Here is a 97023-nt window from a genome sequence, read left to right as displayed (position 1 = left end):
GATCGAGGCGGCAGGCGCCGAACTGCGTTATCTGCCGCCCTACAGCCCTGACTTCAACCCGATCGAGATGGCCTTCTCAAAGCTCAAGGCTCTCTTGCGCAAGGCAGCCGAGCGAACCGTCGGCGGTCTCTGGAGCGCCATCGGCCGCATCATCGATCTCTTCGATCACGCCGAATGCCTGAATTACTTCACCGCCGCAGGGTATGATGCAATCTGATCGGAAAACGCTCTAGGTGCTGACATAGGTAAAATCCGAAAGCCAAAGCCGGTTCGGCGCCGGCGCACGGAAGACCCGTTTCACATGATCGAGCGGGCACGGCGCCGCCTTGTCGGCCACCGTGGTGCGCACGGGCTTGCCGCGGATCACACCGTGTAGACCCGCGCTTCGCATCAGGCGCGCCACGGTACAGCGAGCGAGTTGACGTCCTTCTCGCTTCATCTGCCGCCAGACCTTGCGCACGCCATAGACCTGGTAGTTCTCGTCGAAGGCCCGTTTGACCTCCGGCAACAGGGCGGCATCGCGTCTCGCCGGGATCGAGAGTTTGGCCAGATCGGCACGCCGCGAGGCATGAGCGTGGTAGGTTGACGGGGCGATCGGCAGCACTCTGCAGATCGGCTCGACCCCGTAATCCCCACGGTGATCGTCGATGAACGCGATCATCGCTTGAACGGGCGGTCGAGCTCCTCTTGCCCGACAGGCGAATGCATGCATTCGCCGAAAGGGCCTGGGCAAAATACGCCAATGCCTTGCGCAGGATCTCGTTGGCCTGRCGAAGCTCCCGGTTCTCTCGCTCCAGCGACTTGAGCTTGGCCGCCATGTCAGTCGTCAGACCGGGCTTGCGCCCGCTGTCGACCTTAAGCCTTCTTCACACACTCGTTCAGCGTCTGTGCCGTGCAGCCGATCTTGGCCGAGATCGACATGATCGCCGCCCAACGGGACGGATGCTCGCCCTCGTGGTCCAGCAACATCCGAACCGCGCGGACCCGCACCTCAGGCGAGAACTTGTTCGTCGTCTTGCTCGTCATGGCTCCACCTTCTCAGAAGTTGGAGCCTCCGACAAACCCGGAGCGGTTCAGGGAATCCCCGCGAGTTAACGATCGCGGGGCTGGTATGAGTCTGTCTGGAACCGGCAAAGGACGCTGAAATCTGATCAAAATCAGGGCCCTCACATGCCTAGAGCCGATCATCACGCCGAAATCACGCCGGGCCCACCATAACGCCATAAATCATCCGGTTCTTGCGGGTGTCCAGCGCAAAGGTTGCTACCGTTCCGCCAGTTGGCGAAGTCTCGATGCCGCCTCGGCGATATCGGGTTCGGCCCAGACCGTATCTAGCCCGCCGTAGGCCCCTTGCGGATCGCAAACTGGCACGAGCCGCCAGGGGACGGTGACGACGCCCGGCATGGCAGCGATGTCATCGGCAAGGCTCCAGCCCGTAGCAACCACCGCCACGCCCAGACTCGCGGCTTCCGCGAGGTTGAGACCGTATCCCTCGCTGCGGTGAAGCGAGAGATAGACGTCGAGCATGTGGTAGAAATCCAGAATTGGCGGTTTCTGTGCCGTTTCGGTCGCCAGAATGATGCGCTCGTCGCCGGCGATCGCGGCTTTCAGCTCTGCAACGCCCGCCGGATAGGCCTCCGCCTCGTTGCAGCGGATCAGCAGCCGCGCCGGTGCGGTGCCGGTCCTCGGAAAGGCCAGCTTAAAAGCCGCGATGGCCGCGGCGGGGTTTTTACGCGCGTAATTCGAGCCCATGGCGAAGGAATAACCGGCGACGAAGGCGGTCTCATCGATCCCGTGACGCTGCCTCGCCTGCCGTTTCAGTGTTTCCGTCCGGGCGGGGCCAAGCGGCAAGGCGGCGACATCATGCGGCACGACACGGATACTGCCGCTCTCTTCGGCTGACATCACGCGTGCCACCGCATCGGCGACGAAGCGCGACGGCACCCAAATCTCGTCGGCGAATGGTAGGCTGCGCCGCCATGTTTCTGGCAGAACCTCCAGCTCCCACGCAAAATAGCCGATGATCCGCGCCGACTGGCGTACGCACAGCGGCAAAGCGAGATATGCCAGCAGGAACTCAGGCGGGTTTAGGCAGATGACGACCGTCGGACAGGGCAGCCGGCGCGGCACCGCGTCGAGGAAAGCTGGGTCTAGTTCGCGCTGGGCCGTGAAATGACGGGTGAAGTCGATGCGCGCGACCTTGCGTCCCTGCTTCTCCAGAGAGGCTGCGAGCAGCCGCGCTCCCTGGCCGAGCCCGGTGCGCGTCGCAAACAGCCCGACGATGGCGATGGTATCGGCCTTGTCAGGGGCGGGGAGGGAATTGCGGTCGCGCCAGGCCTTGGCCCGGGCGGCGAGCCCGACCCGGACATCGACACGCAGCACGCGTCCGGCCTCGACCAGCCGGATCAGCGGCGCGCGCAGCGGGCGCGGCAGAAACCGCGCCAGACCCATGCCGAGCATGCCGCCGCCTCAGCTGGCCGTGACCAGCGTGACGTCGCTGCCGTCGAGCGCGATCGACAGCGCGGCCTTGATCGTCGAGTCGTCGGAGGCGAGCACGATCGTCTTCGGCTTCAGCCCGTCGGCGAGCGAGGTCAGCGCATACATCAGGCGTTCGGCCCTGACAGCACGCGAGGCGAAGGCGGTGGTGTCGCGCCAGATTTCGAGATCGATCGCGCTGAACCTGTGCTGGCGACGGTCCTGCGGGGTGACGCCGAACATCTCTAGGGAGCGGGCCGAGAGCTCCTTGTCCTGCCCGGCATAGACCGCCAGCACGGTGTCAGGCGTCGCGCCGTCGACCCGTTCGAGTTGGCGCGCCGCGCGCCGGGCGGCGTCGGGCGTGTCGAAGACGGCGAGCACCGTCTTGGGCTTTGCTTCCGTGACGTCCTGCGCCTCATCCATCCAGTTTACGACATGGCCGGCATTGAGCAGGCGCCAGTAGAGCGTGTCGCGGATGGCGTCCATGTCGCCGACGGTGCTGGCATGCTCGCGGATCGCCAGCCAATCATGCGACAGGCCCCAGCTGTCGGGATTGTTGGGATCGACCGGGATCACATAGGAGCGTCGGCCGGCATATTTGCGCAGTGCGAAGGCGAGCTGGAAATCCTCGCCGGTGGACCAGGTCCAGGGCTCCTCGCGGAACAGGTATTTCAAATAGGCCGTGCGGGTGAAGTGGAAGCCGCAGAGCATGTCGACCGGGACGAGGCCGAGATCCTTCCGCTCCGGCGGCAGGTGCTCGATGAACTCGCCGGTCGTGTAGTGCGGCAGCGTGCCATCGGCGCGCGGACCCGGCAGGCGGCGCCAGCCATACATGCCGACCTCGCCGGCATCTTCCACGCTCTCGATCGTCGAGAGGCAGCGGCTGAGGAAATCCCGGCCGATAATGATGTCGTCGTCGATGAAGGCGATGTAGCTCTGCTCAGCAAAAAGTCCGAGTTGGAAGCGGCCGTGATATTTGAAGTTCTTGGTCGAGCGGATCAGGTGGATGTCGGGGTCGCAGAACTCGCGCATGACGCTGTCGTAAATCTCCGCATCCTCCAGCCCCATGGCGCAGACCCAGATCTGCTTCGGGCGCAACGTCTGGCGTTGCAGGCCCGCGATCTGGCGGCGCAGCAGCTCGGGACCACGCTTCCAGACGTTGAGCACGGCGATGATGTCGCCGACCGGGCCCGATTGTTCGGCCAGGCGCTGGGTCAGCTCCGGCCAGGGAGCGCCTTGGAGCTGCGGGCGATGGGAGACGAGATGGAAGCAGCAATAGGCCGCGTCGCGGAAGACCTCGTGGTAATTCGCCTTGAGCTGACGCAGGACGGCCACCGGCAGCTTTTCGATCTCGCCGCGCGAAAGCACCGCATAGTCGAAATCGAGATCGGCCTCGCGCCAGGAGCGCCGCGCGGCGAAGTAGCCGCTGCCGAAGGCCGCCGCGATCAGTGGCTGGAAGGGGCGCGGCACCAGCGCACGCTCCTCCCCGGTGCAATGACCCTTGATCCATTCGAGGACGGGAGCCGCCTCCGGCGGCATGCGCAGCGTCGGATCGAGCTTGTTCTCGAAGCGCACCGGCGCACGGCCGACGAGGCGCAGCGGATCGTGGCGCAGGATATGGCCAAAATGGCGCGGATTGCGGATCGCGACATGCGCGTTCTCGCGGACGAAAGGCGGCAGAACTTTCCAGACCGGCTTGACGAATTCGTGCGCGACGAAGCGCACGACACCCTTGCGCCGGAAGGTGTGGCGCCCGGCATCGTTGTCGAACTGGTAGATGTGGCTCCACAGCTTCTGGCCGATGCCCGTCGTGAACGGAAATTTCCGGCGCAGGATCGTCGGGCGATAATACCAGCGATTGTATTTGCGCCGGGCGGCGAGCCCGCCGCCGCCCGAAGGCTTGAGCTCGCCATTTTCCAGCTTCTGCGAGGAATCGCGCGGCCCCATCAGGTCCGAGAAGCCGCCAGCGAGCTGAAAATTGGCGTTGAGCTCGGGGTTCTTCCAGTATTCGTAGAAGTCGACATTGCCGCCGCTTTTGACGTGGCCGTAATTGTGGTTCTGGTGGATCGCCAGCAGATCATGGCTGGCGTCGACGACCTCGCCGCCCTTGCGGAGTACTTCGGCGATCAGCCAGGAATCCCAGAAGAAGCGCCCGATCGCGAAGGGCGGCACGGTCTCGTAGAGATCACGCGGGTAGATATAGTAATCAGTGCCGTTGAAGCTGTCGTCGCCTCGGCCGCGGAAGCGGCCCTCGGCCTTGACCTTGTCGAGGAGCTTGCTCTCCCAGGCTGCGTCCTTGAAATCGATTGGGTCGAACAGGTCGATATCCGAGCGCAGGCCGATATAGAGCGCCGGCGGCAGTGTATTCAGCTTGTCGAGGAAGGGCAGCAGGTCGCTGGTCAGGATGATGTCGGCGTTGATCATGCACATCCAGGGAGCGCTGGCCGCAGCCCTGGCGCTGCCCATCATCGAGTTGAGCAGCGGCGTGCCAAATTCGTTGGCCTCAATGTCTGGAATATGGCGCAGGCCGAATTCGGCCGCGATCTCGGCAACACCGTCATCGGTCCCGAGGAGGATGACCTCGACGCGCGGACCCAGCGCGACCCAGCTGCGCACTGCGTTGCGCTGGATCAGGCCGATATGGTCCTTGAAGGCCTTTGGGGCCGAAAAGATCGTGAGATCGGGTGTCGTGCCCGGCGCGCGAACCGCAACCGCCTGTCCGCTCTGAGTCTTAGCCATATCCTGCCCCATCCCGTCTCGTGGCCCGTCCCGGCCTTATAATACGCAACCCGTTTCGGGAAAGACCTCGTCCAAGGCAAGCGTTCTCCGTCGTAAACCTCGCCGCCGCAAGATCAAGCCTGGCAGACCGGACGGACCGGTCGGCGTCGGGTAGGGCCAACCTAGATGGGATATCGTCCGGAATGATCTGTCCCGGGCGAGCCCCCGCTGCGCCCGGTCAGGACCTTACGCCGGCAGGAGCGGCTCCCCCGTCCGCACATGCTCGAGATATTCGTCGACGACCGCGTCCGACGGGCCTGCGCGCAGGATCGTGCCATGTTCGAGGATGATGGCCTGGTTGCACCACTCCTTGGTGAAGCTCATGTTGTGCGAGGCCAGCACCATGATGCTCGACCGGTCGACGAGACTGCGCATGCGGCTTTCCGCCTTGCGGGTGAAGGCGGCGTCGCCGGCGTTGATGCCTTCGTCCAGCACCAGAATTTCCGGGTCGACCGACGTCGCCAGCGAGAACGACAGCCGCGCCTGCATGCCCATGGAATAGGTCCGCACCGGCAGGTGCAGGAACTCGCCCAGTTCCGAGAACGCGGCGATGTCGTCGATCTTCGACTTGATCTCCTGCATCGACATGCCGTGATAAAGACCGCTGATCAGGATGTTGTCATAGCCGCTGGCGTCGATGTTGAAGCCCAGCGTGGCGTCGAACAGCGTCGCGATGCGGCCCTTGCGGTGAACCGTGCCCGAGGTCGGCGCGTAGATTCCGGAGATGACGCGCAGCAGCGTGCTCTTGCCGGCGCCGTTATGGCCGAGCAGGCCGAGCCGGTCGCCCTCCTTGAGCTCCAGGCTGATGTCGTTGAGCGCACGCACGATCAGCGCGTTGGCGACCGAACGCCCAAAGACGCCGCCGATCGAGAGGCGCAGCGCTTCCGTCCGCAGCGAACGCGACGACGAGTCGAAGATCGGGATATCGACGCCGACGTTCTTGAGTGTGATTTCGGTCATACTGGCTTCCGTCACACCCAATAGGCGACGCGCGACTGGTAGCGCGACATAAAGATGAAGGCAAAGATCGAGCCCACGATGCCCATCGCGACGACGAAGGCCCAGGAGTTGAGGCCGACGGGGGTTCCCAGGAGCGGGCCACGGAAGATCTGGATCATGTGGTAGGCCGGGTTCCAGTCGAGATAGGCCAGATGCGAACTGACGCCGCCACGGTCCCACAGGATCGGCGTGATGAAGAACAGCACGCCGACCAGGCTCTGGACAACCGGCGGAATGTCGCGATAGCGCGCGCACAGGATGGCGAGCACGACTGAGACCCAGATCGAGTTGAACACGATCAGGACGAAGCCGACGACCGCGAGCAGGTTCGACCACCGCACCTCCATACCGAAATACAGCACGATGAAAGCGTAGATGACGAAGTTGTGCAGGAAGACGATGACGTTCTTCCAGACGTGCTTGAAGATGTAGGTCATCAGGGTCACGGGCGTCTGGCGGATATAACCGCTTTCCGCGATGAAGACGTTGCAGCCCTCGATCGCAACACCGCTGATATAGCTCCAGATCATGAAGCCGAGGCCGAAAAACGGCAGATAGGTCCGGATGTCGGTGTTGAAGATCTTGGAGTAGACGAGGCCGACGGTGACGATGGTGATGCCCATCGTCAGCGTGATCCAGAACGGGCCCAGCACCGAACGGCGATAACGCAGCTTGACGTCCTGGAGGCCAATGAAGCCCCACATCCGCCAGTGTCTGATCGAATCGGCGAGATCGCGCCAGGCGCGTCCGGTCTGCATTGTCCGGTTCAAGAAAGCGTCTCCACTTGTGCAGTCCGGTCGATAGGGCGAGGGCCCCGCGGCGAACGTCTCACCCCCGGTCTCTCCGGGATTAACGCGCATCCGTTGCCGTGTCAGGCCTCTCCGGCACAGGCGTGTCAGAATTGCGGCTCATCGGCGAAAGCGAGTTCCGCGCCCGGGCCGGACGCCACGCGCCCGCCATATGCCGGCCGCGCTGCACGACGTCAAGGCCCGCCGCGGGGGCAGGGGGCTTTGTTCAGGCGCCGTGCCCGGCCAGCAGACGCTGCAGATATTGGCCGTAGCTCGATTTGGCCGTCAGCCTGGCCAGCACGGCGAGCTGCTCGCGGTCGATGAAGCCTTTCCGCCAGGCGATCTCCTCGGGGCACGAGATCTTCATGCCTTGCCGACGCTCAAGGATCTCGATGAACTGGCCAGCCTCGAGCAGGCTTTCATGCGTGCCGGTGTCGAGCCAGGCGAAGCCGCGCGCCATCACCTGCACATGCAGCTGCCCTCGCGCCATATAGGCGTGGTTGATGTCGGTGATCTCGATCTCGCCGCGCGGCGATGGCGCGATGCCGGCCGCGATGTCGAGCATGTCGTTGTCGTAGAAATAGAGGCCGGTGACTGCGAGGTTGGATTTGGGCTGCGCCGGCTTCTCCTCGATCGAGATGCCCCGGCCTGCCGCATCGAGCTCGACCACGCCGTAGCGCTCGGGATCGGTGCCGACATAGCCGAACACCGTCGCCCCGCTGTCACGGGCGATCGTGTCGGCCATCAATTCGGGCAGGCCGTGGCCATAGAAGATCTTGTCGCCCAGCACGAGCGCGACGCGGTCCTCGCCGACGAAATCGCGCCCGACGATGAAGGCATCGGCAAGGCCGCGCGGATGCTCCTGGACGGCGTAGGCGAGCGACAGCCCGAATTGCGACCCGTCGCCGAGCAGGCGCGAGAACAGCGCCTGGTCATGTGGGGTGGTGATGATCAGGATCTCGCGGATGCCCGCCAGCATCAGCGTCGAGAGCGGGTAGTAGATCATCGGCTTGTCGTAGACCGGCAGCAGCTGCTTGGGGACCACCGAGGTCACCGGATGCAGCCGCGTGCCGGACCCGCCGGCGAGAATGATGCCCTTCATGATTTCCTCAAGGCGAAAGCAGCGCGGAGACGGTCTCGCAGACACGTTCCTGCCATGGCGAAGCGCGCATGTCGAAGGTGGCAGTGAACCGCGATGAATCCGGCACCGAATTGGCCGGCCGGCGTGCCGGCGTCGGGAACTCGGCGGTCGTGATCGCTTCGACCGCCAGGTTGCGACCGGTGAATCGGGCCTGCTCGGCGACGATCAGCTCGGCGAAACGGTGCCAGCTCGTCTCTCCTGTGCCGGCAAAGTGGTAGGTGCCCCAGGGCTCGGCCCCTGCCAGCAGCGCGGAACGCACGGCCAGGATCGCCTCGGCGGGGTCGGCGGTTGCGGTCGGGCAGCCCCGCTGGTCGGCGACCACGCGCAGCGTGTCGCGCTCGCGGCTGAGCCTCAGCATGGTCATGAGGAAATTGGCGCCGTGGACGCCGTAGACCCAGGCGGTACGCAGGATGACGTGGCGGGCGCAGACCGCGCGCAGGCTGGCCTCCTCCTGCGTCTTGCTGCGGCCATAGACGCCGAGCGGCGCGACCGGGTCGGTCTCGATTTAAGCCGCAGTTTTGGTGCCGTCGAAGACGTAGTCGGTCGAGATGTGCAGCAACGGGATGCCTGCTGCCGCGCAGGCCCGCCCGATGATCTCCGGACCCCCGCGCATGGGCGGCGAAGGCCGCGTCGGACTCGCTCTCGGCCCGATCGACGGCCGTGTAGGCGGCCGCATTGACGACCAGCGCCGGCCGGTGGGCGGCCAGCGCGGCTTCGACCGCGGCCGGGGCGGTGATGTCGCCCTCGGCCCGCGCCAGCCCGGTCAGCGGGACGCCGCGTGCCTGAGCCAGCGCCGCGAGCTCGCGACCCAGCTGGCCGCCGGCGCCGAAGAGCAGGATCGCGCCTTGGTTCACGACAGGCCGAGCCGCTCGCCGCGATAGCGCCCGTCGCGAATGCGGCCCCACCAGTCGCGGTTGGCGAGATACCAGGCGACGGTCCTCTCCAGTCCGCTCTCGAAGCTCTCCAGCGGCCGCCAGCCGAGTTCGGTCTCGATCTTGGTCGTGTCGATGGCGTAGCGCTGGTCGTGGCCGGGCCGGTCGGCGACGAAGCTGATCAACTTATCGCGAGAGCAGATCGTAGTATCGGGCGCGAGCTTGTCGACCAGCGCGCAGACCGCGCGCACGACCTCCAGATCGCTGCGTTCAGCCTTGCCGCCGACATTGTAGCTCTCGCCCGGCCGCCCGCGCTCCGCGATCGTCATCAGCGCGCGGGCATGGTCCTTGACGAAGAGCCAGTCGCGGACATTGCTGCCGTCGCCATAGACCGGCAGCTTTTTGCCCTCCAGCGCGTTGACGATCATCAACGGGATCAGCTTTTCCGGGAAATGATAGGGCCCGTAATTGTTGGAGTAGTTCGAGAGCAGCGTCGGCAGCCCATAGGTGTGGCGCCAGGCGCGCACGAGATGGTCAGATGCCGCCTTCGAGGCCGAATAGGGCGAGTTCGGCTGATAGGCCGTGGTCTCGGTGAAATAGCCCTCCGCGCCCAGCGAGCCGAAGACCTCGTCGGTCGAGACGTGGTGGAAGCGGAATGCGGCTTGCTCGGCTGTGGTCAAACCGCGCCAATGGTCGAGCACCGCCTGCAGCAGCATGAATGTGCCCACCACATTGGTCTGGATGAAAGCTCCCGGTCCGTCGATCGAGCGGTCGACATGGCTCTCGGCAGCCCGATGCATCACGACATCGGGCCTGAAAGAGGCGAGCGTCTCGCGCATCGCCGCGAGATCGCAGATATCGGCTTTCAGGAAGCGATAGCGAGGATCGTTCGCGACTGGGCCGAGATTGTCGAGGTTGCCGGCATAGGTCAGCGCATCGACGACCAGCACCTCATGCCCGGTGTCGCAAATCAGGTGCCGGACGACGGCCGAGCCGATGAAGCCGGCCCCGCCGGTGACGAAAAAGCGCGTCATTGCATCGCCCCTTCCGTGAACGGCGTCTCGAAGCCGGCCAGCCCCGGCAGGCCGGTATCCTTGTCGGAGATCCGCACCGCGTCGCGCGCGACCGGTCAGTCGATGCCGATGGCGGGATCGTCCCAGCCGAGACCGCCCTCCTGCGCCGGTCGTAGGGGCTGTCGACCTTGTATGCGACCTCGGTCATGTCCTCGAGCGTGCAGAATCCATGCGCGAAGCCGCGCGGCACGAAGAGCTGCTCCGAGCCGTCGGCCGTCAGGGTCGCGGCGCACCAGCGCCCGTAATGCGGTGAGCCCTCACGCAGATCGACCGCGACGTCGACGATCGCGCCCGTGAGCACGCGCACCAGCTTGGCCTGCGCCGCCCGGGGGCTTCTGGAAATGCAGGCCACACAGGGCGCCCCGCTTTTCCGAGAGCGACTGGTTGTCCTGGACGAAGGCCATGCCGATGCCTGCGTTCCGAAAGACATCCAGGCTGTAGGTTTCCATGAAGTAGCCGCGCGCATCGCCGAAGCGGCGCGGGCGGATCAGCATGGGGCCTGGAACAGCGAGGGTCTCGAAGGCGAAATTCGGCATGGATCCTCTCAACTGCGCCGGCAGGTAGTGCCTGCGGCAGGGGCTGTCAACGCATCTGGCCTCGTGGCAGGCCGGTCCAACGGTTCAATCCGGCAGCGCCCGGCAGGTCACTTGCGTCAGCGACAGCTCCACGAGTCCGTTGCTCAGGAGAACGGCCTCAAGCCCAGGTGCGATAACGGCGCCGGGCGCGAGCGGCGGCATCTTGAAACGCAAGCTGAGCGTCCGCGAGCGCAGTGACAGGCCGGCGAGCTCAACCTCGGCCAGTATGGTCGGGCCGGCCTCGACGCGCAGTACCGCTGTTGGGCGGATGGCTCTTGCCGGATCGGGCGGCGCGCTCCGGCTGCCGGTGAGGAGCCGCAGAAGCCGGGGCAGGATCGTTTTCGCGAGGGAGCCGGCAAACGCGGCGGGCCGGGCGACGGACAGCGTGGCCGACACCTCGTAATCGCCTGGTGGCAGCGCCGCATAGGGACCATACGCGACCGCACCCGCGCTGCCCTCCCGGCTCGAGATAACGTCGCCCTGTCGCACCCCGGCCGCGCCCGCGCTCATCAGCGGCAGCCATTCGCCGTCGCGCTGCGCGACATGCCCGTGCCGGAGCCGCGCGCTGAAGGGCGACTTCACTGCCCCGAGATTCCAGGCGAAGACCGGCTCGAAGGGCGAGTGTACGACATTCACGCCGATGATCAGGCGCGGCGGCAGTCTGGGGTCGGCGAGGCGGGCGCGCTCATGGGCGAGCACGTCCCAGAAGGCGTCGAGCAGGCGGCAGGCGGCCTCGCTCAAGGCCGCCTGTCCGGTTGAGATGCCGCTGAAATCGAGGATCACGAGGTCGGCCGCAGCCAGCATCGCATCGCGCGGCCTCGGATCGAGGCTGGCCGAGGACGAACCGGCTGCTGCGACGCCGCCGGCCTCGACCAGGACCGGCTCAGCAAACCCTGCAGCGGCGAGCGCCCGTTCCAGCAGGACGAGGCCGGCTGTCGCCTCGCCGAACCAGGCGATGCGCGTGCCGGAGGGCTGGCTTGCGATCAGGTCGAGGAGATAGGGCAGGATATGCCCGGCCGGCGCATCCGAGCGCCCGAAGCTCCCGGGCACATAGGTCGAGCGCAGTGGCGCGGGCAGGGGCTCGCTGAGGGCGGTGCCCAAGCCGCGGATATAGCGGCTCCCGGTGCCGGCCGGCAGCCGGATCTCCTCGATCTCCTCGCCGGTGAGGCCCCAGCTTTCGCGCTGATGCGGCAGGTCGGGGCGCTCGAGGCGATAGACGAAATCCTCGTAGCTGTTTTGCGTCGTCGCCTGCTGGTGGCCGAAGGTCGCTTGACGGGTGTGGTCGCAATGATAGCAGACCAGCCGGTCGGCGAGGTCGCCGGGCGCGCCATGCCTGAGCCAGAGACGGCGCGCGAGGTTGGAATCGACATGCCAGCCAAGCACCATCGCCTCGTCGAAGCCGTCGATGGCGATGAGGTCGGTGCGTTCGGCGAGTTGGAAATCGCCGGGATTGTCGTAGCCGAAGAAATCCTGGCCGCGGACGAAGTCGTCGAGATGGAAGCGCCGGCCCCAGTCGCGCATCGCCGCGATGCAAGCCTGCGGCTCCCGGCGGTCGAGCGTTTCCCAGAGCGTCTCGGGGATGTCGACGCGGGGCGCGCCATGAAAGCCGGCCGGCAGGCCTCCGGCGAGCCTCGTGAGGCTGACGCCGTCCGTCGTCGCAAGCACAACGTCGGTATTGGTCGAGAGCACCCAGCGATTGGCGGGGTTGGAGCGGCGCAGCGCGACATTGCGGGCGACCGGCTCGATCGCCTTCAGACGCGTTGCGAGGTCGAGCCTGAGATGCTGTTGATGCCGGACGCGGAGCACGCGAAGATAGGCGCAGGTGGCAGGCGTCAGCGTGTCCTGGATGGCTTCAGGAAAGGTCGGCAGGTCGTCGGGCGTGTTGTAGTCGACAAACAGGATCTCGTCGTCGGGGTCATCGAGGCACGCGGCGATGGCGTTGAGGCTTAGCGCCGCCCGCTTGTGCAAATTATAGCCATGCGTGTCGTTGCGGCCGTAGAGGACAACCGAAATCATGTCGTCCTCCCCTACTCAAGGCGCGCGGCCGTCCCGCAACCCGGCGCTGTTAGCGCCGACGCGATGCGATCAGAACGTCTTCCAGTTGCCGCTGCCGAGCTTGACCACGCGGGCACCGGGGCCGACCTCGTCGGGCGTCATGCCCCAGGGGTCGATCACGACGCGGGTCTTGCCGGCGGGGACGTCCTTGCCCCAGTCGACCGTCTTGAACTCGGCCCAGGGCGTGGTGATGACGACGACGTCGGCATGCGAGACAGCGTCTTGCGCCTGTGGCGTCGCGTTCACGGTTGAGCCGAGCACGGCGAGCGCGGCCTCGGTCGCCATCGGGTCGCTGATCGAGACCGAGAAGCCCTTCTCGAGCAGGTACTTGGCGAGATAGACGCCTTGGCTCTCCTCGATCACCGCGGTGTGCGGCTTATAGGACATGCCGAGGATCGTGATCGACGCGCCCGGCTCGGCCGAGGCTTCGACGGCGCCGATCATGCGCTGGAACTGGTGTTCGTTGATGGCGTCGGTCGCCTCTGCCAGCGCGGTGTTCACGCCGAGCTTGCGGCCGAAGGCCGAGAAGGCCTTGTTGTCGCGCGGGAAGCAGGGCCCGCCATAGCCGATCGCTGGCTTGAGATACTTCTTGCCAACGCGGCTGTCGGCACCGACGGCGCGGGTTACGACGTCGGCATCGGCGCCCTTGAGATGGTCGCACATGTCGGCGATCATGTTGGCGTAGGAGATCTTGGTGGTGACGTAGGTGTTGACCGAGATCTTGCAGAGCTCGGCGTTGACCAGGTTCATGCGCTGGTATTCGGGGTTCGATTCGGTCGAGCCGCGATAGATCGCCTCGAGCATGTCGCCGGCGCGCGCATCGGATTCGCCGATCAGCAGCATGTCGGGGTTGAGCATGTCGCGCACGACGCTGCCGAGCGCGATGAATTCCGGATTGTAGCAAAGGCCGACATCGACGCCGACCTTGCGGCCGGAGCTCGCCTCGAGCGCATCCTTGATCACGGTCTCGGTCGAGCCCGGCATAACGGTCGAGGTGACGACGACGACGTGGTAGCTGTCCTTGGCCTTCAGCGCCGCGCCGATCTTCTCGACCGCGTCGATGACGAACTTGTTGACGAACATCCGGTCGGGGCCGCTCGGCGTCGGCACGATGATGAAGCTGACATCGGTGGCGGCGATCGCGTCGCCATAATCCGTCGTTGCGCGCAGATTGGCGCGGCCGCGGTCGATATGCTCCTGCAGCTGCGGCTCGACCACCGGGGCCTTGCCCTGGTTGATCGCGTCGACGAAGCCGGCATTGTAGTCGAGGCCGACGACCTGGAATCCCTTGGTGGCGAAGACGGCAGCCATGGGCGAGCCTAGCTTGCCGAGCCCGATCACGGAAAGGCGCGGCTTCGTCGAAGCAGTAGACATCTTGACCCCTTGATTCTCAACGCAGGCGACCGGCCGCGACGTGATGGCCGCGGCGGCCGGTTATACGGCGGTTATCGCCTTTTGGTTCTCGCTCAGTGGTTCTTGCCGCGGAGCCGGAGCAGTTGGCTCTCGATCCAGGGATAGGTCTTGGACAGGCCGTCCTTGAGCGACTCGTTGGGCGCCCAGCCGAGCTTCTCCTTGATCAGGTCGTTATGCGAGTTTCGACCGCGCACGCCCTGTGGACCGGGGATGTGGCGCAGGTTCACGGTCTTGCCGGAGACGCCCATGATGATCTCGGCGAGCTGGTTGATCGAGACCATCTCCTCCGAGCCGATATTGACCGGGCCTTCCCAGTTCGAGCGGGTCAGGCGGATGGTGCCTTCGACGCATTCGTCGACATAGAGGAAGGAGCGGGTCTGCAGGCCGTCGCCCCAGATCTCGATGTCGCCGCCATCCTTGGCTTCGGCGATCTTGCGGCAGAGCGCGGCCGGAGCCTTCTCGCGGCCGCCGACCCAGGTGCCCTCGGGCCCGAAGATGTTGTGATAGCGCGCGACGCGGCACTGCATGCCGTAATTGCGGTTGTAGGTCAGGTAGATGCGCTCGGAGAACAGCTTCTCCCAGCCATACTCGGAATCGGGGTTGGCGGGATAGGCCGAGTCCTCGCGCGTCACCGGCTTGTCCGGGTCTTCCTGGTTGTGGGCCGGGTACATGCAGGCGGACGAGGAATAGAAGACGCGCTTGATGCCGCGGTTCTTGCAGGCCTCGACCATGTTCAGGTTGATCGTCGCCGAATTGTGCATGATGTCGGCGTCGTTCTCGCCGGTGAAGATGAAGCCGGCTCCGCCCATATCGGCGGCGAGCTGATAGACCTCGTCGAAGCGGCGGTCGACGATGGCGCGGCAATTGCCCGGATCGCGCAGGTCGCTTACGACGAAGTCATCGGCATGCGTCTCGCCGTATTCGGGGAATTTCAGGTCGACGCCGCGAACCCAGAAGCCCTCGCGCTTGAGCCTTTTGACGAGATGCGAGCCGATGAAGCCACCCGCACCACACACAAGAGCCGTCTTCATTCCCATTCTCCGATCGGCGGTCATCAGCAACAGGTTGGCTCGATGTCTGGAGCGAGCCTGTTGCAATCCTTGACGCTAGACACATGCCCGGAAGCTGTCGCAATGCGATCTAGACCAGCGATCGGTCGGATCAACGTCGCGACAATGTCTTAGAACAATTCCCGGAAACACCCAGGAGGGGCCGGTTACACCCTATCCAGCGCAGCTGCAAGCGAGGTGCTGTAAGGGCTCGGGACGGCCTCCGCTTCACGGCGGCGCTGTGATCAAACTGCAACAAGAGTCGGCGAGGTCGCCTTACGAGCCGCTCTAGCCCCGATATCGGCGCAGAGCGCGACCAGGTGACGCAGAATTCGCGACGTCGCCAGGCGGTGGGACGCACCTTCGCCGCCGCCCTGCCGGCGTCCGCGAATTTGACAGCGCTTCCCGTGCTCCCATAACAGGCTCTCGCGCGGCTGCCGGGCCGCTCGCTCGAAAGCCCGAGATCGCGCCACGCCATGATGGCTGCGTATGCAAAGAAGGTCGTTCGATGATTTCCATCGTCCTGTATGGCCGCAACGACAGCTATGGCTACAACCTGCACAAGCGCGCCGCGCTGAGCCTGAATTGCATCGCGGAATTGCTGACCGGCCCCGACGACGAGATCCTGTTCGTCGACTACAACACGCCCAACGACTTTCCGGTTTTCCTCGAAGCGATCCAGGACACGCTGACGCCCAGGGCGCGCGCGATCACCCGCTGTTTGCGCGTCAGGCCGCATGTGCATTCGCAATTCGCCCATCGCACGCATCTGGTCGCGCTGGAATCGATCGCGCGTAACGTCGCGGTGCGGCGCTCCAACCCGTCCAACCGCTGGATCTTGTCGACGAACACCGACATGATCTTCGTGCCGCACAAAAAGAGCAGCCTGACCGATATCGCCGCCGACCTGCCCGACGGCTTCTACCATGCGCCGCGCATGGAAATCCCCGAGACGCTCTGGGAAAGCACCGACCGCACCAAGCCCGCCGAGACCATCGACACGATCCGGCGCTGGGGCAACCATCTCTACCTCAACGAGATCGTCCACGGCTCAGACACGATCCTCTACGACGGTCCCGGCGACTTCCAGCTCTGCCTGCGCAAGGACATGTTCGACATCCAGGGCTTCCATGAGGACATGCTGTTGGGCTGGCATGTCGATTCCAACCTCGCCGCGCGCCTCAGCCTGATCCACGGCCCTGTCGGTGATCTCGGTGAGGAGGTCTGGGGCTATCACTGCGACCACACCCGCCAAATCACGCCGATGCATGCGCATAACCGGCTCGAGAACGATTGGGTGACCTATGGCGAAAGGGTGAAGCGGCCCGACCTGCCGCAGCACGCCGAGAGCTGGGGCTGCGCCCATGAAGAGATCGAGGAGGTCCGCGTCGACGGCAAGACTGTCGCAGGGTACATCGAGACGCTCGAGCATTCCGTCGGCAAGCCCCTGGCCAAGACGCTGAAGGCCAGCATCTCGCGCACCGGCGAGGATGTCGCGGGCTACGAGCCGCGCCACACTCTGCCGTTCCTGATCGACCTCTTCGCGACCGAGCGGCGCGACTTCCAAATCGCCTGGTGGGGGCTCCAGCCGCAGATACTGTCGCTGTTCGCCAAGGCCTGGTGCGAGAGCGGCTTCGAGAAGCCGATCCTGTGCGACCAGCGCCTGGCCTCGCGCCTGTCCAAGGTCGATGCGCGCCTGCTGCGGTTCGCGCCGCTGGAGACCTGCATCGCCGAGACCGACGCCTTCCTGTTCGACATGACGATCGCGCTTAAGGGGCGCAAGGACGACGGCGTCGCGCCCGATGCGCCCCTGCGCGCGGAGCTGGTGATCGAGCCCTTCTTAGCGGCCGTTGCAGCCGACCGTGCGCGGCTCGGAACGCCCGAGCCGCTGCGGCGCTTCATCGCGATCGGCGCCATCAACAACCGCACCGAGCGGCTGATGCGCAGCGTCGTCGGCACAGGGCAGACGCCCTATTCGACGCGCCTGCGCCACGGATTTGTCCTGGCGCCGCCGAAGGGCGCCTTCCCAATCCTCAAGGAAATGGGGCTCGGCATCGCTGGCGAGCGCTATTATAAGACGATCGAGACGATTCCGGGCGTGGCCGGGCCAGTACTAAGCGGTCCCTGGCGCTATTTTGAGCCGGGCGCCTATGTAGCCAGACTGCGTATCACGCCGGCGCGCGCCATAGGCAGCGTGATCACCGTCGGGCTGTTCAAGCATTACGCGCTCGGCGAGCCGGTCCAGACTGTTCCGCTCGTCGTCTCCACCGAGTCAGCCAAGGTCTTCGAAATCTTCTTCGATGTTCCGCCGCGTGGCGCCGCCATGCTGCCAGAGGTCTATGATTTTCAGGTAACCGCGGCAGGCGTCGAGGATTTCACGATCGACGACCTCGTGATTGAGAAACTGGAATGTCTGCCGGCCGCTAGCCAATTGCTAAGCTTGACCACGACGCCCTTCGCCGATGTCGGGGACTGGCTGCCGCATATGGAGTACGGCGTCGGTTTCGTTCGAGACAGTATCGGCGGCCGGGCCGAGGCTGGCGTCACCGGCTATCTTGTGCGCGGCCCGTATTGGCCCCTGCCTTCGGGCGGCTACGCCGTGCGGCTGGAACTCGCTTGCGATTCCACCGAACCCGATCTGGTGCTGGGTTGGCTTGAGGTGACGGTTGATGCGAAATTGCGGATGAGCCGGCCGCTTCACCCGTGCGACATCGTCGATGGCGGTGTGGATGCGACTTTTTTTTTCGAGCAGAGCGCCAATTTCTCCACGATGCGCCGCGTCGAGGTGCGTTTCATTGGATCAGGGGCGAGCGGCGTCGCACTCCGCAGCCTGCGCGTCCGCAAGGTCCATAACGCGGCGACTGATTGCGCCAACTGGCTGGATGGCATCTCGCCAACCGAGGTTTCCCGCCTCGTTCGCAACGGCTTGCGTCATTTGCCTGGTGAGGCGCGCTATCTCACGCAGGGCCCGTCTTGGCCGCTTGCGCCCGGCGCCTACGAGGCGAGCGTGCAGTGGTCGGAGGAGTCGGCAAGCCACGCCATCTCGATCGGCACGCTCGACATCGTGCGGGACGGGCAGGATTTGGCGTCTCACGCGCTGCCGGCGCGGCGTCTGCACGCCGGTCCCTTCACGCTTCCTTTCCTCGTCCCGGCTCCTGCGGGCGGAAGCTATGACCTGATCGAGGTCAGGATCGGCGCGGACAAACCGGTTCCCTTCACCGTCAACAGGATCGTTGTTCGCCGTCTCGGCGATAGTGCGATAGACATCCCGAATTGGCTCGCCGCGCAATCTATTGGGCCTGCCGGTGAGCTGCAGGGTACTGCTGTCGCGGCCAAACCAGGCGTCAAAGGCTATCTGGTGACCGGCCCGTATTATTGGCTGGACGCGGGCCACTACCAGCTTGTAGCCGCAGTCAGATTGTCGTCCCTGCCGCGCTCGCGCCAGCCGCTTGCTGTTATCGAGTGCCTGCTCGACGGCGAACTTGTGGGGTCAGCCGTGCTGCATATTCATAATAGCGTCATTGGCCGACGCTCCGTGCTTTTCCGTGTCGAAAAGCCGGGTCGGATCGAAATGCGCATCCTGTCGACGGGCGTTGCGCCGTTTCTGCTCAAATCGATGCGCCTGAAGCGGGTATCGTGACGAACAATCGAGCAACAGAACTCGCGCCGGCCAACATGATCGAAGATCGGTGGCGCTCGACTGAATCAAGGCTTTCGTGTGTCCTCGCTTAGTTTTAAATCAGAGAGCGCATCGTGAAACGACCATCGGGCCGACGCCAATTGCCATTGCGGATCGTCTGGTCCGGTGCGCGCGGGGGCGGGGCGAAGGTCATTCGATCGTGAATACGGGGCTGGGCCAATTTCTGCCGGATTCGATGCTGCAGCATGTCGACGGCTGGAAACGGCGCATCGTCGAGAGGCGGCAGCATGCACGGCTGGCCCCGCTGGCGCGGCCGGGATCGTCCAATATTGACGTCACGGGGCGACGCATCGCGGTGATCGGCCTGTTGGGCGCGCGCATCGGGCTCAGCCAGGCGGCCGTGCTGCTGGCGCAGGAACTGCGGGCGGAGGGCGCCGAGGTGGTGAGCTTCGACTGCTGCGCCGAGACGGGCCAGAAGGTGCGTCCGCTCGATGCGTCGGTCCAGCCGCTGGCTGCATTCCGCCCGGCTGAATTCGACCTGGCAGTGCTGAACGTGAATCCGCCGGAGTTCGGCACGATCCTGCTTCACCTGGCGGCGCAATCGCGACTTCCGAAGACGATCGTCGGCTTCTTCGCTTGGGAATTGTCGATCGTGCCCGCGTTCTGGCGCAGTGCGGTGGCGGCGGCCGATGCGGTCTGGGTACCGTCGCGCTTCGTGCGCGACGCGCTGGCGCAGAGTTTCCCCGATCTCGCCGGGCGGCTCGCTATCAGGGAGCACCAGGTCACCTTCGGCACACTGCTGCCGCCCGACCCCGCACGGCGGCGAGTGGCGCGCCGACGGCTGCGACTGCACGAGGAGGCTTATGTCGTGCTGCAGTCCTTCTCGATGCGCTCGACGTTGGCCCGCAAGAACCCGCTCGCGGCCATCGCCGCGTTCCGGCTCGCCTTTCCTCCCGGAGAGGGGCAGGTCCGGCTGGTGTTGCGCTGCCTCGACCATGAGGTCTTCGCCGAGGGCGCAGAGATGATGCGTGCCGCTGCGCGGGCTGACGAGCGGATCGAACTGCGCTTCGAGGAGCCGACGGAGACGGGCATGGCCGACTACTACGCCGCATCCGATCTTTATCTCAGCCTGCATCGCAGCGAGGGCTTCGGCCTCAATCTGGCCGAATGCCTGCATCTCGGCCTGCCGGTGGTCGGCACGGCCTGGGGGCTGACCGACAGCATAGCGGAGCACCCGCAGTTCCATCCAGTTGGTTCAAGTCTCGTGCCAGTGGTAGACCCGCAGCATGGTTATGATCGGGTGCCCGGCGCGCGCTGGGCCGAGCCGGATGTCGCTGCGGCGGCCGGGCTGCTGCGGCGGCTGCGGGACGCGGCGTGCCCGGCTCAGCCTTTGCCGCACCGGGTCGTCTGAGCGCGCCATGGCCACCATCGCGCCGCCGGGCATCGCTGCCGCGATCGTGCTCTATCGACCGGAGCCAAGCGTGCTCGGGACCCTGCTGGATGCGCTCGAGCAGGATGGGTTGCCGATCATCGTCTTCGTCAACGGCCCGCTCGATCCGGTGGTCGAAACGCGCTTGGCCGGGCTCGCGCATGGGACGGTGATCCGCGTACCCGAAAACATCGGACTCGGCGCGGGCCTCAATGCGGTGGCGGGGGCCGCCATCGAGCAGGGCTGCAGCCACATCCTCCTCTTCGACCAGGACAGCACGCCGGGGCCGGGTTTGGCGGCCGCATTGTCCGGTGTGTTTACGGCACCTGCGCAGCGGCACCGGCGGGTCGCGGCCGTCGGCCCGCTGCTGACGCCACCGCCGGGCGAGAGCTTCCTGCCCATCACCTATGACCGCCTCGGCCGGCCGGCGGCCGGCGGGCTTAGCGAGGTCGCCTTCCTGCCGACCTCGGGCACGCTGGTCTGCCTGTCGGCTTTTTGCGAGATCGGGCCGTTCCGGGCCGATTATTTCGTCGATGGCATCGATGTCGAATGGTGCTACCGCGCCCGGGCGAGGGTCCATGTCTGCCTGCTCGCCGAGGATGTCGCGATGACTCATCGCTGGGGTCATGCAGAGGGCGAAGGCGTTCGCGTGCCTCAGATCCTGCGCCAATCGCCGCTGAGGTCCTATTATTATCTTCGTAACCGCAGCCATAACCTCAAGCTCCGGCATTTCCCGCTTGGCTGGAAAGTCGCGACCGCGTTTCGCCTGCTGGCGCAGGCGGCGCTGCTGGTGCTGCGCGGCGGTGCGCCGCTCGGGATGCTCCGGCTGACGGGCCGCGCCTTTCGCGACGGACTGACCGGACGGCTCGGACCGGCGCCCTCAGCCGAGTAGCCGGCCTTTCAGGTCGCGCACGACAAAGCCGCGCGCCCAGGCGGCTATGGTGAAGCAGCGCTCTACGGCATGGTGCAGCGTGCCGTCGGTCTGGCCGGCCTCCGCCTCGAAATCCTCCGGCGTCAGCGCAAGCTCGCGCAGCGCCGCAAAGGCCTTGGGCCGGAACCAGAACATCGAGCCTTCGAAGAAGCCGAGCCGGATCGCCTCGCCCGCTCCCATCCGCCCACCGATCTCCCGAGCGCGGGCCTCGTTCCTCATCCAATAGGCCGGCGCTGCGCGCCAGCAATCGGCCCAGCCGACCATGCCGGTCTGCGGGTTCTCGAAGGCTGTCAGCGCGCGGGCCGTGGCGTTGGGCTCGCCGCAGAGCATCTGGAAGAGCAGCTTGCGCCGGATGTTGCCGTCGAGCAGGTGAGGGCTGCGCTTGGTGTGCAGCTTGAGCACGGCGTCGAACGGGTCGAGCAGGCCGGTGCCGAGCAGCGTCACGAACGGCGCCATGTCACGACCGCGATTCTCGCAGGGGATGATTGTGACGCCCGGCACGCCGGCCATCCGGGCCTGCGCAGGTTCGACGCGATCCTTGGGCACCGTGAAGAACAATGGCGGTTCGCCTGGCAGAGCCGCCCGGCATTCCAGGATCTCGTCGACGAGGTCGAGATAATAGACATGCGCGACGATCGCGATGCGGACGTCCGGAGACCGGGCGGGCTTGCCCGCCAGCGCCGTGCGCAGGCGCCTGGCCGCTGGTGTCACGAAGACGGCGCCGATCGTCAGCGTCGCGACCTTCTGCCAGACATGGCGGATATAGGCGCGCAGGCGCAGCTTGAGGTGAGCGTCCATCCGCGCGCGCAGCCAGCGTCCGGTCATCGTCCGGACGCCTCGTCCTGCGCCATGTCAAAGGCGGGCGACGCCGGAGGGCTGCCCGTGCTCAATGCGGATAATCGAAGACCATGCAGCCTTCGGTCAAGGCGTCGATCTTCTCCAGGGGAATCGCGACGAGGTTCTCGAAATCCGAGGTGATCGCCGATTGCGAGAGTCGGTTGAAGGTCGTGGCCCGGCTGCCGACGTCGTAGGTGACGAGGAACATGCCGTAGCCGCGCTCCTCGAAATAGCCGTATACGTCCTGGCGTCGGCCGCCGACATGCGGGCGCTCCTCGTATTCGACGATGAAGCAGGGCCGCACGGCCGCCCGTGTCAGGAAGTCGGCCGAGGCGAGCACGTCGGCCTCCTTGCCCTCGACATCGATCTTCAGCAGCGCGACGCGGTTCCGATAGGTCTCGCCGATCAGATCCTGAAGAGTGCGGACCTCGATATCATAGACCTCGGCCTCGTCGACCGTGGAGGCGGCGATATCCGCTTCGCCGGGCAGCGCCAGCTTCCAGACGTTGACGCTGTCGGCGTTGCCGTAGTTGTAGGCCTTGAGATAGTCGGCGGTGATCTCGTCATGGGTCATGATCGTGCCGGAGCCGGCATGCCGGGAGCTGACGAGCAGTTTGAAGCTGCCGGGCTCGGCCCCGACCGCGTGAGGGACGATCTCGGCATTGTCGATGCCGTTCAGCCGGACATGCTCGGCGAGCTGCGCCCTGACGCGCGGGTTCGGTTCGAAGGATACGACACGGCCGCCGGCGCCGACGGCGAGCGCCGCCCTGATGCTATGCGCGCCGACATTGGCGCCGATGTCGAGGAAGACGTCGCCGGGCGCCAGGATATGGGCGATGACCTCGGAGATATTCTCCTCGTAGACGGCGTCCGTGAGCAGGGCGCGGCTGGTCACGACGTCGGTCTGAGGGCGCACGCGCATGGTCGCGCCATAGGTCGTGGCGATCAGGACATCGTCGTCCTTGGCGGCGGCGATGGCCAGCACCGCGCGTTCGCGCAGCTTCTGGGCCGGATCATCCGGAGTGTTGCGGCGAACCGGAAACGTCCGCAGCGCCCATTTCGCTTCCGCCAGCGAGAGCGGGCACGTGGCATCAGGATCGGTTGCACGGCCGCCATAGCTGAAGCTGGAGGCATCGCCTTTCGCATTGGCGAAACGGGAGGCCGTCGTCGCGCTCGTCTGAGCCACCATATCGCGGCCGATCGCCGCGTAGGCGCGGGTCGTCCGGTCTTCCAGCTCGTCTGTCCGGGCCAGCAGCCTGGACTCCAGCCGGTCCAGTCTGCCCGGCAGTCCGGCTATGGCCCTGAGTTTTCCGGGCCAGCTCACCATGCGTTCGATCAGGCTCATTGAAAGGCTCCTCGCTTCCGCAAGAAAAGGTTCTGGCAGTGAGCGTCAATAGCCAATTGATCGAAACCAGCCAGAGTAGGCTGCCCTATCAGCCGGGCAGAACAATGCGACGCCATCAAAGTTCGGCGGACCGGGGGTCCGTGCACCACCTCTGGACCTTCGCAGAGCCTGCTTGTATTGGAGGCCGCGCGGTGGATGTCGGGACGGGCCGGCGCGCGGGTCGGGTTTCCCAAAGGCGTGCCACGATCGAGCTTCGGGCTGCCGGGGACATATCGGGGCCTTCGAGGCAGGCAAGGGGGTGATGGCCCCGGAGGCGATGCGGTTCAGATGGATTTGGCGACGATCTACCGGGGCAAGCGCGTCGTCCTGACGGGGCATACCGGGTTCAAGGGCTCCTGGCTTGCCTTGTGGCTGAACCGTCTCGGGGCGCAGGTCACCGGCATCGCGCTGCCGCCATCCTCGCAGCCCAATCTTTTCGAGGTGATCGGCGTGGCGGGCCTCGTCGACTCGCGTCTAATCGACATCCGCGATGCGGCAGGGGTAGCGGCCATCGTCAAGGCGGCGCAGCCGGAGATCGTCTTGCATCTCGCCGCGCAGCCGCTGGTGCGGCGCTCCTATGCCGATCCGCTCGAGACCTTTTCGACCAATGTGATGGGCACCGCGCACGTGCTGGAAGCGTGCCGCGGCAGCGGCTCGGTCAAGGCCTTCGTCAGCGTCACTACCGACAAGGTCTATCAGAGCCAGGAATGGCCCTGGCCCTACCGCGAAACCGACACGCTCGGCGGCGCCGATCCCTACAGCGCGAGCAAGGCCTGCGCCGAGCTGGTCACGGCGGTCTATCGCGACAACGTCTTCCGCAAGGAGCCGGCGATCGCGGTCGCGACCGCGCGCGGCGGCAACGTGCTGGGCGGCGGCGACTGGTCCGAGGACCGGATCGTGCCGGACGTCGTACGTAGCATCGCCTCGGGCCGGCCGATCGTGCTGCGCAATCCGGCGGCCGTGCGGCCCTGGCAGCATGTCCTGGAATTGTGCGAGGGCTATCTCGAACTCGGCGCGCGGCTGAGCCAGACCGGCTTCGACTTCGCCGAAGCCTGGAATTTCGGGCCGCAGGGCCAGGACGACGCGCCTGTGCTGGCGCTGGCGAAGCAGTTCCTCGCGACGATGGGCAAGCCGGAGCATCCGATCGAAATCCGGGGCGAGCCGCTGAAGGAGACGCAGCTTCTGCGCCTCGACATCTCCAAGGCGCTGTCGCGGCTCGACTGGCGGCCGCGGCTCTCGACCGTCGAGACGCTGGAATGGAGCGCGGAATGGTATCGCGCCTGCCATGCCGGCGAGGCGATGCGCGACGTCTCGCTGCGGCAGATCGCGGCCTTCGACGCGCGCCGCACGGGCCTCTGAACCCCGATGTCCCTTCCCTTCAGCACGGCGCTCGTCACCGGCGGAACCGGCTTCGTCGGCCGGCGCCTCGTGGCGCAGCTGATGGCGCTCGGAGCGCGGGTGACGCTGCTGCAACGTTCGCCTGATGCGCCCGAGGCGGCGGAACTGATCCGTGTGCCGGATTTCTCGGAGCAGGTGCTCGCTGCGGCGCTGGCCGGCCGGCGTTTCGACGTCGTGTTCCATCTCGCCGCCTATGGGGTGACGCCGTCGGATCGCGACCCGGCCCTGCTCGAGGAGATCAACGCCCAGGCGCCGCAGCGTCTGGTGCGCCATGCCGCGGCGATGCAGGCGCGCGCCTTTATCCTGCTCGGCAGCGGCTCGGAGTATGATTTCTCCGGCGCCGATCGGCCGGTCGGCGAAGACCAGCCGCTCGAGCGATCGGCGCCTTATGGCGCGACCAAGGCCAGAGGCGGCATCGCCGCGCTGGCGGGGGCCGAAGAGGCCGGCGTGCCGCTGGCGCTTGTAAGGATGTTCAATGTCTACGGTCAGGGCGAGAACCCGCACCGGCTGCTGCCGTCGCTGACCAGCGACCTGCTGCGGGATTGCGCCGTACCGCTGAGCCCTGCGACGCAGCTGCGCGATTTCCTGCTGATCGACGACGCGGTCGAGGCGTTGGTGGCGACGGCCGAGGCGCTCCATCGCGGGGGCGGCCGGCACGTCTTCAACCTGGCGTCGGGCAAGCCGGTCTCGGTGCGCGCCTTCTGCGAGATCGTGGCGCGCCAGCTCGGCAAGCCCGAGACGCTGCTGCAGTTCGGCGCGCTGACGATGCGGCCGGGAGAAACGCTGTTCTTCAGCGGCGCCCCCGCCCGGCTGATGGCCTTCTGCGGCTGGCGTCCGCGCCATGGCCTCGACGACGGGATCGCGCTATCGCTGCGCCACCTGCAGGCAGAGCACTCATGACGAGCCTTTCTCCCACGACCGAGGCCACGGTGTCCGACGATCTCCCGCCCCGTCGCCGCCTTGTTTCGATCTGCGTGCCCGTGCTCAACGAGGCCGAGAACATTCCGCGCCTGATCGCGCGGCTGAACCAGCTCGCGCAGGCCAACCCCACTTACGATTTCGAGTTCCTGTTCACCGACAACGCCTCCACCGACGACACCTTCGCGATGCTGGCGGAGGCGGCGCTCGCCGACCCCCGCATCCGGGCGCTGAGCTTCTCGCGGAATTTCGGCTTCCAGCGCTCGGTGCTGACCAATCTGCTGAATGCCAAGGGCGCCGCCGCCGTGCAGGTCGATGCCGACCTTCAGGACCCGCCCGAGCTGATCACCGAATTCCTCGCCAAATGGGAGCTGGGCTACAAGGTGGTCTACGGCATCCGCCGCCGGCGTCAGGAGAACTTCGTCATCAACGGGGCGCGGCAGCTGTTCTACCGGCTGATCCGGGTGCTCAGCGAGGTCGAGGTGCCCGTCGATGCCGGCGATTTCCGCCTGATCGACCGCACCATCATCGAGCAGCTGCGAACCTATCAGGACCGCTCGCCCTATGTCCGTGGGCTGATCTCGTCGATCGGCTTCTCGCAGATCGGCATCCCCTACGACCGTGCGGCGCGCATCGCCGGCAAGAGCAAGTTCAACTTCTCCAAGCTGGTGCTGCTGGCGGTGGACGGCATCTGCAGCCAGTCGACCAAGCCGCTGCATTACATCACCCTGTTCGGGATCGGGATCTCGGCGCTCTCGTTCGTCAGCGCGGCCATCTATCTGATCGCCTATTTCTTCATCGACTACGATACGCCGGGCTTCACCACGCTGGTGCTGATCGTGCTGGCCTCGATCGGCATGAACGCGCTTTTCATCGGCCTCATCGGCGAGTATGTCGGGCGCATCTACGACAATGTGCGCAGCGCGCCGCTGGTGATCGTCGACCGGCGGATCGAGCCGCTCGACCAGATGACCCAAGACGTTCCGCTCAGCCAGGATCGACGCTCATGAAGGTGGTATTGCTCGCTGGCGGCCTCGGGACGCGCCTCTCGGAAGAGACCGATGTGCGTCCCAAGCCCCTGGTCGAAATCGGCGGCAAACCGATCCTGTGGCACATTATGAACATGTACGCCCATCACGGCGTCTCCGACTTCATCGTCTGCGCCGGCTACAAGGGCGCGATGATCAAGCGCTATTTCGTCAACTACTTCCTCGAGACCAGCGATGTCGACGTCGACATCGCTACCGGCGAGGTGCGCTACATCAACTCCAGGGCCGAGCCCTGGCGGGTGCGCGTCATCGACACCGGCGTGCCGACGCTGACCGGCGGCCGGCTCAAGCGCGTCGCTCCGATGCTGGGCGACGAGACCTTCTGCATGACCTATGGCGACGGCGTCAGCGATGTCGATATCGCCGCCGTGCTCGCCTTCCACCGCAGCCATGGCAAGCTCGCCACCGTCACCGCTGTACGCTCGCCCGGCCGCTTCGGCATCCTGAGTCTAGGCGAGGGCAAGCAGGTGATGCGCTTCCACGAGAAGCCCGACGAGGAGATGGGCTGGATCAATGGCGGCTTCTTCGTGATGGAGCCCGGCGTGATCGACTATATCGACGGCGACGACACCATCCTCGAGCGCGGGCCGCTGGAGCGGCTGGCAGCCAACGGGCAGCTCGCGGCCTACCAGCATTCCGGCTTCTGGAAGCCGATGGACACGCTGCGGGACAAGCGCGAGCTCGACGATCTCTGGGCTTCGGGCGCGCCGCCCTGGAAGACCTGGGGAGGCGATGCATGAGCGAGCCCAGGGAGGTCGTGCCGCCGCCGGCCGAGTTCGACGCCTACAACCGGACCTATAGCGACAAGGTCAACGAGGCGATCGGGTTCTCGGGGCTGAAGGTCGATTTCTTCACGCGGGCGAAGTCGGACGAATTGCTGCGCCTGATCGCGCGGCACGGCGCGATCGCGGCCGAGCAGGCGAGCGTGCTCGATGTCGGCTGCGGCATCGGCAACTACCACGGGCTGCTCGGGCCGCGCTTCGCCGCGCTCTCCGGCGTCGATGTCTCGACCGCCTGCATCGACGAGGCGCGGCGCAACCATCCGGACGTCACCTATGAAAGCTTCGACGGCACCAGCCTGCCGTTTCCCGATGCCAGCTTCGACGTCGCCTTCGCCATCTGCGTCTTCCACCATGTCCCGTTGACGGACCGCCTGAAGCTGATGGCCGACATCAGGCGCGTGCTGAAGCCCGGTGGCATGATGGTTGTCTTCGAACACAATCCGCTCAACCCGCTGACGCTGCTCGTGGTCAACCGCTGCGAATTCGACAAGGACGCGATCCTGCTGCGGGCCGGCCAGTCCGAGAGCCTGCTGGCGGAGGCGGGTTTCAGAGACGCGTTCAGCCGCTACATCCTCGCCATTCCCGCCGATGCGCCGCTGGCGCGCAAGGTCGATGCGGCGCTGTCGGGCCTGCCGGTCGGCGCGCAGTACTACACTCTCGGCAAGGCATGAGCGCCGCTGCGCGGTTCACGCCGTCGCGCGCCTCGGTCGCGCGGCTGCTGCGGTTCGGGCTGGTGGCGGCGATCAGCGGCTCGGTCTATGCGGCGGTCTGCGCAGCCCTGATCGTCTACGCCGGAACCGATCCCAAGCTCGCCTCGGTCCACGCCTATATCGTCTCGATCTTCGTCAACTTTGCCGGACAGCGACGCTTCACCTTCGCCTCGCAGAACAGCATCCTGCCCGAGGTGCTGCGCTTCTGCGCCGTGCACGGCGTCAATATCGGAGTGTCCTATCTGATCACGCTCGCCGTCGTGCAGTGGTTCGGCCTGCATTTCATCGTCGGCATCCTGGCCACCTTGCTGATCATACCGCTCTCGACCTATGTGCTTTTGACCCTCTGGGTCTTCCAAAACCCGACCAAGGTCGCTAAGGGCGACGCCAACGCCGACAGGCATGGAGCAGCCCCGAAATGAGCCTCAAGGATGTCCTCGCCTCGCCGCGGCTCTACCAGACGTTCCAGGAGGCGGGCGGATTCTTCGGCGCGCGGCTGAAGGCGATCAAGGATTACGTCGCGATCAGGCCGGACGCGCGCATCATCGATGTCGGCTGCGGACCTGGCTTTTTGGCGCAGCACCTGCCCAAGGGCGTGGAGTATATCGGCTTCGACATCGACGAGGCCTACATCGCCTATGCGCGCGAGAATTTCGGGCAGCTCGGTACCTTCCATTGCCGCATCTTCGACGATGCCGCCGCCGCCGAATTCGGGCCGGCCGACATCGTGATGATGAACGGCGTCGTGCATCATCTCGACGACGCGACCGCACTGGCGGTGTTCGGCACGATCCGCAAGGCGCTGGCCGAGGGCGGGCTGCTGTTCACCCTCGACGGCTGCTTCCGCGACGGCCAGAACCCGCTGGCGGCCTGGCTGCTGCGCTCGGACCGGGGTGAGTTCGTCCGCACGGAGCCAGCCTATCGCGCGCTACTCGGCAACGTCTTCGAGGATGTGACGATCCATCTGCGCGAGGACATCTCGCGCGTGCCCTATACCTTCGCCATCGGCCTCGCCAAGGCGGCCTAGCGCTTGCACGGTCGCGGCCGCCGAAGACGCTGCGGCGATGCGTGATCGACTGCCATCCGGAGAGACGCCAAGACCATGTCCAGCCTGTGGAGCACCGGCTATTCCGAGCAGCGCGAGACGAGAGGTTTCGAGATGCTCTGCTTCGTAGGCGTCGCGCTGATCGTCTGCGCCGGCGCCTTCCTGATCCCGAATCCCTATGACAGCGAGGGTGGGATCGATGCCTTCATCTACAAGGCCTATTCGATCAATTTCGGCGCGCTGATCAACCGCTACGGGCCGTTCTACTTCAGCTACCGTTCGTCCCATCTCGCCATGCTCTGGCTGGCGAGCAAGCTGTTCGGCGTCACGCTCATGCACAAGGGCCTGATCGCCCTCTACTTCCTCGCCATCAGCGGGTCTCTCCGGGCGATCCTGCGGCCGCATCTTTCGGCGATCGCGCGTGGCGCCTTCTGCGTCATCGTCTGCCTGTCGCCCTGGATGCTGCGGACGATGTCGACGACGTATCTCGACGGCGCCGTGATCACGCTGATGTTCGTGATGCTGGCGCTGCTGTTCGGGCTGGCGCGCAGCGAGTTCCGCTCGCTGGGGCTCGCGGCGGCGGCTGGAGCGACGCTCGGCCTGATCGCCAACGCCAACGCCTACATGGTCAGCTATGGCGCGCTGCTGTTTGCCGGCGTCTTCGCGGCGGCGATGACGCCGGCGAGCTGGCGTCGCCTGCTGGCGCCCGGGTTCTGTGCGGTCGCGGCTTTCCTCGTCGTGCAGCTGCTGCTCTGGCTCGTCTGGTGCGGCATCCTGAACCTTGGCTACGGCACGCCGTGGAAGGCGATGGTCGCCTGGACCAAGATCGCTCTCGTCGGCGGGGCCTGGGACACCGACATGTTCTCGGTCGCGGTCGCGCGCGGCCATGGCGGCGGCCTGCTCGCCAATCCGCAGCCCGACGTCATGCGCATGTCGGGAGAGGGACAGGTCCATGTGCTCTATCCGCTGATCACGCTGATAGCCTGCCTGCTCTACCGCCTCTGGGCAGCGCCGCATCAGATCCGCGCGGCCTATGACGCGAGCGAGGACGACCTCCGCTCCGAATGGAACATGGCGCTGGCGGCAGCGCTTCTGGTCGGCGCGTTCGCCTATGTCACCAGCGAGTCGATGGGCAACCAGATGCTGCGCTGGCCGTTCTATTTCTCCTATCTCGTGGTGCCGACCGTGCTGGCGCTCGGCTTCACCGCCGGGGGCTTGCAGCGCAGCGAGGACCGGGATCTCGTGACGCCGTGGCTCCTGGCCGCGGCGGGAGTCGCGACTGTCGTGCACCTCGCCTTCTCGATCGCGCCCGGTCTCGCCGCCGCAGTCTATCCCGGCCGCTGGTTTGCAAAGGCGATGGCGCTGGCTGCGCTCGGCTGCGGCCTTCTGCTGATCGTCCCGGCCTTTCGCGCCCGCATCGCCATCGTGGCGCTGGCTGCGCTCATGGCGGTCGGCGTGCCGCTCTTCGACGTCTCCGGCACCAACATCTACAGCTCGGTCTACGACTTCAATTCCGCCCGGGTCTCGCGCGACATCATCCGGGGCCAGAAGGCTCTGATCGACTTCACCGAGGCGAACGCGCCTCCGACCGGCGTCCACCCCGCCGGGCGGCCGGTGCTGTTCTGGCATCCGAACTCGCCTTACACGGTCTCGCTCCAGGCCACCTATCTCTCCGACTACCAGTCGCTTCATCGCCATCACGAGGGGCCCGCCCTGCCGGTCCTGAACGACACCGCGATCGGACAGCTCAAGGCCGGCTATAGGCCGGAGATCGTCTTCATCTGCGAGAATGCCGGCCAGTGCGAGGCCGCGCACAAGGCGTTCCGCGATCTCGGCGTCGGCTATGATACGATCGCCAAGGGCGGCTATGCCGGGCGCACACACTCGGTCATCTTCGAATACATCCGGATTCATACCAAGCCGCAATGACCCGGTCGATGCGAACCATCATGGTTCGGCCGACCGATCCTGTCTCCTGCCGATGACGGCTAAACCGCGAAGCCTCACGACCATGTGGACCATCCTGAAGGACGAGACCGTCTTCTTGGCAAAGCCTTTCGTCGAGGTGACGTGCCAGCATGTCGTCACCGACAGCGGCGTCGAGGTGCGCGACTACTATCAGGTCAAGCTGGCCGATTTCTCGATCGCCTGCGCCGTTACCGAGGATGGCAAGGTGATCACGCTCTGGCAGTACAAGCACGGTTCGCGACGCTACGGACTGACCTTTCCGGCCGGCGAGTTCCGCAACGAGGACCCGGAGACGGCGATGCGGCGCGAACTAATGGAGGAGACCGGCTACGAGGCCGCGTCCGTCACGGCGCTCGGTTCCTGCACGGTCTCGGGCAATCAGGGCTGCGGCGATGCGTATTTCTACCTGATGGAAGGCTGCCGGCCGGTCGGCCAGGCGCAGTCCGGTGATCTGGAGCAGATGGAGCTACGGCTGATGAGCGTCGCGGCGATCGACGAGGCGCTGCGCGATGGCGAGATCGCGGTCATGCCCCATGTGGCGCTCTGGGGCCTTGCCCGGCCCCATCTCGGCGCGCGATAAGACCCGAACGGCCTTGAACTTTCGCTGCGGCTGACTGGATATTCGATGAGCTTCCACAACATCCATACGCATGGGTTCGTCCGCATCGCCTGCGGCGCGCCGAGCCTCAAGGTCGCCGATCCCGTCTTCAACGTGGCGCAGACGCTGGTCCTGCTGCGTCGCGCACATGAGCGCTCGGCGGCGCTGGCGCTGTTTCCCGAGCTCGGCGTCAGCGCCTATGCGATCGACGACCTGCTGCAGCAGAACGCGCTGCTCGACGCCGTGCTCGCGGCCCTCGACACGCTGGTCGAGGCCAGCCGCGAACTGAGCCCTGTCGCGATCGTCGGCGCGCCGCTGCGGGTGGGCGGGCGGCTGTTCAACTGCGCCGTCGCGATCCATCGCGGCCGCATCCTGGCGGTCACGCCGAAGATCTACCTGCCGAACTACCGCGAGTTCTACGAGCGCCGCCAGTTCGCCTCGGGCGACCGCGCCGGCGTCGCGAGTATCACGCTGTGCGGGCAGCAGGTGCCCTTCGGCAGCGATATCCTGGTGAGCGCGAGCGACATCGCAGATTTCACCTTCCACATGGAGATCTGCGAGGACGTCTGGACGCCGGTGCCGCCGAGCTCCTTCGCGGCGCTCGCGGGCGCGACCGTGCTGCTCAACCTGTCGGCGTCGAACGTCACCATCGGCAAGTCGGACTGGCGCCATGCGCTGTGCAAGGCGCATTCGGGCCGTTGCATCGCAGCCTATGCCTATTCGGCGGCCGGTCCCGGCGAATCCACCACCGACCTCGCCTGGGACGGGCAGGCGATGATCTATGAGAACGGGGCGCTGATGGCCGAGGCTGAGCGCTTCGCCGCCGAGCCGCAACTGATCGCGGCCGATATCGACCTTGACCGCCTCGTGATGGACCGCATCCGCCAGAACACTTTTGGCGACAATGCCGACGTCCTGCGCGACAGGCTGGCTTTCCGCACGGTGACCTTTACAGCCGGCGCCGACCGGACCTCCGATCTCGGCCTGATGCGGTCGGTCGAGCGCTTCCCCTTCGTGCCCAACGACGACGCCAGGCTGAACGAGCTCTGCTTCGAGGCTTACAACATCCAGTCGCACGGCCTGCGCAAGCGCATGGAAAGCGCCCGCGTCGAGAAGATCGTCATAGGCGTCTCCGGCGGTCTCGATTCGACGCAGGCGCTGGTCGTGGCCTGCCAGACCTTCGACGCACTCAAGCTGCCGCGCAGAAATATCCTCGCCTATACGCTGCCGGCCTTCGCCACCAGCAAGGGCACCAAAGCGAACGCCTGGCGGCTGATGGAGGCGCTCGGCGTCACCGCGACGGAGATCGATATGACTCCGGCCTGCCGGCAGATGCTGGTCGATATCGGCCACCCCTTCGCGCAGGGAAAGCCGGTCTACGATATCACCTTCGAGAACGTGCAGGCCGGCGCACGCACCTCGGTCCTGTTTCGCCTCGCCAACCAGAACAACGGGCTTGTGCTCGGCACCGGCGATCTCTCGGAGCTGGCGCTGGGCTGGTGCACCTATGGCGTCGGCGACCACATGTCCCATTACAACGTCAACGGCTCTGTCTCGAAGACGCTGATCCAGCATCTCATCCGTTGGGTCGCGCAGTCCCGGCGCTTCGGCGAGGAGGCGTCGCAGGTCATGCTCGACATCCTCGCGACGGAGATCTCGCCGGAACTCGTGCCCGGCGACGGCGACGGGCCGGCCCAGAGGACCGAGGATTTCGTCGGTCCCTACGCGCTGCAGGATTTCAACCTGTTCTACATCACCCGTTATGGGTTTAAGCCCAGCAAGGTCGCCTTCCTGTCGCATCACGCCTGGTCGGATGCGCAGCGCGGCGCTTGGCCGCCCCATATCGAGACGGCAAAGCAGCTTGCCTACGACCTGCCGACGATCAAGCGCTGGCTTACCGTCTTCGTGAAGCGCTTCTTCGAGACCAGCCAGTTCAAGCGCTCGGCCGTGCCCAACGGCCCCAAGGTATCCTCCGGCGGCTCGCTCTCGCCGCGCGGCGACTGGCGCGCGCCCAGCGACGCCTCTGCAGCCGCCTGGCTCGCCGATCTCGATCGGATTCCCTGAACCGCGGCGCAACGCCTGTCGCGCCGCCGACATGCCGGTTTGCGAGGGAAGGCTGCGGTGTTAAACGCAGCCTGAATTCGCGCCGAGGCGCGAGGCCGGCGCAGGCTTGCGCCTCTGGAGAATATGCATGCGCCTTTTGATGGTGGGCTCGGGCTATGTCGGCCTGGTGTCGGGTGTCTGCTTTGCCGATTTCGGCCATGACGTCGTCTGTGTCGACAAGGATCCGGCCAAGATCGCGCGGCTCCAGGCCGGCGAGGTGCCGATCTTCGAGCCTGGGCTCGACGCCATGCTGCAGGCCAACACGCGCTCTGGCCGGCTCTCCTTCACGACGGATCTGGCGGCTGCGGCTGTCGATGTCGATGCGATCTTCATCGCGGTGGGTACGCCGACGCGACGCGGCGACGGCCATGCCGATCTGAGCTATGTCTATGACGCGGCCCGCGAGATCGCGGCTGTCGCGCCCGACAACGCCGTCGTGGTGACGAAATCGACCGTGCCGGTCGGCACCGGCGACGAGGTCGAGGCGATCATCCGCGCGCTGCGCCCCGATGCGTCGATCGCCGTCGTCTCGAACCCCGAATTCCTGCGCGAGGGCGCGGCGATCGAGGATTTCAAGCGCCCCGACCGGATCGTCGTCGGCACCGAGAGCGAGGCCGCCCGCAGGGTGATGACCGAGATCTACCGCCCGCTCTTCATCAATCAGGGGCCGCTCGTCTTCGTCAGCCGGCGCACCTCCGAATTGATCAAATACGCCGCCAACGCCTTCCTCGCCATGAAGATCACCTTCATCAACGAGATCGCCGATCTCTGCGAGCAGGTCGGCGCCGAGGTGCAGGACGTGGCGCGCGGCATCGGCCTCGACAACCGCATCGGCACAAAATTCCTGCACGCCGGTCCCGGTTATGGCGGCTCCTGCTTTCCCAAGGACACGCTGGCGCTGGTCCGGACGGCGCAGGAGGCCAATGCGCCGATCCGGCTGATCGAGACCGTCGTCGCGGTCAACGATGCCCGCAAGGCGCGCATGGCCGACAAGATCGTCGCAGCCTGCGGCGGCTCGGTCGCCGGCAAGCGCATCGCGGTGCTCGGCCTCGCCTTCAAGCCCGACACCGACGACATGCGCGACGCGCCCTCGCTTGCCATCATCCCGGCCTTGCAGGCCGCCGGCGCCGATGTCGTGGCCTATGATCCTGAAAGCATGGAGCAGGCGCGCGAGGTGCTGAAGGTCGCCTTTGCTGAGGGACCCTATGACTGCGTAGAGGGAGCCGACGCACTCGTCATCATCACCGAGTGGAACGCCTTTCGGGCGCTCGACATGAAACGTGTCAAGGCTGCGCTGAAATCACCCGTCGTCGTCGACCTGCGCAACATCTACCGCCCGCAGGAGATGAAGGCGCTCGGTTTCGCCTATCACGGCATCGGCCGGAAGGGCTGAGCCTGGCCTTGCGTCACGGTCGGGCTTGTCCCGACCGTCCGCGTCTTCCCGCCTCGGCCAGGCGCGCTGCCCTCAGGCGGCGACCGCCTCGACGGGCTTCTTCTCCCACTCCTCGCCCCAGACCATGACGGCATGGCCGGGCGAGACCTCGCGGAAGATGCGCTCCGGCGGCACGTAGTCGGCGCGGCGCACCGGGCTCTTGATCTCGTCGTTGGAGACCGCGCTCTTCTCGTGGCGGCGCATCGGATCGGCGATCGGGACGGCTGCGAGCAGGCGCTTGGTGTAGGGGTGCTGCGGATTGCCGAAGACGGCGACGCGCGGGCCGATCTCGACGATCTCGCCGAGATACATCACCGCGACGCGGTGGCTGACGCGCTCGACCACGGCCATGTCGTGCGAGATGAAGAGATAGGCGAGCTTCATCCTGGCCTGCAATTCCAGCATCAGGTTGATCACCTGCGCCTTCACCGACACGTCGAGCGCCGAGACGGATTCGTCGGCGACGATCAGGCGCGGCTCGACGGCGAGCGCGCGCGCGATGCAGATGCGCTGGCGCTGGCCGCCCGAGAATTCATGCGGGAAGCGGTTGGCCATGTCGGGCGACAGGCCGACGCGGCGCAGCAGTTCGGCGGTCTGCTCGCGTGCCTGCGTCCGGTTTGCGAGCTTGTTGATCAGCAGCGGCTCGGCAATGGCGGTGCCGACATTCATGCGCGGGTTCAAGGACGCGAAGGGGTCCTGGAAGATCATCTGCATGCGCTTGCGCTGCTCGCGCAGGTCGGTCTGGTTTAGCTTCAGCACATCGACGCCATCGAGCAGCACCGAGCCCGCCTGCGGCTCGATCAGCCGCATCACCGAGCGTCCGGTTGTCGACTTGCCGCAGCCGGATTCGCCGACCAGCGCCAGCGTCTCGCCCGGCAGCACACTGAACGAGACGTTCTCGACCGCATGCACGCGGCCTGTGACCTTGCCGAGGATGCCGGTGCGGATGTCGAAACGGGTCGTCAGCCTGCTGACTTCGAGCACCGGCCGCGAGGCGGCCTCGACCGTATCGGGCGTTTCCGTGGGAATGTCGGATTCGCCGGTCTGCTTGTCGACGACGGGGAAGCGCATCGGCCGCGACTTGCCCTCCATCGAGCCGAGCTTGGGCACGGCTGCGAGCAGGGAGCGGGTGTAGGGGTGCTTGGCGCGGGCGAAGATGTCCTCGGTCGCGCCGGTCTCGACTGCCTCGCCATTATACATCACGACCGTGCGGTCGGCGATTTCAGCGACCACGCCCATGTCGTGGGTGATGAAGAGGACGGACATGCCCTCCTCCTCTTGCAGCAGCTTGATCAGCTGCAGGATCTGCGCCTGGATCGTCACGTCGAGCGCGGTCGTCGGCTCGTCGGCGATCAGGAGCTTCGGCTTGCAGGCGAGCGCCATCGCGATCATGACGCGCTGGCGCATGCCGCCGGAGAAGCGGTGCGGATATTCGTTGAAGCGCGACTTCGCCGCGGGGATGCGGACCTTCTCGAGCAGCCTGACCGTCTCGGCCTCCGCCGCCGAGCGCGACATGCCGCGATGCAGGATCAGCGATTCCGCGATCTGGAAGCCGATCGTCAGGACCGGGTTGAGCGACGTCATCGGTTCCTGGAAGATCATCGCCATGTCGTCGCCGCGGATCTTGCGCATCGCCGGGTCCGGAAGCGTCAGGAGTTCCTTGCCCGAGAGCTTGATCGATCCCTCGACGCGGCTGTTGCCCGAAGGCGTGAGCCGCATGATCGAGAGCGCGGTCACGCTCTTGCCCGAACCGGACTCACCGACGACCGCGACGGTCTCCTTGGGCGCGATCTCGAACGAGACGTTGCGGACCACCGGCTTCCAGACGCCTTCGACGCGGAACGCCGTCGTCAGGTTGCTGACGGAGAGGATGGGCGGCGGGGTCAGAATGGTCTGGGTCATGTCTTGGTCCGTTCTTGGCCTTGAGAGCTTCGGCTAAACGTCTCGTCAGGTCTTGTCTGCGGGTCTTGTCGTCAGGTCTTGGACGATCTTTGTCGCGTCGTCAGGTCACGCGCCTTGGATCGAGCGCGTCGCGCAGGCCGTCGCCGATGAAGTTGATCGAGAGCACGGTCAAAAAGATCGCCGCGCCGGGAAACAGCGCCCAGTGCGGCGCCACGTCGAGATAGTCCTTGGCGTCGAACAAGAGCCGTCCCCAGGTCGGGATATCCGGCGGAAAGCCGAGGCCGAGGAACGACAGCGTCGATTCGGCGATGATCGCCGCCGAAACCTCGATCGTGCCTGCCACGATCACGGGGCCGACGGCGTTGGGCAGGATGTGGCTCACGACCTGGCGCCACTTCGTCGCGCCATGCGCGCGCGCCGCCTCGACGAATTCCTTCTCGCGCAGCGACAGGAACTGCGCTCTGACCAGTCGCGCCACCGGCATCCAGCGCAGCCCGCCGATAACGACGACGATCAGGATGAAGACGCCGCCCTCGATGCCGAAGACCTGCTTCAGCTTTTCGCGGAACAGATAGATCACGAGCAGCAGCAGGGGCAGTTGCGGCAACGACAGGAAGAGGTCGGTCACCCACATCAGCGCCGAGTCGAGTGGACCGCGCGACATGCCCGCCAGCGCGCCGACGAGAATACCCACGACGGTCGACACCACCATCGCGGCGAGGCCCACCGCCAGCGAGATGCGCCCGCCATAGATCATGCGCGCCAGGATATCCTGTCCGAGATCGTCGGTGCCGAAGGGATGGCGCCACGAGGGCGTCTCCAGCCTTGCGGTGAAGTCGATCTCGTCGATGCCGATCCGCCAGAGCCAGGGGCCGATGACGACCCCAAGGATCAGCAGGCCGAGCACGGTTGCGCTCGTCATGGCGAGCCGGTGACGGCAGAAGCGCCGAAAGGTCTCGCGCGCGGGCGAGATCGCCACGCTCTTCGCCTTGGCGATCGCAACGGGTTCGGCCATGTCAGCGGAACGAGATGCGAGGGTCGAGCCAGCCATACAGCACATCCGCTATGAGGTTGAACGTGACGACGAGGCACGAAAACACGAAAGTCACCGCCATGATCACCGGCGTGTCGTTGGCGAGGATGGCGGTGATCAGGAGCGAGCCGATGCCCGGCACGCGGAAGATCTGCTCGGTCACGATCGCGCCGCCAAACACCGCCGGCATCTGCAGCGCGACCAGCGTCACCACCGGGATCAGCGCGTTGCGCGCGACATGGCGGATCGTCACGGTCTTCTCGCCCAGCCCCTTGGCGCGCGCCGTGGTGACATAGTCGAGCCTGACGACGTCGAGCACGGCCGAGCGGACATAGCGCGTATAGGACGCGGCCTGAAACAGGCCGAGCACCATGATCGGCATGATCGCCTGCCGGAACATCTCCCAGTACCAGCGCCAGCCGGTCGCCGCGAGATCGGAGCGGTAGACGAAGGGCAGCCAGTCCAGCGTTACCGAAAACAGCAGGATSAAGAGCAGGCCGGTGAAGAAGGTCGGCAGCGAAAAGCCCACGAAGGCGAGCGTGTTGGCGATCTGGTCGAAGACCGAGTAGGGCCGCGTCGCGGCATAGATGCCGATCGGCAGCGCGATCGCCAGCGCCAGCAATTGCGACGTGCCGACCACGAACAGTGTCGTCGGCACGCGCTGCAGGATCAGCGTGTCGACATTGATGCGGCTGGCGAAGGAGAAGCCCCAGTCGCCCTGCGCCATGGCCGCGAGCCAGCGGACATAGCGGACCATCAACGGGTCGTCGATTCCGAACTTGGCGCGCAGATTGGCGCGCACCTCGGGCGGGATATTGGGGTTGGTCGCGAGTTCCTCGAACGGATCGCCCGGCGCAAGCGCCAGCACCGTGAACAGGATCAGGCTGATGCCGAGAAGGCTTGGCAGCGCGATCAGGAGACGCCTGATGAGATAGGAACCCATCAGACGCCTCCCGATGTCAGGCAGCCGGCCCGTGAGCCGGCGGCGATCATGCCTCGCGATACCAGGCGTTGATCATCCACATGTCGCTGTCCCAGCCGCTGTAGTTGGGAGCGAGGTTATTGGCTGCGGCGGCGACGCGGGTACGCGCCAGCAGCGGCAGGATCACGTTCGCCTCGCAGACGATCTCGTCGATCTTGATCAGCATGGCGGCGCGCTTGGCGGCGTCGAGTTCCTTCTGGGCCGACTTGTGCAGTTCGTCGACCTCGCTGCTCCTGAAACGGGAGACGTTGCGGCCCTGCCACTTGTTTTCCTTGTTGGCGATTTCGGCCGTCGTGTACTGGTTCAGGAAGCGCTCCGGATCGGGCTGCGACTGCGTCGTGGTGTACATTTCCATGTCGCAGTAGAGCTTGGTGTAGGTGTCGGGGTTGGCGACGTCCGACGAGAAGAACACCGAGGCCGTGACCGACTTCAGTTCGAGGTCGATGCCGGCGCGCTGGCACGCCTGCTTGATGATCGCCTGGCACTTCTGGCGCGGGGCGTTGATCGAGGTCTGGTAGACGTATTTGAGCTTCTTGCCGTCTTTCTCGCGGATGCCGTCGCTGCCGCGCTTGTAGCCGGCGTCGTCCAGGACCTTGTTGGCCTTCTCGATGCTGAACTCGTATTTCAGCTTCTTCGACTTGAACGTGGCGGGAACGTTGACGAAGCTCGCCGTCGCCACGCCGCCGCGGCCATAAATGAACTTCTGGATCGACTCGCGGTCGATCAGCAGGTTGATCGCCTGGCGCACGGCCGGATCGGTCAATGTCGGGTGCTTGGTCTTGATGCTGGAGCGCTCGCCATCGACCTCGGTCCAGGGATCGGTGGTGTTGAGAATGATGAACTCGATATTGCCCGAGGTGACGGCCAGCACCTTGCCGCGCCCGCCTGTCTCCATGCGCTTGAGAACCTCGTCCTCGACCTGCATGTTCCAGGCATAGTCGTATTCGCCGGTCTGAAGCACGGCGCGCGCCGCCGAGACCGCATCACCGCCGCCCTTGACCTCGATCGTGTCGAAATGCGGCTGGTTGGCGACGTGATAGTCCGCGAAGCGCTCGCCGGTGACGATGTCGCCGGGCTTGAAATCGGTGAATTTGAAGGCGCCGGTTCCAACCGGCTTCAGGTTCGCCGGCGCTTCGCGCGACTTGGCGCCCTTGAATTCGGCGAAGACGTGCTTGGGAATGATCATGCCGGCGACGCCGACGAAGGGGTCGGCCCAGAACGGGGTCGGCGCGCCGTAGTCCACCTTGACGGTGTAGTCGTCGACCTTGGCGACCTTGATGTCCTTGTAGGAACCGATCGTCGTGGCCGATGTCGCCGGATCGGCGGCGTATTCCCAGGTGAAGACGACGTCGTCGGCGGTAAACGGCTTGCCGTCATGCCATTTGACGTTGCGCTTCAGCTTCCAGGTCACCGAGGCGCCGTCGGGCGAGACGCCGCCGTTTTCCTTGCTCGGGATTTCCGCGGCCAGCGCGGCGGTGAGGTTGCCGTCATTGTCCCAGCCGGCCAGAGGCTCGTAGAACACGCGCGAACCATCCTGGTCCTTGGTGCCAACGGCGAAGTGCGGATTGAGCAGCGTCGGAGCCTGCCACCACAGGACTTTCAGCGGGCCGCCGCCGCCTGCCTTCGTCGGCTTGTAGACCGGCGCGGTCTGGGCATGGGCGACGCCGTACCAGGCCAGCATCTGCGTTGCGACGGGCGCGGTCAGGCCGACAGCGATCATCTTCTGCACGAAGGAACGCCGCGACAGGCCGCCTTCCTTCACGTCCGCGATCAGGCCTCGCAGGTCATGCTCGTTCATGGGATCACCTCCGCTCATTCGACACATATCGACAGGCGGCGCTTGGTGCGCCGCTCATTCCCCGAAGCCCTGAGCAAGCCATGTGCCAATCGATGCGTCAACCGTGCAGCGCAACGGCCATGCCGGGAGCGAATGGCGGCGGCAGGCGATACCGTGGTGCGGACGGGCTCGTGCACATGTCTGTGCTAAAAAAATGGGCAGATACGCAATCTCTAGCCGGTCAGTCGGTGAAAACAACAGTTTTCTTGCCGTTGAGGACAACGCGATCCTCGAGATGCTGGAGCACGGCCCGCGCCAGCACCCGTCGCTCGATATCGCGGCCCTTGCGCACGAGATCGTCGGGCGTGTCGCGATGCGAGATGCGCTCGACGTCCTGCTCGATGATCGGACCCTCGTCGAGGTCGGGCGTGACGTAGTGCGCGGTGGCGCCGATCAGCTTCACGCCACGCTCATGGGCCTGGTGATAGGGCTTGGCGCCCTTGAAGCCGGGCAGGAATGAATGATGAATATTGATGCAGCGGCCGAGCAGCTTGGCGGAGAATCCATCGGACAGGATCTGCATGTAGCGCGCCAGCACGACGAGATCGGTCTTCGTCTCCTGAACCAGCCGCCAGATTTCGGCCTCCTGCTCCATCTTGCTCTGGCGCGTCACCGGCAGGTGGTGGAAGGGCAGGTCGCCGATATCGGTCGAGGCGATCGCCTCGCGGCCGTGATTCGAGACGATTGCCGAAATCTCCATCGGCAACTCGCCGATCCGCCAGCGATAGAGCAGGTCGGCGAGGCAATGGTCGAATTTCGAGACCAGCAGCATCACGCGGCGCTTCGCCGTGGTCTCGCGCAGCGAGATCGACATGCCGAAGCGCCTGGCAAGATCGTCCACCGCAGCAGCGATGGCGGCGTGCGGCTGTCCTTCATCGAGCCGGTTGAAGACGACGCGCATGAAGAACACGCCGGTCTCGGTGTCGTCGAACTGCTGCGCGTCGAGGATGTTGCAGCCGGACTCGAACAGCAGCGTCGAGACGGCGGCGACGATGCCGGGGCGGTTGGGGCAGGACAAAGTCAGGATTGCGGTACGGTCGGGCATGGCTGACGCCGCCGTGCGGGCGGCCCTTAAAATCGGGGGAACAATGGGACGAGGCGATGGAGGCTTGCGCGCGCCGCGCTGCGCTCAACCTCGGCCGCTGCCGACCGCGCAGCCGAATTCCGCCGCCGATGCGGAGAACCAGGACCAGAAGCTGCCGGCCATGCTGCGCGCCACCATGATCTCGAAGACCGCCCCCTCGGGGCCGTCAGCGGCCCGCCAGAGATGCACGCCGAGATGGGCGATGCTTGTCAAGGCCGTGCTGCCCACGGGAAAGGCCAGGGGGTGCAGATCGATCATGCAGCCCTTGGCCATCGCGGCACGAATATGTTTGCCCGACAGCCTCAGGACGGCGCGTCCGTCGCTCTGATCGGCCACGGCGGCAAGTCCCGACAGGCCCTGCAGCGCCTCGGCAAATCCGTCCCGGCTCTCCGCGACCAGCAGCCACTGGCCCGGCCCGGCCCAGAGCAGCGCATGCGCGCCGGTCACGTTCGCCACCGGGCTCGTCGGAAGCCTCAGCCCAAAGCGCGTCGTCAGGGCCTCGGCGAGCGCCGCCTCGCCGCCGTCCCCTGCAATCAGGCTGGCGACGCCAAGCCCATCGCGCACTGTGACGGTGACACCAGCCGCGCCCTTCGCGCCGAAATGACCGTCCTGGAGGATGCCGGACCACGCGCTACGCGGCGTCCAAGCGCCAATGCCTGGGGTTTGCAGTGTCGCAGCGTCAGACATGGAGACGCGCTCCTTGCGGGTCGATGAAGACGGGCGAGCAGATCTCGACCTCGATATCGCCGTTGCGCACGGGATCGACTGCGCGGATGCGCTCGCCGATGCGGGCGGGGCCGTTCCTGAGCAGGCCGAGTCCCATCCAGTGCCCGAGACTCGGCGAATAGGCGACGGAGGTCATGTAGCCCTCGTCGTTTTCCATCGCCGCCGGCTTGCCCAGCCCGATGAAATGCGCGCCGGCCCGCAGGCGCTGCGCCGGATCGACCGCCTTGAACCCGACGAAGCTCGGCCGGTCCGCTTCGACCAGAGCCTCGCGCCCGGCCATGACGCGGCCGATATAGTCCTTTTTCGGGGACATCATCTTGCCGAGGCCGAGATCGCGCGCCGTGGTCTGGCCGCTGAGTTCGTTGCCGGCGACATGGCCCTTCTCGATCCGCATCACGCCCAGCGCCTCGGTGCCATAGGGCGTGATGCCATGCGGCTCTCCCGCCGCCATCAGCGCGCGCATCATCGCATCGCCATGGTCGGCCGGAACGGCAAGCTCATAGGCGAGTTCGCCCGAAAACGAGATGCGGAAGAGTCGCGCCGGAATGCCGCCGCCAACCGTCACGGCCCGTGCCGCCAGATAGGGAAACGCTTCGTTGGAGATATCGTGCTGGGCATCGACCACGCCCTGCAGCACTACGCGCGCCTTCGGCCCGGCAATGGCGGCTTGCGCCCAGTACTCGGAGACCGAGACCATGGCGACATCGAGATCGGGCCAGAGCACTTGATGGCAGAATTCGAGATGCTGCATCACCTTGGCGGCGTTGGCCGTGGTGGTGGTCATCAGGAAATGGGTTTCGCTGAGCCGCGAGGTCGTGCCGTCATCCATGACGAAGCCGTCCTCGCGCAGCATCAGTCCATAGCGCGCTTTGCCGACAGGCAGGGCCTTCCAGCCATTGATGTAGACGCGCTCCAGGAACGCGGCCGCATCCGCGCCCTGGATGTCGATCTTGCCGAGCGTCGAGACATCGCACAGGCCGACGCCATTGCGGACGGCAAGCACCTCGCGGTTGACGGTGGTCAGCCAGTCGCTCTCGCCGGGTCTGGGGTAGTATTGCGCCCGCATCCAGGCCCCGCTCTCGACGAAGACCGCGCCCTGTTCCTTCGACCATTGATGCGTCGGCGCGAGCCGGGTCGGCCGGAAATCCTTAGCCCGGTGATGGCCGCCGAGCGCGCCGATCGCGACCGGGGTATAGGGCGGCCGGAAGATCGTCGTGCCGGTCTCGGGGATCGTCTTGCCCGTCTGCTCGGCCATGATGGCGAGGCCCGAGAGGTTCGAGGTCTTGCCCTGATCAGTCGCCATGCCCAGCGTGGTGTAGCGCTTGAGATGCTCGACCGCCCGGAAGCCCTCGCGGGCCGACAATTCGATATCCGCGTCGGTGACGTCGTTCTGGAAATCGACGAAGGCTTTGCCTTTCCCGCCCTTGACCCTCCAGACCGGAGACAGCGCGACCCCCTCGGGATCGGTCTTCGGCTGCTGCGCGGCCGGCTTCGGCGCAAAGCCGCAGGCCGTGGCCGCGTCATGGCCCAGCCGCGCGCCGTCCTCCAGCGCCTGCGCCAGCGAAAAGCGCCCGGCGGCGCTGCCGGCGACGCTCAGGCCCGCCGGCAGCGCTGACGGCACGAAGGCATGGATGCCCTCGTCCCAGACCGGCCGCGTGTTCTGGTGCGAGGTCAGGTGAAGCGTCGGGTTCCAGCCATTGGAGACGGCGAGCAGATCGCAGGACAAGGTTTCCTCGCGACCCGAGGCCTCGCGGACCGTCACTGACTTCAAGGCGCGACCGCCCGAGGCGCTGGCAACCGTGCCGGTGACGACGCGCGCTCCGAGTTTTTGCGCCAGCGCCGTCAGCGCCGGATCGCGCTCGGGCCGGGGATCGACGATCGCGGCGAGCCTCGCGCCGGCTGCCGCCAGATCGCGCGCGGTCGCCCAGCCATCGTCACCGCAAGTGAAGACGACCGCCTCGCGGCCGGGCACCACGCCGTAGCGGTTGAGATAGGTGCGCACCGCGCCGGCCAGCATCACGCCGGGCGTGTCGTTGCCGGAAAAGACGATCGGCCGCTCGATGCTCCCGGTGGCGAGGATCGCCTGCTTCGCATTGATCCGCCAGGCGCGCTGGCGCGGCTGGTGCGGCGCCGGAATCGGCAGATGGTCGCCGACCCGCTCGACGACGCCGTAAACGCCATGATCGTAGACGCCATAAACCGTCGAGCGTGGCATGATCGTGACGTCGGGCATGGCCGTAAGTTCTGCCAGTGCGTCCGCGATCCATTCCGACGACGCCCGCGCGTCGATCTCGCGCTTCTCGCTCAGCAGCTTGCCGCCGAACCGGAAATCCTCGTCGCACAAGATGACGCGCGCGCCGCTGCGGCCAGCCGCCAGCGCCGCCGAGAGCCCGGCCGGGCCGCCGCCGATGACGAGCACGTCGCAGAAGGCGAAGGCTTTTTCGTAGTGGTCGGGATCCTCATGTCCCGCCGCCCGTCCGAGCCCCGCGGCGCGGCGGATCAGCGGCTCGTAGAGCTTCTCCCAGAAGGCGGCCGGCCACATGAAGGTCTTGTAGTAGAAGCCCGCCACCAGAGCCGGCGCGATCAGCTGGTTGACCGAAAGCAGATCGAAGGCGAGCGAAGGCCAGCGATTCTGGCTGCGCGCCTCGAGCCCGTGATAGAGCTCGGCGACGGTCGCCCGCGTATTGGGCTCTCTTCGGGCGCCGGCGCGCAGTTCGACCAGCGCGTTGGGCTCTTCGGGCCCCGCCGAGAGGATGCCGCGCGGGCGGTGATATTTGAACGAGCGGCCGACGAGCTTAACGCCATTGGCGAGCAGCGCCGAGGCCAGCGTATCCCCGGCAAAGCCCTCATAGCGCTTGCCGTCGAAGCGGAAGGATTGCTTTTGCGTCCGGTCGATCAGGCCGCCGCTCGCAAGGCGGAAGGGTTGAGCGCCCGAGGATTGCGCGCTCATGCCGCCGCTCCCGCCTTGGCTGATTTCGCCGTTTCGACGGCCTCGATTACATGCGTGCGGGTGTCGCGCTTCACCACCAGCCAGGCGTGGCATCCGGCGCCGTGATACCAGAGCTCGCGCAATCGCCCGGCCGGGTTGTCGCGTTGGTAGACGTATTCGAACATGGCGGCTTCAGTCGTCTCCAGCCCATCGGGACGCTTTGGAGCGGCGTCGCCGAGATAGGTGAATTCCTGGGCGTCGCGTGTGCCGCAATAGGGGCAGGGGATGCGCATGATTGTATCCTGAGGCCCGTCAGTGCAGGTTCGGCTGGGCGCCGACGCCCTTTTCGTCGATGACGCGGCCCGTCGCGAAACGGTCGAGCCGGAAGGCGGTGGCGACCGGGTGCGGCTCATCCCTGGCGATCAGATGGGCGAAGCAGTCGCCCGAGGCTGGCGTCGCCTTGAAGCCGCCATAGCACCAGCCGGCATTCAGATAGAGCCCCTGGATCGGCGTATGGTCGATGATCGGCGAACCGTCCATCGACATGTCCATGATGCCGCCCCAGTGCCGGAGCATCCGAATTCGCCCCAGCCCCGGCCACAGCGCCATCGCCGATTCCATCACGTCCTCGATCACCGGCAGATTGCCGCGCTGGGCGTAGGAGTTGTAGCTGTCGATGTCGCCGCCGAAGACGAGCCCGCCCTTGTCGGACTGGCTGACGTAGAAATGCCCGGCGCCATAGGTGACGACGCCGTCGATAAGCGGCTTCAGCCCCTCTGAAACGAAGGCCTGCAGCACATGGCTCTCGATCGGAAGGCGCATTCCAGCCATTGCCGCAACGCGCGACGAGTTGCCGGCGACCGCCAGCGCGACCTTCTTCGCCCTGATCGGCCCGCGCGAGGTCTCGATCCCGGTGACGTGGCCGTTCGCGATCGAGAGCCCGGTGACCTCGCAGTTCTGCACGATGTCGACGCCGCGCCTGTCGGCAGCCCTCGCATAGCCCCAGGCGACGGCGTCGTGGCGCACCGAACCGCCGCGCTTCTGCAAAAGCCCGCCCTGGATCGGGAAGCGGCCGCTCTCATAGTCGAAGAAGGGCGCGATCGCCCTGACCTGCTCGCGGTCGAGCAATTCTGCGTCGACGCCGGCAAGCCGCATGGCGTTGCCGCGCCTGGCATAGGCGTCGCGCTGCGCATCGGAATGATAGAGGTTCAGCACGCCGCGCTGGCTCACCATCGCGTTGTAGTTGATGTCCTGCTCCAGCCCCTCCCAGAGCTTCAGCGAATGCTCGTAGAACGGCGTATTGCCGGGCAGCAGGTAGTTCGAGCGGATGATCGTGGTGTTCCGCCCGACATTGCCGGAGCCGATATAGCCTTTCTCGACGACCGCGACGTTGGTGATGCCGTAGCGGCTCGCGAGGTAATGCGCGGTCGCCAGACCATGCCCGCCGCCGCCGACGATCACGACGTCGTATTCGGCCTTTGGCGCGGCATCCCGCCAGGCGGGCTTCCAGCCCTTGTGGCCGGCCAGTGTCTGTCTGGCGAGTGAGAGCAGCGAGTAACGCATCGGTTGTCCCGTTGGGGCTTGCGCTGGCGAGATTGCCGGACATAGCGTCTCCGACATGACTCCCAGCGACGCCCGATTGATCGACAGCGACGAGCCGGCTCCGACGCATGTCGGTTTCCTGCTGATCCCCGGCTTTGCGCTACTGGCCTATGCCTCGGCGATCGAGCCCCTGCGCGCCGCCAACCAGCTTTCGGGCCGCGACCTCTATCGCTGGAGCCACATTGCGATCGATGGCGTCGCCGCATCGGCGTCCAACGGCGTCGGCATCAGGGCTGATTATGGGCTCGGCGACGATGTCGGCTTCGACTATGTCATGGTGTGTGCCGGCGGAAATCCGGCCGTATTCCAGCACCCGCCGACCTTCGCCTGGCTGCGGCAACTGGCACGCCGACGCGTCAGGCTCGGCGGGATTTCCGGCGGGCCCTACATCCTGGCGCGCGCCAATGTCCTCTCGGGCTACCGCTTCACCCTGCATTGGGAGCACGCACCGGCCTTCATCGAGGACTATCCCGACCTCGACCTGCGCCGCTCGCTTTACGAGATCGACCGCGACCGCCTGACCTCGGGCGGTGGCACCGCGCCTCTCGATATGATGCATGCGGTCATCGCGCGCCAACACGGCAGCGAACTCGCGCTCGCCGTCAGCGAATGGTTCCTCCAGACGCATGTGCGCGAGGGCGCCGGCCCGCAGCGCATGCCGCTGCGCGAACGTCTCGGCATCAGCCATGCCCCGCTGCTGCGCGTCATCGGCCGGATGGAGCTCAGTCTGGAAAACCCGGTCTCGCGCGACGAACTCGCCCGCACGGCGAACGTCTCGCTGCGCCAGCTCGAACGCCTCTTCAGGCAGCATCTCGGCCGCTCGCTCGGCGAGCACTATCTCAGCCTTCGGCTCGACCGCGCGCGCGATCTCCTGCGCCAGACCAGCCTGCCGGTGCTGGAGACGGCGCTCGCCACCGGCTTCGGCAGCGCCAGTCATTTCTCGCGGGTCTACCGAGCCCGGTTCGGCTACTCGCCAAGCACCGAACGCGCGCCCCCCAAGCCGTTGGCCTAACGTGGTTTTCGGGCGGCGCTGCCGTCAGGATCGTCGGCCGAAGACGCCATGCGCAAAATTCAGCCGCCTCTGCCGTATTCTCAGCATGTTTTCCCTCCATAAACATAAGTTGGCTAATGAAAAACTGATGGTTCGGCGCTATGCTTGCGCCCTGAACCGGTGAAAGGCCCATGCTGCGATGACTGCAGGCGAAAGCGCCACCACGATCCTGATCCATCTCGCCGGCGGCGTCGCGCTGCTGATCTGGGCGGTCAGGCTGGTGCGCACCGGCGCGATGCGCGCTTTCGGCTCGTCGCTGCGGCAGGCTCTGCAGACCTTCACCAAGAACCGTTTCGCGGCGTTCGGCAGCGGCGTCGCGGTGACGATGGTGCTGCAATCCTCGACCGCCACGACGCTGCTGGTCTCGTCCTTCGCCGGCCGCAGCCTGATCGTGCCTGCGATGGCGCTGGCCGTGCTGCTCGGCGCCAATCTCGGTACGTCGCTGGCCGCCTTCGTCATCTCGATGGATCTTGGCTGGCTCTGGGGCCTGTGCCTGGCGATCGGCGTCGGGCTCTATCTGGCCCATGAGGCGATGGACCGCGCCCGCAATATCGGTCGTGTCCTCGTCGGCATCGGGCTGATCCTGCTGGCGCTGATCGAGCTGAATGCCGCGGCCGCTCCGCTGGCGCAGTCGCCGACCTTCCGCACCCTTCTCGGCGCGATCGGCACCGAGCCGCTGCTGGCGGTGCTCGTCGCCGTCGCCGCGACCTGGCTGACCCATTCCAGCATTGCCGTCATCCTGCTGATCGCGACCTTCGCCTCATCGGGGCTGTTTCCGCCGGCCACCGCGCTGACGCTGGTGCTGGGCGCCAATCTCGGCAATGCGCTGATCCCGGTGCTCGACCAGCTCGGCGCGCCCGCGGCCCAGCGCCAGGCGGCTGTCGGCAACCTGCTGACGCGGCTCTTGCTCGTCATCGCCTTCCTGCCCTTCGTCGCGCCACTGTCTGCCTGGATCCAGAGCCTGCCGCTGCTCGATACGCGGCTTGCCATCGAGTTCCATGTCGGGCTGAACCTGGTCGGCGCGGTCGTCTTCCTGCCGCTGGTCGATCCGATCGCCCGGCTGGTGGCGAAACTGATGCCGGCCCAGGTCGAGGCCGATACGGTTGCCAGGCCGCGCTATCTCGATCCGACCGTGCTCGACAGCCCGACGGAGGCGCTGGCTTGCGCCATGCGCGAGGCGCTCAACCTCGGCGACCGCGTCGAGCTGATGCTGCGCGACACGATGACATTGATCGAGAAGGACGAGCTCAAACTCTCGCGCGCAATCGCCAAGGCCGATGACGGCGTCGACGCGATCCACGAGTCGATTAAGCTCTATCTGGTGCGCGTCTCGCGCAACGAACTCACCGACGAGGAAGGCCGCCGCCTGCTCGAGATCATCACGCTGATCACCAATCTCGAGCATATCGGCGACATCATCGACAAGAACCTGCGCGAACTCGCCGAGAAGAAAATCCGCAAGCGCTACGCCTTCTCGCCCGAGGGGCTGGCGGAGATCCGCGAGTTCCATCAGCGGGTCTCGTCGGGGCTGGTTCTGGCGCTGAACGTCTTCGCCACGCGCGATCTCGCTCTGGCGCGTCAGCTCTTTGCCGAGAAAGCGACGATGCGCGATGCCGAGCGGCGCGCCACGGAGAGCCATTTCCAGAGGCTGCGCAGCGGCCGGGCGGAATCGATCGAAACCAGCGCGATCCATCTCGACATCATCCGCGATCTCAAGCGCATCCACGGCCACGTCGCCTCGATCGGCTATCCGATCCTGGAAAGCGCCAATGCCCTGCGTGACAGCAGGCTGCGCGAGACCAGGGACGCGCAGGCCAGGGATGCGCAGACCAAGGATGGGCGGCAGGACCAGCAGTCGAGCGAACTGTTCACGCCAGCCCCGCAATCGGGCGGCTGAGCACCGTCAGTTTGTCGTTGGGCTCGGCCCGAGCGCCCGGATCGCGCTGCTCAGTTCCGGCTCGTCGACGAGATCGGCCGCATCCTCCAGCCTGAACCACTGGCAATGCCGTTCGCCCTGCTCGGCCCAGGTCGCAAGCTGCTGATCCACCTCGAGCAGATAAAGCTTCACCGTGCACAGCACGAAATGGTCTTCCAGCCGCTTCCAGTAGGTGTATCGGCCCGCGGGCTTCCGGCCGATCTTTCCGACGAGGCCAGCCTCCTCGAACGCCTCGCGCGCGGCGGCGTCATGGTCCTTCATCCCGCGAATCGGCCAACCCTTCGGTACGATCCAGCGCCGCGTCGTGCGCGAGGTCACGAGCATGATCTCGGTCGAGCCGTCCGGCGTCCGGCGGATCGGCATGGCCGCGATCTGCAGTCGTGGTTCGCCGGGCGGGCGCTTGGGCTTCTTCATCGTATCGTGGCGTCTCCCGGCTGCTGTGAAGCACGTTTCGGCGCGGAGCCGAATCGTTGCAGCGCACCTCGCGATAGTCGCGCATCGAGACCGGCTTGGCGACGTTTTCGAGCAACATATGACAGTTTTATGACAGCAAATTCCGCGACGGCGCGATGCGTGGCGAGACCAGCCTGGTAGGCTCGCCTCAGGCGACCTTGGCCGGCGCGATATCCTGGGTCGCGGAAGCGCCGCTTTCGAGCGTCGACAGCAGCCCGGCGACGCATTCCATCGTCGCCTTGCGCGCGGCCAGCAGTTCCGAAAGGGCCAGCGCGATATCGCCCCCCGCATCGATGGTCTGCTCCAGTTCGCGGGCGGCGGCCGACAATCGGGCGAAGCCGAGCAGCCCGGAGGTCGAGACGATCGCATGTGCGTCGGCCCGAAGCGCCTCCGTCGACGCCGAGCGCAGACGCCCCGGCAGGTCGTCGCGGAAGCGCAACAGCAGCTCCCAGGTCTTGTCGACGCCGATCAGCCCGGAGAGTTCGAGCTGGCAGGCGCAGTCGAGCAGCGGCGGCGTCTCCTCGGTCGGCGCTTCCGACCGCTCCGCGCCCACGCGCTGCCCGGCCCAGCGCGCGACCATGGCGAGCAGGGCGTCGCGATGGAACGGCTTGCCGAGATGGTCGTTCATGCCGGCCTCGCGATAGCTCTCGATCTGCTGCGAAAACACGTTCGCCGTCAGCGCTATCACCGGCACGTCCCTGGCCTGCGCGTCGATGTCGCGGATCTGGCGGGTCGTCTCCAGCCCGTCCATGTCGGGCATCTGCACGTCCATCAGGATCAGGTCATGGCGGTGCTCGCGATAAAGCGAGATCGCGCTCGGGCCATTGCTCGCAACCGTGACGCGGTGCCCGGCCGAGCCGAGCATCTCGCTGACGATCTCCAGGTTTATGCTGAGATCGTCGACCAGCAGGATGCTGCGCATGACAAAGCCGCCCGGCTCCTCCGCCCGGCCTTGCGACGGCAGCCCGGCCTCCGGCTGCGCCTCGATCAGCGGCAGGTGGAAATGGAAGGTCGAGCCCTCGCCCAATACGCTGGTGACGCCGATTTCGCCGCCCATCAGCGTGATCAGCCGGCGCGAGATCGAGAGTCCGAGCCCGGTGCCGCCATATTGCCGGCTGATCGAGCCGTCGCCCTGCACGAAATCCTGGAACAGATGCTCGATCCGCTCCTGCGAGATACCGATGCCGGTATCGCTGATCGAGATGGCCATCCGGTCGCCGGCCGGCGCGGGATCGACCTTGAGCAACACCTCGCCGGCATGGGTGAACTTGACCGCATTGTTCAGCAGGTTGAGCAGCACCTGGCGCAGCCGCGCCTCGTCTGCGACGATTCGCGCAGGCGTCGCCGCCGCCACGACACAGTGCAGCGCGATGCCTTTCTGCTCCGCCAGCCCGCGCGTCAGCGATAGGCAGTCCTCGACCAGCCCTTGCAGGTCGAGCGGACGCTCCTCCAGTTCGATCTTGCCGGCCTCGACCTTGGCGAGATCGAGCACGTCATTGATGATCGTCAGAAGGGACTCGCCCGCCTTCTGGATCAGTTCCATCTGCCGGCGCAGTTCCGGGTCGCGGCTTTGGCGCTCGCGCGCCAGCGCGGCGAAGCCGAGAATGGCGTTCAGCGGCGTGCGGATCTCGTGGCTCATCGAGGCGAGGAACTGCGATTTGGCGACGCTCGCCCGTTCCGCCGCCTCCTTGGCGCGGCTCAGCTCCTCGGCATGGGCCTGCCGCGCCGAGATGTCGCGCGCCACCACGAAGAGCCGTTCGGGCGTCCGGCCGATCTCGTGGACCGGCGTGATGATGAAGTCCCACCATTTCGGGATGCCGCCGAGCGTCGGGCACATCCTCGTGAAGCGGTCGGTCTGGCCGTTGCGCACCCGCCGCAACGCCAGCTCGACCCGGCTGTGGTGCTCCTGCGGGAAGAAGGTCGAGAACGGCCTGCCGCGCACCGTGTCGATATCCTCGATCTCGAACAGCTCCTGTCCGAGATCACTGATGAAGGTGATGTTGCCTTCGAGATCGAGCAGCTGGATGCAGTCCGGGCTCGAATTCACCAGAGAGTTGGCGAAGGCCATGCTGGCGTTCATGTCCTCGATCGCCTTCCGGCGCTCAGTGATGTCGGTATAGGTCCGCACCGCGCCGCCATTGGGCAGCGGGTTGGTGCGGATTTCCAGCACCGTGCCGTTCGGGCGGACGCGCTCGTAGCAGGCTGGGGTGCCGGCCAGAAGCGGCTGCACGATGCGGTTGCGGAGCTCCGGCGGTGTTGCCGCGAACTCGCCGCGAGCTTCCTGATAGGCGAAGACCTCCATCGAGCTGGGACGACGCGCCATCAGCTCGTCCGGCAGGTCGAGGAGTTCGAGCGCACGGCGATTGTAGACCTTGGTGCGCTGGTTGGGGCCGACCATCAGCAAACCCTGGTCGATATGCTCCAGCGTCGCGTGGAGATAGCTGTCGGCGCGGTCGCGCTGGCGCACGATCCTGATCAGGACGAGGCCGAGCCCGAGCAGCATCATCGCGCAGAAGCCCGCCACCATCAGGTCGGTCGACATGTCCTCGCGCCATTTCGCCAGAACCTCCGAAACCGAGAGCGACACGACCGCGACCAGCGCCGTCGAACCTAACCTGCGGTAGCTCATGATGCGCTCGACGCCGTCGATCACAGACTGCGTCCGGAAGGTGCCGCTCGCCATCCGCGGCAAGTGCTCGCGAAACAGCAGGCCGTTCGGCACGCTTTGCCCGACCCTGGTCGCGTCATATGGACTGCGCGCGAGGATCTCGCCATCGCTGCGAAACAGCACCACCGTTCCGTCAGCGCCGATATCGAGCGAGGCGTAGAGTTCCTGCAGGTAGTTCAACGACAGCGTCACCACGATCAGCGCCTCGTTGCTACCCTGATGCGGCGGGATGCGCCGGCTCAGCGGCAGGAGCCAGCCCTGCGACGCCGTGTCGAACACGGCGCGGCCGACATGGAACGGCTCGCCTGTTCCGGCCGGGGCAGAGCTCATAATCTCCGCATACAGCTCCGGCCCCGGCTCGCGTGAGCGCACGAAATCATAGCTGAACGTACCGCTGCGCAGATCGAGCACGCCGACCGAGTGAAGATGCGGCAGGTCGCGGGCGATATCGGCGAGCCAGGCGTCCAGGAAGCTGCGCCGGCTCTTGTCCCCGATATCGGGGCCGAGCTGCCGGCCGGCCGTCTTCATCACGATCTCGACCGAATCGATCATCCGCATGGCGTGCCGGTCGAGTACGGCCGTGAGATTCTGCGTCGACGAGATCGCGTTCTGGATGGCGCGCTGGCCCGAGTGCCAGAGCAGCCATCCGGTCGTGCCGATCAGAATCGCGCTGGCGATGATGACCCCTGCGATCATCGCCGGAACCAGCAGCCGTTGCGCCGTCTTCCGCCCCGGCCTGCTCGTCATCTCTGTCACCTGTCAGGGCATCTCGGCTCGCGCGGATCCTCTGCCGAGGCAAGCACGATGATGGTTAACGAAACGTCAAGCAGCGGCCTGCCGGTGCGGGCCGAGCGCGGCCTGTACCCGACCCAGCGCGGCGCGGAGCGCCTTGCTCGCTGAGGCGACGCTGCCGCGACCGGCCGCTACGGGCTCGAAAGCAGCGCAGACCCGCGCCAGTTCGGCCAGCCCCAGCACGGCGGCGCAGCTCGACAACTCGACGAGCCGGGCCGCCCCGGCGGTATCGCCGGGCTCGATCTGGCCCTGGCACAGCGTTTCGATCTGGGCCAGCAACTGCGCGGTCAGTCGCTCCACGGAGGTTTGCCCGAGCGCTGCTTCGAGTGCGTCGCGCACGGCGGTGTCGACAGGCGCGGCCAGCTGCGTCGCCGCGGCCGCTTTGCGCCCGTTGGCGATCGCAAGGCGCAGCGCGTCCGGCGAGAACGGCTTGGCCAGCGTGCCGGCGATGCCAAGCCCGGCGAGTTCCGCCTGGTCGGCCTCCGACAGCGCCGCCGCCAGCACGAGCGCCGGCACGCATGTCCGCGCCTGCTGGAAAGCACGCACATCCGCCAGCGACCGACGCTGCGCCTCCGTGCCGATGGCGATGTCGAACAGAATGATGTCATGGCTCGCCCCGGAGCAGGCGAAGAGCGCAGCCTCGACATCGGCGACGCGGCAGACATGGTGCCCCTCCCGTGTCAGCAGCAGCGTCAGGACCTGGCCGCTGGTGGCGCCATCATCGACCAGCAGCACCCTGGCCGCCTTCTCTCCGGCGGGTCGTGCCTGCGCGTCTGCATCGGCGTCGGCAGTCGCCGGAACCGTCAGATGAAACAGCGCCTCTCCCTCCGGGGCGAGATCGCCGCCCATCAGCCCGACCAGCCGCGACAGAGTCGCCATCCGGATGGCGCGCAACTGGGCGATCAGTGCGGCATCGGGCCGTTTCCAGGAGATCTCGTCGCCGCTGGCGTCGGGCTGATGCGCCAGCCGGAAGGCCAGTTGCGGCCTGTCGCTGTCCGAAAAGGCGAGATGCAGTGTCAGTACGCCGCCGGCATGCCGTTCGCAGGCGTCGTCGAGCAGGGTCAGCACGATTTGGCTGAGCCGGTGGACGTCGCCTTGCACCTGCCTTGGCAGGGACGGATCGAGCCGGCATGTCAGTTGCGGCCCGCCTGGCGCCATCGAATCGCGGATCATGGCGACGGCATTCTCGACCAGTTCGGACGGGTCGAAGGCGCAGGCCTCCGATTCACGCACGGCGGGGGATTTCAGGAAGTCGGCGAGCGCGCCGGTCACGAGCAGCGCCTGGTCCAGCTTGGCGATGCCGTCGGCGCAGGCGTGGATGCCTGGCAAGACGTCGGACGGCGCGCGCATCTGCGCTTCGAGGGTGCCGCGCAACGCCGCAAGCGGGCCGTTGACGCCGTTCAGGATGAGCGCGCGGATGTCGGTGTGGGGCATGTGGCTCTGCTGGGTGCCTGCTGGGCCCGCCTGCGCGGGAACAGGCTCCGCAGAAACGGGAGCAGGCGCGACGGCGACGGCGAGCGGCGCGATCCGTACGACCTGCGCGGGAATGTCCGCGATTGGCTTGACCACGGCCGGGACGGCGGGCGAGCCGCCAAGCAGGGCGGCGAGCTTTTGCCAGGAACCGCCGTCGTCGACCTTGAACAGGCCGTCGCAGATATCGGCATGGTCGCTGCTCAGGCCGATCACCGGCAGACGACGCTCCTGCCGCCCGGCGACCCTGACGGCCTCGTTGATGCCGTGACGCTCCAGCAGCAGCACGAATTCGGCCTGCTCGGCTTCGACGAGATCGAAGCATAGGCCCAGCGCCGCCGCCTGATCGGCGGCCGGCGGCGGGCAGATGAAGGCCCGGGGATGGCGCGCCAGCCCATGGTTGCGCCAGAGCGCGACGCTGGCCTGCCGGGCGGATTCGGGGCCTGCCGGCTCGTGCGTCGCTGGGGCCGGCATGGTCGATGCGCCGCTCGTCACGGTCTCGTGGCAGAGGCGCTCGATCGCCTCGAACAGGTCGGCGGGCTTGATCGGCTTGGGCAGGATCGCCCGGAAAACCGCGTCCGCGCCGCGCCGCGCGGCAAGCCCGTTGCGGTCGGCGGTCAGGCCGATCAGCACCGGCGCGCCTTCGGCGTCGCTGCGCTGCTCGCGCAGCAGCCGGCCGAGCGCATAGCCGTCCATCTCCGGCAGGTGATAATCGACCAGCGCCACGTCGTAGCGCACCGCCTTGGCGCGATCGAGCGCGCTGAACCCATCGGTCACGACATCGACCGCATAGCCCTGCCCCACCAGAAGCGAGCGGATGATGTCCTGGGAAATCGGTTCGTCCTCGATCAGCAGGATGCGGCGGTTCATGGTCTCAGGGCCTTTCGGATGAGGGCAGGGCGGGAGCGCGTTTGCGGGCAGGCGTCTTCTGAAAACTCAGTCGGGTGTCGGCACGGCGGAACGCAGCACCGCCGCATCCCTCAAAGGCAGGCGGGTCTGCTGGCCGGGCTGGGCCGTTGGGCCGCGATAGGCTTCAGCCGGCAGGCTGGCGTCGAGCGCGGTGCGACTGCCCTCGACGGCGGAGGGGAGCCGCGGCGCGAGGCCGGAATTGGCCGGCCCGGAGATCGGGGCGAGATAGCGTCGTCCACCGGGCGCGAGCAGCGAACCGGTGTCGATCGGTTCGGCTGCAGGCGGCTGTCTGGCGACGGTCTGGGCCGGCCTGGCCTTCCGTACGACCGGGCGCGGTTTTGTTTGCGGCGGCTCGAGTTCGCGCGCGCGTTGCGCGTCCAGTCCGACATCGATCCGGTCGAGATCGGCGGCGATCTGGTCGAGCGTCGCGTCGCTGCGGCAGATCCGGGCACGCCAGGAGGCGCTGCCGCCGAGGCGCTCGGCAATCCGGCGGTCGTCACGGTCGAGCCATTGCCAGGCATAGACGCAGCGCTCGCGGCCGGGTCCCGATGCCACCGCCAGACCATAGGGTCCAAAGGCATTGTGGCGCGGCAGGCCGACGACCCGCATCGTCCTGTCGGGAAAGGCCGAGGCGAGTTCGGCGCGAATGCCGGCCTCGGTCGGCTTGCCGGGGCCGGGATTGGCGATGCCCGCGTTCTGGCTCACGGCAATCGCGATGTGGTTGCGGCCGAGTGATGGCGCGGACCGCAGCATGATCTCCTGCGCCACACCGTCGTTCAGTCGTCGTTCGCTGACCGACTGGGCCCGTCCCCAGACGTCCGGAAGGCGCACCAGCGCGGCAGCGGGCCCAAGCGCCGTCCAGCCCGTATTGGCCGATGTTGCAGCCAGCGTCTCGAGCGGCAGGATCGCCTGAGCGTCACGACGGTCGGCGCAGCCGGCGGCGAGCAGGCCAAGCCCTGCGGCGGCGACGACGGCGAGGCGGATCGGCAGGAGGCAGGCTTTCGAGGGGCTGGTCATGATCATGTCCCCGATCAGCGCCGGAAGCGCAGGGCGGCGGCGTCGCCGTCGCCGGCATTGCGCTCGGCGGCCGGCGCGGCTTCCGCTTGCGGATGGTTCTGGCTTTGCGCCCAGAGCGTGCCATTCGCGGGCGGACGCTCGACGCTGGCGATGTCGCTGGGGCTGCCCGCGCCGTTCCAACCTGGCAGCAGCGTGAAGCCGAGCGGTTCATAGGGCATGGCGGTGACGCCGCCGACGCGGCGGGCGACGAGCGGCCGGGTCTCCTGCGCACGGGGGCGGAACCCGTCCTGACCACGCCCGCTATCGGGGAAACGCAGCGGATTCTCCGGCGACACGGCGATGGGGAAGTCGCTGCGTTTCACCATGACGCCGGCTGCATGGTCCTGGCCGAAGGCGTTGCCAGGCTGTGGCACCCGGATCGCGGCGGCAAGCCCGATCCTCGCGGTCTCCGCGGCACTGACCCGCTGGGCCGCGCTTTGCGGATCGCAGGGGCCAGGGCGGTCGTCGCGCCCGTCGCGGAACAGAAGCCCGACCAGTTTGGGAAACAGCCCGTCATAGCGGTTGACCAGTTCGACGAAGTCGCGCTGCCGCTTCAGACGCTGAAGGCTGAGCGCCTGGCCGTAGACCGTCGCCTCCTTCGGCAGCCAGGCGCTGGCGCGCTGGAACCAGTCGAGCGCCGTCTCGAACTGGCAGGCGTTGTAGGCGTACCAGCCGAGCGCCTGCGCGCCTTCGCCGGAGCGGCTGTCGAGCGTGACGCGGGCATAGCGGGCGAGCCGCTCGGGCTCGATGGCCGGCGGGACCGGCTTCGTCAGCTCGCCTTCCAGCACGTCGATGAACAGGATGGCGTTGTTGACCAGCGGTTCGCGCCAGGCGAAGGCGACCTCCTCGGCCTCACGGCGCTGGCCGAGCCTGAGCAGCGTATGGGCCAGCCCATGGGCGATCATGGCCTTGGCGATCATGGCGTCGCCGCCGCGCGCGATCGCGAGCTTGAACCAGGCCAGCGCCTCGGCCGTGCGATTCTGCTTGAGTGCGAGCCATGCGACGAGACCGGCTTCGTTCGCGTTCTCGGCCTGGCGCGCATGCGCTTCGAACGCGCTCATCTCGGCGGGCTCGACCGGCGTCTTGCGCTCGTCGTGGAGGATGGCGCTGATGCGCCCGCGCGTGATGTCGATGGCGAGCGCGGCGAATTCGGGCGCGCCGTTCTCGGCGGTCTTGCCCATCGCCAGCAGCAACTCGACATCCGCCATCGGCAGCAATGCGATCGCCTTCTGGATCGTGGCGCTGCGCTCCCTGGCGTCGTTTCGCTTCGTCAGGATCGCGCCATAGAGCGCGAAAGCTTCGGGCTGCCGGTCGGTGCGGGCGAAACCTTCGGCCACGGCCCAGGCGAGTTCGACATCGTCGAGATCGCCAGATTTTCCAAACTCGCCGGCGAGATCGGCGACTGCGAGCCACTGCCCGTTGCCGGCCTGTCCGAGTACGGCGCGGCGCATCTCCTTGCGTCGGAGCTTGCGGGCGAGATCGTCCGACGGCTGCCAGCCGGGCTCGGACTTCTGACGCTGGGCGATCGCACGCTTCAGCCCGTCGATATCCCCGGCCGAGAACAGCGCCCAGAACGGCTTCTCGTCGGCCTGCCCCGGCCGCGCGGTCCAGATGTCTTCGGGCATCGCCCAGCCCGGATTGAGAGCGGCCAGCCGCTTGCCCTCCGCTTCGGCACGCGCCTTCTGGCCGTGCGAAGCGTAAAAGCGCAGCGCCGTCTCGTCCACGCCGCGCTCCTGCGCCGACAGTGGCAGCACCAGCGCCAGCAGCGCCGCGCTGGCCATGACGGCAGGGCGGATCAATCGCGCAGGCATGACGGATACCTCATCGCAGCCGCCGTCAGCGCAAGCAGATGCAGGGTCGCGGGGTAGTAGTGCTCCGCGCCTTGCGGGTTGCGCAGATGGCGTGGAAAGGGCGCAGCCTTGCTGGCGCAGGCCGAGAGCGCCGGCAGCGCCTCGTAGCCGCGCTCCTCCAGCCAGACGGAGGGCTGCCCCTGCGCCAGTTCAATCAGCGGCAGGGCGCGGCGCTTGCGCTGCTCCCAGACGGCGAGGAAGCCGGCATGGTTGCGCGGCTGGTCGAAACCCGCCCAGGCGAGATAGAGCGGGATGCGGATGGCGTTATAGGAAAACTGCGCCGGGAAGCCATCGGCCGGCTGCGGCTCGCCGCCCTTCAGCGTGATCCAGTCGCTGGGCAGTTTCGCGGGCCCGAAGCGCGCCTTCTCGATCAGGCGCAGGCCCGCGCGCCCGAGCCCGGCCCAGTCGAATTCGGGCGCGACCAGCGGCAGGCGGGCGAAGGCCGGGAAGACGTAGTAGGACAGGTTCAGCACTGGGCCGTCCTGCCGGTCATCGGCCGAGAAGCCGTTGATGCCGGGCAGCAGCAATGTGCCATGGGCGGTCTTGAGCAGGATCAGCTTGCGGCCGATCTCGACCGCGATGCGCCGCGCCGCCACCCTGTAGGAGACATCGCCCCAGGCCTCGGCGGCCTCGGTCAGCGCCCAGGCGATCAGCAGGTCGCCATCGCTGGCGTTGTTCATGTCGGCGACGGCCGGGCGCTTCTCGGGCTCCCAGCGCCAGGCCGCAAGCTGGTCGTTGCGCACGAACAGGTTGGCCCGCGTCCAGCCCCAGATGCGCTCGAAGCCGGCGCGGTCGTCGGCCGCGACCGCCAGCAGCATGCCGTAGCCCTGGCCCTCGCTATGGCTGATCTGGCCGTTGGCGGTGTCGACGACCCGGCCGGTCTCGGTGACGAAGCGGCCTTTATAGGCGCGCCAGCCCTCCTTGTTCGGCAGCATGCCCTTGAGCGCGATCTCGCCGGTCGCGTTCTCCGCCGCTTGGCCGCGCGCGAACGGCGCGAGCACGAAGACGAGCATGCCCAATGCCAGCGCCAGCACGCGCCAGAATGCGATCATCGCGGACGCCTGTTTCATTCCTGCCTCCTGCCGGTGTTGAGGACGAGCCAGAGGGTCGAGGCTGCCAGGCACAGCACCAGCAGCAGCGCCAGCCCGACATAGGCGAGCGGGTTGAGCGAGAGCCAGCCAGCGGCGACGAGGCGCGAATTGGCGATCCCGAAGCTTTGCGTCGCGACCAGCCGCTGATGGTCCCCCGCCGAAACGAAGCTGACGCTCTCGTCCTGGCCAAGCGCGCTGATGCGCCCGCCAAGCCCGCTCCAGATCTGCGGATGGGTCAGGCATTCGATGCCGGCCTTCAACGCGCCGGCGTCGGAGGCGGTGAAGACGGTCCAGAGGTTCTTCGCCTGCTCGACGGGGAAATCCTGCGCGACCAAAAGCGAGGCGCGAGCCGATACGACCTCGCCTTCGGATCTGGCGCCCTGCGGTTCCACACCCTGCCAGAACGACGGCGCCGGGAGGCTCGCGCGCAGGCCCAGGCTGGCGAAGCTGAAACCGGCCTCATCCCTGGCGGCGATCTTGACCGGCGCGGCGGGCGGAAGCTGCGGCAGCAGGCAGCGCGTGGTCTGGAGGTCGCCGTCGGTTGCGGGCGCAATCTGGCGCGCCCCATCCGGGCTGTGCTGCCAGGCCTGCCTGACCCGCTCGGGATCGAGGCCGGCCGCGCGCATCAGGGCAGGCTCCAGCGCCGGCGCGGGCGAGACCATCAGCACCTCGCCGGCGTCGAGCGCAGGCGGCGTCATCGCGAAGGCAAAGTCGATCGGCCGGCCGGCGGCGACGCCAAGACGTGCAGCCAGCGTCGCGGCGGCCGCCATGGTCTGCCGGTCCGGCGTCGGCACATAGAGGATCGGCCTGGCGCCGTCGCGGGCGAAGGGGAAGCCGCCCGCCGCCAGAAGCGCCAGTTCCGGCGAGCGGCCGATGCGGGCGATGCGCGGCAGCACGAGTTCGCTGCGATCGAGAATCTGGAGCCGACGCGCCGTTCCCTGCGCGAGGCAGGCCTCGTCGCCGCGCATCGGCACCTGCGCGGTGATTTCGATGCGGTTCTGGCCCGGCCGCATCAGGCTGAGCGGCAGGAAGATCTGGTTGCGGTCGAGCGCGCCGGCGTCGCCGCGGCTCAGCAATTGCGTGCCCGCGGTGCGGCCATTGACCTCGACCAGGATGCGCGCCTCGGCGGTCAGCCCGGCGTCGTGCGAGCCGGCAAGGTTCAGCGCCATCCGGTCGTAATCGGCAGGCATGAAGTCCATCGGCATGGCGATGTCGAGCCCGAGCCGGAACAGCCGGCCGGAGAACTCCGTGCTGGCAAAGCCGGTCTGGTTCAGTGCGATGCGCTCGGACGCTCCGCTGGCGGTAAAGCCAGGCAGGGTGGCGAGCGCGCGCAGGCCGGCTTCCGTGCCTGCCCCGACCCCCGCCGCTTCGCGTTCGGCGTTCCAGCGCTCGAGCGCGAGATCGAGATCGGCTGCGGTCGCGCCGGTGACGACGAAGGTCGGCGCGCGGTCGGGTCGCGTCGGCAGGAAGCCATGTCGCGGCCCGGCGACGGCGCCGAAATCGGTCATGTCGAGCCTTGCGCTGAGATCGTCGATCGTGCCGATGGCGAGATCGAGCCCGCCTTGCTCGCGCACCGCCTCGCTTTGGCCGGCGGCGCTGAAATCGACCACGGGCTGCAGCCAGTGCCCTGACAGCGCCGCGATCTGCGCGGCTTTCACGGCGCGGCCGGCCATTTCGGGCGTCAGCTTGCCGGTGAGGATGATGCGGATCGGCGAAGCTCCGTCGCGACGCGGCGCGACGGCGGCGATGTCGGCTGCGCTCTCGAAGCCCAGTCGCATGGCGTCGCCGCCGAGCACGAGACCGGTGCGGGCCGGGTCGAGCGCGGTCCACAGCTCATAGGTCGCTTGCGGCGAGCAATCGACCCGGTGGCGCTGCTCGGCGACGATGCGGACGGCGTTGAAGCCGGGCTTCAGCAGTCCGGCGGGGATCTCGAACTCCTCGGACGCCGTCGCTTCGGGCGGCGCCAGCCTCGTGCGGGATATGACGGTGTCGTTGACGCTCAGCGTCAGCCGCGAGCCCTCGGGCATCACCGAGATCGCCGACAGGAACGCCAGCCGGAAGCGCGCCTTCCGCCGGGCCTGCGCCGCCGTGAGATAGACCGGCCAATCGCCTTGCGCCCATTCGCCGTCGAAGCGGAAGCCCTTCAGCGTCACGGGCAGGCGGCGCAGGCCGTCCTGGACCGGCGCCGGGCTGCGCGGCAGCACGCTTTGCGGCACGACGACGCTGGCCGGCAGCGGCGCGGGCTCGCCGCGCGGCTCGGTCGGCAGCGTGAAATTCCGCACCGGCCCGACCCCAACGAAGCTCTGGGCATGCAGTGTCGGGCCGCAGGCGAGCGCGCCGCCGATCAGGCAGAAGGCAAGGCGAAGGCTGGAGCGCATGGCGTCAGGCGGCTCCCGCCAGCAGAGGCGCGGGCTCGGCCTGCGCGGCGACGTTCCGCTGCGGCGCGGAGCCCGAAAGCGCCGCGATCGTGGCAAGCCAGCTCGCCTGGTCGAGACGCGCCGCCTGAGGCGCGGGCAGGCGCATCTGGCCGGCCAGCGTCTGGATCGCCGCGCCGAAGGCGGCGGGGTCGAAGGCCGGCGCGAGGGGGACCACGTCCTCGCTTGCCGGGCGCGCGGCTTCTGCGCTGACCGGCCGCTTGCGGAAGGCGTAGGAGAGCGCGCGGAACGGCTCGGTCACGCCCCAGAGCGCGAACTGCATGCTGCCGCGCACGAGGCCGATCGGCTTGCGCCGTCCTTCGAGGAAACGCGCGATCGCACCGGCGTCGCCATACATCAGCTCGGCCACCGCGTGATAGTCGGTCGTTGCGAGGCCGGTGAAGGCAAGCCCGCAGCGCGCTTCCGCGCCAAGTTGCGCGACATGGGACAGGGTGACCGCGACGGCCGGCCGCTGCGCCATTCCGCCGAGCGGGACGATCGTCAGCTGGCCGCGCGTTGCGCCGGCCTCGAGCGACAGCCCGGTCGGCAGCGCCTTGACCACGACGCCGCAGCCGCCGGCCGAGACATTGTCGATCGCGACATCGAGCTTTTGGCCGCCGATCGTCAGCAGGCCCTTGCGCTGGACGCCGAGGCGGGGATGCCGGTCGACCTGCTTGCGTTCGGCAACGGCGCCCAGCGCAACACCGGCGATCAGCAGGTTGAAGCCGGTCCACAGGCCGACGACCAGCATCAGCGCGGTGACGCCGGGCTCGAAGAGATAGCGGAACGCCGCAGTGCCGACGCCCAGTGCGAGCAGTCCGAAAATCGCGAAGAACGGCCAGGCCAATTCCGAGAGATGGTCGTTGTCGAGCGAGAGGCCCTTGGCGGTGACGTTGAAGGTCGGCTTCCTCGGCGAGGCGACGACCGAGACGATGGCCCGCGCCAGGAACACGCCCTGGACGTATTCGTAGAGTTCCGACATCCAGGGCCAGCGGACATGGCCGTAGAGATAGCTCTGCATCACCATGTTCACGGCGACATAGGAGAGCGTGTAGGCGATCGTCTCGTCTACGCTGGAGACGAAGATCTTCACGTCGAAGAAGATGTGCAGCAATGGCGCGACCATGAAGATCAGGCGCGGCACTGGGAAGCACCAGAACGTCATGCTGGAGAGATAGGCGATGCGCTGGATCGGCTTCAGGCCTTTGCGCAGCGCCGGGTTCTTCAGCATCAGGATCTGGAACATGCCCTGGCACCAGCGCGAGCGCTGGCCGATGAAGCTTGCGAAGGTCTCGGGCTGGAGGCCGGCGATCAGCGGCTTGTCGACGTAGAGCGAGGTCCAGCCCTGCGCATGCAGCTCGAAGGCGGTCTCGCAATCCTCGGTGATGGTGATGCCGGAGAAGCCGCCGGTGGTGGCCAGCGCCGAACGCCGCAGCAGCGCCGCCGAGCCGCAGAAGAACGAGCCGTTCCACTTGTCCAGCCCGCGCTGGGTGACGCTGTAGAACATCTCGTTTTCGGACGGCATGCGCTGGAAGGTGCGCAAGTTCTTCTCGATCGGATCGGGATTGAGAAAGACATGCGGCGTCTGCACGAGGAAGAGCTTCGGATCGCGGGCGAAATGCCCGACCGTCTCGCGCAGGAACTGCCGGAAGGGCGCGTGATCGGCGTCGAACACGACGACGATCTCGGCCTTTGAATGCTGCAGCCCGTTGTTGAGGTTGCCGGCCTTGGCGTGCTCGTTCTTCGCCCGCGTCAGATACACCGCGCCGAGTTCGCGGCAGAGGCCCTGCAGCGACACCCGGCGGCGGCGCGCGGCCGCCGCTTTGGCGTCATCCTTGTCGTTGCACTTCTGGTCCGAACCGCCATCGTCGAGCAGCCAGACGGTCAGCTTGTCGGCCGGATAGTCCATCGCCTTGGCGGCCGCGACCGTCATGGCGAGGATCTCCTCGTCCTCGTTGTAACTGGGGATGAAGACGTCGACGGTCGGCAGTGCGGCGTCGTCCTCGCGCGTCAGGCTTTTGCGGCGCAAGGGGTCGGCGTTGATGATCAGGCTGATCGCCAGCACGAAGGCGCAAAACAGCTCCGCGCCAAGCAGGACGACGCCGAAGCCGAAGCCGATGGCGTCGCTCATCGGCGGCAGCGTCGAGGTCAGCCGCCAGTAGAGATAGCGCAGCAGCACGACCGAGCCGAGCGCCAGGAAAAGATAGCGCGTCGGCCCGGCCTTGGGCATCTGCCCGAGGATGACGAGGCCCGCGAACACGATGATTCCGAGCGCTCCTTGCGCCTGCACGCTGACGGGCTGCGTCACCAGCACGAACATCATGAGCCCGCAGCCGAGCCAGCTCGCCCAGCGCAGGATGGAAACAAGGCGGCTGGGCTGAGCTGCGGATGCCGTGGCGGCGGTGGCGGGGCTTGCGTCGCTCATCAGAACTGCGCCCTGACGTCGACCGCGCCGTACGCACCGCCCTTTTGCTCGCGATCATATTGGTAGCCGGCCGAGATCGAGGCCTGGATCGGGCCGAGCTGCAGCCCGGTCAGATGCACGCCGAAGCGCATCTGGTTGTAGAAATCATTGCCGAGAAAGGCGACTTCGGGGCCGACATAGAGCCCGTCACCGATCCGGTAGCCGGCTTTCAGCCGGGTGAAATAGGCCTTGTCGTTGGTGGTGAACGAGCCATAGGCCGAGACCATCGTCTTGTCGGTCGGCCGCGCATAGAAATCGACTGCCGTCTTCAGGCCGAAGCTCGATCCCGCGACCTGATTGTTGGGGTCGGCGATCGACAGCGCGGTGTTGCGCACGGCAAGGCCGACATAGCCTGCAAGTTTCGCCTCGCGCCAGATCCATTCATAACCGGCGAGCGCCGCGCCCTCGACCTGGTCGCCCTGCACCTTCGCGCCGCTGGCCGCGCGGTATTCATAGGTGCCTGCCAGCGCCTCGACCCGGACGCGAGCGCCGCTCTCGCGCAGCGTTCCGTTTAGCGCCGCCGTGCCGCCGGCATTGGCGAAGACCGAGCCGGTCGAGGTCACCGTGGTCGAGGCGTCCAGGCTGACGATCCAGTCGTCCTTGGCCGCGGGCGCGGCTGCGCCGGTGTACCAGTCCGCCGCATGAGCGCGGTTGCCCGCCATGACGAGCACGCCCGCCAGCAGCAGCCATTCCCGCCCATTCGCCGATAAACCAAGACGCGCCATCGCCGGACCCAAGCCCTTGTTCTGCCGCCGTCCTGCGACCCCGTTCGAGGTCGCTCCGGCCAGTCGAACCTCCGGCCCGCGCCCTAAACAAAGACTTTCCCGGGAGGGGTCGCAGCCGGCAGCGGACGGACTAGACCGTTCGGCGGTTCGCCGTGGGTTGGCTGTCCCGGCTCCGAGAGGAACGGTGGCGCGTCGGCCGGCTGCGGCGCGCGGCAGCTGCGGCATTTGGCTCAAATGCGGGCGATCACGCTCATCGAATGTAAAGCATCGCACCGACCGGCTCCGGGCCCTGCCGCCGCATCGGTCGATTGGTCTAGTCCGTAGGGCCGCAACAGCCGCGCTTTGGCCTCCGCGCGCCGGTTCCGGAGCGGGTTCGACGGGCGAGGGGCTTTGCGTCTTCTGCCGTTAGCGTTAACCCGGCATGAAGGCCGCATCCGGCTTTCTGGCTTATCCTGGCGATGTCCACGCCACCTTTCGAGCTGAACGCCCATGGCCATATCCCGATCCTGCGTCCTGATCGCCGATGACGACGCTTTCTTCCGGATCGCGCTGTCGGCGATCCTGACGCGCCAGCTCGGTTTCGAGACGGTGCTGGAGGCGGGTTCGCTCGACGATGCGCTCGAACTGCTCGGCACGCGCCCCGAAATCAGCCTCGCGCTGTTCGACCTGTCGATGCCCGGCATGAAGCAGGCTGCCAGCCTGGCTGCGGTGCGCGAATGCGCCGAGCATGTCACGCTCGCGGTCGTCTCCGGCTCGATCTCGCGCCATGATATCCTGGCGGCGCTTGGCGCCGGCGTGCATGGCTACATCCCCAAGGCGCTTGGCCCCGCCGAACTGGTGAGGGCGCTGGAGCAGATTCTTGCCGGCCAGATCTTCGTGCCGCCGATGCTGGCCAAGGCTTCCGGAACTGAGGGTTCGGCACCGCTGACGCCGGCCGATCAGGCGGGCGAGAGCATGGCCCGGCTGACGCCGCGCCAGCGCGAGGTGCTTGAGGCGCTGATCAGCGGCCGCTCCAACAAGGAGATCGCCCGCCAGCTCGGCCTCGGCGAGGGCACGGTGAAGATTCATGTCGCGGCGCTGCTGCGTACGCTGCAACTGCCCAACCGCGCCGCGGCCGCGGCCTTCGGCGCGCGTCAGGCCAGCCGCGGTTGAGTCAGGCAGCCGTCTCGCGTTTCGCTATCCGCAGCAGCAGGTAGCCCGCAACGCCTGACAGCAGCGAGCCCGCGAGCACACCGATCTTGGTCTGGTCCTGCAACACGGCGGATTCCGGAAAGGCGAGCAGCCCGATGAACAGGCTCATGGTGAAACCGATGCCGCAGAGCAGGGCGATGCCGTAGAACTGGCTCCAGTTCGCATGGGCTGGCAGGTCGGCGAGCCCGGCCCGGATCGCGACCCAGCCGAAGCCGAAAACGCCGATCTGCTTGCCAAGGAAGAGTCCCAGCATGATGCCGAGCGGCACCGGCGCGAGCAGGGCCGAGGGGCCCAGCCCGGCGAAGGACACGCCGGCATTGGCGAAGCCGAAGATCGGGATGATCGCGAAGGCGACCCACGGGTGCAGGCCGTGCTCCAGGACATGAAGCGGCGACTGCGCATGCTCCGGCGCAGCCGGCGAGGGCTTGAGCGGGATCGTCAGGGCGAGCGCGACGCCGGCCAGCGTGGCGTGAATGCCGGATTTGAGCACGAGGAACCAGAGCACCGCGCCGAGCACGAGGTAGGGCAAGAGCCGGGTGACGCCGAGCCGGTTCATTGCGATGAGCACGGCCAGCACGGCAAAGGCGAGGCCCAGCATGAGCCCCGACAATTGCGCGGTGTAAAAAACCGCGATGATCAGCACCGCGCCGAGATCGTCGAGGATGGCGAGCGCGGTCAGGAAGACCTTGAGCGAGCCCGGCACGCGCGGCCCCAGCAGCGAGAGCACGCCGAGCGCAAAGGCGATGTCGGTCGCGGCGGGAATGGCCCAGCCGCGCAGTGTTTCGGGCGAGCCGCTGTTCAGCGCGACATAGATCAGCGCCGGTGCGACCATGCCGCCCAGCGCGGCAAAACCCGGCAGCGCCCGGCGCGACCATGTCGAGAGCTGCCCGTCAAGGAATTCGCGCTTGATCTCGAGCCCGACGAGCAGGAAGAACACCGCCATCAGCGCATCGTTGACCCAGTGCAAAACCGACAGGCCCAGCACATACCCGCCGAGCACGCCGAAATAGAACGGCGCGGCCGGCGAATTGGCGATGACGATGGCGGCGCAGGCGACCGCCATCAGGATGATGCCGCCAGCCGCCTCGCTATGCAGGAAGGCCCGCAGTGCCGAGAGTGGTTTGCGCGGGTTGGCGTCGGGCGTCATGGGCATCCGTTGCGGTTGGCGGCTGGAGGCATGCTTGCCCCGAAGCATCTAGGTTCGCTTCTGAACCACTGCGTCATCCCGGACAAGTCGCGAAGCGACGCCGATCCGGCTCAACCCTTGACCGGCTCGACCCCGCACCATTCCGCCACGAACAGCGCCATCGCGCCGGTGATGCGCTTGATCGAGGCCAGGCTCGCGCGTTCGTCGAAGGCGTGGATGTTCTCGCCCATCGGCCCGTAGCAGAGCGTCGGGATCTTGTCGTAGAGCGCATGCACGCGGGCATCGAGATAGGCCGCCGTCATGAAGGATTTCAGCGGCTTGCCGACAGCGGCCTGATGGGCGCGCCCGAGCACGGCCTCGGCTTCGCTGCCGGGCTCGAGCACATAGCCCTCGGCCCAGAAGCCGTTGAAGGTCACTTTCGGTGGATTATTGGCGAGGAAGGCGTCGGTGCGCGATGCCGTGCGGATGCAGTCCTCGATCCGGTTGGCGATCTCCTGCGCGGTGACGCCGGGGTAGAGCCCGACCCTGCAATCGACCTTGCACCAGCACGGCACCGACGAGGCCCAGTCGCCGCCCTCGATCTTGCCGATATTCAGGTTGATCGGATGCGCCTCGTTCTCGAAATGCTCCCGGCCGGCCTTTTCGACGTTGAACTGTTCTTCCAGCGTCCGCAGCGCCGCGATGACCCGGTAGGCGGCGTCGATTGCGTTGGCGCCCGTGCCCATCTCGCGCACATGCGCGGGCACGCCGCGCACCTCGAACTGGAACCAGACGACGCCGGCATTGGCGCGGCACAGCATCTCGTATTCCGGCTCCGGGATCAGCGCCGCATCGGCACGGTAGCCGCGTAAGTGCGTCATCAGCGCGCCATTGCCGGTCGATTCCTCCTCGACGACGGATTCGACATAGACTGTCGCCGCCGGCTGCAGGCCGATTCGCCTGAGCGCATCGAGGCAGGCGAAATTCGCGCCCGCGCCCACCTTCATATCGGCTCCGCCGCGGCCATAGAGCCAGTCGCCCTCGATCACGGGGTCGAAGGGCGCGTGCGTCCATTGATCGACCGGGCCGGTCGGCACCACGTCGACATGCGCCTGCAGGATCAGCGAGCGCCCGGTCTCATTGCGGGGATGATGGATGCCGACGACGATCGGCGCTTCCGAGTGAGTGTCCGAGAACGGCGCGCCACCGGGATGGGCCGCGATCAATTCGCGGTCCATGTGAAAGCGGTCCATGGTGAAGCCGCGATCCTTCAGCGCCCGGAAGACAAAATCCTGGCAGGCATGCTCATCGCCGCGCAGCGAGGGGAACCGGATCAGCTCCTGCGTGAAGGCGGTCTGCGCGGCAAAGCCCTCATCGACGGAGGCGAGGATCTTGTCGCGAAGGGCGGGGTCGAGAGGCATGGGCCGAGCTCCAAACAACAGTGATTGCATCAAAGCGTCGACAGACCCGAGCCGTCATCCCGGACAAGCGGCGTCAGCCGCGCCGATCCGGGATCCATCATAGGGCACGACGGCGCTCCACGATGGATCCCGGATCTCCGCTTCGCTGCGTCCGGGATGACGGTGGTGTTTGTCGAAAGGGTCACAGGATCAATGCCCGAAGCGGCCGCCACCGGGAACGGCCGCCAGCAACTGCCGCGTATACGCATGCTGCGGGGCTGCAAACATCGCAGCCGTCGGCCCGGTCTCGACGATCTTGCCGCGCTGCATCACCGCGATCCGGTCGCAGATTTGCGCCGCGACGCGCAGATCATGCGTCACGAACAGGATGGCCAGCCCCAGTCGCTGCTGAATCTCCTTGATCAGCGTCAGGATCTGCGCCTGGACGGAGACATCGAGCGCCGAGACGGCTTCGTCGGCAACCAGAACATCGGGTTCGAGCGCGAGCGCCCGCGCGATGCCGATGCGCTGGCGCTGCCCGCCGGAGAACTCGTGCGGATATCGGTCGATGGCGTTGGCCGAGAGGCCGACCAGTTCGAGCAGTTCCTTCGCCTTCCCCAGCGCGACCGCGCGCGCGACGCCATGCGCCACCGGCCCGTCGGAGATGATGCGTCCGACCGTCTGGCGCGGGTTGAGCGAGGCGAACGGGTCCTGGAACACCATCTGGATGCGCTTGCGGTGCTGTCGCAGCGCGCCTGCGCCGAGATCGCTGAGAACGATGTCGCCTGAGCCGGAACGGCTCAGCGTGATGCGCCCGCTATTGGGTTCGATCAGCCGCAGGCAGCAGCGCCCGACCGTCGATTTGCCCGAACCTGACTCGCCGACGAGCCCGAGCGTCTCGCCCCGCGCCAGCGTGAAGGAGATGTCGTCGGCCGCCCTGACCTCGCGCCCACCGCCAAAAAAAGAGCGCTTGCGATAGACCTTGCCGAGCCCCTCGACGCTGAGCACCGGCGTCGGATCGGGCAAAGCAGGACGCCCGGGCGGGATCAGCGACGGCACGGCCGCCAGCAGCCGCCGCGTATACTCATGCGCCGGGCGCGACAGCACGGCGTCGGCGGAACCCTGCTCGACCAGCTTGCCCTGCTGCAGCACGGCTATGCGGTCGGCGATCTCGGCGACGACGCCGAAATCATGGGTGATGAACAGGACCGCCGTGCCGTGCTTGTGGCGGAGATTGTCGAGCAGCTTCAGGATCTGCGCTTGCGTGGTCACGTCGAGCGCCGTCGTCGGCTCGTCGGCGATCAGGAGCTTGGGCTCCAGCGCCAGCGCCATCGCGATCATCACGCGCTGGCGCTGCCCGCCCGACAATTCGTGCGGATAGGCCTTTGCCAGCCTTGCCGGATCGGGCAGGCCGACCTCGGTCAGGAGTTCGAGCGCCCGCGCCTGCCGGGCTTTGCCGTCGAGCAGGCCATGCGCCTCGAAGGTTTCGACGATCTGGTCGGCGATCCGCATCACCGGATTGAGCGAGGTCATCGGCTCCTGGAAGATCATGCCGATCTCGCGCCCGCGCACATCCTGCATCGTCTCTTCGTCGAGACTGAGCAGGTCGCGCCCGGCGAGCCTGATCGCGCCGCCAGCCGGCCTCACCGCCTTGGGCAGCAGGCCCATCACGGCATGCGCGATCATCGATTTGCCCGAGCCGGATTCGCCGACGATGCAGAGCGTCTCGCCCGGCGCGATCGTCAGCGAGACGTTCTCGACCGCGTGCGCCCGGTCGGACATCGCTGGCAGCGCCAGCGTCAGGTTCTCGATCGACAGGACAGCCCCGGCGCTCATTCGCGGCCCCGGGCGAGGCGCGGGTTCAGGGCGTCGTTCAGCCCTTCGCCGGCGAGATTGAGTGCGAGCACGGTCAGGAAGATCGCGATCCCCGGAAAAAAGCTGATCCACCAGGCGTCGATCAGGCGGGTCCGGCCGGCGCCGACCATATAGCCCCAGCTCATCAGATTGGGATCACCCAGCCCAAGGAAGGACAACGAGGATTCGAGCAGGATCGCCGAGCCGATCATCAGCGAGCCCATCACGATGATCGGCGCGACAGTGTTGGGCAGTACCTGGCTGAAGATGATGCGCGGCGTCGACTGGCCGATGGTGACGGCGGCCTGGACATATTCGCGCGTCCGCAGCGACAAAACCTCGCCGCGCACCAGCCGCGCCACCGGCGGCCACGAGACCACGCCGATGGCGAGCACGATCGAGCCCAGCGCCGGCTGCAGGATCGCGACCACGACGATCGCCAGCGCAAAGCTCGGAATCGTCTGGAAGAACTCGGTGAAACGCATCAGCGCGTCATCGACGAAGCCGCCGGCATAGCCCGCGACAGCGCCCAGCGGCACGCCGATCAGCAGCGCCACCAGCGTCGAGACCACGCCGATCATCAGCGAGACCCGCGCGCCGTGGACCATGCCCGAGGCGATGTCGCGGCCGAGCGTATCGGTGCCGAGCGGGAAGCGCTCCAGCGCGAATGGAGCCATGAACGGCCGCCCGACCATGCGCCAGGGCGAGGTCGGGTAAAGCGAGGGCGCGAGCAGCGCGAACGCGATCACGGCCAGCAGAATGACGAGGCCGATCAACGCGCCGCGATTGCGGCAGAAGCGCTTGAGGAAACTCATGCCGGGAAACTCACGACGCCGCCTCGATGCGCGGATCGGCCACGCGGTAGACCAGATCGGTCAGGATGTTGAAGCCGACGACCATGGCCGAGGACACGAAGAACACGCCGAGCAGCACCGAATAGTCGCGCTGGACCAGCGCATCGAACATCAGCCGCCCGATGCCGGGCCAGGCGAAGACGGTCTCGGTCAGGACTGCGCCACCGACGAGTTGGCCCGCCTGCAGACCAGCCAGCGTCACCACCGGCAGGATCGCGTTGCGCGCCACATGCCGGCGCGAGACCACGCCCGGCGAAAGCCCCTTGGCGCGCGCCGTCTTGACGAAATCCGCGCCGGCGACCTCCAGCATCGAGGCCCGCATCATTCTTGCGTAGAGCGCGGTGAAGAACAGGCCGAGCGTCAGCGCCGGCAGGATCAGGTGGTGGCCTATATCGAGCGCGCGTGCGAATCCGGTATAATTTGCGCCGATGGTCTCGTAGCCGACATTGGGCACGAGCCCGAGCTTGAGCGAGAACACGATCTGGCTCATCAGCGCGATCCAGAACAGCGGCGTGGCGTAGAACACCAGCGACAGCGTCGTGATCAGGCTGTCCGACCAGCGTCCGGCCCGGCGCGCCGCGAGCGCGCCCATGACGATGCCAAGCCCCAGCGAAATCACGAAGGCCGCTCCCGTCAGCAGCAGCGTCGCCGGCAGCCGGTCGAGCACGAGGCTCAGAACCGGCTGCTGTTGACGGTAGCTGAAACCGAGATCGAAGGTCATGTAGCCCTTGATGTAGATCCAGAGCTGCGTCGTGATCGGCTCGTTCAGCCCGAAGCGCTGGCGCAGCTGTTCGAGCAGTTGCGCGTCGGCTGCGCCCGCCTCGCCGGCCAGCACCTGCGCGGGATCGCCCGGCGCGGCGCGGATCAGGAAGAAGTTCAGCACGGCGATGGCGAAGAGCACGAGAATGCCCTTCGCCAGCCGGCCGGAGAGGAATTGCAGCAGGTTCATTCAGTCATGGTCCGTTCGAGCGCCTTCCCTTCTCCCCTCGGGGGAGAAGGTGGCAGCGCATAGCGCTGACGGATGAGGGCAGCGCCGCTGCACGGCCGTCACCCGATCACGCTCACCCGGTCTTCCCTCATCCGACCCGGCTTCGCCGGCCCACCTTCTCCCCCGAGGGGAGAAGGACAAACCCTCACTCCTTCCACGCATCCCTGAAGCCGTCGTTCACGCCGATCGCGGTGTTGACGAGGTTCTTGACGTTGCAGCGATAGATCGTCGGGAAGTCCATCTCGAGCTGCCAGAGCACCGGCACCTCGTCGGCGAGGATCTTCTGCACCTTGGTGTAGAGTTCCTGCCGGGCTGCATCCGAAGGCGCGATCGCGGCATCGGCGAAGAGCTTGTCGACCTCGGGGTTCACATAGGCGCCCTGATTGCCGAAGGGATTGCCCTTGACGATGTTGGTCGAGATGTAGTTGCGCGCCACGCCGGTCGCGGGATCGCCGAGCTGGTAGAGATAGTTGAAGGTCATGTCGAACTCGCCATTGCTGGCCTTCTGGGTCCAGCCCGGCACGTCCGTGGTCTCGATCGAGATGTTGACGCCGGCATCGGTCAGGTTCTGCTTGATCGCCTCGGCCCAGCGGCTCCAGACCTCGCCATAGGGCAAAGCGAGAAGCTTGATCGGTTCGCCCTTGTAGCCCGAGGCCTTGATCAGCTCCTTGGCCTTGGCAGGGTCGTAGGTGTATTTCGACACGTCGGCCGAATAGAACTTCGTCTTGGACGAGATCGGCCCGGTCGGCAGCTTGCCCAGCCCGCCCCAGACCACGTCCTTGCCGAATTCGCGGTCGATCGCGAACATCATGCCCTGGCGGAACTGCTTGTTGGCGAGCGGCCCGCCCTTGGCGATGTTGGGCGTCAGCCAGGCGTGGGGCGCAAACATCTCCCAGCCCTTGGTGGTGATGCAGGTGTTGGGCAGCTTGGACAGGCGGGCGACGTCGTAGACGTCGACCGAGCCGCCGGTCAGCACGTCGATCTTGCCGGTCTCGTAGGCGACGGCGCGGGCGGCGGCATCGGGGATGATCTGCCAGTAAATCTCGTCGAGATTGGGCTTGCCCTTCTGCCAATAGTCCTCGTTCTTGACGAGGTGGATATAGGAGCCCTTCTTCCACTCCTTGAGCTTGAACGGGCCGGTGCCGATCGGCGTGTTGTTGGCCGGGTTGGCGCGGAAATCGGTGCCCTCATAGATATGCTTGGGAATCATCGGCGCGCCGGCGACCTCCTGCGACAGGATCAGCGGACCAAAGGGCTGCTTCAGCGTGATCTTGACGGTGAGATCGTCGACCTTCTCGATCTTCTCGACCTGGGCGTTGGCGATCGGGCGCCAGCGCGGGTGCACGTCGCGCAGGAACTTGTCGAGCGAGAATACCACGTCATCGGCCGAGAACGGCTTGCCGTCATGCCATTTCACGCCCTCCTGGAGCTTGAAGGTGTAGACCTTCGAGTCGGCCGAGATGTCCCAGCTCTTGGCCAGCGAAGGCTGCGGCGTGAGCTTCTCGTCATAGCGCAGCAGCGATTCGTAGATATTGCCGGCGACCATGTTGGTCGGGCCGTTCTGGTTCAGGCCCTGCATCAGCATCGGCGGTTCGGGCTGCACGACGACATGCACCGTGCCGCCCTTCTTGGGCGTCTGTGCCTGTGCCGCCAGTGGCGACAGGGCGAGCGCGACCAGCGCCGTCGTGACCGCGAGACGCCCGCGAACTGATGATACGACCATGATTGTCTCCCGATACGACGCAACGCCATGCCGCCGGCTATCGGCCGGCACGGCTTCCCCGGCGCGACTAGATCATAGCTCTTTCGCCCCGCACAGGGCCGGGCGCACCCATTGCCTGTTTTGGTTGCATATTTTTGCTGCGATGCGGGGATGATTTGGGCAGTGTGCGCCCAGGGCCGGCGATCATCACCGAGCCGGCTTGATTTGTGGCTGGACTCGTCGCTCTCATGCGCCGCTCGCCGGACCTTGCCTTTGACACGCCAGAACCCGTTTCCCTTTTCTTGCCCTGCTCGCCTGCCCGCGACCGGATCGGCGCCGCAATGAGCGTCGTCCTCGCCTGCGATCTCGGCGGAACCAGCTTCCGCGCAGCCCTCGTCGACGAGCGCGGCACGACGCTGGCGCTCAGCGTCATTCACGGTCCAGCCGATAGCGGCGGCATCGGCAAATCCGAGATCGACGCACAGGCTTGGTGGGATGCCCTCGTCGCCGCAGGCTTGGAGCTTGCGGAAAGCCATCCCGGCCTGTTCGCGCAAATCGAGGGCATCGCGATCTGCGGCGTCACGCGAACGCAAATCTTTCTCGACCGGGATGGCGGCTTGCTGCGGCCGGCGATGACGTGGAAGGACACGCGCTCGGAGGCTGCGGCGCAAAGCCTGCGGCTGCGGCTCGGCGCGCATCCGGAAGCCGAGAAGATCAACGCCTTCCACCCGCTCGCCCGCCTCGCATGGCTGCGCGACGCGGAGCCGACGATCCTGGCCCGCCTCGCCTGCGTGCTGGAGCCCAAGGATTATCTGAACTTCCGCCTGACCGGGAAAAGCGCGGGCGACCCCGTCTCGATGGCGCGCCTGATCGCCTCCGCTGAAGTCCACGACGGCGTCGACCCCTTCGCGGCCATCGCTCTGAAGAACGCGATCCTGCCGCCGGTCCTCGAACCCTGCGCGGCCGTCGGCCCGGTCAAGCCGGGATTACCGGCTCCGTTCGACGCGCTCGCCGGAGTGCCGGTGTTCTGCGCCGCCAACGATACCTGGGCGGCCGTGCTCGGGCTCGGCGGCATGCGGCCGGGCTACGCCTACAACATCTCCGGCACGACCGAGGTGCTGGGCATCGTCAGCGACAGGCCAGACGAGGCGGAGGGCCTTCTGACGGTCGACTGGCGTGGGCTCTACCAACTCGGCGGACCCAGCCAGAACGGCGCCGACACCGTCTCCTGGCTGCTTTCGCTGCTCGCGGCCGACAGCGCTCCCGCCGCGACCGGACAGGCGATCGACGCGCTGCTCGCCGGGCCGCGTCATTCGCAGCCGCTACTGTTCCTGCCTTACCTTCAGGGCGAGCGCGTGCCCTACTGGGACGCCAATCTGCGCGGGGCCTTCATCGGCCTGCAGCGCCAGCATACGGCGACGGACCTCGCCTGGGCGGTGCTCGAAGGCGTCGCCTTCCTCAACCGGATCGTGCTGGAGCTGGCTGAAGCCGCCTCGGGCCGGCGGGTCGCCGAAATCCGCTTCGGCGGCGGCGCGGCCGCCAACGCCGCCTGGCGGCAGGTCAAGGCCGATATCTGCGGCCGCCCGATCGTGGTCGGCGTCTCGCAGGAACCTGGTGTGCTCGGCGCGGCGATCGTGGCCTGGACCGGGCTTGGCCGCTTCGCCTCGCTGGCGCAGGCGCAGGAGGAACTGGTCGCGGTCGCAACCCGCAGCGAGCCGGACCCGCGGCGCGCCGCGATCTATGACGCGCTCTTTGCTCTCTACCGCCGCAGCGAGGCGGCGCTCGCGCCGGTCTCGCGCGATCTCGTGGCGCTGGCAGGCGACGCCGGAGCCTTGCCTGGCATGCAAATAGCGTCGTCCACAGCGCCATCGGAGCCATCGACATGACGGCGCTTGTGCCCTCGAATGGCGCGATGAGCCCTGACACCCGTCTGCCGCCCGAAAGCCACTCCCGTCCATGAGCTCGCCTGTCACCCTCATCACAGGCGCGTCCGGCGGCATTGGCGGCGCGCTTGCCAGTATGCTGGCGGCAGCCGGCCACAAGCTCGTGCTCACGGGGCTGGAGGCAGGGGTGCTCGATGCGCTGTCGGGCGAGATTGCGCGCGCCGGCGGCGAGGTTGTGACACTCGCCGGCGATGTCCGCGATCACGCCCTGCCGCAGGCTTTGATCGATCTCGCGGTCGGACGCTTCGGTCGCATCGACAATCTCGTCACGGCGGCAGGAGCCTCGCGCCCGGTCAGGATGGTCGAGATGGAGGACGACGAATGGGACCGGCTCGTCGATCTCAACCTCTCGGCCGTTTTTCGCGTCTCGAAGGCAGCTGCAAAGCAGTTGATCGCGCAGGGCGAGGGCGGCGCGATCGTCCACATCTCCTCGATTGCCCATGCCAATGGCGGCGCGAACCTCGCCTATGGCTCGGCCAAGGGGGGCGTCGCGACGCTGACCTATGGCATGGCGCAGCAGCTCGGCCCGCACGGGATCAGGGTCAATGCGGTCGCGCCGGGCATCATCGATACGCCGATGGTGCGTGGCGGTTTCGCGCGGCAGTTCAACGCTCTGGTCGAGGGCGCGGCGGTTCGCACGCCGCTCGGCCGGCTCGGCAGGCCCGAGGATGTCGCCGCCGTCATCGCCTTCCTGCTGTCGCCCGGAGCCGCCTTCGTCACCGGCGCGCTGATCCCGATCACCGGCGGCATCGAGATCCTCTCGCCGATCTCGACCATCGCCAAGGGGGCTTGAGGCGATGGCGGGGCTTGAGGCGATGGCTGGGCTGGGCTGGCGCGAGATCGTCGGGCGCTACGGCACTGCGCTGGCCGGGCTGGCGCTGATCGTGTTCTTCCTGCTGTTCGCGCCGAATTTCGCGAGTGGGACCAACATCGTCAACGTGCTGAAGGATACGAGCTTTCTCGCCATCCTGGCGCTCGGCTTCGCGCTCGCCTTCACCGTGGCGGAGCTGGACCTTTCGATCGCCGAGATGGCGAGCCTTTCGGCTGTGGTCTGCGGCTGGCTGGTGCAGTTGCAATATCCGCCCTTCGTCGCGGTGGCCGCCGCGATTGCCGTCGGCGTCGTGCTCGGCTCGGTCAACGGCTATGGCGTCACGGTGCTGCGCATCCCATCGCTGATCATGACGCTGGGCACGGCCGCCATTGCCAAGGGCCTCGCCTTCATGATCACGCAAGGGATCGCTTTCGTCGGTCGCTGGCCGGTGAGCTTCACCGGGCTCGCGCGCGGCTATTCCTTCGGCATCCCCAATCTCGTGCTCTGGATGGGCGCGGTCACGCTCTTTGCCTGGGTGCTGGTGAAATGGACCCGTACCGGCGCGCATATGGTGGCGACCGGGGAGGCCGACGAGGCGGCGCGCCTTGCCGGCATCGCGACGGGCAGGATGAAGCGCATCGGGCTTTTGCTCGCCGGCGTGTTGGCGAGCATCGCGGCGGTGCTGCTTGCCGCCAACCTGTCCTCGGCCGCGCCCAACATGGCCGGCGACTATCTGCTCTACGCCATCGCCGCCGTCTTGCTCGGCATGACCATGTTCGACCCCGGCAAGCCCAATGTGCCCGGCACGGTCTTCGCCGCGCTGGTGCTGAAGGTGCTCGGAAACGGCTTGGTTCTGCTCGGCGCGGCGTATTACGTTCAGGACATCGTTCTCGGCGTCATCATCATCGGCTCGGTCGCTTTCTCGGCCAGCGCGATGAAGAAGGCGGCGTTCAAGGTCTGAGATCACCACCCCCGGGGGAGAGACACATCATGTTCGGTTTCCGCAAGATCCTGCTTGGCGCTGTCGCGCTGCTGGCGCTCGGCTCCTCGGCACAGGCCTTCGAGGTCGGCATCGTCGGCTTCCAGTTTTCGTCGGAGACGCATGCCCGTGTCGCCAATGCCGCAGCAGCCGCCGCCAAGGCGAAGGGCTGGGGCGTGACGCTGCTGAACTCCGAGGGTTCGCTGCCCAAGCATGCCGAGCAGTTCGACGCGCTGATCGCCAAGAAGGTCGACGCCATCATCATCGCCATGGGCAAGCCGGTCGAGGCCGACGCGCAGTTCAAGGCGGCCAAGGATGCCAGGATCCCGGTCGTCACCGTGCAGTCGGGCTCGAGCCCGCATGCGCTCTTCGACATCCAGACCAACGAGTACAAGGTTGGTGCGGAAGCGGCGCTCTACCTGCTCGGCCAGCTCGGCTATCAGGGCAACATCGTCACCGCCCGCTTCGATCTCAACGCCGCCTCGCGCATTCGCGGCAAGCTGCTCGACAATGTCCTGGCCGAAAACCAGGCGGTGAAGGAGCTCGGCAAGTTCTCGATGGCGCGCACCCAGAGCTGGCGCGACGACGTCCGCGCCGGCATGCAGGCGCTGCTTCTGCAGAACCAGGGCAAGATCAACGGCATCTGGGCTTCCTTCGACGGGCAGGCCTACATCATCGACGACCTCCTGCAGGCGCAGGGGATCAAGAAGGGCCAGATTCCGCTGGTCTCGGTCGATGGCGGCAAGGAAACCTATGCCCGCATCGCCGACCCGGCCTCGACCTTCCTCGCCACCGTCTCCGTCCCCTTCGAGGAGATGGGCAAGCAGGCGGTCGACGCGATCCAGACCATCGTCGTCGAGAAGAAGCCCAAGGAAACCGTCGCCAGCGGGCCGTACCTGTTCACCGACGCGGTGCTGGTCGACAAGACCAATGTCGCGCAGTTTTTGAAGTGAGGGCTTCGCCGCAACCTGGCCGTCATTCCGGACAAGCGGCGAAGCCGCGCCGATCCGGAATCCATCGTAGGGCACTGTGGTGCTCTGGGATGGATTCCGGGTCTCCGCTGCGCTGCGCCCGGAATGACGGCGCGGGGTTAGCAAAGGCCGTATGCCGCTCATGACCCCCACCCCCATCCTCTCCCTGCGCAATATCGGCAAGGCCTACGGGCCGGTCGTCGCCGTGCGCGAGGTCGATCTCGACATCTTCGCAGGCGAGGTCGTGGCGATCTGCGGCGATAATGGCGCGGGCAAGTCGAGCCTGATCAAGGTCGTCTCCGGCGCGGAGGAGCCGAGTTCGGGCACGCTTGCGATGCGCGGCAAGCCCGTTGCTTTCGGCTCGCCGCAGGATGCGCTGAATCATGGCGTCGCCACGATCTACCAGGATCTCGCGCTCGCGCCGCGCCTCTCCATCGCCCAGAACGTCTTCATGGGCTCGGAGTTGACGAAGCCGGTTCTGCTGCCCTTCCTGCGCCGGCTCGACAAGCGTTTGATGAAGACGCGGGCGAAGGGCTACCTCGCGCAATTGTCGGTCGCGATCGACGACATGGACCGACCGGTCGAGCGGCTTTCGGGCGGGCAGCGTCAGGCGGTGGCGATCTCGCGCGCGCTGCGCTGGAACGCCGAGATCATCATCATGGACGAGCCGACGGCGGCGCTCGGCGTCAAGGAGACGGCGCTGGTGCTGGACCTGATCCGCAAGCTCAAGGCGGACGGCCGCACCGTGATCCTGATCAGCCACAACATGCGCGACGTGGTGGCGCTGGCCGACCGTGTCGTGATCATGGGAGCGGGCCGCAAATATGTCGACCAGCCGATCGGGAGCCTGAGCGCCGACGACATCACCCACATGATCATGAGCGGCAACGCCAAGGCTGCGTAGACAAAAGGGCGGCCTGACTTCGATGCGCGAGACCATCATCATCGACACCGATCCGGGCCAGGACGACGCCGTCGCGCTGCTGCTCGCCTTTGCTGCAGGCGACAGGCTCGACCTACGCGCGATCACCACCGTCGCCGGCAACGTCCCGGTCGCGCAGACCACCGCCAACGCGCTGCGCATCCGCGATCTCGCGCAGGCAAAAACGCCGGTTCATCGCGGCGCGGAAGGCCCGTTGCTGTTTGCGCTGGAAACCGCTGAATTCGTCTGCGGCCCCGACGGACTTGCCGGCGCCGACTTGCCTCCGCCCAAGGGCGAAGCTGCTCCCGGGCACGCCGTCGAGGCGATCGTCGCACTCTGCCGCGCCGCGCCCGATGACGGCGTCACGCTGTGCCCGCTCGGGCCGCTGACCAATCTCGCGCTCGCTTTCCGGCTCGCGCCAGACATCCTCCCGAAAGTGAAGCGCATCGTCTCGATGGGCGGCGCGCTCGGCCTGGGCAACATGACGCCGGCGGCCGAGTTCAACATCTATGTCGATCCCCATGCCGCGGCCGTCGTCTTCGGTTGCGGCAGGCCGATCGCGATGATGGGGCTGGGCGTCACCCATAATGCTATTGCGACGCATCGGCAGATAGAGAATTTCGCGACGCTTGGCACGGCGTCCGGCCGCGCCATCCACGGCATGCTGACGAGGCCGCGCCCCGGCGGGCTCGGCACCGCCGGCCATCCGATGCACGACCCCTGCGTCATTGCCTTCCTGCTCTGGCCGGAACTGTTCGAGGGGCGCGACTGCTTCGTCGCTGTCGAGACCTCGGACGGGCCGCTGCGCGGCCGCACCACCATCGACTGGAACGGCCGGCTGAAGCGCCCCGCCAACGCCCATGTCGTCTCCGCCGTGCAGGCGCATGAGCTGTTCGAGCGCATGACCCGCCTGCTCGCGACATTGCCCTGAAGGACTTGGCCATGCCCCATCTCGTCGAAGAGCTTCAGCACGAGGCCATCAGCGCGATCGACAGGATGAAGCAGGCCGCCATCGTGGCGCGCCACGTCCACGCCCGCGCCGAGCTGATGCGGCACATGCTGACGACGGCCCGCAAGGTAAAGGACAAGCCGAAGACTGAGGCCGTCGAGACGGTCGTGCGCGAATGGATGGACGCCTGGAACCTCGACCGCGACGCCTGGCCTCATGTCGCCCGCGAGATGACCCTCTTCACGCAAGCCTTCCACGACTACGCCAATGCACCGTCCGAGGCGCATGACGCAGCCCTGCGCCTCGCCTGCGATGCTCTCGACGAGGTCCTGTCGCGTGAGGGCACCTCGATCTCGCAGCAGATGGCCTTCCGCTCGCAATGCGCCCATCGCTGGTGGGAGCTGGTCGAGCCGACGCCGGTCGATCTGCCGGGCGGCAAGCCGCGCCCCTCGATGCCGAAGCTGGAGACCAGCAAGCCATTCTGGGCGAGCGGCTGCGCGGCGTTCTGCCGATAATTTGCGGCTGCGGCTCGGAAACACGGCGTCATCCTGGACAAGCGGCGGAGCCGCGCAGCTCCGGGATCCATCGTCGGGCACTGTCGTGCCTTATGATGGATCCCGGCGCTCCGCTTCGCTACGGCCAGGATGACGAAGGGCTTCCAGGAGCAATCACATTGCTTCAACCCAGCGAAAACGCTCCCGCTGCCACCTCCGGCAGGCTCTCCCGCAACCGCGCCACGAACGCTGCATCCGAGACGATGCCGAGCACCTTCGTCGCCTGCGGCCCGGTCTCGCTGTCCTCGACCAGCATCGGCACATCGGCGCGGATCGCGTCGTAGAGAACCTGCGTGCCAGCCGCCAGTCGCGGCTGCTTGCGGATATCGACCGCTTGCGCCGCGACCAGAGCCTCGATCGCGAAGATCATCCGCAGCGGCACGAGCTGCTCCTCCAGCTTGCGGATCGTCAGCGGCGTCTGCGGCGCGTGGTCCTCGACGCTCTCGGAGACAGGCAGCGCGTCGCAGCTCGCCGGCGCTGCCTTCAAGCGGACCTCGCCATGGAGGTAGGACACCGTCTTCTGCAGCGAGTTGTAGCCGTTCGAGGCGCCGCCGATCGGCGAGAGATATTTCGGCATGCCGGAGATGTGGTGGTTCATCATCTTGATCGTGCGATAGGCCGAGGCCGTCGCCAGATGCGTGTTGACGATCGCCATGGTGTCGAAGGCGAGCGCGATCGCCGGCGTGTGGAAATTCGCCGTCGACAGGATCAGATCGTGCTCCGCCATCACCAGCGGGTTGTCGGCCGCCGCGTTGATCTCGGTCGCGACGCTCTCGACGGCGATATCGAAGCTCGTCAGCGCCGGCCCGTAGATCTGCGAGAGCACGCGGAAGGACAGCGCATCCTGGATCGAGCGCGTCGCGCCCTTGTCGTAGAGATAGCTGCCCTCGAGCACGGCGCGGAATATGGCCGCCGCACGCTCCTGCCCGCCGGCCGGACGTGCCGCGGCAAGCCTTGCATCGAAGATGTGGGGGTTGGCGGCATAACCCTCATCGGTCAGCCCGGCCGCGACGACCGAGACCGTCAGGATGTCCGAAAGCTCCGCCAGCACGCGCACGGCATGGCCGCAGCTCACCGCGCTGGAATTCAGGATCGCGAGCCCGTCCTTGGCGGCGAGCTTTGCCGGTGCGAGCCCCGCCGATGCCAGCGCCTCCGAGGCAGGCCTGCGCACGCCGTTCTCGAAAATTTCGCCGAGTCCGATGATGGCCGAGCCGATATGACCGCAGAGGCCGAGATCGCCGCCGCCGATCGAGCCACGTCCGGGGATGACCGGCGTCAGGCCGGCGTTGAACATCGCCACCATCAAATCGAGCACATGTGGCGATATGCCCGAGCCGCCCTGCGACAGGCCGATCAGCCGCGACAGCAGCATGGCGCGCGCCACCGGCTCGGGGAAGGGCTCGCCGATACCGATGCAGCGGCCGCGGATCATCTGGACCTGGAAGCCCTCGATCTCCTCCTTCTTCAGCCGGTAGGCGACATTGCCGCCGAGCCCGGTGTTGAGCCCGTAGATCGGCTCATCGCCGAGCGCGTAGCGCTCGACCACCTTGCGCGCCGCCGCGACGCGCGCGATCGCCTCCGGCGCGAGCGAGACATGGGTTCCCGGCGCGCTTGCGGCGGTGACGAAGCCGAGGCCGACAGGCCCGGCGCCCAGGACGAAATCGCTCAAGCCGGTGATCCTTCGTGGTGGTGATGTTGATAAGGCACGATTTTTCCCTCAGCCTTCATCCTGAGGAGCGCTCTGCAAGAGCGCTCCTCAGGATGAGGGCTCGATTTATGGCGCGCCGATTCATTCCGCCGCGATCCCGTTGACCGCCGGCGCGCTCGTGCCCCCGAGGCCTTCGCGCATGGTCAGGGCATACCATTCGACGAAGGTCCAGACGCCGTGCTCGGAGGCTTCCGCATAGGGGCCGGGCTGATAGCCGATCGAATTCACGCCGCGCTGGTTGCGCTCGACCAGCCTGCGATCCTGGTCGTTGGTCTCGCGCCAGACCTCGACCAGCCGCTCGATATCGTAATCGACGCCCTCGACCGCGTCCTTGTGGACAAGCCATTTGCAGATGAAGGAGGTCTCCGTCGCCGAGACCGGCAGCATCTGGATCACCACGGCGTAATCGGCGTGGATATGGCCGAACATGCTCGGATAATGCGTGAAGCGCAGCGAGCCGATGTCGTTGTCGGCCCAGTCGCCCAGCGTTTTCGTCACGGCGGGGCGGCCATCCATGGTGATCGAGAGATTGCCGGGCTGGAACGGCATCCGCCCGACGCGGAAATCGGCCCCGTCCTTCGTCACGCTGGGCAGGCCCGACGCCTCGCAGCGGGTCCAGAACGCCGCGATCGACGGATCGGCCCAGGGATCGGCGAAATCGAAGATCAGCAGCGTCTTCATCAGTTCGGGGTGGCCGGCCTGGCAATGGTCGCATTCGCGCGCGTTCTCCATCACCAACTTCCAGTTGCCCTGCTCGTGCAGCGTGATGCTGTGCACGACCTTGGCCTCGTCGAGCCGGTGCGGCGCCGCTGCCGGCGCGAGCGCGGCCGCGAAGGCCTCGATATCGGGCGCATCCTCGGCGAGACAGACATAGATCAGCCCGCCGATGTCGCGGACATGCACGGGTTTTAGCCCCATCCGCGCCTTGTCGATGACGCCGTCCATATTGGGGGCGCGCAGCAGCTTCCCGGTGAGGTCGTAGGACCATTGATGGTAGGGGCACACGAAGCTCGAGCGCTTGCCGCAGGGCGCGTCGGCGACGATCGAGCCGCGATGCCGGCAGCTGTTGAAGAAGGCCTGGACGCGCATCTGCCGGTCGCGGCAGATGATGATGGAGCTCTCGCCGATCGTCAGGGTGAAGAACTGGCCGGGCGTCGCGATCTCGCAGGCGAGGCCGGCGAAGATCCAGCGTCGCTCGAAGATCTCCGCCATGTCGAGCCGGAAGATCGCAGGGTCGGTGTAGAATGCGCGCGGCAGCGAATGGCGCGGCTGCCGGCGTTCCAGCAGGCTGAGCGCCTCGGCCCGAATGGCGGCATCGGTCACATCGTCACCATGACATGCTCGCTCCCGCCATGCTGCGCCTGCTGCCCTTATCGTCGCCGGTCATTGACGGTAGCGATATCTTGATCGCGGCCGCAACGTGATTGATGTTGGCGATGTTGACGAATGCCGTGCGATCACACCAAGCGTGGCCTTTCGAGATTTACGGCGACGATACGCAGCGCATCCGGGCTCATCATGAACCGACCTGTCACGGCAGATATCTTCCGCCACCGGCTCCAGGCCCTGATCGATCGCGCCGGCCTGAACCAGGCCGCCTTCGCCAGGCTCGCGAAAATCGACCGCTCGACCCTGTCGCAACTGCTCTCGACCGACGGGCCGCGCATGCCCCGCGCCGACACGCTGGTCGCGGTCGCCGGCGCCTGCCATGTCTCGGTCGACTGGTTGCTCGGCCTGAGCCAGCGCGAGGAGATCGGCTCCGAGATCATCGAGGCGATGCTGCAGATCGAGGCGCATACGCGCGCGCCGATCGACGAGCGTTTCGTCGGCTGGCTGCGCGAGGCCGAGGGCTATCGCATCCGCACCGTGCCCGAGAGCTTCCCCGATTTCATGAAGACGGAAGCGACCCTGCGCTTCGAGTATCAAGGCGCGTCATTTGGCGAGATCGGCAGTTCGCAGGAGGCCGTCAATGCGCGGCTCGGCCTGATGCGCCGCCCCGACAGCGATCTCGAGGTCTGCGCCTCGATTCAGGCGATCACCACCATGGTCCACGCCCAGGGCAAATGGCACGGCATGAGCCTGAGCGCCCGTCGCGAGCAGCTCGACCACATGATGGCGCTGTATGAGGAGCTTTATCCGAGCCTGCGCATCTACCTGTACACGCTGACCGAGACCTATTCGAACCCGTTCACGGTCTTCGGTCCCAAACGGGTCGCGCTCTTTCTCGGCACCAGCTTTCTCGTGCTGAACGCGGTCGAGCATGTCCGCCTGTTCGGTCGCCGCTTCGACGAGCTGATCCGGCTCGCCGTGATCCAGCCCCACGAGATCAGGCAGACGCTGCTGGATCTGCGCAAGGAACTGGATTGAGCGCCGCCTGAGGCGTCTGCTCCAGCGGATGCGCTACGGCGTCATGGGCGCTGACCAGGAACCGCCTGACGATCTCGCCATAGCCGTCATAGACCATGCCGCCATTCTCGGCGACGAGCCGCTCGCGGTTCTCGGCATACCAGGCGGGGATCGCATACCACGGCATGGTCGGCCGCTCGTGATGGGCGGCATGCAGGTTGTTGTAGAGATAGAGCAGGCCAAGCACGGCTGAATTCTCGACGATCGCGGTGCGTTCGGTCACGCCATGGGCGGCCTTGTGCTCGGCGAAGGAGCGCAGCAGCATCAGCGCCGCTGCCGGATAGAGCACGCCGAAGACATAAAACAGCAGGTTCATCTCGCAGACGAAGACGAGCCAGACCAACAGCAGCACCGCTGCGGGCGCATGCTCGGCCCATGAGCGCCGCGCGACCGGATCGCCGGCGACGACCCCCCTCATTTCGGCAGAGAGGAAATGCCCGACCGTCCAGGCCGGTCCGATCGTCAGGCGGCCCAGCAAGGTCTTCTGCGCCCGCAAAAACCAGCGCCCGAGCGGGCCCAGCGTCGCCCAGTCGGCCGGCGTGACATAGCGCGATTCCGGGTCGTCCAGCGGGTCGGTCAGGCGCTCGTCGGCATGGTGCAGCAGATGCGAGACGCGATAGCTTTCATAGGGCAGCCACAGCGAGATCGGGATCGAGGCCAGCGCCCGGTTGACGACGCGCGAGCGTGTCGGGTGGCCGTGCAGGATCTCGTGCTGCAGCGAACCGTGCCAGGCGACGAGCCAGGCGCCGAGCGGCATGACGACCCACCATGGCAGCGCGGCATGCCAGTATGTCAGCGCAAACCAGCCGCCATAAATCCCTGCCGCAAGCGCGACCGTCGGCCATTCGATAGAGCGTTGCGTCCGGCGCGAGCCGCTGTCCCGAGACCGCATCAGGCTTTGGTCGAACCGAATCATGCTGCCCCCGCCGCATTGCGAGGTCGAAACTAAGTCGTTGGAAACGCATCGCAATGTTCCCGTCGTGACATTTCGATTCGGACGTGGCGAAATATCGCTAATTGGTGATAAAATGAACTGATAGTTTGATTTATCAATAAATGTGGCCTGCGCATAATTTCGCGGCGGAAGCGAGGCCGACTTAGGGGTACTGCCTACACAATCACCATGTCGCCCCTTTCCTCCCGCCGTGATCTGGCGGACGATCCTGTCTTGAATATGTAGCCGGCCGCGACGCGCGTGGAACCGGCTTTTCGAGCGGAGAGCGCCGATGAAGAACGATCTTGACCTGTCCGTCTCCCGCCGCGCCTTCGTCGCCGGCTCGACGGCCGCCGCCGCATCGCCTCTGTTTGGAAGCCTTCCGGCGCTGGCACAGGCAAAAACCTCTATCAGCGTCCGCATCGAGCGCGACGTCACGGCGCTCGATCCAGCCTTCCGCGGCGGCCCCCACGACGCCAACATCTTCAAGAGCGTCTACCAGCGGCTGATCAAGCAGAAGGACAATTCGGCTGACACCGAGCTCGACGCCGCCTCCGAGCTGAAGCAGGTCAGCCCGACGCTGATCGAATTCACCCTGAAGCCCGGCCAGATGTTCACCGACGGCTATGGCGAGATGACCGCCGAGGACGTGAAGTTTTCCTTCGAGCGCTTTTCGGTCGCCCCCGTGGACGGCAAGATCTCGCCCTACAAGGGCGACTGGACCGGACTGACCGGCGTCGAGGTCACCGGCAAATACACCGGCAAGATCGTGCTCTCGCAGCCCAATGCCGGGCTCTACGCCATCGCGCTCGCCGACGGTTCGGGCTGCATCGTCTGCAAGAAGGCGGTGCTGGAGCGTGGTGTCGAGCACAACACCAAACCGGTCGGCTCGGGCCCCTATCAGGTCGTGTCCGTCGAGAAGCAGCGCGGCGCGGTCCTGAAGCGCAACCCGACCTATACCGGCGTCAAGCCGACCTTCGAGGAGATCAAGGTCAACTTCATCCAGGATCCCAAGACCGCCGAACTGGCGCTGCGCTCGGGCGAGCTCGACTTCGCCGTGCTGCCGCCCGCCGTCGCCGAACCGATGCGCTCGGCTGCCGGCCTCGTCGTCGAACAGGCGCCGGGCCTCGCTTATATCTGGCTCGGCATCAACATGGAGAAGGCGCCCTTCACCGATGTCCGCGTCCGTCAGGCCGTCAGGCTCGCGGTCGACGTCGACCAGATGCTGCTCGCCGGCTTCAACGGCAAGGCGCCCCGCCTCAACTCGCTGGTGATGGCGCCGGTGCTTGGAGCCTGGAAGGACGCACCCGTTTACAAGCGCAACGTCGCCGAGGCCAAGAAGCTGCTCGCCGAAGCCGGCCATCCCGCGATCAAGACCCGCATCACCATCCTGAACCAGCCAGCCTACCAGACCATGGCGCTGGTGGCGCAGGCGCTGCTCAAGGAGGTCGGCATCACCGCCGATCTCGACGTCCAGGAAGGCGGCACCTACTGGGATTCCGGCAAGGGCGACGCCGGCAAGAACCTCGACATGTTCATGATGCGCTTCAACGGCAAGCTCGACCCGAACTTCCTGATGCAGTGGTTCGTCGCCAGCCAGATCGGCACCTGGAACTGGCAGCGCTTCAACAGCCCGGAATTCGACAAGCTCTATCAGGAGGCCATCGTCGAGACCGACCCGGCCAAGCGCGCGGCCATCGTCATCAAGGCGCAGGAGGTCATGGACAAGTCGGCGGCCTTCGTCTGGCTGACCAACGACGTCGCCTTCCCCGTCCGCCGCGCCACGGTGAAGCCCGCCTATCTGCCCGGCGCGATCGACTGGCAGCTCGACCGGTTCACGACGGCGTGAGCCGGCGGCTTTGCGGATAAGCCATTCGAGGGTTGGCTCCGTCATCCCGGGCGGAGCGAAGCGGAGACCCGGGATCCATCGTAAAGCGCCACCGTGCCCTATGATGGATTCCGGATCGGCGCCGCTTCGCGGCTTGTCCGGAATGACGGCGGTCGTTGATACGCCAGCGAATTGCACCTTCTCATGAATGAAACCGCCCGCTATCTCCTGAGCCGGCTCGTCACCACGCTGCTGATCGTGCTCGGTGCGATGCTTCTGCTGTTCACGCTCTCGGCGATCGTGCCGGGCGATCCCGCGACCGCGCTGCTCGGCCCGCAGGCGACGCCGGAATATGCCAAGCGCTTCATCGCCGAGATGGGGCTGGACCAGCCCTGGTATCGCCGGCTCTTCACCTTCCTCGGCAATCTCATGATCGGCAATCTCGGCACCGATGTGCTGTCAGGCCGACCGGTCACCGCCATCGTCGGCGCGGTCATCCCCTACACCTTCATCCTGACCTTCGCCTCGATCGGCCTTGCGGTCCTGATCGGCGTGCCGCTCGGATGCTATGCCGCGACCCATCGCGGCTCGGTGGTCGACCATATCCTCGCCTTCATCAGCGTGGCCTTCATCGCGATCCCGTCCTTCGTCATCGCGATCTTCCTGCTGCTGATCTTCTCGATCTGGCTCGACTGGCTGCCCGTGCTCGGGGCCGGCGAGCCGGGGAACTGGGGCGATCAGGCCAAGCGCCTGATCCTGCCGACGCTGGCGCTCAGCCTCGGCTGGATCGGCTTCATCGCGCGGCTGGTGCGCTCGTCCATGCTGGAGGTGATGGGCGAGAGCTACATCCGGACCTCGCGCGCCTATGGCCTGCCAGACCGCATGATCACCTACAAATACGCGCTCAAGAACGCCTGCATCCCGACCATCGCCGTGCTCGGCATGGGCATCGGACGGCTGCTCGGCGGCGCGGTTCTGGTCGAGATCGTGTTCGCGCGGCCGGGCCTCGGCCGCCTGATCTTCGATGCCATCGCGACCCGCAACTTCCCGGTCCTGCAGGGCGCGGTGCTGGTCGTGGTGCTGATCTTCGTCGTCACCAACCTCCTGGTCGATCTCAGCTATTCCGCCATCGATCCGCGCATCCGCCGTCAGGGCGCATCGCAGGCGGCGGGGCGATGAGCGTGCTCGCCGCCACTGCCGGGACGTTCCGGCGCATCGGCTCGCAGTTCGGCGGCGCGGTCGGGCTGGCGATCGTCGTGGTCGTGGTCTTCTCGGCGATCTTCGCGCCGCTGGTGGCGACGCATGATCCCGACGCGCTCGACGTGCTCAACCGCTTTTCCGGTCCGACCGCGCAGCACTGGCTCGGCACCGACCATCTAGGCCGCGATCTCTACAGCCGCCTCGTCCATGGCTCCAGCGTCGCCATGGCGGTTGCGCTGACCGCGATCTCGACGGCGCTGATCATCGGCACGCTGCTCGGAATCCTCGCCGCCTTCCTGCCGGCCCGCACCGAGCGGCTGATCCTGATCCTGTTCGACGTGATTTCGTCCTTCCCGAGCCTCGTGCTGGCGCTCGCGGTGGTCGCCGTCTTCGGCCCCTCGACCACGCTCGTGGTGATCATCGTCGCGATCACGCTCGTCCCGCATTTCGGCCGCGTCGCCCGCGCGCAGGTGCTGACGGTGCGCAATGCGCCCTATATCGAGGCCGAGCGGCTGCTCGGGGCCTCGCTGCCGCGCATCGTGCTCTCCCACATCCTGCCCAATATCGCCGGTCCGTTGGTCGTGCTCGCCTCGATCGACATTCCTGTCGTGATCACGATCGAGGCCGGCCTGTCCTTCATCGGGCTCGGCGTCCGGCCGCCGCTCGCGAGCTGGGGCACGCTGATCTATGACGGCTACGCCTATCTCTCGGATTCGAAGATTCCCGTAGTGGTCGCAAGCTGCGCACTCGGCGTCGCGACGCTCGGCTTCACGCTCTTCGGCGAAGCCCTGCGCGATGCCGTCGATCCCCGCCTGAACGGGGATCGCTGAGCATGAGCGACGCAACGCCGCTCGTCAGCATCCGCAACCTCACGCTCGACGCCAGGACCGAGCGCGGCCAGGCGCATATCCTGCGTGGGCTCGATCTCGACATCGGGCGCGGCCGGATTCTCGGCGTCGTCGGCGAATCCGGCTCGGGCAAGTCGACTTTGGCCTCGGCGCTGCTGCGGCTGCTGCCCGGCAATGTCAGCCGGCTCGACGGCGAAATCCGCTTCGACGGCACGGATCTGTTGAAGCTCTCGCAGGACGAGATGCAGTCCTGGCGCGGTAGGCGCATCGCGATGATCTTCCAGGACCCGATGACGGCGCTGAACCCGCTCTTCACGGTCGGCGTCCACATGGTCGATGTGCTCCGGCGGCGGTTCCCGAAGCTGTCGCGGCGCGAGGCTTTGACCCGCAGCGAGGCCATGCTCGCCAAGGTCGGCATCGCCGATCCGCATCTGCGTCTGAAAGCCTATCCGCACCAGCTCTCCGGCGGCATGCGCCAGCGCGTGATGATCGCGATGGCGCTTTCGGTCGAGCCCGATCTGCTGCTCGCCGACGAGCCGACGACGGCGCTGGACGCCACCGTCGAGGCGCAGATCGTCGCGCTGTTCGACCGGCTCAGGCAGGATTTCTCCGGGTCGATCGTCTTCATCTCGCATCATCTCGGCCTGATCGCCGAGCTCTGCGACGATCTCTGCGTGATGTATGGCGGCGCCATCGTCGAGACCGGCCCGGTCGCTGAGGTGCTGGGTGCGCCGCGTCATCCCTATACCCGCGCATTGCTCGACTGCGAGATCGAGGATGGCGACGAGGGCAGGCTCGCCACCATTCCAGGCGAAGTCCCCAATCCGCTGACCGAACTGACGCAGTGCATCTTCGCCAGCCGCTGCGCCCATACGATCGACATCTGCCTCGAGGGGCAGCCGCCGCTCGCCGGCGTCGGGCCGCGACGGCAGGCCGCCTGCCTGCGTTCGGCAGAGGTCCTGCCATGAGCGCGCCGCTGATCGCCTTCGACGATGTCGCGGTCGTCTATGGCGGCAAGGTCCGCGCGCTCGACGGCGTCTCGCTTGCGATCCAGGCCGGCGAGATCGTCGGCCTCGTCGGCGAATCCGGCTCGGGCAAGACCACGCTCTGCCGCGTCCTGATGGGGCTCGTCGCCGCGACCTCGGGCACGGTCGCTGTCTCGGGCGAAGCACTGGACAAGCGGCTGGCGCGCGATCCGCTCGGCTTTCGCCGGCAGGCGCAGATGCTGCTGCAGGATGCGGTCGCCTCGCTCTCGCCGCGCATGCGCATCCGCGCGCTGGCCGAGGAGCCGCTGAAGATCCACAAGCAGCCGATGGTCGAGGGCCGCGCCCGGCTGCTCGCCATCCTGAAGCGCCTCGGTTTGCCCGAGACGACGCTCGACAAGTTTCCCCATCAGGTTTCGGGCGGGCAGGCGCGGCGCGTCGCGATCCTGCGGGCGCTCGTGCTGGAGCCGCAGATCATCATCGCCGACGAGCCCACGGCCGGGCTCGACGTCTCCGTGCAGGGCGATCTGCTCAACCTGATGCGCGATCTGCACGAGGAGTTCGCGCTGACCTATCTCGTCGTCAGCCACAATCTCAACGTCGTCCGCCGGCTGACCCACCGCACGGTCGTGATGTATCTCGGCCAGATCGTCGAGGAAGCGCCGACGAAGGCCCTGTTCGACGCGCCGGCCCATCCCTATACGGCGGCCCTGCTCTCGACCAACCCATCCGTCGATCCGGCGCATCGCCGCGAGCGCATCATTCTCAAGGGCGAGATCCCGAGCCCGGTCAATCCGCCGCCGGGCTGCCGTTTCCATACGCGCTGCCCGCAGGTTCAGGCCCGTTGCAAGGTCGAGATGCCCGGGTTGAGCGAGACCGGCGCGGGGCGCGGCGTGCGCTGCCATTTCCCGCTGACCGTACCGGTCATGGCCCATTCATGACCACGCTCTCGCTCGACCGCGTCGAGGCGCTCGCCTTTGACGCGCTGATCGCCTGCGGCGCGACGCCGGACAACGCCGCGCCCGTCGCCCGCTCGGTCCGCCGCGCCGAGGCCGACGATATCGGGTCCGTCGGCACGGGCTATCTGCCGGCCTATCTCGCGCATCTGAAAAGCGGCAAGGTCGATGGCAGGGCCGCCCCCGTCGTGACGCAGCCGCGCGCCGCGACGGTGCTTTGCGACGCCGCCCACGGCTTCGCGCATCCGGCTTTCGACATGGCCTTGCCCCAACTGGCCGAGGCTGCCCGCGCTTGCGGCTCGGCGACACTCGCCATCAGCCGCTCCTATTCGATCGGCGTGCTCGGCCATCCGGTCGAGGATCTGGCCGGGCAGGGGCTCGTCGCCATCGCCTTCACCAACTCCCCGCCCAACATCGCGCCCTGGGGCGGGCTCAAGCCTGTCTTCGGCACCAATCCGCTCGCCTTCGCCGCCCCGCGCCCGGGCAAGCCGCCGCTGGTCATCGATCAGGCGACGAGCACTGTGACCAAGGTCGCGCTCGTCGCCGCCGCCAAGGCCGGCGGGCCGATCCCCGGCCATTGGGCTTTCGATGCGCAGGGCGCGCCGACGACCGATGCTCAAGCCGCGCTCGCCGGCTCGATGGCGCCGTTCGGTGGCGCCAAGGGGGCCGGTCTCGCGCTCATGGTCGAAGTGCTGGCGGCGGGGCTGACGGGCGCGAACTTCTCGAAGGACGCCTCGCCCTATGCGAAAACCGATGGCCCGCCGCCGGGCGTCGGACAATGCGTCGTCGCCTTCGACCCTGACGCCTTCGCGCCGGGCTTCCTCGACCGCATCGAAGACCTTGCGACGGCAATGCTGGCCCAGGATGGCGTGCGCCTGCCCGGCGACCGCCGGCTCGCGGCGCGCCAACGCAACCTTGCGGAAGGAGTCGAGATCGACGACGCCCTGCTCGCCCGCATCGCTGAACTGGCAGGACAGCCATGAAGATCGCCGCCATCCGCGCCACGCCCGTCAACATCCCGCTGGAGGCGCCCTATCTCTGGTCCTATGGTTCGCTCGCCGGTTTCTCCAAGACGATTGTCGAGGTCGAGACCGATGACGGGCTCATTGGCCTCGGCGAAGGCCCATCGCCGGCCAATGTCGCGACCATCCTCAACAGCTTCGCGCCGCGCCTGATCGGCCGCGATCCCATCGACATCCAGGCGCTGGAGCAGCTTTGCCTGCCGTCCTGGCGCGGCGTCTACACCGATGTCGATTTCGCCTCGATCCGCGCTTTCGGTGCGGTCGAGATGGCGCTCTGGGACATCCGTGGAAAGGCTTGGGGCCGGCCGCTCCATGATCTTTTTGGCGGCGCGTTCCGCAAGCAGATCGCCTTCACCGACTATTTCGCCTTTCGCGAGGCAAAGGACGGCAAGGGCGGCGAGAGCACGCCCGAGGCGGTGCTGGATTATTGCCTGTCGCAGAAGGCGCGCTTCGGCACGACCATGTTCGAGGGCAAGCTCTCGACGGAAGACCCCGCGCCCTCGGTCCGCGTGCTCGAATTGCTGCGCGAGGCGCTGGGGCCGAACGCCGTGCTGCGCATCGACTCCAACAAGGCCTATTCGCTTGGCGCGGCCAGGCGTGTCGCCTCGGCCATCGCGCCGCTCTCCATCCGTGCCTGGGAAGACCCCGTCGCGAGCTTCGAGGACATGGCGAAGCTGCGCCGGCACACCGATATCCCCTTCTCGGTCCACACGCCCGATCTGCGCCGCGCGGTCGCGCTCGGCGCGCCCGACGCCTTCTGCACCGACGTCAACGTCCATGGCGGCATCGGGCGCGCGCTGAAGTTCATCGCGGCCTGCGAGCAGATGGGCCTCGATTTCTGGTGCTATTCCGGCGATTCCGGGATCGCCAGCGCGGTCTATCTGCATCTTGCCGCCGCCCACGCCCATATCCGCGAGCCCTCGCAGTCGCTGTTTCACATGCAGCCCTTCGATGTGATCGAGGAGGGGCCGTTCCGCCCGCGAAACAACCATGTCGCGGTGCCGCATGGCCCCGGCATCGGCGTCACGCTCTCGAAGGACAGGCTCGCCTTCTGCCACCGGCATTTCGTCGAGAACGGCCCCTTCGACAAATTCCACGACCCAGACCGGCCCGGCATCTTCCGTCGCCTGCCGCTCGCCTGAGGAGAAGACCCATGTCCGCTCACGGCCCCATGCCGCCGATCTACATCACCTATATGAACCGCCTCGACATCGAGGCGCTCGGCATCACGGATGACGAAATCCTCGCCGCGATCGAGAGTTCGCTGGCGACGCAAGGGCGTGGCGAGGCAGTGATCGAGCCGCGCATGCATCTCGAACCCAAGGTCGCCAACGGCCATTTCAACGTGCTGCGCGGCTCGCTCGGCGGCGAGATCGATTCAGCCGGCGTCAAGGTCGTCGGAGACTTCGTCGACAACTACAAGCTCGGCCTGCCCTCCGAGCTCGCCATGCTCACCTTGTTTGACCGCTTCAACGGCGCGCCCAAGGCGATCCTCGACGCATCGGGCATCACCGACATGCGCACCGGCGCGATCACGGCGATCGGCGCGAAATATCTCGCCCGCAAGGGCTCGAAGATCCTCGGTCACATCGGCGCGCGTGGCACCGCCTACTGGAACGTCCGCCTGCTCGACCATCTCTTCGATTTCGACGAGATCCGCGTGCATTCGCGCCGGAAGGAGAGCCAGGACGCCTTCGCCGCGAAACTCTCGGCCGATCTCGGCAAGAAGGTCATCGCGACCGCCGACTGGCAGACTTGCGTCGAGGGCGCCGACATCGTGGTCGAGGCGTCCAGGCTCGATCAGCCGACGCCGATGCTCAAGACCGGCTGGATCAAGAAGGGTGCCTTCGTCGTGCCCTATGGCACGATGAGCGCGGTCGAGCTGTCGCTGACCGATATCATGAGCAAGCTCGTCGTCGACGATTGGGGCCAGTGCAAGGGCGGCAAGTTCGGTTCCCTGCGCGCCCATGTCGAGGCCGGAAAGCTCTCCGAGCAGACGCTCCACGCCGAGATGGGCCAGATCGTCGCCGGCCTGAAGCCCGGCCGCGAGAACGACGACGAGACCATCCTGTTCTGGCATCGCGGCCTCTCGCTCTCGGACATCGCGCTTGGCCACGCCATGTTGGAAAAGGGCAAGCGCCTCGGCATCGGCCAGCGCCTGCGCTTCGCGTAGAGTTTGATAGCCTCGCTTGGAAACACTGCGTCATCCTGGACAAACCGCGCAAGCGGCGCGGATCCGGGGTCCATCATAAGGCAGGACGGCGCTCCAGGATGGATCCCGGCGCTTCGCTTCGCTCCCGCCGGGACGACGAAGAGTTTCCGAAGACGAATGACCACGCTTTAGAAGTTGGGCTGCAGCCATGCTCGTCGCCAATGCCCGGATGTATGCGGTCAATCCGGCGGTGCGCGCCGCTTGGGACGCGCTTTTCGCGCTGGTCTCGGCGAAGGCCGGCGTTCCGCTGGAGATCGTCGCCCACG

The 97023-nt window shown here is 66.7% G+C and carries 75 protein-coding genes, 3 pseudogenes and 1 other annotated feature (1 of these 79 cut by a window edge); of the genes and pseudogenes, 35 read left to right on the top strand and 43 right to left on the bottom strand.

What is annotated here, in order from left to right:
• On the top strand, positions 1–217 hold a 217-nt coding region (locus AC1DZY_RS18745; RefSeq protein WP_476821655.1), incomplete at its 5' end, for a transposase.
• 15 nt (positions 218–232) lie between these two features.
• On the opposite strand, the pseudogene AC1DZY_RS18740 reads toward AC1DZY_RS18745, so the two are convergent.
• The 14 genes and pseudogenes from AC1DZY_RS18740 to AC1DZY_RS18675 all read right to left on the bottom strand — a co-directional run.
• Positions 233–1026: pseudogene (locus AC1DZY_RS18740) on the bottom strand (IS3 family transposase); the annotation flags it as partial.
• Positions 587–701 (bottom strand) — a sequence feature (AL1L pseudoknot). Its footprint overlaps the pseudogene before it by 115 nt.
• Positions 1027–1263: 237 nt before the next feature.
• Positions 1264–2382 (bottom strand): glycosyltransferase, encoded by a 1119-nt coding sequence (locus tag AC1DZY_RS18735; RefSeq protein WP_476821654.1) that lies wholly within the window; start codon positions 2380–2382, stop codon positions 1264–1266.
• An 87-nt stretch (positions 2383–2469) separates the two neighbouring features.
• Positions 2470–5214: a hypothetical protein gene (locus AC1DZY_RS18730; RefSeq protein ID WP_476821653.1), complete on the bottom strand. Its 2745-nt coding sequence runs from the start codon at positions 5212–5214 to the stop codon at positions 2470–2472.
• A 225-nt stretch (positions 5215–5439) separates the two neighbouring features.
• Positions 5440–6213: an ABC transporter ATP-binding protein gene (locus tag AC1DZY_RS18725; protein ID WP_476821652.1), complete on the bottom strand. Its 774-nt coding sequence runs from the start codon at positions 6211–6213 to the stop codon at positions 5440–5442.
• Positions 6214–6224: 11 nt separating this feature from the next.
• Positions 6225–7022, bottom strand: coding sequence for an ABC transporter permease (locus AC1DZY_RS18720; RefSeq protein ID WP_476821651.1), 798 nt, complete (start codon positions 7020–7022; stop codon positions 6225–6227).
• Between the two features lie 244 nt (positions 7023–7266).
• Entirely contained in the window at positions 7267–8142 is an 876-nt protein-coding gene (rfbA, locus tag AC1DZY_RS18715) for a glucose-1-phosphate thymidylyltransferase RfbA (protein ID WP_476821650.1), read from the bottom strand.
• Positions 8143–8149: 7 nt separating this feature from the next.
• A pseudogene (locus tag AC1DZY_RS18710) lies at positions 8150–8794 on the bottom strand (SDR family oxidoreductase).
• A 49-nt stretch (positions 8795–8843) separates the two neighbouring features.
• A pseudogene (locus AC1DZY_RS18705) lies at positions 8844–9035 on the bottom strand (sugar nucleotide-binding protein); the annotation flags it as partial.
• The gene (rfbB, locus tag AC1DZY_RS18700; protein ID WP_476821649.1) at positions 9032–10087 is read right to left on the bottom strand and encodes a dTDP-glucose 4,6-dehydratase; all 1056 of its coding nucleotides are present in this window, start codon (positions 10085–10087) and stop codon (positions 9032–9034) included. The gene rfbB and the pseudogene AC1DZY_RS18705, both read right to left, overlap by 4 nt.
• A complete protein-coding gene (locus tag AC1DZY_RS18695) occupies positions 10005–10427 on the bottom strand; it encodes a dTDP-4-dehydrorhamnose 3,5-epimerase family protein (protein WP_476821659.1) in 423 nt (140 codons plus the stop codon). Before AC1DZY_RS18695 ends, rfbB begins: the two co-directional genes overlap by 83 nt.
• Complete coding sequence (locus tag AC1DZY_RS18690) at positions 10384–10662, bottom strand: dTDP-4-dehydrorhamnose 3,5-epimerase family protein (RefSeq protein ID WP_476821648.1); 279 nt, start codon at positions 10660–10662, stop codon at positions 10384–10386. The genes AC1DZY_RS18695 and AC1DZY_RS18690 overlap by 44 nt, the downstream gene beginning before the upstream one ends.
• Positions 10663–10746: 84 nt before the next feature.
• Positions 10747–12717, bottom strand: coding sequence for a hypothetical protein (locus AC1DZY_RS18685; RefSeq protein ID WP_476821647.1), 1971 nt, complete (start codon positions 12715–12717; stop codon positions 10747–10749).
• Between the two features lie 69 nt (positions 12718–12786).
• On the bottom strand, positions 12787–14130 hold the full coding sequence (locus AC1DZY_RS18680) for a UDP-glucose dehydrogenase family protein (RefSeq protein WP_476821646.1): 1344 nt from the start codon (positions 14128–14130) through the stop codon (positions 12787–12789).
• Positions 14131–14222: 92 nt separating this feature from the next.
• Positions 14223–15200 carry an NAD-dependent epimerase/dehydratase family protein gene (locus tag AC1DZY_RS18675; protein ID WP_476821645.1) on the bottom strand — a complete coding sequence of 326 codons (978 nt, stop codon included), beginning with the start codon at positions 15198–15200 and terminating at the stop codon, positions 14223–14225.
• 526 nt (positions 15201–15726) lie between these two features.
• Here AC1DZY_RS18675 and AC1DZY_RS18670 point away from each other — a divergent pair.
• From AC1DZY_RS18670 to AC1DZY_RS18660, 3 genes are all read left to right on the top strand, one after another.
• Positions 15727–18858 (top strand): hypothetical protein, encoded by a 3132-nt coding sequence (locus tag AC1DZY_RS18670; protein ID WP_476821644.1) that lies wholly within the window; start codon positions 15727–15729, stop codon positions 18856–18858.
• A 235-nt stretch (positions 18859–19093) separates the two neighbouring features.
• Positions 19094–20269, top strand: a complete 1176-nt coding sequence (locus AC1DZY_RS18665) for a glycosyltransferase (RefSeq protein ID WP_476821643.1) — start codon at positions 19094–19096, stop codon at positions 20267–20269.
• A 7-nt stretch (positions 20270–20276) separates the two neighbouring features.
• A complete protein-coding gene (locus AC1DZY_RS18660; RefSeq protein ID WP_476821642.1) occupies positions 20277–21179 on the top strand; it encodes a glycosyltransferase family protein in 903 nt (300 codons plus the stop codon).
• Here the strand turns inward: AC1DZY_RS18660 and AC1DZY_RS18655 are convergent.
• Together AC1DZY_RS18655 and AC1DZY_RS18650 are read right to left on the bottom strand one after the other, a co-directional pair.
• Positions 21168–22043 (bottom strand): rhamnan synthesis F family protein, encoded by an 876-nt coding sequence (locus tag AC1DZY_RS18655; RefSeq protein WP_476821641.1) that lies wholly within the window; start codon positions 22041–22043, stop codon positions 21168–21170. The two genes, AC1DZY_RS18660 and AC1DZY_RS18655, sit on opposite strands and share 12 nt — an antisense overlap.
• Positions 22044–22104: 61 nt before the next feature.
• The gene (locus AC1DZY_RS18650) at positions 22105–23400 is read right to left on the bottom strand and encodes an FkbM family methyltransferase (RefSeq protein ID WP_476821640.1); all 1296 of its coding nucleotides are present in this window, start codon (positions 23398–23400) and stop codon (positions 22105–22107) included.
• A 327-nt stretch (positions 23401–23727) separates the two neighbouring features.
• Here AC1DZY_RS18650 and rfbG point away from each other — a divergent pair, with 327 nt between their 5' ends.
• The 11 genes from rfbG (at position 23728) to AC1DZY_RS18595 (ending at position 35403) form a co-directional block, all read left to right on the top strand.
• Entirely contained in the window at positions 23728–24798 is a 1071-nt protein-coding gene (gene rfbG / locus AC1DZY_RS18645; protein ID WP_476821639.1) for a CDP-glucose 4,6-dehydratase, read from the top strand.
• Between the two features lie 6 nt (positions 24799–24804).
• Positions 24805–25737 (top strand): NAD-dependent epimerase/dehydratase family protein, encoded by a 933-nt coding sequence (locus AC1DZY_RS18640; protein WP_476821638.1) that lies wholly within the window; start codon positions 24805–24807, stop codon positions 25735–25737.
• Positions 25734–26765: a glycosyltransferase family 2 protein gene (locus AC1DZY_RS18635; RefSeq protein WP_476821637.1), complete on the top strand. Its 1032-nt coding sequence runs from the start codon at positions 25734–25736 to the stop codon at positions 26763–26765. The genes AC1DZY_RS18640 and AC1DZY_RS18635 overlap by 4 nt, the downstream gene beginning before the upstream one ends.
• Positions 26762–27544 (top strand): glucose-1-phosphate cytidylyltransferase, encoded by a 783-nt coding sequence (rfbF, locus tag AC1DZY_RS18630; RefSeq protein ID WP_476821636.1) that lies wholly within the window; start codon positions 26762–26764, stop codon positions 27542–27544. The genes AC1DZY_RS18635 and rfbF overlap by 4 nt, the downstream gene beginning before the upstream one ends.
• Positions 27541–28257, top strand: a complete 717-nt coding sequence (locus AC1DZY_RS18625; RefSeq protein ID WP_476821635.1) for a class I SAM-dependent methyltransferase — start codon at positions 27541–27543, stop codon at positions 28255–28257. The genes rfbF and AC1DZY_RS18625 overlap by 4 nt, the downstream gene beginning before the upstream one ends.
• A complete protein-coding gene (locus AC1DZY_RS18620) occupies positions 28254–28718 on the top strand; it encodes a GtrA family protein (RefSeq protein ID WP_476821634.1) in 465 nt (154 codons plus the stop codon). The genes AC1DZY_RS18625 and AC1DZY_RS18620 overlap by 4 nt, the downstream gene beginning before the upstream one ends.
• Complete coding sequence (locus AC1DZY_RS18615) at positions 28715–29323, top strand: class I SAM-dependent methyltransferase (protein ID WP_476821633.1); 609 nt, start codon at positions 28715–28717, stop codon at positions 29321–29323. Before AC1DZY_RS18620 ends, AC1DZY_RS18615 begins: the two co-directional genes overlap by 4 nt.
• Positions 29324–29398: 75 nt before the next feature.
• Positions 29399–31270, top strand: coding sequence for a hypothetical protein (locus AC1DZY_RS18610; protein WP_476821632.1), 1872 nt, complete (start codon positions 29399–29401; stop codon positions 31268–31270).
• 82 nt (positions 31271–31352) lie between these two features.
• Positions 31353–31889, top strand: coding sequence for an NUDIX hydrolase (locus tag AC1DZY_RS18605; protein WP_476821631.1), 537 nt, complete (start codon positions 31353–31355; stop codon positions 31887–31889).
• A 45-nt stretch (positions 31890–31934) separates the two neighbouring features.
• Entirely contained in the window at positions 31935–33971 is a 2037-nt protein-coding gene (locus AC1DZY_RS18600) for an NAD(+) synthase (protein WP_476821630.1), read from the top strand.
• Positions 33972–34098: 127 nt separating this feature from the next.
• Positions 34099–35403 carry a UDP-glucose dehydrogenase family protein gene (locus AC1DZY_RS18595; RefSeq protein ID WP_476821629.1) on the top strand — a complete coding sequence of 435 codons (1305 nt, stop codon included), beginning with the start codon at positions 34099–34101 and terminating at the stop codon, positions 35401–35403.
• Positions 35404–35475: 72 nt separating this feature from the next.
• Here AC1DZY_RS18595 and AC1DZY_RS18590 read toward each other — a convergent pair whose 3' ends face one another.
• The 9 genes from AC1DZY_RS18590 to AC1DZY_RS18550 all read right to left on the bottom strand — a co-directional run bounded on the left by AC1DZY_RS18590 (position 35476) and on the right by AC1DZY_RS18550 (position 47498).
• Positions 35476–37344: an ABC transporter ATP-binding protein gene (locus AC1DZY_RS18590; RefSeq protein ID WP_476821628.1), complete on the bottom strand. Its 1869-nt coding sequence runs from the start codon at positions 37342–37344 to the stop codon at positions 35476–35478.
• Positions 37345–37444: 100 nt separating this feature from the next.
• A complete protein-coding gene (locus AC1DZY_RS18585) occupies positions 37445–38395 on the bottom strand; it encodes an ABC transporter permease (RefSeq protein ID WP_476821627.1) in 951 nt (316 codons plus the stop codon).
• Positions 38361–39320, bottom strand: a complete 960-nt coding sequence (locus tag AC1DZY_RS18580) for an ABC transporter permease (RefSeq protein WP_476821626.1) — start codon at positions 39318–39320, stop codon at positions 38361–38363. Before AC1DZY_RS18580 ends, AC1DZY_RS18585 begins: the two co-directional genes overlap by 35 nt.
• 46 nt (positions 39321–39366) lie before the next feature.
• Positions 39367–41157, bottom strand: a complete 1791-nt coding sequence (locus AC1DZY_RS18575) for a peptide ABC transporter substrate-binding protein (RefSeq protein WP_476821625.1) — start codon at positions 41155–41157, stop codon at positions 39367–39369.
• Between the two features lie 220 nt (positions 41158–41377).
• Positions 41378–42241 carry a formyltetrahydrofolate deformylase gene (gene purU, locus AC1DZY_RS18570; RefSeq protein ID WP_476821624.1) on the bottom strand — a complete coding sequence of 288 codons (864 nt, stop codon included), beginning with the start codon at positions 42239–42241 and terminating at the stop codon, positions 41378–41380.
• 84 nt (positions 42242–42325) lie between these two features.
• Positions 42326–42967 carry a sarcosine oxidase subunit gamma gene (locus AC1DZY_RS18565; protein ID WP_476821623.1) on the bottom strand — a complete coding sequence of 214 codons (642 nt, stop codon included), beginning with the start codon at positions 42965–42967 and terminating at the stop codon, positions 42326–42328.
• Positions 42960–45956 (bottom strand): sarcosine oxidase subunit alpha family protein, encoded by a 2997-nt coding sequence (locus AC1DZY_RS18560; RefSeq protein ID WP_476821622.1) that lies wholly within the window; start codon positions 45954–45956, stop codon positions 42960–42962. The genes AC1DZY_RS18565 and AC1DZY_RS18560 overlap by 8 nt, the downstream gene beginning before the upstream one ends.
• On the bottom strand, positions 45953–46228 hold the full coding sequence (locus AC1DZY_RS18555) for a sarcosine oxidase subunit delta (RefSeq protein ID WP_476821621.1): 276 nt from the start codon (positions 46226–46228) through the stop codon (positions 45953–45955). Before AC1DZY_RS18555 ends, AC1DZY_RS18560 begins: the two co-directional genes overlap by 4 nt.
• Positions 46229–46247: 19 nt before the next feature.
• A complete protein-coding gene (locus AC1DZY_RS18550; RefSeq protein WP_476821620.1) occupies positions 46248–47498 on the bottom strand; it encodes a sarcosine oxidase subunit beta family protein in 1251 nt (416 codons plus the stop codon).
• 55 nt (positions 47499–47553) lie between these two features.
• On the opposite strand from AC1DZY_RS18550, the gene AC1DZY_RS18545 reads away from it, so the two are divergent.
• Together AC1DZY_RS18545 and AC1DZY_RS18540 are read left to right on the top strand one after the other, a co-directional pair.
• Positions 47554–48549, top strand: a complete 996-nt coding sequence (locus tag AC1DZY_RS18545) for a GlxA family transcriptional regulator (RefSeq protein ID WP_476821619.1) — start codon at positions 47554–47556, stop codon at positions 48547–48549.
• A gap of 178 nt (positions 48550–48727) precedes the next feature.
• Positions 48728–50485, top strand: coding sequence for a Na/Pi cotransporter family protein (locus AC1DZY_RS18540; RefSeq protein WP_476821618.1), 1758 nt, complete (start codon positions 48728–48730; stop codon positions 50483–50485).
• A 6-nt stretch (positions 50486–50491) separates the two neighbouring features.
• On the opposite strand, the gene AC1DZY_RS18535 is transcribed toward AC1DZY_RS18540, so the two are convergent.
• The 9 genes from AC1DZY_RS18535 to bcsS all read right to left on the bottom strand — a co-directional run bounded on the left by AC1DZY_RS18535 (position 50492) and on the right by bcsS (position 66416).
• Positions 50492–50938 (bottom strand): NUDIX hydrolase, encoded by a 447-nt coding sequence (locus AC1DZY_RS18535; protein ID WP_476821617.1) that lies wholly within the window; start codon positions 50936–50938, stop codon positions 50492–50494.
• Positions 50939–51125: 187 nt separating this feature from the next.
• The gene (locus AC1DZY_RS18530) at positions 51126–54392 is read right to left on the bottom strand and encodes an ATP-binding protein (protein WP_476821616.1); all 3267 of its coding nucleotides are present in this window, start codon (positions 54390–54392) and stop codon (positions 51126–51128) included.
• Positions 54393–54467: 75 nt separating this feature from the next.
• Positions 54468–56777 (bottom strand): response regulator, encoded by a 2310-nt coding sequence (locus AC1DZY_RS18525; RefSeq protein WP_476821615.1) that lies wholly within the window; start codon positions 56775–56777, stop codon positions 54468–54470.
• A 66-nt stretch (positions 56778–56843) separates the two neighbouring features.
• Positions 56844–57833, bottom strand: a complete 990-nt coding sequence (bcsN, locus tag AC1DZY_RS18520; protein WP_476821614.1) for a cellulose biosynthesis protein BcsN — start codon at positions 57831–57833, stop codon at positions 56844–56846.
• Between the two features lie 14 nt (positions 57834–57847).
• Complete coding sequence (locus tag AC1DZY_RS18515; RefSeq protein ID WP_476821613.1) at positions 57848–59683, bottom strand: tetratricopeptide repeat protein; 1836 nt, start codon at positions 59681–59683, stop codon at positions 57848–57850.
• Positions 59668–60792 carry a family 8 glycosyl hydrolase gene (locus AC1DZY_RS18510; protein ID WP_476821612.1) on the bottom strand — a complete coding sequence of 375 codons (1125 nt, stop codon included), beginning with the start codon at positions 60790–60792 and terminating at the stop codon, positions 59668–59670. The genes AC1DZY_RS18515 and AC1DZY_RS18510 overlap by 16 nt, the downstream gene beginning before the upstream one ends.
• On the bottom strand, positions 60789–63191 hold the full coding sequence (locus AC1DZY_RS18505; protein ID WP_476821611.1) for a cellulose biosynthesis cyclic di-GMP-binding regulatory protein BcsB: 2403 nt from the start codon (positions 63189–63191) through the stop codon (positions 60789–60791). The genes AC1DZY_RS18510 and AC1DZY_RS18505 overlap by 4 nt, the downstream gene beginning before the upstream one ends.
• Positions 63192–63195: 4 nt before the next feature.
• Positions 63196–65652 carry a UDP-forming cellulose synthase catalytic subunit gene (bcsA, locus tag AC1DZY_RS18500; protein WP_476821610.1) on the bottom strand — a complete coding sequence of 819 codons (2457 nt, stop codon included), beginning with the start codon at positions 65650–65652 and terminating at the stop codon, positions 63196–63198.
• Complete coding sequence (bcsS, locus tag AC1DZY_RS18495; RefSeq protein ID WP_476821609.1) at positions 65652–66416, bottom strand: cellulose biosynthesis protein BcsS; 765 nt, start codon at positions 66414–66416, stop codon at positions 65652–65654. Before bcsS ends, bcsA begins: the two co-directional genes overlap by 1 nt.
• 489 nt (positions 66417–66905) lie before the next feature.
• On the opposite strand from bcsS, the gene AC1DZY_RS18490 reads away from it, so the two are divergent.
• Positions 66906–67568 carry a LuxR C-terminal-related transcriptional regulator gene (locus tag AC1DZY_RS18490; RefSeq protein WP_476821608.1) on the top strand — a complete coding sequence of 221 codons (663 nt, stop codon included), beginning with the start codon at positions 66906–66908 and terminating at the stop codon, positions 67566–67568.
• Between the two features lies 1 nt (position 67569).
• On the opposite strand, the gene nhaA is transcribed toward AC1DZY_RS18490, so the two are convergent.
• The 6 genes from nhaA to AC1DZY_RS18460 all read right to left on the bottom strand — a co-directional run bounded on the left by nhaA (position 67570) and on the right by AC1DZY_RS18460 (position 75552).
• Complete coding sequence (gene nhaA, locus AC1DZY_RS18485) at positions 67570–68754, bottom strand: Na+/H+ antiporter NhaA (RefSeq protein ID WP_476821607.1); 1185 nt, start codon at positions 68752–68754, stop codon at positions 67570–67572.
• A gap of 110 nt (positions 68755–68864) precedes the next feature.
• Complete coding sequence (locus tag AC1DZY_RS18480) at positions 68865–70154, bottom strand: ArgE/DapE family deacylase (RefSeq protein ID WP_476821606.1); 1290 nt, start codon at positions 70152–70154, stop codon at positions 68865–68867.
• Between the two features lie 189 nt (positions 70155–70343).
• The gene (locus AC1DZY_RS18475; protein ID WP_476821605.1) at positions 70344–71969 is read right to left on the bottom strand and encodes an ABC transporter ATP-binding protein; all 1626 of its coding nucleotides are present in this window, start codon (positions 71967–71969) and stop codon (positions 70344–70346) included.
• Positions 71966–72802 (bottom strand): ABC transporter permease, encoded by an 837-nt coding sequence (locus AC1DZY_RS18470; RefSeq protein WP_476821604.1) that lies wholly within the window; start codon positions 72800–72802, stop codon positions 71966–71968. The genes AC1DZY_RS18475 and AC1DZY_RS18470 overlap by 4 nt, the downstream gene beginning before the upstream one ends.
• A 10-nt stretch (positions 72803–72812) precedes the next feature.
• Positions 72813–73790, bottom strand: a complete 978-nt coding sequence (locus tag AC1DZY_RS18465; protein ID WP_476821603.1) for an ABC transporter permease — start codon at positions 73788–73790, stop codon at positions 72813–72815.
• 184 nt (positions 73791–73974) lie between these two features.
• Positions 73975–75552, bottom strand: coding sequence for an ABC transporter substrate-binding protein (locus AC1DZY_RS18460; RefSeq protein WP_476821602.1), 1578 nt, complete (start codon positions 75550–75552; stop codon positions 73975–73977).
• Positions 75553–75872: 320 nt separating this feature from the next.
• Here AC1DZY_RS18460 and AC1DZY_RS18455 point away from each other — a divergent pair, with 320 nt between their 5' ends.
• From AC1DZY_RS18455 to AC1DZY_RS18425, 7 genes are all read left to right on the top strand, one after another.
• Positions 75873–77417, top strand: a complete 1545-nt coding sequence (locus AC1DZY_RS18455) for a xylulokinase (RefSeq protein WP_476821601.1) — start codon at positions 75873–75875, stop codon at positions 77415–77417.
• A gap of 70 nt (positions 77418–77487) precedes the next feature.
• Positions 77488–78267 (top strand): SDR family NAD(P)-dependent oxidoreductase, encoded by a 780-nt coding sequence (locus tag AC1DZY_RS18450; RefSeq protein ID WP_476821600.1) that lies wholly within the window; start codon positions 77488–77490, stop codon positions 78265–78267.
• Positions 78268–78271: 4 nt separating this feature from the next.
• A complete protein-coding gene (locus AC1DZY_RS18445) occupies positions 78272–79246 on the top strand; it encodes an ABC transporter permease (RefSeq protein ID WP_476821599.1) in 975 nt (324 codons plus the stop codon).
• Between the two features lie 29 nt (positions 79247–79275).
• The gene (locus tag AC1DZY_RS18440) at positions 79276–80217 is read left to right on the top strand and encodes a sugar ABC transporter substrate-binding protein (RefSeq protein ID WP_476821598.1); all 942 of its coding nucleotides are present in this window, start codon (positions 79276–79278) and stop codon (positions 80215–80217) included.
• 160 nt (positions 80218–80377) lie between these two features.
• The gene (locus tag AC1DZY_RS18435; RefSeq protein ID WP_476821597.1) at positions 80378–81139 is read left to right on the top strand and encodes an ATP-binding cassette domain-containing protein; all 762 of its coding nucleotides are present in this window, start codon (positions 80378–80380) and stop codon (positions 81137–81139) included.
• 22 nt (positions 81140–81161) lie between these two features.
• Positions 81162–82088 (top strand): nucleoside hydrolase, encoded by a 927-nt coding sequence (locus AC1DZY_RS18430; RefSeq protein WP_476821596.1) that lies wholly within the window; start codon positions 81162–81164, stop codon positions 82086–82088.
• A gap of 11 nt (positions 82089–82099) precedes the next feature.
• Positions 82100–82621, top strand: coding sequence for a hypothetical protein (locus AC1DZY_RS18425; protein WP_476821595.1), 522 nt, complete (start codon positions 82100–82102; stop codon positions 82619–82621).
• Between the two features lie 163 nt (positions 82622–82784).
• Here the strand turns inward: AC1DZY_RS18425 and AC1DZY_RS18420 are convergent, their stop codons facing one another.
• Both AC1DZY_RS18420 and AC1DZY_RS18415 read right to left on the bottom strand, forming a co-directional pair.
• Positions 82785–84329: an HAL/PAL/TAL family ammonia-lyase gene (locus AC1DZY_RS18420; protein ID WP_476821594.1), complete on the bottom strand. Its 1545-nt coding sequence runs from the start codon at positions 84327–84329 to the stop codon at positions 82785–82787.
• A gap of 120 nt (positions 84330–84449) precedes the next feature.
• Positions 84450–85691 (bottom strand): aromatic ring-hydroxylating oxygenase subunit alpha, encoded by a 1242-nt coding sequence (locus AC1DZY_RS18415; protein ID WP_476821593.1) that lies wholly within the window; start codon positions 85689–85691, stop codon positions 84450–84452.
• A 195-nt stretch (positions 85692–85886) separates the two neighbouring features.
• On the opposite strand from AC1DZY_RS18415, the gene AC1DZY_RS18410 reads away from it, so the two are divergent.
• Positions 85887–86735: a helix-turn-helix domain-containing protein gene (locus tag AC1DZY_RS18410; RefSeq protein WP_476821592.1), complete on the top strand. Its 849-nt coding sequence runs from the start codon at positions 85887–85889 to the stop codon at positions 86733–86735.
• Here the strand turns inward: AC1DZY_RS18410 and AC1DZY_RS18405 are convergent.
• Positions 86695–87690 (bottom strand): fatty acid desaturase, encoded by a 996-nt coding sequence (locus tag AC1DZY_RS18405; protein ID WP_476821591.1) that lies wholly within the window; start codon positions 87688–87690, stop codon positions 86695–86697. The two genes, AC1DZY_RS18410 and AC1DZY_RS18405, sit on opposite strands and share 41 nt — an antisense overlap.
• A 310-nt stretch (positions 87691–88000) precedes the next feature.
• Between AC1DZY_RS18405 and AC1DZY_RS18400 the strand changes: the two genes are divergently transcribed.
• The 9 genes from AC1DZY_RS18400 to AC1DZY_RS18360 form a co-directional block, all read left to right on the top strand.
• A complete protein-coding gene (locus tag AC1DZY_RS18400) occupies positions 88001–89557 on the top strand; it encodes an ABC transporter substrate-binding protein (RefSeq protein WP_476821590.1) in 1557 nt (518 codons plus the stop codon).
• Positions 89558–89740: 183 nt separating this feature from the next.
• On the top strand, positions 89741–90715 hold the full coding sequence (locus AC1DZY_RS18395; protein ID WP_476821589.1) for an ABC transporter permease: 975 nt from the start codon (positions 89741–89743) through the stop codon (positions 90713–90715).
• A complete protein-coding gene (locus AC1DZY_RS18390) occupies positions 90712–91566 on the top strand; it encodes an ABC transporter permease (RefSeq protein ID WP_476821588.1) in 855 nt (284 codons plus the stop codon). Before AC1DZY_RS18395 ends, AC1DZY_RS18390 begins: the two co-directional genes overlap by 4 nt.
• 2 nt (positions 91567–91568) lie before the next feature.
• Positions 91569–92552 (top strand): ABC transporter ATP-binding protein, encoded by a 984-nt coding sequence (locus AC1DZY_RS18385; protein ID WP_476821587.1) that lies wholly within the window; start codon positions 91569–91571, stop codon positions 92550–92552.
• Complete coding sequence (locus AC1DZY_RS18380) at positions 92549–93508, top strand: oligopeptide/dipeptide ABC transporter ATP-binding protein (protein WP_476821586.1); 960 nt, start codon at positions 92549–92551, stop codon at positions 93506–93508. The genes AC1DZY_RS18385 and AC1DZY_RS18380 overlap by 4 nt, the downstream gene beginning before the upstream one ends.
• Positions 93505–94506 carry an Ldh family oxidoreductase gene (locus AC1DZY_RS18375; protein WP_476821585.1) on the top strand — a complete coding sequence of 334 codons (1002 nt, stop codon included), beginning with the start codon at positions 93505–93507 and terminating at the stop codon, positions 94504–94506. The genes AC1DZY_RS18380 and AC1DZY_RS18375 overlap by 4 nt, the downstream gene beginning before the upstream one ends.
• The gene (locus tag AC1DZY_RS18370) at positions 94503–95687 is read left to right on the top strand and encodes a mandelate racemase/muconate lactonizing enzyme family protein (protein WP_476821584.1); all 1185 of its coding nucleotides are present in this window, start codon (positions 94503–94505) and stop codon (positions 95685–95687) included. The genes AC1DZY_RS18375 and AC1DZY_RS18370 overlap by 4 nt, the downstream gene beginning before the upstream one ends.
• A 29-nt stretch (positions 95688–95716) precedes the next feature.
• Positions 95717–96718 carry an ornithine cyclodeaminase family protein gene (locus tag AC1DZY_RS18365; RefSeq protein ID WP_476821658.1) on the top strand — a complete coding sequence of 334 codons (1002 nt, stop codon included), beginning with the start codon at positions 95717–95719 and terminating at the stop codon, positions 96716–96718.
• Positions 96719–96905: 187 nt separating this feature from the next.
• Positions 96906–97023, top strand: partial view of a phosphate/phosphite/phosphonate ABC transporter substrate-binding protein gene (locus AC1DZY_RS18360; RefSeq protein WP_476821583.1) — the 5' portion only. 689 nt of this gene lie beyond the right edge of the window; only the first 118 of its 807 coding nucleotides appear in the window; it begins with the start codon at positions 96906–96908; the stop codon falls past the right edge of the window.

This window comes from Allobosea sp. P2_A10 (genome assembly GCF_056405115.1).
The sequence above is the reverse complement of the archived record's forward strand: the minus strand, read 5'-3'. Positions and strand labels throughout refer to the sequence as shown.

What these genes read in the sequence shown, in the direction of transcription:
- bcsS (WP_476821609.1), bottom strand. Translation starts at nt 66,416, where the DNA reads ATGGCGCGTCTTGGTTTATCGGCGAATGGGCGGGAATGGCTGCTGCTG.
- AC1DZY_RS18685 (WP_476821647.1), bottom strand. Translation starts at nt 12,717, where the DNA reads ATGATTTCGGTTGTCCTCTACGGCCGCAACGACACGCATGGCTATAAT.
- AC1DZY_RS18380 (WP_476821586.1), top strand. Translation starts at nt 92,549, where the DNA reads ATGAGCGCGCCGCTGATCGCCTTCGACGATGTCGCGGTCGTCTATGGC.
- bcsA (WP_476821610.1), bottom strand. Translation starts at nt 65,652, where the DNA reads ATGAGCGACGCAAGCCCCGCCACCGCCGCCACGGCATCCGCAGCTCAG.
- AC1DZY_RS18510 (WP_476821612.1), bottom strand. Translation starts at nt 60,792, where the DNA reads ATGAAACAGGCGTCCGCGATGATCGCATTCTGGCGCGTGCTGGCGCTG.
- AC1DZY_RS18655 (WP_476821641.1), bottom strand. Translation starts at nt 22,043, where the DNA reads ATGACCGGACGCTGGCTGCGCGCGCGGATGGACGCTCACCTCAAGCTG.
- AC1DZY_RS18445 (WP_476821599.1), top strand. Translation starts at nt 78,272, where the DNA reads ATGGCGGGGCTTGAGGCGATGGCTGGGCTGGGCTGGCGCGAGATCGTC.
- AC1DZY_RS18675 (WP_476821645.1), bottom strand. Translation starts at nt 15,200, where the DNA reads ATGAAGACGGCTCTTGTGTGTGGTGCGGGTGGCTTCATCGGCTCGCAT.
- AC1DZY_RS18450 (WP_476821600.1), top strand. Translation starts at nt 77,488, where the DNA reads ATGAGCTCGCCTGTCACCCTCATCACAGGCGCGTCCGGCGGCATTGGC.
- AC1DZY_RS18515 (WP_476821613.1), bottom strand. Translation starts at nt 59,683, where the DNA reads ATGCCTGCGCGATTGATCCGCCCTGCCGTCATGGCCAGCGCGGCGCTG.
- bcsN (WP_476821614.1), bottom strand. Translation starts at nt 57,833, where the DNA reads ATGACCAGCCCCTCGAAAGCCTGCCTCCTGCCGATCCGCCTCGCCGTC.
- AC1DZY_RS18475 (WP_476821605.1), bottom strand. Translation starts at nt 71,969, where the DNA reads ATGAGCGCCGGGGCTGTCCTGTCGATCGAGAACCTGACGCTGGCGCTG.
- AC1DZY_RS18635 (WP_476821637.1), top strand. Translation starts at nt 25,734, where the DNA reads ATGACGAGCCTTTCTCCCACGACCGAGGCCACGGTGTCCGACGATCTC.
- AC1DZY_RS18690 (WP_476821648.1), bottom strand. Translation starts at nt 10,662, where the DNA reads ATGCCGAATTTCGCCTTCGAGACCCTCGCTGTTCCAGGCCCCATGCTG.
- AC1DZY_RS18545 (WP_476821619.1), top strand. Translation starts at nt 47,554, where the DNA reads ATGACTCCCAGCGACGCCCGATTGATCGACAGCGACGAGCCGGCTCCG.
- rfbA (WP_476821650.1), bottom strand. Translation starts at nt 8,142, where the DNA reads ATGAAGGGCATCATTCTCGCCGGCGGGTCCGGCACGCGGCTGCATCCG.
- AC1DZY_RS18680 (WP_476821646.1), bottom strand. Translation starts at nt 14,130, where the DNA reads ATGTCTACTGCTTCGACGAAGCCGCGCCTTTCCGTGATCGGGCTCGGC.
- AC1DZY_RS18540 (WP_476821618.1), top strand. Translation starts at nt 48,728, where the DNA reads ATGACTGCAGGCGAAAGCGCCACCACGATCCTGATCCATCTCGCCGGC.
- AC1DZY_RS18590 (WP_476821628.1), bottom strand. Translation starts at nt 37,344, where the DNA reads ATGACCCAGACCATTCTGACCCCGCCGCCCATCCTCTCCGTCAGCAAC.
- rfbG (WP_476821639.1), top strand. Translation starts at nt 23,728, where the DNA reads ATGGATTTGGCGACGATCTACCGGGGCAAGCGCGTCGTCCTGACGGGG.
- AC1DZY_RS18535 (WP_476821617.1), bottom strand. Translation starts at nt 50,938, where the DNA reads ATGAAGAAGCCCAAGCGCCCGCCCGGCGAACCACGACTGCAGATCGCG.
- AC1DZY_RS18370 (WP_476821584.1), top strand. Translation starts at nt 94,503, where the DNA reads ATGAAGATCGCCGCCATCCGCGCCACGCCCGTCAACATCCCGCTGGAG.
- AC1DZY_RS18610 (WP_476821632.1), top strand. Translation starts at nt 29,399, where the DNA reads ATGTCCAGCCTGTGGAGCACCGGCTATTCCGAGCAGCGCGAGACGAGA.
- AC1DZY_RS18615 (WP_476821633.1), top strand. Translation starts at nt 28,715, where the DNA reads ATGAGCCTCAAGGATGTCCTCGCCTCGCCGCGGCTCTACCAGACGTTC.
- AC1DZY_RS18640 (WP_476821638.1), top strand. Translation starts at nt 24,805, where the DNA reads ATGTCCCTTCCCTTCAGCACGGCGCTCGTCACCGGCGGAACCGGCTTC.
- AC1DZY_RS18465 (WP_476821603.1), bottom strand. Translation starts at nt 73,790, where the DNA reads ATGAACCTGCTGCAATTCCTCTCCGGCCGGCTGGCGAAGGGCATTCTC.
- AC1DZY_RS18575 (WP_476821625.1), bottom strand. Translation starts at nt 41,157, where the DNA reads ATGAACGAGCATGACCTGCGAGGCCTGATCGCGGACGTGAAGGAAGGC.
- AC1DZY_RS18595 (WP_476821629.1), top strand. Translation starts at nt 34,099, where the DNA reads ATGCGCCTTTTGATGGTGGGCTCGGGCTATGTCGGCCTGGTGTCGGGT.
- AC1DZY_RS18565 (WP_476821623.1), bottom strand. Translation starts at nt 42,967, where the DNA reads ATGTCTGACGCTGCGACACTGCAAACCCCAGGCATTGGCGCTTGGACG.
- purU (WP_476821624.1), bottom strand. Translation starts at nt 42,241, where the DNA reads ATGCCCGACCGTACCGCAATCCTGACTTTGTCCTGCCCCAACCGCCCC.
- AC1DZY_RS18605 (WP_476821631.1), top strand. Translation starts at nt 31,353, where the DNA reads ATGTGGACCATCCTGAAGGACGAGACCGTCTTCTTGGCAAAGCCTTTC.
- AC1DZY_RS18665 (WP_476821643.1), top strand. Translation starts at nt 19,094, where the DNA reads ATGCTGCAGCATGTCGACGGCTGGAAACGGCGCATCGTCGAGAGGCGG.
- AC1DZY_RS18730 (WP_476821653.1), bottom strand. Translation starts at nt 5,214, where the DNA reads ATGGCTAAGACTCAGAGCGGACAGGCGGTTGCGGTTCGCGCGCCGGGC.
- AC1DZY_RS18430 (WP_476821596.1), top strand. Translation starts at nt 81,162, where the DNA reads ATGCGCGAGACCATCATCATCGACACCGATCCGGGCCAGGACGACGCC.
- AC1DZY_RS18425 (WP_476821595.1), top strand. Translation starts at nt 82,100, where the DNA reads ATGCCCCATCTCGTCGAAGAGCTTCAGCACGAGGCCATCAGCGCGATC.
- AC1DZY_RS18625 (WP_476821635.1), top strand. Translation starts at nt 27,541, where the DNA reads ATGAGCGAGCCCAGGGAGGTCGTGCCGCCGCCGGCCGAGTTCGACGCC.
- AC1DZY_RS18395 (WP_476821589.1), top strand. Translation starts at nt 89,741, where the DNA reads ATGAATGAAACCGCCCGCTATCTCCTGAGCCGGCTCGTCACCACGCTG.
- AC1DZY_RS18375 (WP_476821585.1), top strand. Translation starts at nt 93,505, where the DNA reads ATGACCACGCTCTCGCTCGACCGCGTCGAGGCGCTCGCCTTTGACGCG.
- AC1DZY_RS18410 (WP_476821592.1), top strand. Translation starts at nt 85,887, where the DNA reads ATGAACCGACCTGTCACGGCAGATATCTTCCGCCACCGGCTCCAGGCC.
- AC1DZY_RS18365 (WP_476821658.1), top strand. Translation starts at nt 95,717, where the DNA reads ATGCCGCCGATCTACATCACCTATATGAACCGCCTCGACATCGAGGCG.
- AC1DZY_RS18670 (WP_476821644.1), top strand. Translation starts at nt 15,727, where the DNA reads ATGATTTCCATCGTCCTGTATGGCCGCAACGACAGCTATGGCTACAAC.
- AC1DZY_RS18435 (WP_476821597.1), top strand. Translation starts at nt 80,378, where the DNA reads ATGACCCCCACCCCCATCCTCTCCCTGCGCAATATCGGCAAGGCCTAC.
- AC1DZY_RS18525 (WP_476821615.1), bottom strand. Translation starts at nt 56,777, where the DNA reads ATGAACCGCCGCATCCTGCTGATCGAGGACGAACCGATTTCCCAGGAC.
- rfbF (WP_476821636.1), top strand. Translation starts at nt 26,762, where the DNA reads ATGAAGGTGGTATTGCTCGCTGGCGGCCTCGGGACGCGCCTCTCGGAA.
- AC1DZY_RS18555 (WP_476821621.1), bottom strand. Translation starts at nt 46,228, where the DNA reads ATGCGCATCCCCTGCCCCTATTGCGGCACACGCGACGCCCAGGAATTC.
- AC1DZY_RS18650 (WP_476821640.1), bottom strand. Translation starts at nt 23,400, where the DNA reads ATGAGCCTGATCGAACGCATGGTGAGCTGGCCCGGAAAACTCAGGGCC.
- AC1DZY_RS18620 (WP_476821634.1), top strand. Translation starts at nt 28,254, where the DNA reads ATGAGCGCCGCTGCGCGGTTCACGCCGTCGCGCGCCTCGGTCGCGCGG.
- AC1DZY_RS18455 (WP_476821601.1), top strand. Translation starts at nt 75,873, where the DNA reads ATGAGCGTCGTCCTCGCCTGCGATCTCGGCGGAACCAGCTTCCGCGCA.
- nhaA (WP_476821607.1), bottom strand. Translation starts at nt 68,754, where the DNA reads ATGACGCCCGACGCCAACCCGCGCAAACCACTCTCGGCACTGCGGGCC.
- AC1DZY_RS18390 (WP_476821588.1), top strand. Translation starts at nt 90,712, where the DNA reads ATGAGCGTGCTCGCCGCCACTGCCGGGACGTTCCGGCGCATCGGCTCG.
- AC1DZY_RS18460 (WP_476821602.1), bottom strand. Translation starts at nt 75,552, where the DNA reads ATGGTCGTATCATCAGTTCGCGGGCGTCTCGCGGTCACGACGGCGCTG.
- AC1DZY_RS18505 (WP_476821611.1), bottom strand. Translation starts at nt 63,191, where the DNA reads ATGCGCTCCAGCCTTCGCCTTGCCTTCTGCCTGATCGGCGGCGCGCTC.
- AC1DZY_RS18600 (WP_476821630.1), top strand. Translation starts at nt 31,935, where the DNA reads ATGAGCTTCCACAACATCCATACGCATGGGTTCGTCCGCATCGCCTGC.
- AC1DZY_RS18550 (WP_476821620.1), bottom strand. Translation starts at nt 47,498, where the DNA reads ATGCGTTACTCGCTGCTCTCACTCGCCAGACAGACACTGGCCGGCCAC.
- AC1DZY_RS18480 (WP_476821606.1), bottom strand. Translation starts at nt 70,154, where the DNA reads ATGCCTCTCGACCCCGCCCTTCGCGACAAGATCCTCGCCTCCGTCGAT.
- AC1DZY_RS18405 (WP_476821591.1), bottom strand. Translation starts at nt 87,690, where the DNA reads ATGATTCGGTTCGACCAAAGCCTGATGCGGTCTCGGGACAGCGGCTCG.
- AC1DZY_RS18385 (WP_476821587.1), top strand. Translation starts at nt 91,569, where the DNA reads ATGAGCGACGCAACGCCGCTCGTCAGCATCCGCAACCTCACGCTCGAC.
- rfbB (WP_476821649.1), bottom strand. Translation starts at nt 10,087, where the DNA reads ATGACGCGCTTTTTCGTCACCGGCGGGGCCGGCTTCATCGGCTCGGCC.
- AC1DZY_RS18440 (WP_476821598.1), top strand. Translation starts at nt 79,276, where the DNA reads ATGTTCGGTTTCCGCAAGATCCTGCTTGGCGCTGTCGCGCTGCTGGCG.
- AC1DZY_RS18400 (WP_476821590.1), top strand. Translation starts at nt 88,001, where the DNA reads ATGAAGAACGATCTTGACCTGTCCGTCTCCCGCCGCGCCTTCGTCGCC.
- AC1DZY_RS18560 (WP_476821622.1), bottom strand. Translation starts at nt 45,956, where the DNA reads ATGAGCGCGCAATCCTCGGGCGCTCAACCCTTCCGCCTTGCGAGCGGC.
- AC1DZY_RS18585 (WP_476821627.1), bottom strand. Translation starts at nt 38,395, where the DNA reads ATGGCTGGCTCGACCCTCGCATCTCGTTCCGCTGACATGGCCGAACCC.
- AC1DZY_RS18725 (WP_476821652.1), bottom strand. Translation starts at nt 6,213, where the DNA reads ATGACCGAAATCACACTCAAGAACGTCGGCGTCGATATCCCGATCTTC.
- AC1DZY_RS18530 (WP_476821616.1), bottom strand. Translation starts at nt 54,392, where the DNA reads ATGACGAGCAGGCCGGGGCGGAAGACGGCGCAACGGCTGCTGGTTCCG.
- AC1DZY_RS18660 (WP_476821642.1), top strand. Translation starts at nt 20,277, where the DNA reads ATGGCCACCATCGCGCCGCCGGGCATCGCTGCCGCGATCGTGCTCTAT.
- AC1DZY_RS18470 (WP_476821604.1), bottom strand. Translation starts at nt 72,802, where the DNA reads ATGAGTTTCCTCAAGCGCTTCTGCCGCAATCGCGGCGCGTTGATCGGC.
- AC1DZY_RS18490 (WP_476821608.1), top strand. Translation starts at nt 66,906, where the DNA reads ATGGCCATATCCCGATCCTGCGTCCTGATCGCCGATGACGACGCTTTC.